The organism is Catenovulum agarivorans YM01 (genome assembly GCF_000281085.1).
GTDB classification, from domain to species: Bacteria; Pseudomonadota; Gammaproteobacteria; order Enterobacterales; family Alteromonadaceae; genus Catenovulum; species Catenovulum agarivorans.
Genome location: NZ_JH767531.1, coordinates 22,017 through 137,359 on the forward strand (window position 1 = coordinate 22,017; position 115,343 = coordinate 137,359).

The 115,343-nt window shown below is 39.8% G+C and carries 88 protein-coding genes (1 of these 88 only partly in view); 45 read left to right on the forward strand and 43 right to left on the reverse strand.

The genetic code is table 11. The features are described from left to right. The 3 genes from WSC_RS0114225 to WSC_RS0114235 all read left to right on the forward strand — a co-directional run. Positions 1-1,686, forward strand: a 1,686-nt coding sequence (locus WSC_RS0114225; protein WP_016956613.1) for an NPCBM/NEW2 domain-containing protein, incomplete at its 5' end; no start/stop codon positions are given. 137 nt (positions 1,687-1,823) lie between these two features. Then, positions 1,824-4,907 carry a LamG-like jellyroll fold domain-containing protein gene (locus WSC_RS22940; protein ID WP_016956614.1) on the forward strand — a complete coding sequence of 1,028 codons (3,084 nt, stop codon included), beginning with the start codon at positions 1,824-1,826 and terminating at the stop codon, positions 4,905-4,907. 131 nt (positions 4,908-5,038) lie between these two features. Further along, positions 5,039-6,094: a glycoside hydrolase family 43 protein gene (locus WSC_RS0114235; protein WP_202802009.1), complete on the forward strand. Its 1,056-nt coding sequence runs from the start codon at positions 5,039-5,041 to the stop codon at positions 6,092-6,094. A gap of 53 nt (positions 6,095-6,147) precedes the next feature. Here the strand turns inward: WSC_RS0114235 and WSC_RS0114240 are convergent, their stop codons facing one another. From WSC_RS0114240 to WSC_RS0114275, 8 genes are all read right to left on the reverse strand, one after another. Beyond that, complete coding sequence (locus WSC_RS0114240) at positions 6,148-9,201, reverse strand: TonB-dependent receptor (RefSeq protein WP_016956616.1); 3,054 nt, start codon at positions 9,199-9,201, stop codon at positions 6,148-6,150. Positions 9,202-9,271: 70 nt separating this feature from the next. Then, positions 9,272-10,387, reverse strand: a complete 1,116-nt coding sequence (locus WSC_RS0114245; RefSeq protein WP_016956617.1) for a FecR family protein — start codon at positions 10,385-10,387, stop codon at positions 9,272-9,274. Then, a complete protein-coding gene (locus WSC_RS0114250) occupies positions 10,384-10,938 on the reverse strand; it encodes an RNA polymerase sigma factor (protein WP_016956618.1) in 555 nt (184 codons plus the stop codon). Before WSC_RS0114250 ends, WSC_RS0114245 begins: the two co-directional genes overlap by 4 nt. A 237-nt stretch (positions 10,939-11,175) precedes the next feature. Beyond that, positions 11,176-14,331, reverse strand: a complete 3,156-nt coding sequence (locus tag WSC_RS0114255; RefSeq protein WP_016956619.1) for a glycoside hydrolase family 2 TIM barrel-domain containing protein — start codon at positions 14,329-14,331, stop codon at positions 11,176-11,178. Between the two features lie 66 nt (positions 14,332-14,397). Next, positions 14,398-16,026 (reverse strand): glycoside hydrolase, encoded by a 1,629-nt coding sequence (locus tag WSC_RS0114260; RefSeq protein ID WP_016956620.1) that lies wholly within the window; start codon positions 16,024-16,026, stop codon positions 14,398-14,400. Between the two features lie 98 nt (positions 16,027-16,124). After that, the gene (locus WSC_RS22945; protein ID WP_082196186.1) at positions 16,125-17,243 is read right to left on the reverse strand and encodes a family 43 glycosylhydrolase; all 1,119 of its coding nucleotides are present in this window, start codon (positions 17,241-17,243) and stop codon (positions 16,125-16,127) included. 149 nt (positions 17,244-17,392) lie between these two features. Then, complete coding sequence (locus WSC_RS0114270; RefSeq protein WP_016956622.1) at positions 17,393-19,483, reverse strand: hybrid sensor histidine kinase/response regulator; 2,091 nt, start codon at positions 19,481-19,483, stop codon at positions 17,393-17,395. An 86-nt stretch (positions 19,484-19,569) separates the two neighbouring features. Continuing rightward, a complete protein-coding gene (locus WSC_RS0114275) occupies positions 19,570-21,045 on the reverse strand; it encodes an FAD-dependent oxidoreductase (RefSeq protein WP_016956623.1) in 1,476 nt (491 codons plus the stop codon). A 200-nt stretch (positions 21,046-21,245) separates the two neighbouring features. Here WSC_RS0114275 and WSC_RS0114280 point away from each other — a divergent pair, with 200 nt between their 5' ends. Continuing rightward, positions 21,246-22,238, forward strand: coding sequence for a sensor domain-containing diguanylate cyclase (locus tag WSC_RS0114280; protein ID WP_157447303.1), 993 nt, complete (start codon positions 21,246-21,248; stop codon positions 22,236-22,238). 67 nt (positions 22,239-22,305) lie between these two features. Further along, positions 22,306-23,004 carry a 3-keto-disaccharide hydrolase gene (locus WSC_RS0114285; RefSeq protein WP_016956625.1) on the forward strand — a complete coding sequence of 233 codons (699 nt, stop codon included), beginning with the start codon at positions 22,306-22,308 and terminating at the stop codon, positions 23,002-23,004. 69 nt (positions 23,005-23,073) lie between these two features. On the opposite strand, the gene WSC_RS0114290 is transcribed toward WSC_RS0114285, so the two are convergent. From WSC_RS0114290 to WSC_RS0114305, 4 genes are read right to left on the reverse strand one after another with little or no spacing between them, the layout of a single operon-like run. Further along, positions 23,074-24,156, reverse strand: coding sequence for a Gfo/Idh/MocA family protein (locus WSC_RS0114290; RefSeq protein ID WP_016956626.1), 1,083 nt, complete (start codon positions 24,154-24,156; stop codon positions 23,074-23,076). Positions 24,157-24,163: 7 nt separating this feature from the next. Next, positions 24,164-25,537: a divalent metal cation transporter gene (locus tag WSC_RS0114295; protein WP_016956627.1), complete on the reverse strand. Its 1,374-nt coding sequence runs from the start codon at positions 25,535-25,537 to the stop codon at positions 24,164-24,166. A gap of 20 nt (positions 25,538-25,557) precedes the next feature. Continuing rightward, positions 25,558-26,706, reverse strand: a complete 1,149-nt coding sequence (locus WSC_RS0114300; RefSeq protein ID WP_016956628.1) for a Gfo/Idh/MocA family protein — start codon at positions 26,704-26,706, stop codon at positions 25,558-25,560. Positions 26,707-26,717: 11 nt separating this feature from the next. After that, positions 26,718-29,027 carry a PVC-type heme-binding CxxCH protein gene (locus tag WSC_RS0114305; RefSeq protein ID WP_169315480.1) on the reverse strand — a complete coding sequence of 770 codons (2,310 nt, stop codon included), beginning with the start codon at positions 29,025-29,027 and terminating at the stop codon, positions 26,718-26,720. A gap of 238 nt (positions 29,028-29,265) precedes the next feature. Here WSC_RS0114305 and WSC_RS22950 point away from each other — a divergent pair, with 238 nt between their 5' ends. The 3 genes from WSC_RS22950 (at position 29,266) to WSC_RS0114320 (ending at position 31,660) form a co-directional block, all read left to right on the forward strand. Further along, positions 29,266-29,958, forward strand: a complete 693-nt coding sequence (locus WSC_RS22950) for a FadR/GntR family transcriptional regulator (RefSeq protein WP_016956630.1) — start codon at positions 29,266-29,268, stop codon at positions 29,956-29,958. A gap of 121 nt (positions 29,959-30,079) precedes the next feature. After that, positions 30,080-30,463, forward strand: a complete 384-nt coding sequence (locus tag WSC_RS22955; RefSeq protein ID WP_082196194.1) for a TFIIB-type zinc ribbon-containing protein — start codon at positions 30,080-30,082, stop codon at positions 30,461-30,463. 171 nt (positions 30,464-30,634) lie between these two features. Continuing rightward, positions 30,635-31,660: a thrombospondin type 3 repeat-containing protein gene (locus tag WSC_RS0114320; RefSeq protein WP_016956632.1), complete on the forward strand. Its 1,026-nt coding sequence runs from the start codon at positions 30,635-30,637 to the stop codon at positions 31,658-31,660. Positions 31,661-31,669: 9 nt separating this feature from the next. Here the strand turns inward: WSC_RS0114320 and WSC_RS0114325 are convergent, their stop codons facing one another. Then, positions 31,670-32,164, reverse strand: coding sequence for a MarR family winged helix-turn-helix transcriptional regulator (locus WSC_RS0114325; RefSeq protein ID WP_016956633.1), 495 nt, complete (start codon positions 32,162-32,164; stop codon positions 31,670-31,672). A gap of 130 nt (positions 32,165-32,294) precedes the next feature. Between WSC_RS0114325 and WSC_RS22960 the strand changes: the two genes are divergently transcribed. Beyond that, a complete protein-coding gene (locus tag WSC_RS22960; protein WP_082196188.1) occupies positions 32,295-33,434 on the forward strand; it encodes a multidrug effflux MFS transporter in 1,140 nt (379 codons plus the stop codon). Here WSC_RS22960 and WSC_RS0114335 read toward each other — a convergent pair. The 4 genes from WSC_RS0114335 to WSC_RS0114350 all read right to left on the reverse strand — a co-directional run bounded on the left by WSC_RS0114335 (position 33,427) and on the right by WSC_RS0114350 (position 41,037). After that, positions 33,427-36,870: an ATP-binding protein gene (locus tag WSC_RS0114335; protein WP_016956635.1), complete on the reverse strand. Its 3,444-nt coding sequence runs from the start codon at positions 36,868-36,870 to the stop codon at positions 33,427-33,429. The two genes, WSC_RS22960 and WSC_RS0114335, sit on opposite strands and share 8 nt — an antisense overlap. Next, on the reverse strand, positions 36,857-37,792 hold the full coding sequence (locus tag WSC_RS0114340; RefSeq protein WP_016956636.1) for a GGDEF domain-containing response regulator: 936 nt from the start codon (positions 37,790-37,792) through the stop codon (positions 36,857-36,859). The genes WSC_RS0114335 and WSC_RS0114340 overlap by 14 nt, the downstream gene beginning before the upstream one ends. Before the next feature lie 56 nt (positions 37,793-37,848). Further along, positions 37,849-39,960, reverse strand: a complete 2,112-nt coding sequence (locus WSC_RS0114345; RefSeq protein WP_016956637.1) for an EAL domain-containing protein — start codon at positions 39,958-39,960, stop codon at positions 37,849-37,851. A gap of 300 nt (positions 39,961-40,260) precedes the next feature. Then, on the reverse strand, positions 40,261-41,037 hold the full coding sequence (locus tag WSC_RS0114350; RefSeq protein ID WP_082196189.1) for a substrate-binding periplasmic protein: 777 nt from the start codon (positions 41,035-41,037) through the stop codon (positions 40,261-40,263). A gap of 150 nt (positions 41,038-41,187) precedes the next feature. Here WSC_RS0114350 and WSC_RS0114355 point away from each other — a divergent pair, with 150 nt between their 5' ends. The 4 genes from WSC_RS0114355 to WSC_RS0114370 are packed head-to-tail and all read left to right on the forward strand — an operon-like array spanning position 41,188 to position 42,887. Next, a complete protein-coding gene (locus tag WSC_RS0114355) occupies positions 41,188-41,412 on the forward strand; it encodes a DUF4177 domain-containing protein (protein WP_016956639.1) in 225 nt (74 codons plus the stop codon). After that, on the forward strand, positions 41,405-41,629 hold the full coding sequence (gene yidD / locus WSC_RS0114360; RefSeq protein ID WP_016956640.1) for a membrane protein insertion efficiency factor YidD: 225 nt from the start codon (positions 41,405-41,407) through the stop codon (positions 41,627-41,629). Before WSC_RS0114355 ends, yidD begins: the two co-directional genes overlap by 8 nt. Before the next feature lie 22 nt (positions 41,630-41,651). Further along, entirely contained in the window at positions 41,652-42,044 is a 393-nt protein-coding gene (locus WSC_RS22965; RefSeq protein ID WP_016956641.1) for a TM2 domain-containing protein, read from the forward strand. Positions 42,045-42,092: 48 nt separating this feature from the next. After that, the gene (locus tag WSC_RS0114370; RefSeq protein ID WP_016956642.1) at positions 42,093-42,887 is read left to right on the forward strand and encodes a M48 family metallopeptidase; all 795 of its coding nucleotides are present in this window, start codon (positions 42,093-42,095) and stop codon (positions 42,885-42,887) included. Here the strand turns inward: WSC_RS0114370 and lldD are convergent. After that, the gene (gene lldD, locus WSC_RS0114375) at positions 42,879-44,009 is read right to left on the reverse strand and encodes an FMN-dependent L-lactate dehydrogenase LldD (protein ID WP_016956643.1); all 1,131 of its coding nucleotides are present in this window, start codon (positions 44,007-44,009) and stop codon (positions 42,879-42,881) included. The genes WSC_RS0114370 and lldD overlap by 9 nt on opposite strands. A 98-nt stretch (positions 44,010-44,107) precedes the next feature. Between lldD and WSC_RS0114380 the strand changes: the two genes are divergently transcribed. The 3 genes from WSC_RS0114380 (at position 44,108) to WSC_RS0114390 (ending at position 46,755) form a co-directional block, all read left to right on the forward strand. Further along, positions 44,108-45,013 (forward strand): LysR family transcriptional regulator, encoded by a 906-nt coding sequence (locus tag WSC_RS0114380; RefSeq protein ID WP_016956644.1) that lies wholly within the window; start codon positions 44,108-44,110, stop codon positions 45,011-45,013. 16 nt (positions 45,014-45,029) lie between these two features. Then, entirely contained in the window at positions 45,030-46,190 is a 1,161-nt protein-coding gene (locus WSC_RS0114385) for a DUF418 domain-containing protein (RefSeq protein WP_016956645.1), read from the forward strand. A 61-nt stretch (positions 46,191-46,251) separates the two neighbouring features. Beyond that, positions 46,252-46,755 (forward strand): GNAT family N-acetyltransferase, encoded by a 504-nt coding sequence (locus WSC_RS0114390; protein WP_016956646.1) that lies wholly within the window; start codon positions 46,252-46,254, stop codon positions 46,753-46,755. A gap of 12 nt (positions 46,756-46,767) precedes the next feature. On the opposite strand, the gene WSC_RS0114395 is transcribed toward WSC_RS0114390, so the two are convergent. The 5 genes from WSC_RS0114395 to WSC_RS0114410 all read right to left on the reverse strand — a co-directional run bounded on the left by WSC_RS0114395 (position 46,768) and on the right by WSC_RS0114410 (position 51,787). Further along, a complete protein-coding gene (locus WSC_RS0114395) occupies positions 46,768-48,354 on the reverse strand; it encodes a cryptochrome/photolyase family protein (protein WP_016956647.1) in 1,587 nt (528 codons plus the stop codon). After that, the gene (locus WSC_RS24660; RefSeq protein ID WP_082196190.1) at positions 48,351-48,500 is read right to left on the reverse strand and encodes a DUF2256 domain-containing protein; all 150 of its coding nucleotides are present in this window, start codon (positions 48,498-48,500) and stop codon (positions 48,351-48,353) included. The genes WSC_RS0114395 and WSC_RS24660 overlap by 4 nt, the downstream gene beginning before the upstream one ends. A 135-nt stretch (positions 48,501-48,635) precedes the next feature. After that, positions 48,636-49,040, reverse strand: coding sequence for a Dabb family protein (locus WSC_RS0114400; protein WP_016956648.1), 405 nt, complete (start codon positions 49,038-49,040; stop codon positions 48,636-48,638). A 120-nt stretch (positions 49,041-49,160) separates the two neighbouring features. After that, positions 49,161-50,231, reverse strand: a complete 1,071-nt coding sequence (locus WSC_RS0114405) for a substrate-binding domain-containing protein (RefSeq protein WP_016956649.1) — start codon at positions 50,229-50,231, stop codon at positions 49,161-49,163. Positions 50,232-50,290: 59 nt separating this feature from the next. Continuing rightward, the gene (locus WSC_RS0114410) at positions 50,291-51,787 is read right to left on the reverse strand and encodes a tetratricopeptide repeat protein (protein ID WP_016956650.1); all 1,497 of its coding nucleotides are present in this window, start codon (positions 51,785-51,787) and stop codon (positions 50,291-50,293) included. A 151-nt stretch (positions 51,788-51,938) separates the two neighbouring features. Here WSC_RS0114410 and pelA point away from each other — a divergent pair, with 151 nt between their 5' ends. Continuing rightward, positions 51,939-53,555, forward strand: a complete 1,617-nt coding sequence (pelA, locus tag WSC_RS0114415) for a pectate lyase (RefSeq protein ID WP_016956651.1) — start codon at positions 51,939-51,941, stop codon at positions 53,553-53,555. Between the two features lie 158 nt (positions 53,556-53,713). Further along, entirely contained in the window at positions 53,714-54,397 is a 684-nt protein-coding gene (locus WSC_RS0114420; RefSeq protein ID WP_016956652.1) for a cation efflux transmembrane domain-containing protein, read from the forward strand. A 9-nt stretch (positions 54,398-54,406) separates the two neighbouring features. Here WSC_RS0114420 and astD read toward each other — a convergent pair whose 3' ends face one another. Together astD and astA are read right to left on the reverse strand one after the other, a co-directional pair. Continuing rightward, positions 54,407-55,894, reverse strand: coding sequence for a succinylglutamate-semialdehyde dehydrogenase (gene astD, locus WSC_RS0114425; RefSeq protein ID WP_016956653.1), 1,488 nt, complete (start codon positions 55,892-55,894; stop codon positions 54,407-54,409). Between the two features lie 34 nt (positions 55,895-55,928). Next, a complete protein-coding gene (gene astA, locus WSC_RS0114430; RefSeq protein WP_026016862.1) occupies positions 55,929-56,969 on the reverse strand; it encodes an arginine N-succinyltransferase in 1,041 nt (346 codons plus the stop codon). Positions 56,970-57,273: 304 nt separating this feature from the next. Between astA and rsgA the strand changes: the two genes are divergently transcribed. Beyond that, positions 57,274-58,317, forward strand: coding sequence for a ribosome small subunit-dependent GTPase A (rsgA, locus tag WSC_RS0114435; RefSeq protein WP_016956655.1), 1,044 nt, complete (start codon positions 57,274-57,276; stop codon positions 58,315-58,317). Between the two features lie 51 nt (positions 58,318-58,368). On the opposite strand, the gene WSC_RS0114440 is transcribed toward rsgA, so the two are convergent. From WSC_RS0114440 to WSC_RS0114460, 5 genes are all read right to left on the reverse strand, one after another. After that, positions 58,369-58,671 (reverse strand): DUF2845 domain-containing protein, encoded by a 303-nt coding sequence (locus tag WSC_RS0114440; protein ID WP_016956656.1) that lies wholly within the window; start codon positions 58,669-58,671, stop codon positions 58,369-58,371. A 38-nt stretch (positions 58,672-58,709) separates the two neighbouring features. Further along, positions 58,710-59,381, reverse strand: a complete 672-nt coding sequence (locus WSC_RS0114445; protein ID WP_016956657.1) for a penicillin-insensitive murein endopeptidase — start codon at positions 59,379-59,381, stop codon at positions 58,710-58,712. After that, the gene (locus tag WSC_RS0114450) at positions 59,378-60,055 is read right to left on the reverse strand and encodes an alpha/beta fold hydrolase (protein ID WP_016956658.1); all 678 of its coding nucleotides are present in this window, start codon (positions 60,053-60,055) and stop codon (positions 59,378-59,380) included. Before WSC_RS0114450 ends, WSC_RS0114445 begins: the two co-directional genes overlap by 4 nt. Positions 60,056-60,066: 11 nt before the next feature. Then, positions 60,067-60,768, reverse strand: a complete 702-nt coding sequence (locus tag WSC_RS0114455) for a VIT1/CCC1 transporter family protein (protein WP_016956659.1) — start codon at positions 60,766-60,768, stop codon at positions 60,067-60,069. A gap of 395 nt (positions 60,769-61,163) precedes the next feature. Beyond that, positions 61,164-62,384, reverse strand: a complete 1,221-nt coding sequence (locus tag WSC_RS0114460; protein WP_016956660.1) for an aspartate aminotransferase family protein — start codon at positions 62,382-62,384, stop codon at positions 61,164-61,166. A 370-nt stretch (positions 62,385-62,754) separates the two neighbouring features. On the opposite strand from WSC_RS0114460, the gene mfd reads away from it, so the two are divergent. The 6 genes from mfd to WSC_RS0114490 all read left to right on the forward strand — a co-directional run bounded on the left by mfd (position 62,755) and on the right by WSC_RS0114490 (position 70,954). Continuing rightward, positions 62,755-66,228, forward strand: coding sequence for a transcription-repair coupling factor (mfd, locus tag WSC_RS0114465; RefSeq protein WP_016956661.1), 3,474 nt, complete (start codon positions 62,755-62,757; stop codon positions 66,226-66,228). Positions 66,229-66,254: 26 nt separating this feature from the next. Next, a complete protein-coding gene (locus WSC_RS0114470; RefSeq protein WP_157447304.1) occupies positions 66,255-67,691 on the forward strand; it encodes a CsiV family protein in 1,437 nt (478 codons plus the stop codon). 115 nt (positions 67,692-67,806) lie between these two features. Continuing rightward, positions 67,807-68,862, forward strand: a complete 1,056-nt coding sequence (locus tag WSC_RS24285; RefSeq protein ID WP_016956663.1) for an AI-2E family transporter — start codon at positions 67,807-67,809, stop codon at positions 68,860-68,862. After that, positions 68,862-69,869, forward strand: a complete 1,008-nt coding sequence (locus WSC_RS22975) for an amidoligase family protein (protein ID WP_016956664.1) — start codon at positions 68,862-68,864, stop codon at positions 69,867-69,869. The genes WSC_RS24285 and WSC_RS22975 overlap by 1 nt, the downstream gene beginning before the upstream one ends. Continuing rightward, on the forward strand, positions 69,821-70,507 hold the full coding sequence (locus WSC_RS0114485) for a gamma-glutamyl-gamma-aminobutyrate hydrolase family protein (RefSeq protein ID WP_016956665.1): 687 nt from the start codon (positions 69,821-69,823) through the stop codon (positions 70,505-70,507). The genes WSC_RS22975 and WSC_RS0114485 overlap by 49 nt, the downstream gene beginning before the upstream one ends. A 9-nt stretch (positions 70,508-70,516) precedes the next feature. Beyond that, positions 70,517-70,954, forward strand: coding sequence for a YqaA family protein (locus WSC_RS0114490; protein ID WP_016956666.1), 438 nt, complete (start codon positions 70,517-70,519; stop codon positions 70,952-70,954). A 166-nt stretch (positions 70,955-71,120) separates the two neighbouring features. On the opposite strand, the gene WSC_RS0114495 is transcribed toward WSC_RS0114490, so the two are convergent. After that, positions 71,121-73,082, reverse strand: coding sequence for a monovalent cation:proton antiporter family protein (locus WSC_RS0114495; protein WP_016956667.1), 1,962 nt, complete (start codon positions 73,080-73,082; stop codon positions 71,121-71,123). 267 nt (positions 73,083-73,349) lie between these two features. On the opposite strand from WSC_RS0114495, the gene WSC_RS0114500 reads away from it, so the two are divergent. Together WSC_RS0114500 and WSC_RS0114505 are read left to right on the forward strand one after the other, a co-directional pair. Continuing rightward, complete coding sequence (locus tag WSC_RS0114500) at positions 73,350-74,249, forward strand: GGDEF domain-containing protein (protein WP_016956668.1); 900 nt, start codon at positions 73,350-73,352, stop codon at positions 74,247-74,249. Positions 74,250-74,308: 59 nt separating this feature from the next. Then, complete coding sequence (locus tag WSC_RS0114505; protein WP_016956669.1) at positions 74,309-74,641, forward strand: hypothetical protein; 333 nt, start codon at positions 74,309-74,311, stop codon at positions 74,639-74,641. Here the strand turns inward: WSC_RS0114505 and syd are convergent. After that, positions 74,612-75,133 (reverse strand): SecY-interacting protein, encoded by a 522-nt coding sequence (syd, locus tag WSC_RS0114510; RefSeq protein ID WP_016956670.1) that lies wholly within the window; start codon positions 75,131-75,133, stop codon positions 74,612-74,614. The two genes, WSC_RS0114505 and syd, sit on opposite strands and share 30 nt — an antisense overlap. Before the next feature lie 50 nt (positions 75,134-75,183). Between syd and queF the strand changes: the two genes are divergently transcribed. The 7 genes from queF to WSC_RS0114550 all read left to right on the forward strand — a co-directional run bounded on the left by queF (position 75,184) and on the right by WSC_RS0114550 (position 83,642). Continuing rightward, the gene (queF, locus tag WSC_RS0114515) at positions 75,184-76,032 is read left to right on the forward strand and encodes an NADPH-dependent 7-cyano-7-deazaguanine reductase QueF (protein ID WP_016956671.1); all 849 of its coding nucleotides are present in this window, start codon (positions 75,184-75,186) and stop codon (positions 76,030-76,032) included. A gap of 219 nt (positions 76,033-76,251) precedes the next feature. Continuing rightward, a complete protein-coding gene (locus WSC_RS0114525; RefSeq protein ID WP_016956673.1) occupies positions 76,252-77,805 on the forward strand; it encodes a GGDEF domain-containing protein in 1,554 nt (517 codons plus the stop codon). Between the two features lie 164 nt (positions 77,806-77,969). Continuing rightward, positions 77,970-79,328, forward strand: coding sequence for a nucleotide 5'-monophosphate nucleosidase PpnN (gene ppnN / locus WSC_RS0114530; RefSeq protein WP_016956674.1), 1,359 nt, complete (start codon positions 77,970-77,972; stop codon positions 79,326-79,328). Positions 79,329-79,349: 21 nt separating this feature from the next. Continuing rightward, on the forward strand, positions 79,350-80,048 hold the full coding sequence (locus WSC_RS0114535) for an SDR family oxidoreductase (RefSeq protein WP_016956675.1): 699 nt from the start codon (positions 79,350-79,352) through the stop codon (positions 80,046-80,048). Beyond that, on the forward strand, positions 80,042-81,763 hold the full coding sequence (locus tag WSC_RS0114540; RefSeq protein ID WP_016956676.1) for a hypothetical protein: 1,722 nt from the start codon (positions 80,042-80,044) through the stop codon (positions 81,761-81,763). The genes WSC_RS0114535 and WSC_RS0114540 overlap by 7 nt, the downstream gene beginning before the upstream one ends. Positions 81,764-81,836: 73 nt before the next feature. Next, entirely contained in the window at positions 81,837-82,844 is a 1,008-nt protein-coding gene (locus WSC_RS0114545) for an isocitrate dehydrogenase (protein ID WP_016956677.1), read from the forward strand. 261 nt (positions 82,845-83,105) lie between these two features. Further along, positions 83,106-83,642, forward strand: a complete 537-nt coding sequence (locus WSC_RS0114550) for a DUF924 family protein (protein WP_016956678.1) — start codon at positions 83,106-83,108, stop codon at positions 83,640-83,642. A 53-nt stretch (positions 83,643-83,695) separates the two neighbouring features. Here the strand turns inward: WSC_RS0114550 and WSC_RS0114555 are convergent, their stop codons facing one another. Beyond that, positions 83,696-84,766: a glycoside hydrolase family 43 protein gene (locus WSC_RS0114555; RefSeq protein WP_202802010.1), complete on the reverse strand. Its 1,071-nt coding sequence runs from the start codon at positions 84,764-84,766 to the stop codon at positions 83,696-83,698. Between the two features lie 292 nt (positions 84,767-85,058). Between WSC_RS0114555 and WSC_RS0114560 the strand changes: the two genes are divergently transcribed. Beyond that, positions 85,059-87,860, forward strand: coding sequence for a TonB-dependent receptor (locus tag WSC_RS0114560; RefSeq protein WP_016956680.1), 2,802 nt, complete (start codon positions 85,059-85,061; stop codon positions 87,858-87,860). A 49-nt stretch (positions 87,861-87,909) separates the two neighbouring features. Next, positions 87,910-88,860 (forward strand): glycoside hydrolase family 43 protein, encoded by a 951-nt coding sequence (locus WSC_RS0114565; protein ID WP_016956681.1) that lies wholly within the window; start codon positions 87,910-87,912, stop codon positions 88,858-88,860. Between the two features lie 55 nt (positions 88,861-88,915). Here WSC_RS0114565 and WSC_RS22980 read toward each other — a convergent pair whose 3' ends face one another. From WSC_RS22980 to WSC_RS0114580, 3 genes are read right to left on the reverse strand one after another with little or no spacing between them, the layout of a single operon-like run. Next, positions 88,916-91,837: a TonB-dependent receptor gene (locus WSC_RS22980; RefSeq protein WP_169315481.1), complete on the reverse strand. Its 2,922-nt coding sequence runs from the start codon at positions 91,835-91,837 to the stop codon at positions 88,916-88,918. A gap of 39 nt (positions 91,838-91,876) precedes the next feature. Then, a complete protein-coding gene (locus WSC_RS0114575) occupies positions 91,877-92,959 on the reverse strand; it encodes a FecR family protein (protein ID WP_016956683.1) in 1,083 nt (360 codons plus the stop codon). Beyond that, positions 92,956-93,477, reverse strand: coding sequence for a sigma-70 family RNA polymerase sigma factor (locus WSC_RS0114580; protein WP_016956684.1), 522 nt, complete (start codon positions 93,475-93,477; stop codon positions 92,956-92,958). Before WSC_RS0114580 ends, WSC_RS0114575 begins: the two co-directional genes overlap by 4 nt. 425 nt (positions 93,478-93,902) lie before the next feature. Here WSC_RS0114580 and WSC_RS0114585 point away from each other — a divergent pair, with 425 nt between their 5' ends. Further along, positions 93,903-94,487: a hypothetical protein gene (locus WSC_RS0114585; RefSeq protein ID WP_016956685.1), complete on the forward strand. Its 585-nt coding sequence runs from the start codon at positions 93,903-93,905 to the stop codon at positions 94,485-94,487. Between the two features lie 3 nt (positions 94,488-94,490). On the opposite strand, the gene WSC_RS0114590 is transcribed toward WSC_RS0114585, so the two are convergent. From WSC_RS0114590 to WSC_RS0114600, 3 genes are all read right to left on the reverse strand, one after another. Beyond that, a complete protein-coding gene (locus tag WSC_RS0114590) occupies positions 94,491-95,384 on the reverse strand; it encodes a hypothetical protein (RefSeq protein ID WP_016956686.1) in 894 nt (297 codons plus the stop codon). Positions 95,385-95,393: 9 nt separating this feature from the next. Next, complete coding sequence (locus WSC_RS0114595) at positions 95,394-96,848, reverse strand: replication initiation protein (RefSeq protein ID WP_016956687.1); 1,455 nt, start codon at positions 96,846-96,848, stop codon at positions 95,394-95,396. 809 nt (positions 96,849-97,657) lie between these two features. Then, complete coding sequence (locus tag WSC_RS0114600) at positions 97,658-98,749, reverse strand: helix-turn-helix domain-containing protein (RefSeq protein WP_016956688.1); 1,092 nt, start codon at positions 98,747-98,749, stop codon at positions 97,658-97,660. Positions 98,750-99,026: 277 nt separating this feature from the next. Between WSC_RS0114600 and WSC_RS0114605 the strand changes: the two genes are divergently transcribed. The 4 genes from WSC_RS0114605 (at position 99,027) to WSC_RS0114630 (ending at position 104,839) form a co-directional block, all read left to right on the forward strand. Beyond that, positions 99,027-99,911, forward strand: a complete 885-nt coding sequence (locus WSC_RS0114605) for a ParA family protein (RefSeq protein WP_016956689.1) — start codon at positions 99,027-99,029, stop codon at positions 99,909-99,911. Then, positions 99,911-101,143: a hypothetical protein gene (locus WSC_RS0114610; RefSeq protein ID WP_016956690.1), complete on the forward strand. Its 1,233-nt coding sequence runs from the start codon at positions 99,911-99,913 to the stop codon at positions 101,141-101,143. The genes WSC_RS0114605 and WSC_RS0114610 overlap by 1 nt, the downstream gene beginning before the upstream one ends. 1,859 nt (positions 101,144-103,002) lie before the next feature. After that, the gene (locus WSC_RS0114625) at positions 103,003-103,728 is read left to right on the forward strand and encodes a L,D-transpeptidase family protein (RefSeq protein WP_016956693.1); all 726 of its coding nucleotides are present in this window, start codon (positions 103,003-103,005) and stop codon (positions 103,726-103,728) included. A gap of 100 nt (positions 103,729-103,828) precedes the next feature. Further along, positions 103,829-104,839, forward strand: coding sequence for a LacI family DNA-binding transcriptional regulator (locus tag WSC_RS0114630; RefSeq protein WP_016956694.1), 1,011 nt, complete (start codon positions 103,829-103,831; stop codon positions 104,837-104,839). A gap of 55 nt (positions 104,840-104,894) precedes the next feature. Here the strand turns inward: WSC_RS0114630 and WSC_RS0114635 are convergent, their stop codons facing one another. Next, positions 104,895-105,860 (reverse strand): carbohydrate kinase family protein, encoded by a 966-nt coding sequence (locus WSC_RS0114635; RefSeq protein WP_026016865.1) that lies wholly within the window; start codon positions 105,858-105,860, stop codon positions 104,895-104,897. A 1-nt stretch (position 105,861) separates the two neighbouring features. Further along, positions 105,862-107,124 (reverse strand): MFS transporter, encoded by a 1,263-nt coding sequence (locus tag WSC_RS0114640; protein ID WP_016956696.1) that lies wholly within the window; start codon positions 107,122-107,124, stop codon positions 105,862-105,864. Between the two features lie 289 nt (positions 107,125-107,413). Between WSC_RS0114640 and WSC_RS0114645 the strand changes: the two genes are divergently transcribed. The 3 genes from WSC_RS0114645 to WSC_RS0114655 all read left to right on the forward strand — a co-directional run bounded on the left by WSC_RS0114645 (position 107,414) and on the right by WSC_RS0114655 (position 111,671). Continuing rightward, positions 107,414-109,342, forward strand: coding sequence for an alpha-amylase family glycosyl hydrolase (locus WSC_RS0114645; protein ID WP_026016866.1), 1,929 nt, complete (start codon positions 107,414-107,416; stop codon positions 109,340-109,342). 93 nt (positions 109,343-109,435) lie between these two features. Next, positions 109,436-110,767 (forward strand): amino-acid N-acetyltransferase, encoded by a 1,332-nt coding sequence (gene argA, locus WSC_RS0114650; RefSeq protein WP_016956698.1) that lies wholly within the window; start codon positions 109,436-109,438, stop codon positions 110,765-110,767. A 115-nt stretch (positions 110,768-110,882) separates the two neighbouring features. After that, the gene (locus tag WSC_RS0114655) at positions 110,883-111,671 is read left to right on the forward strand and encodes an acyl-homoserine-lactone synthase (RefSeq protein WP_016956699.1); all 789 of its coding nucleotides are present in this window, start codon (positions 110,883-110,885) and stop codon (positions 111,669-111,671) included. Here WSC_RS0114655 and coaD read toward each other — a convergent pair. Further along, positions 111,580-112,065 (reverse strand): pantetheine-phosphate adenylyltransferase, encoded by a 486-nt coding sequence (gene coaD / locus WSC_RS24665; RefSeq protein WP_082196192.1) that lies wholly within the window; start codon positions 112,063-112,065, stop codon positions 111,580-111,582. The two genes, WSC_RS0114655 and coaD, sit on opposite strands and share 92 nt — an antisense overlap. 205 nt (positions 112,066-112,270) lie before the next feature. On the opposite strand from coaD, the gene WSC_RS22985 reads away from it, so the two are divergent. Continuing rightward, complete coding sequence (locus WSC_RS22985; RefSeq protein WP_016956700.1) at positions 112,271-113,791, forward strand: tryptophan halogenase family protein; 1,521 nt, start codon at positions 112,271-112,273, stop codon at positions 113,789-113,791. A 639-nt stretch (positions 113,792-114,430) separates the two neighbouring features. On the opposite strand, the gene WSC_RS0114670 is transcribed toward WSC_RS22985, so the two are convergent. Further along, positions 114,431-115,343 carry the 3' portion of a LacI family DNA-binding transcriptional regulator gene (locus WSC_RS0114670; RefSeq protein WP_016956702.1) on the reverse strand. Its footprint extends 104 nt past the window's final position, so only the last 913 of its 1,017 coding nucleotides appear in the window; the start codon falls outside the window, past its right edge — the gene reads right to left on this strand; its stop codon occupies positions 114,431-114,433.

Sequence of the window (115,343 nt, forward strand, 5' to 3'; positions counted from 1 at the left end):
ACACCACCTTTAGGTTGGAATAGCTGGGACTATTTTGGAACCTCAATCACAGAACAACAAGCGTTAGCACAAGTTGATGCAATGGCCGAACACTTATTACCTGCCGGATATGATATTTTCACCATAGATATTCAATGGTATGAGCCAGGCGGTAATTCACACTATTACGATGCCAATGCGACTTTAACTATGGATCAATACGGCCGCTTAACTCCAGCGCTCAACCGTTTTCCGTCTGCAAAAGATAATATCGGATTTAAAACCATAGCTGACTATGTACATGCCAAAGGTATGCGTTTTGGTATCCATATTATGCGAGGCATACCAAAACAAGCCGTGGATAAAAATTTACCGATTAAAGGTACAGAGTTTTTTGCTAAAGATATTGCTTTGCTTGATTCGATTTGTCCGTGGAACCCAGATATGTATGGGGTTGATGCAACTAAAGCTGCAGGCCAAGCCTATTATGATTCCATCATACAAATGTATGCTGATTGGGGCGTCGATTTTATAAAAGTTGATGATATTTCTCGCCCTTACGACAAAATACAAGAAGCTGAAATAGTTGCGATCCGCCAAGCAATTGATAAAACCGGCCGTCCAATTGTTTTAAGTCTGTCACCTGGTGCGACACCAATAAGTGCAGGCGAGCATGTTCAGCAATATGCCAATATGTGGCGAATTACCGATGATTTTTGGGATCGATGGGGCGCATTGCGCGAAATGTTTGAACGTGTACATGCGTGGGAACCCTACCGTTCGAGTGGCGGCTGGCCTGATGCTGATATGTTACCTCTAGGTTTAGTTGAATTTGGCCGCCCAACCAAATTTACCCACGACGAACAATATACGCTGATGAGTTTATGGAGCATAACGCGCTCTCCACTCATTTTTGGTGGCGATATGACTCGTATGGACGAGTTTACTAAAGCTATCCTAACCAACCCTGAAGTATTAGCGGTTAACCAACACAGCATTAATAACCGCCAAGTTTCACGCATCAATGACTTGATTGTCTGGACTGCAGATGAGCCAAATAGCCAAGATAAATACGTTGCGCTGTTTAATGCACAAAGCAAAAGTGACGGCCTAAAATTTGCTGATGCTGACTATGCAAGCCCAGTTATCGCTGGCTTGGGTAAATCACAGCAAATAGACGTTAATATTACAGGTGGCAAACAGCTGGTTTTGTTTGTGACAGATGCAGGAGACGGTTTTCACTTTGACCATGCCGCATGGGTTAACCCAACACTCTCTGGAGCCAAAGGGACATTAAGTTTACAAGGATTAAAATGGACATATGCAGATACGGGTTGGGGTGAGGTTCAATGGAATGCAACTGCCGAAAACAAACCTATAGTCGACGCGGGAAAGCCAGTAGTAGGTATAGGTACGCACGCAAATTCAACCATAATTTACGATATACCCGAAGGTTACGATACCTTTAGTGTTAAAGGTTTAACCACTAATTCAGGATCTGTGGTATTTGCCGTTTTAGTTGACCGTAGTAAACAAGGTATTGCCGATGTAAGCGATGTTTCGGTGAAGTTGAGCGATATTGGCATCAGTGGCAAAGCTCAGGTGCGCGACTTGTGGGCACAACAAGATTTAGGTGAATTTACCGACACTTTTAGTCGACCCTTACCGTTACACGACGCTGGGCTGTACCGAATTTCACCACGCTAAAGATGCAGATTTAAACCTGTACTTTTTTTGAGCTATTTTTACGGTTTTTATACAAACATCCGTTTTATTTAACAGAGCCAAGTTGCTTGGCTCTGAGCTATTTCGCCGTAACACTAAACTTAAAAATAGGTATAAATATGCAAATAAAATGGCAAAGCTTACATCACAATTCCGATACACATACTCAAAAGCAGCCCAAGCACAGAATAATAACCTGCGTTAAAAAGCCCTTGGTTATTTGTTGTAGTTTGTTGCTGGCTTCTCAAACACTCGCAAATGAACAAACCATAGTATTCGACACTCAAGCAAATGGTGAATATAAAGGCATAGATTTGTGGGGGTTAGACACAGCTTGGTTGTGGGATCTCAATGTTATTCGTGGGGTAAATTACACTGGCAAACAAAGAACGGATGTTATTCGCTTCTCTTTCACTGGTGACACACCTCTAACAGATAGCAATGGAGATGGGATAAATGATGAATTAACCGGTGAAGGTTTAACTGAATTTAATACTCGAATGGCTTTGGTTGACACTTATACGGATGCACATACGCAATTGTATTTGAACACAGATACAGAAAACTGGACGTCTAACCCATATTTAGTCGGTGATGGTGTTGATGCGGTCAAATGGGCAGAATTGATTGCCATTACCACTCGAAAAGCGCAGCAAGCAGGTCGGCAAGTCATTTCAGTTGCGCCTTTCAATGAACCAGACCATGGTACTTGGCAAGGTGATGTAACACGCTTTGGTGATGTGGCGTGGCAATTGAGAAATAACCCAAATTTCCCAGAGTTTAACACTGGCGCAAGTAATCCCATTCGGCTGATGGGCGGTAATACACTCGACAATAGTAATGCTGCATCTTGGTACAACACGCTTAATGGCTGGGGATATTTAGAAGAAGGCAATACACATCAATTGGCTGGCAGTTTTGACGACTATGTCAGCTTTTATCAATCAGTCCAAGTAAATGGTGATACAGGCACCAATGATGAATTGCATAATGTTGCTGAAGCTATGATTGGCGCAGAATATGGGATGGACGTTGGTATTTGGTGGTACACAGCTGAACGCGCCCGCGCTGAATTTGTTAAAGCCAGCGATGGGGTGCGCCTTGCTTATGCAGAAAATCGATCAAACTGGACAGCCGCGTCAGTCTATCGTGCACCAGATGGCAAAATCCAAGCATTTGTTGGTGAATCAGAGCGCCAAGCAATTCCAATGACCTATAGGTTTTTATCCAAAGACCGCCCGGTGTTTTACGATGGGCATGGGCCTATGCATAGTTTTGAAATTACCACCACAGGTGACACTGCTTATTGGACAGCCAATCACCATAACGCTGAACGTGTGGTTAATATTACTTGGGGTGACGATGTGCAGCCTGTTATTGATGGCCGCTATTACCTGATAAACCGCAGTACAAAATTGGCGATGCAAGTCGACAGTGGCGAAGTAAATATTGGTCAAGCAACACCAAGCAGCAGTAGTAATCAATATTGGGATGTAAATCCGACGCCAAACACTGTGGGTGGCGACTATAGTTATTTTTCAATTATCGACGTGCAAAATAATATGGCGCCATATGTTGATTGGGGCAATATGAGTGATGGCGACAATATTGCTACCTCAACCTCAGTGTTAGATGCTAAATCTTTATGGTTCCTTGAATATGTGGAAGATGGATGGTTTAAAATCGGCAGCCGCTGGAGCGCACTGTATCTCACAGCTAATGGCGCAAATGTAGAACAACAAGCTGATTATGCAACACATGAACAACAATGGCGCTTAGTTCCTATTAGTGCCGACCCGGCAGATTTCACCGCGCCTGCGCAACCAGCCAACTTAACAACTGCGGCTAATCCAGCCTCTGTGACTTTAAATTGGAATGCCAATACTGAAAGTGATCTGTCTGGTTACCATATTCTAAGATCCGTTACATTTGGCGGCCCATATGAAATCATCGCCAGAAATGTCACGGCTAATGCGTATACAGATAATACGGCTAACCAAACTAGCCCTTATTACTATGTGATTGAAGCAGTCGACAACTCACTAAATCGCTCTGCCCGCTCAGCTCAAGTATCTGCAACACCTACGGGTAACGCTGGACTCATCGCCCACTATACACTGCAAAATAATACGTTAGATGGAACGGTTAATAATAATGATGCTGTACTCACAGGCGCAGCACAATTTGTTAATTGGGGCGCTGGTGAAAGTGCATTGAATCTCAGAGGTGGCCATGTAAATTTACCTGCGGGTATAGTTAATCACCCACAAATCACCCTAGCTACTTGGGTTTATTGGCAAGGAAATACTCAATGGCAAAGAATATTTGATTTTGGCAATGGCACACAAGACTACCTATTTTTAACACCAAAAGGTGGTGATGGAAACATGCAATTTCAAATGTTACACAACGGCGTGTTAGATACCTTATATGCACCTGAGTTGACAACAAATCAGTGGGTTCATGTTGCTGTTGTTGTCGCTAACGGTAATGCCGAACTATATGTAGATGGTACTTTGGCGGCGTCTATGTCAACCAGCATCCAACCGACAGACATTAATCCGTTAGTTAACTTTATTGGAAAGAGTCAATTTGCTGATCCTGCTATGCAAGGACTAATTGACGACTTTAGAATATATAACAAACCTTTAAACGCGACAGAAATTGCCGCATTGGCAACGTCAGCACCGAGCGATCCTTATGCGCCAGTACCTGTGACCCTGATTAATGGTGATTTCGAAGCGGGTATCGACACTCGTTGGAATTTTACAGGTTTTGATTCGCCGGCTGACGTGCCTGGATGGACAGATTATGGCACCAACTCAGATTCTGGGGTTGAGCCTAGTGATGCTTGGTGGGGAACTTATCAAAATAGTTATTCAGGTTTTATGCAACCGGGGGACGCTGGCGCATATTTATTGAGTGACTATACCATCAAGGCTGGTGATGTATTTAATATCGGCTTTGTTGGCAAAAGTTGGGATGGCGCTTCTCAATGGAGCGCGACACTCTACTTTGATACACCAGCCAATGTAATTGGTACTTATGTACAAGACGTCAACGGCAGTTGGCTTGCGTACGATACCAATATCACGGCAACGGCTGCGTCTGTTGGTGGCAAATTGGGTGTATTATTTGTCAATTCTGGTAGTGGTTTTGCCAATATCGACAATGTTGCTGTAACGGTCAGCTCAAACAACTAAACAGGCTTTTACATAAGCACTAAGGCGTTGAGCTGTGAACTGACAATTAATTTTACGGTTCAGCGCCTTAACTTCGTTATATAACTATTATCACCCTGAATTAAATTAACAATCACAAGAGAATAATATTTATGAAAAAACTGATACTTGCAATGTTGATAGGCTCAAGCTGCTTGACGCTTGGCTGTGCGCAAACAGAATCTAACCTAGCGGCTGTGACCGCCTCTGAGCAACAACAAGAAGTTGGCGGGTATTTATTTGCAACCTTTCGTGGCGAAGCAACACCTATGACAGAACAAGTCTATTTTATGCTGAGCCAAGACGGTAAAAACTGGCAAGCACTTAATGACTCAGATCCTGTGCTAGTCAGTCAATTGGGCGATAAAGGTGTTAGAGACCCATTTTTAATTCGCTCTCCAGACAATGATAAATTTTTCTTAATTGCAACCGACTTGTCCATCAATCTAACAAACCATGATTGGGGTCGTGCATCTACCAACGCGAGCCAGTCTTTGATGGTATGGGAGTCAACCGACTTAGTAAATTGGTCTGAGCCGCGTTTAGTTAAAGTAGCGCCTGACAATGCAGGTTGTGTTTGGGCACCAGAAGCAATTTGGGATGAGGAAAAACAGGCTTATATGGCTTTTTGGGCTTCGCAAACCGCAGATGATAATTTTTCCAAGTTTCGCATTTGGGCTGCACACACCAAAGATTTTAAAACCTTTAGCGAACCATTCGTCTACATAGAGAAACCAACCACAGTTATAGACACAACCATAGTGCGTGAAAATGGCAGTTATTATCGATTTACCAAAGATGAAAAACACAAAGCCATTACTATGGAAAAAAGCGACAAGCTTATGTCTGGCTGGCAAGATGTGAGTAATTTTTCATTAGCCAAATTAAAAGGATATGAAGGTCCGGCGGCGTTTACCTATCAAAAAGCACAAGACGGACAATCTGACAAATGGACCCTGTTACTGGATTATTATAGCCAAGCTAAAGGTTATCAAATATTTGAAACCGACAATCTTGCATCCGGCCAATTTACCCCGGGTGAAGCAATGACTTTCCCGTTCCATCCTGTACGTCATGGCACAGTATTAAGTTTAAGCAAAACTGAATTTGCTCGACTAAAACAAGCAAACAACAAAGCTGTATTTACCGTTGGTAATAAAGCGCTATAACATATAGAACAACCGAGTTACTTGGCAGATGTTTGCTGCAAGTAACTTGGGTGTTAGTAGTTAAACCTCAGACCTATACCAAAATAACGCCCTTCATCGCGCACATCCTGCGGATAACGTTTATCCAAATCATATTGGGTATAATTTTTAAACGGCTCAGCCAACAAATTAATCACATCTGCGTAAATACTAATGTGTTCACTCATTTGATAATTGAGTGAAAAATCGAGTCTTGAACGGGCTTGAGTTTTATTGCCAATAAACCCAGTTGATTGTGCACTTGTGTTATACCAATTAATCCATGAAGAACGGGTGTTATAAGATAATCTTGCGCCCCATTTTGCCAATTCATAAAACAGCGAAAAGTTATAAGTCCACTTGGATAATTCAGGTAAATTTACATAGGCGTCATTGCCTTGATTACTGGTGCCATCTAAATAAGTTGCGTTCGCACTCATCCCTAGTCCTTGCCAATTACCGGGTAAAAAATCAAAAAGCATTTGTGTATTTAACTCAGTACCATATATTTTGCCTCTACCACTATTACTTGGTTGCATTAGGCTGATGGTGCCGTATTGCTCATCTTCGATAACTGTGTTGCCTGTACTAATAAAACCTTGGATATTTCGTTGAAACAGTGCGGCGCTGATATAGCCTAACTCAGCAAAATAATACTCTAAGCTCAGATCATAATTTTTGGAGCTAACAGGTTTAAGTTGATAATTGCCACCACTGCCAAGTGCATCTATGGTGCTGCTGTCTTGGTCTGGTTGAGTATTAATGATTTGAGTAATTTCAAAACTGGCGTTTAAGTCTGCAAAATAAGGACGGGTAAAGGTTTTTGCATAACTGAATCTTAACAATAAATCGTCGGTTAAATTCATTTTTATATTTAGGCTAGGCAACCATTTCTCATTCGACTGCTCACCGAGTAACTGAGATATTTGCGCAACTTGATTTAACCTATCTACCTTGTTGCCATATGATTGAGTTGAAGTTTGCGTGGCTCTTAAACCTAGTACTGAGTCTATACCTACTCCTTTGTACTCAATATAGCTGTGTAGCTGAGCATAAGCTGCATAACTGCTTTCATCTATCAAAAAATAGCTCGCTGGATTAACCGCAACTTTTGCTTGTTGCCAATTATTGGCTTGGTTCTCAGCCCACTGCCACTCAACTCCACGCTGGGCAAGTTGTAATAAACCTTGCTCGGCAAAATTGGCTAAAGCAACATGATTATCTGCAATACTGCTTCTGCTCGGTGCCAGATAATTAACAAATTTTTGTTGCGAGCTGCGCACCGGATCTTCAGTTAGTTGCATATCAAGAAAATTAATATCTGTTACCGGAATATCCAAGTCTAACAACCAAGCATAACGAGCACCCTCTTTGCGTTGAGAACTGCGATCTGTATAACGAATGCCAGCTTTAATGGTATGCAACCAATCTAAGCTGGTGGTATAGGCGATATCTGTTCGCCATTGCACACCATTGCCATACAACTCGTTTATTGCTTCGTAATAACCACGTACCTGATATAGATTAACTTCGTTGGCGTTAAAGTCGGTTAAATTAAATGCTGCACTACCATCAACAAAAAAATCCGCATCTACAGTAATTGGACTATTAATAGCTGTATCAAAACTCCAAACATAGTCACTGTAGCTAGTATCTGTATAAGCTAAATCGGTTGAAACCTTCCAACCATTGTTCCGCCAGGTTCCACCTACGGCATATTGGTAGGTATTGGTTTGTGCATCTGCTGTCAGCCTATATATCCAAGGTGAACGACCGCCTGTTTTAGTTAAACTCACAGCTTGATTTTGTTGATTAAGCACAACATTTTTCAACACAGGTTGGCCATATTCAGGATCTGAATCCGTTAAAAATACATTAAAATTGTCTGTGTATCTTTCGCTGCGATATCCTTGGTAGATGGCATCAAAATATATCTCAAAATTATCATCTACACGCCATTGCAGCGTTGAGTTGAACGATGGCCGCCAACGTTTTCCTCCAGCGTTATACAAACCAACAGAGGCTGGCAAGGTAAAACCACCTTGAGCATATTGTGCAGGTTCAATACTCCAAAAATCTTCTGCTGTTGGAAACCAAGTAGCATTGTAGCGAGTTCCATTGTAATACTCAGACGCGGCGTAAGTTGCATTAAACAACACGCCTACTTCACCAACTGAGCTATTCCATCTGTTTGCATATAGTAGATGGCCGTTAGGTGAACTTTTTTGACTTTGGTCGTTGTAAGCAAGGTGCAGCCCACCAGCAATTTTTTGTTGGTCAAAATCAAATGGGCGGCGAGTGGTAACGTTAATTAACCCAGCAAGCCCAGGCTCGATAATTTCCGCTGTCGCTGATTTATATATCTCAATTCCAGCAAGTGCTTGTGAGGGAAAATCTTGTAAACTTGCTACACGCTGCTCAGCAGTAAAAAACTCCCGGCCGTTATAAGTGGTGACAAAATTTGGCAAACCGCGAATCAGCACTCGATTAACTTCGTCTTCATAGCGAAACACTTGTACCCCCGTTAAACGCGCTATGCTTTCGGCTGCGGTAATGTCGGGCAATTTGCCAATATCTTCAGCGACTACGACATCAAGTATAGAGTCAGCATGACGTTTAATATCTTGAGCTTTGTACAAACTTCGTCGTAAGCCGTCTACCCGAATCACCTCAGTGGCAACAGTTGCTTTAGTTTCTTCATTGGTTGAAAGAGGCTCAGAAACCTCTGGAGCGGATACCTGCACTTGCACTGGCAATATTTGAATACCACTTGGGGTAAAGCTTGCTGTTAATCCGCTGTCTAACAGTACATAGTGCAAAGCTTCAGCTAAGGTGAAGTGTCCGTACAAGGCATTGGCTTGTAGCGCACTTGCCTGTTCGTACGAAAAGGTAAAAATAGAGTCGGTTTGGCGAGCAAGTTTATTCAGCACTGTCGCAGCATCAGCTCGCGCAATATTTAAATAATAAACTTGCTCTACTTTACTTGAGTGGGTGTTTTGTTTTGCAGACGCTGTCGCGCTAAGCCAACTGCAGCAACAGAGTAAAAACACACCAAACCTGATCATTTCAACAACTTTAAATACACACATTTAACAAATAATATACCCAAAACAGTTGAAACATGCACCTAGTGATAAACAGTCGCAAGTCAAAAATGGGTTAATTTCTGCTAATAACCACTTTGTCTAATGCAGTTTTATGTACAGTGACATTAAAGTTTACTTCTAGGTTTTGCAAAAACGCGTCTATTCGATCAACTTTAAAACGTCCACCTATTTTGAGTTGCGCCAAGCTTGCATCTGCTAACTCTATATTCATCGGTGAATAACGCTTTAATTCGCCGATAACTTGTTCAAGTGACTGGCCGGTAAAAACAATTTCACCGTTTTGCCAAGCTTGTCTAATCTCCAATTCATCTTTATTCAACTTGACAATATTCTCTGCGATAGAGGCTTTTACCGCGTCAAAACTGATATTGGTTGCTATGCTGGTGTAATCGCCTAAATCCATGTAAGCAACATTTTCCATCAGCGCTTTATAGGATTGGTCGATAACTTTGCTCTCAGATGCGAGCATTTGATTTAGTTTCAATTCACCTTTGTCAATATTGGCAACGGCAAGTGCGATGCGCCCTTCGGTCACCAATACATTCATTGCGTTGTTTTCTGTTAGATCAACGGTAAAAGCTGTACCAACAGCTTGCACACGTCCATTTGACGCATATACGTTGAATGGGCGTGATTTATCTTTTTTAACTTCAAAGTGAGCCTCACCTCTTACTAGCCAAATATCACGAGTCGTTTCGCTATAATGCACAGTAAGTTGGCTATCTGAATTTAACTGGATCACAGAACCATCAATTAACTTAATACTTTGCTGCTCACCCAATGCGCTAGCATATTGCTGTTGCGTGAATGCACTTGTTGGCTGAGCCGAGTCCTGCATCCACACAAAAGTTGTAATCACACTCAACAGCAATACACAGGCAAAAGCGTATGCTGGTTGAAACCAACTCGTTTTACTTTGGCTCTGTTGCTGTTGCGCTTGCGCCTGTGTATGCGCTGGCACAGCTAATTCAGTTAATAAAGTATTGCCCCAGAATTCATTTAAACTTCTGATTTGCTCTATATGCGCTGGGCTTCTACTTAACCACTCAATTAAGTTGGATTTTTCTCTATCAGACATTGGCTCATCAGCGTCGAGGCGAATAATCCAATCCCACGCTTCTGATTCCATTTTGCTCATGCTTTTTTCAAATTCTTCAAAAGATTTCATCGCACTTTCCTCATCCTGAATTCACTTACATTACTACTCGTAGGATTTGACGCTTGTCTGTGCTCATGGATATATTGCTGGCAAAAAGCACCACCTAACTTTAAGTGTTTTTCTACACTGCTCAGTGACACTCCTAACTTGTCGGCTATTTCTTTATGCTTTAAACCATGAACTTTTCTCATAAGGAATATCTGCTTACATTTATCTGGTAATTGTTCTATTGCTTCACAATAGATTTTTATTGCTTCATTGGCTTCAAGTTCACTTTCAATTGTATCTGTCTTTTCAGTGGGCACCAGTGAAATACAATCTTCAAGATAATTGGTTACTAATCTAGATTTTTTATTCAGCTCATCTAAAGCTAAATTTTTGGCAATTCTAAATAAGAAGGCTTTAGGCTGATCTATGGCTTTTTCTTTTTCCGCATTGTGCGCGCGAATATACACTTCTTGAACTATGTCTTCTATGTCTTGTTCGGAAGACATAAAACGCGTCAGAAACTTTTTCAAAAAAGCGTTATTCTCCACAAATACGCGGGAAATTATTGACATTATTGACCCCAATACTGCGGCAATGGCACCTTTGCCGTTATCTAGTTTAATTATAATCCAAAGATATAAAGTGACTGAAATTAGCCTAACTATATAGAAAACGAATCAGTTTAAAAAAACCGTAAAAATAATTGATAATTTTTTTAATAATTTATTTTGTGATGTGTAGATGTTTGATTTTGCTAAAAAAGCTCTGTTAAACAAATTTAGTTTAACAGAGCTATATGCTTGGATAAGTTATTCTGCGCTAAGGTCTAATGGCTCAAAACGATATGAATATCTATAGTCTAACCAAGGTAAAATATAGTTTGCCAACGGTGCAGAACCCCAAGAATCTGTACCACCAACACCTCGCTGTCTGTGATCTATATTGACATAAATACGGTCTCGTTTAACCAATTCATTCGGATGTAAATTACGTCTAACATGGTCTTTTTTCGACGCGTCGTAATCGTCAGTAGCATAATACTCTGCGCCAAAGCCGAGCAGTTTGTTGGCTGAAAAGCGAATGCCTTTGCCCGAATTGTTGTAAAAATCTACATATCTAACATCGGTGCGATAACCATTTTCAGATGGTCGAACATAAGGCACATACAGGCTATCAACATCCGTTTTGTACAAACCAACAAAAGCTGAAGCTTTTCTGTCTGCATAGTTTTCATGTGGGCCACGACCATAATATTGCACATTATAATAACTAGTATCTAACTCAAACATGCTGCCAATACGTGGGAGTTCACCATATTTTTTGTGTGGTGCGGCGTAAAACCAAATATCAACATCTACCACACCATTGCCATAAATATTTAAGCTTGTTAGATATTTACTTTCAATTTGTGGAAGCGCATGTTCAAGCTCTACTTTTAGTTGGCTTGGTGTTACTTGGGTTAATTGCAAACTAACGAGCTGAGTATTGCGTCCTAAATGTTGATAGACCGCAAAGTTGGATTCATAAGCGCCAATTTCTAAATCGTTGTAGACTGGTGCACGCCAAAACTCAGGACGTGATTCAGCTTTTAACAATTCATTGCCAAAGTATTTTAATGACGAAATTAATCCAGATTGTTTATTAATCGTCAGGGCAAACTTATCGCCGCTAATCGCAATTGTCTGGTCATTTTGCACAAGATTCAGAGGTTTTGTTGTACTGACTGGCGCCAATGCAACTTTGGCAGAAATGGCCAATTGTTCTTCGGCAACTATGTGATCTTTCGCGAGCAAGCCGACATTTTGTTTTAGTTTAGCTTGGACATTTAAAAAATACTCTTTGTTCGACTTTTTGCGATAGTTTGTTGCTATTCGAATCGTTTCAGTTTCGCCCGCTTTGGCAAACAAAGGTATATTCGTACCAGACTCAACAATTTGGCCATTTTCTAATAATTGCCATGACAATTGATATGCGGATAAATCTTTAAAATAATATTTATTGGTAACATCAATTAAACCATTATTGTTCGCGTGTAAGGCGAAGCCTATGTTTTGTTGTACTTTTTTCACTTCCCATAAATAAGGGTAAGGTGTTCTATCAGCAAATACTAAACCGTTGGCACAAAAACTATCACTGTTAGCTGTACCCTCAGGTTCAAGATCGCCGCCATAAGCTTGATATTTTGTACCATCAGCCGCCGTTTTTTCAAAAGTTTGGTCAACCCAATCCCAAATAAACCCACCTTGCAACGAATCATATTTTTCAAACGCGTCCCAATATTCTTTGAAATTGCCTAACGAGTTACCCATAGCGTGTTCATATTCAATTAGTAGTACAGGTCGCTCGTCATGCTGAGTTTCCGCGTAACGAATAATATCTGGTAGTGGTGCATACATCTGTCCATAGGCATCTGTATGGCGACGTAATTGAGCTTGTTCAGACATAACAGGCGCTGGCTCTTGAGCTTTTAACCAATCATAAGTGGCAGCTAAATTAGCACCATCACCTGATTCATTGCCTAAAGAGCGAATGACAACAGAAGGATTATTTTTGCTTCTGTGATACATATTTGAAATACGATCTATGTATGCTGCTTGCCACTCAGCTTTGTTAACTATGTGTTTAGTCGGATCGTAACTTGCTTGATTGGCAGCCCCTAATCCATGTGATTCCACATTCGCTTCGTCCATCACATACAAACCATATTTATCAGCCAGATCATAAATATACGGATCGCTTGGGTAGTGCGACATTCTGACTGCGTTGATGTTGAATTCTTTCATCAATTTGACATCTTGCAGCATAGATTCTCTGGTGATCACATGGCCGGTATGTTGGTCATGTTCATGGCGATTGACCCCTTTAAACAGTATGGGTTTGCCATTGATAAGTATGTTGCCATTTTTATATTCAGTAGAGCGGAAGCCTATGTGACGCTGAATATACTGCGGCTGTTCACCAGCTGTGGTTAGTGTTAGTTGCACTGTATATAAATTTGGTGCTTCTGCGCTCCACAACTTAGGTTGATTAAATTCAGCATTAAATTCAACTGAGTTATCCGTGTAACTGTTAAGCGATTGGATTGTTTTTGACTGGTTAAAAATAACTTTGTTTTTGTCATCTAACACCTTAGCATCCAAGCGAATATCGCGCGCAGTTTGCACCGAACGGTTATCAATTTTTGCCGTCAACTTTAAAATACCATTGGTGTATTCTTGATTAAGGCTGGTGTGAGCATGAAAATCACGTACGGCGACTTTTGGTGTAGCATAAACATACACATCACGCTCAATACCACTTAAACGCCACATGTCTTGGCATTCGAAATACGAGCCGTCAGAATAGCGATAAACCTCTAGCGCGATATCATTGTTGCCTTGTTGCACATACTGGGTAATATCAAACACAGCTTCGGTTTTTGAGTCTTGCGAATAACCAACTTTACGACCATTCACCCATAGGTAAAAGGCCGATTTTACCGCGCCAAAATGAATAAATACCTGTTTGTTTTTCCAACTAACTGGCAGATTAAAATGATGGCGATATGAGCCAACAGGATTGTAATCAAATTCGCCCTGCATAAACTTCATGTCATTATCAAAACAGGCATGGCTATGATAGAAAGGCGTGCCATAACCGTTTATTTCCCAGTTGGCAGGTACTGGAAAAGTCTTCCAACTGCTGACATCAAAACTAGGTTTATAAAAGTCTACTGGACGTTTATCTGGATGGTCCACCCAATTAAATTTCCAGTCACCATTTAATAACTGATAGTTATTTTGTTGCCAAGGTAACTCAGCGGCCAATGCACTTTTTGTTTCATAACTATAGAAAAAACTGCGCGCTGGCTCTTTATTTATTCTAAAAACTTCTGGGTTACGCCAATCTTCAAAGGCGCACGCGCTTAAGCTAACCGCATAGGTAATACACCCAATTAAGGAGGCTTTGAAAATGCTTAGACTCATAATTAGTCCTTAATTTATATAAAAACAAAAGTGTTTATTCGAACGAATTGAATGAACACAACAAAACTAAAATTGATCAGTGCCGACACTGCCAACCAGTGTGACAATTGTTTGTTTACCGACAACAAGGGGTTTATGTGCGCTATAGTCAGACTTTTGCGCTAAATTTTCGTGATGGTTTGTTTGGTAAACTTGATATAAGTTGATGGCGCTGCTCGCAGGCAAATTTGCCACTTTAGGATGTATAGTCAGGTCTTTGTCACTTGCATTAACCAGGACTATGACAATTTTATCGCCGTCAGGACTCTTATAAGCACTGGCCATTAGACCGTTTAAGTCGTCAGCCTCAGCTAAGCCTATACGTTGATAACCAGGGCGAATAAAGCGACTGAATTGACCTAAGGTCCAAAAGATTTTAGATGTTTGTAAAGACTCGGCCTCAAGCTCAGGATTTATTTTTAATAAACCGTCTTTATAGTCATACGGAGTTACGGCCAACCACCAATGCCAAGCACTAACGTGTAGCCGAGTTAAGTCTCTGTGTAACATCTTGGCGACATGCAAAGCGATGTGAATGTCATTTACGTCAAAACCATGGCCATGAAATAAACGCACATCACCGGGTTGGCCAAGAATACAAACTTCGCTCATCCAAATTTTTGCGTTTGGTGCGACGGCTTGGAGATTACTCCAAACTAAATCTCGCAATTGCCCCATGCGATCCGTCCAGTGATCTGAAAAGTATCCATGCAAAGATATTTTATTGTCGATCTTCGGCGCTAAGTTTTTGTCGCCAACAAGCTGCTCGATATAATTTCGATACAAACCTTGATTGTGTTGGTTCATACCTTGGTTATATAAATGACTACTGGCGGAAAAATCCTGATAGTAGCTGTCGCTCAGCGCAGCTGCATATTCAACAACTTCTCCTGCTTCAATAGCGACTTCATCAACCAACTGAGCTTTAGTTAACGCCTGATATACAGCCAAATAGACAGCTTTAAGCTCTTGCATATTATATCTATTCGCTTCTTGGGAATGGCCTTGCCATTGCCAAGTTGGTTCGTTAACCGGACTAATATAATTAATTGGAATGTGTTTTACTTGACGCAAATAGCTGACAACGTCAATCAAGAACTGGGCAAACTCTTCTAATTGGTCTGAGCGTAAATTTGTTGATGATGTTTCGGCTGTTGGGTGTGCCAATCCATTTACTGTCGCCCAAACTGGTGGGCTGTTTGAAAAGGCAATCAGGTCTGTTACACCACGCTCAACTGCCTCTTGCAGCATGCGTATTTGTCCAACTTGTTTTGATGAGTCTATTTTTGCGTTGGCTGCAGCTTGCATTAATTCGGCACGTCGGTAGTCTTTACCTTGTTCATCGAGTTTAATTTTGCTGTTATCCCCTTGCTCTTTGCTACCAGCACCTATATTAAAACGCCAAGCTGATAAACCTATTCCATAGTCAACTGAAAACAACAAATCGGCTAATTTTTCAATTTGTTGTTCTTGCTGCTTGTGCTGCCATTTGCAGATCATAGGATCTATAGTCCAAGCGTCTGAAGCGGCAAAATTGTCTATCGTCTGATAGGGTTGGGCAAAATCAACTGTGATACTGGTGGTGGCGGTCGCCTTGATGGAAGTGATTAAGGGCAGACAAATAAATAATACCCAAAATAAGCTAGCTCTGTTCATTACTCACCAAAAGACAATAAAATACTAGATGCGCGACTATATTAACTAAGCGCATAACCATAGATAATTAAACGAAAAACTTAGGCTAAACCGTAAAATTAACGGTGACCAAGCAGCTGTTTACCTAATTTAATTTGATCGCCTAAATCATGCGCTTGGTAAATTTGTAGGCGGGTATATGGCTGATTAAAATAGCGATGCAGTGCGATTCTAAGTTCACCATCGAAGGTTCTAAATATGTTGCCATGTCCGCGATCGCCGTCTATCTCTGGCTGCTGTTGTTGCAGCCAATTGCCGCTTAACTTGCCGTTGTCCGAATAAGCAAAAGAAGTTGTATAAGATTTTTCACGCTCTTTATTCCAGCTTGACCACATAATGGCCAGTTTTCCGTTTTTAGTTTTATAAGGCCAAGGGCCATCGGAAATAGAAGCTTTGATCCCCATATAACCTTTGTAGTTTGTTTCCCGTTCAGTCCAAATTGCATCTGCGGCACTAAACAGCACAATTGGCTCGCCAATTGAGTGAGAAAGATCTGGCGCTAATTTAATTGCTTTAAACAAACCAAAGCCAGTTTGTAACCATTCTTGACAATAGATCATCCAAGGTTGGCCATCTTCAATCCATAAAGTGCCGTCTAACGCCATTTCGTTAGCTGGTGTGTGTGGCCAATTTTGTGTGCGTTTAAACGGACCAAATGGTGAGTCGCTAACAAATATTTGTGTACCTCGCAGAAAAATAGCCGGTCTATCATTCGGTTGGTACATCACGCGTCGATAATTATGCAAAGTGGTAAATAGATAATATTTTCCTTGGTAAAAACTCACCTCTGGTGCCCAAGGCGCGTGGTTTGGCTCGGCCCAGCTATCATGCTGAATTTCATACACCATACGTGGACCTTGCCAGTTTATTAAATCTTGGCTCCAATAAACCTGCACACCTGAATTGCCGCTTTTCGACTCAATACCTTCGTATTTAGAACCTTGCTGATAACTACTATAAACATAATAAGTTTTAGTTTTTGGGTCGGCTAAGATGGCTGGGTCGTGAACATTAAGAGTATCAATATGGTGGATTTTGCCTGCGCCAACGACAGATGCTGCAGTATTGTTGGGAAGCATAATGTCTTCGGCCAGTACAGGGTTCACCATGCATAGGAAAACTAGGATAAATTGGATTAAAGTTTGTAATCTTTCGAATGGGTTTAGAGTCTTTTTCATTTGAGCCTTACAATCCTTTGTTTTGTTAAATATTAGCGATGCAATTAATATGTATACAAAACGAAAAGCTTGGCTAAACCCGTAAAAATTCCCTCATTATTTGATGTTTGAAGCTAATTTATGTACTACTTAAGTTGAGCACTTGAACCTTATTGATAATGTGCAGATTGATCAGCCGAATTTCTTGCTGCTTGTGCCGCACTTGCCAGTGCATTTTTTATCGCTGTATTCTGCACTGGTTTAGTGATAAATAAATTCATTCCTGCCTGTTCGCATTTCAATTGGTCTGACTCGGACGTATTGGCGGTTAAAGCTGCAATGATGGCTTTTTCTGTCACCAGCTTGTCTGCACGCAATACTTGGGTTGCTTGCCAACCATCCATAATTGGCATAATGCAGTCCATAAAAATGAGGTCGTATTTTTCAGCACGGCATTTTTCGACAGCATCTTTGCCATCAATCGCGATATCTGCGTTAATATTGAATTGACTTAAACATGAGGTCATTACAATACGGTTTATTTCGTTGTCATCGACTACCAACACGGCTAAACTGGAAAGATCTATCTCATTATCAGCCGTATCAGTTATATGAGTTTGCGCTTGCACACTTCCAACGGGCAATTGTAAGCGAATATTAAATGTAGAGCCGTGGCCAAATTCACTGCTAACCGACACTTGCCCTTGCATCATCTCAATTAACTCTTTAACAATCGACAGCCCTAACCCAGTGCCACCATATTTTTGAGTAATATTGCTTGCACCTTGGTTAAAAGGTTTAAACAAGGCTGTTATCGTCTCGGCTGTCATACCAATGCCAGTGTCAGATACCGCTATGTTTAAATCAACATACTCAGCGGATTTATCCGATTTGCATGCGACAACGGATAAAGTAACAGCACCTTGTTCAGTAAACTTAATCGCATTACTTAATAAGTTAGACACGATTTGGCTTAAGCGAGTTGAATCAAAATAAACAGCAACATCATCTGCGATTTGCAAATGACTGTTTAATTGAATCGATTTATTGGTACATACAGAGGTAAATAAATTGGTTAAATCGTTAAACACATCTTTTAACAGAAAGTGGCTGGGTTCAAGTTTTAGTTCGCCATGGCTAATTTTTGAATAATCTAACACCTCATTAATTATTGATAACAAAATATCAGAGCTGCGCAATGCTACTGTTAATTGTTGTTTTAATTCTTGTGGGTTTTGCTCTGTCATTGCTGCGTTTAACATGCCTACTATGCCGTTTAACGGCGTTCTCAATTCATGGCTAATTTTTGCAAACAACTTACTTCTTTCATTCAGCATTAATTCAGCTGCTTCTTTTTGTCGCGCTAACATATTTTTAAGCTCAACCGCATCGGTAATATCCTGAACTGTGCCGAATAACCTAACGCATTTACCATTTTCAAACTCGGCAGAGCCTTGGGTGGCGATCCAAATAAGCTTGTTTTTTGCTGTGGTTATTTCTAACTCTAAATTCCAGCCTTCGCCGCTATTTATTGCATCTTCTACCGCTTGTTGAATCGTTTGTCTGCTTGTTCCTTCATTATAAAATGTTAAAGCAGTTGCTAATTCCGGTTGGTAGCTCTGTGCAACTTCGTGGATGATTTTAGTTTGTTGGCTCCACTCCAGTGCATTATTGGTTAAGTCGAGCTGCCAAGTACCAATGTTGGCAGCTTGTTCTAACTTGCCTAAAGTTTGGTTATTTTGTTCTAGTTGTTCAATTGTTTTTCTACGTGCGATTTCTGCGCCTAACCACTGAGCAAATAATTCAATATAATCTATATGTTGTTGGGTGAAAGGTTGTGAAATTTTCGTAGCTGAAAAATTAACCGTGCCAATGCTATTGCCATCCACTTGAATAGGCGCGCCGATATAAGACTCTAATTGAAAACCTTGATAACAAGGGTGAGTGGCAATTTCACTTTCTCCAGCGTGATGAAAAGCTAATGCTTGGCCTGCTTTGAGAGTATGCACACAATATGTGTTGCCTAACGGAAATTCTGCACCTGCGGCTAATTCGTTATTAAAACATGCAACATATTCTACCCTGTAATTATGCTGTTGAATTTTACTAATAATAGCGATATCGAGTTCAAATACTTGCAAACCAAAGGTTAATAGCGAATGCACTTTATCTTCAAATTTAAGTGTTTGATCAGTAACTATATTGTGAAATGTTCGTAAAAAGCTCAATGCATACACTCCTTCAGCAACAGGCTCAGGCATGTTTAAATAATAGCCTAACTTACAAATTAAGTTAGGCTAATCTTTGCTTATTTGTACTAGCGGCGTGTTTGGGGGTCTGGCATTATTTAAATGGAATGACAAAATCTTAAGCTACTGAATTCATTAACCGCTAACTCTGCTGGATAACCACGCGCCTTAGCATAAGCTAGGGCTAACTCTGTTACTTGTTTTTCCTGACACGCCTGAGTAACTGGGAAGTGATGTTTGTTTAATCCCTCACCGAGTTGATTTGAATCGACCAATCCGCAATTTAATAAATCACGTAAAATCGCATCCGCTGCATTCAAAGCAGACGACGCCTTTACGATTTCAGCTCTAGCGTATCGTTTATGGCTAAAAGAAGCCGACATAGCGCGTAAATCAGGATCTTCCCCCGGAATTTGCTGCGCGCCAAACATAGGTTTGCCATATACCTGAGCGGATGAAAATTCTGGAATAAATTGGCTGATATGTTTAATTGCGCCTAAGGTGCGTGACTGCACAGTCGCCGCTGGCCATTGGTGATATATTTTATCTAAAAAGATTTGTGGCAATTTAGGTTGTGCGCTGTTGTTATTACTTGCAACCAAACCTTGTTCAAATAAGGTGATCTCTTTGGTCATACCATGCAATTGAAAATAACCATTGTGGTAAGGCGTCAATTGCGCCATGCCTTGAGGTGTACCGCGCTCACCATAAAATAACACCTCAGGCCAAAGCCCCTGACACTGCGGCCAATGTGCAACATAGGCAGCTTTAAATTCAACCATGCGCTGCCTGTTTATATTGATCAGGTCGTCTATTTCACCACTTTTAAAGCCACAGGCGTTAATTACATAATCAAAGTCTAATTGTTCTGTTTCGCTTGTATGTTGATTTTCAATGGTTAACTGCCAACCGTCAGGTGCTACTCGTGGAGATATGGCGGTAACTTTGCTGGCTAATTTTATATGACAGCGGGTCAAATTTTGTTGAGCTAATTCGGCAATCGCCGCAATGCGAAATGCCGACCAGCCATATTCTTGCACTAACACCAGCGGAAATTTTAATTTAGACATATCAACATGTTTGGCAAAAGCAATTACCCAATCACTGCGTTTTGTGATTGCTGTTGGCAGTGGGCTCTTGGCTAAAGCCTGTAATTGCGCTTGTGAGTACAATTCAAAGTATTCGTCTGGCTCACCAAGTACTTTGTTGCTGGCATCGTCTTTGACCAATTGGCGATATCTTTCACGCAGTTTGCTTAAACGCGGTAATAAATCCAATGGTTCGGTTTTTTCCGTTTTCGGTAAAGCAACAAGTGTTGCGCGCGCATTAATCGCCAACGGGAATACTTTTGCAGTTTCAATAGCTTGCTGTAGCAAGGTTAAACATTGCTCATCAGATATTTCTCGGTAAAAATTACCACCAGCATGTAAATGGCAAAAAGGCGGGCCATTAACTAAGGTATCACCCTGCTCAATTACAGTGGTATCTATTCCGAGTTCAGAAAAACGTAAAGCTATAGTGGCGCCAGCAACACCGCCGCCAATAACTGCAACTTTAGCCGAAGGTTGGTTCATTCTCGTGTGCGATCAAGTTCAAATCGGTTATTGTAATAGATCTCAACCTAGTCACCAACAGTTAAAGCTTAATATCAGACTATATGTTTCTGTTCCCTACTAGCTTTTGTTTGCAATCATAACGACAAGTGTGCCCTTCAATTGCAAAAATGACCATGAGTCCTATACTCAATACAGTCATATTTTTTGAAATTTCTTCCATGTCAGAACCTGAACACGAGTATATCGCCCTGCCGATAAAGTTTATCGAAGAGCTGAATTTAGCCAGTGATCTCAAGCAAACTTTGGCATGTATAGCCTCTTGGTGTTACTACATTTTCGATGTTTCGAGAGTAAGCATCACGCTATACAATGAAGACTCAAAAGCACTTACGGTATTTTCATTAGCGGGTAACACAGCGATAGAGCTTGGCACTGAAGTGCCAATTAACAGCTCTTTTGTTGGTCAGGTTTTTCAACAGCGCCAAGCAGAGCTTTATTTACACAGTAGTGGCAAAAATTACATTGATACAGACGCGCTCGCGCAAAATGGCATTTTCGCTTGTTTTGACGTGCCCCTGATCAAACAAAATGTATGTTATGGTACGCTCAATTTTGGCTTTAGTGACCAAGTAACTTCACAGTATTTTGACCAACGCAGCGCCAGCACCTTTGCCAATTTTCTTTCTGTGTACATTTACATGTATTACAGCTATAGCCAAGAACACGATTTCGCGAGGAAAGATCCGTTAACTAAACTGCCAAACCGTCGTGCACTTATCGAAGATGCCAAACGTTTAATTAGTCAAAACGAATCAAATCTTCAATATTACCTGCTGCTTATTGATATAGATTATTTTAAAAATATTAACGACACCTTCGGCCATGATTTCGGCGATAAAGTGTTGGTTAAATTTGCCCAAGAGCTCAGTGGCTGGTTTGCCAAAGAGTCAGTGCACTGCTATCGCTTAGGTGGCGAAGAATTTGTCGTGTTAATTGAGAAATCACAATTAGACAAGCTAGACGATCAGCTAGAGTCTTTAACTCAATTAGAGCTTAATTTGGAAGAACAGGTTATTTCGATTTCAACCAGCATAGGGCTCGCTCAATTTCAAGCGAACGAAAGTAGCATAGCTAAAGCACTCTCTCGCGCAGATCAAGCTTTGTACCGTGCAAAAGACTTAGGCAGAGGTTTAGTAATAAAAGCTGAATAAGGTTTACCTTGCAGAGTAGCATGATAAACACTAGAATTGGTCCGGCCAATTAAATCAAGGAATTAATATGATAAAAAGTTACCTAGTGCTTGCCGTTTTATTGTTAAGCAGCTGTGCAAATACCAGTGTTGAAAAAAATAATAAAACTAATTTGCTCCAATCTTTAGACCAATGGCAAAACGTATACAATGATGGTGAAGCTAATTTGGTTGATGGTGAGATAGAGCTTATCTCCAAACGTAATTGGTTTTACCTAACTAAAAAACAATATAAAAACTTTATATTCGAGGCTGAAGTAAAAATGCCATCTGGCATTAGCGAATATTACAACTCAGGTTTTATTTTCCGCGCACAAGTTAGAGATAAAGGTGATTTTCAAGAAGCTTATGGTTACCAAGCAGAAGTTGACCCAAGTGATAGAAAGTGGAGTGGTGGTTTATACGACCAAGGCCGACGTCAATGGCTAAACCCTATACACCCAAGCCGCTCTCACCCAGACGAAGATTTTAAACAAAATTTATCCCCAGATTGGACGGCCGAAAAATCGAACGCTTACAAAGCGGATGAATGGAACCAGTATAAAATTGAGTGTATAGGCTCTGAGATAAAAATTTACCTCAACGGTGTGTTAACTACTCACGTTATTGATACTAAAGATGCACAAGGTTTTATCGGTATTCAACACCATGGCAGCAAAGCTTTTGCTGAAACAGGCGCACGCGATAACGTGGTTAGATTTAAAAATATCGTGATTACTGAGTTATAAGAAGTTATTTTGAGAAGTATTTTGCCCGATGAAGGTTCGGGCAAATTGACTCTGTTCAACTAGTCAAACTTAAGCTCGATCCGCTACTTGCTGAGCCAACATACTCAACTCTGCCGCTTTAAAGGTATGTGATTGTTTCATCGCCAATTCTGTGCGGTTAATACAATCTAAAATCAATTGGCCAAAATACGGAAAGTGCGATTGGCCGTAACAGTCAATCTCGCTTTCAGATTCTTGGGTAACTAAAAATATCTTAGAAACCGGTGCTGCACGCGCAACATCCATATATTTTCTGATTTCAATTGTACCTTCAGTGCCAACAATAAAACTGCGTCCATCCCCCCAAGTAGCTTGCCCTTGTGGGGTAAACCAATCGACTCTGGTATAAAACGAACAACCGTTATCTCCTGTCATCGACGCCTCACCAAAGTCTTCTAATTCTGGTTTATCTGCATTATTTACATTGCGCACGCGGGCAAAATTAATGCAAGCATCGCTTGCACCCGAGTAGGTTAAGAACTGCTCTACTTGATGCGAACCTATATCAGTTAAAATGCCACCATAACTGGCTTTTTCAAAAAACCACGCTGGGCGATTTTCTTTGGCTAATCTATGTGGAGCTAAGTTAATGACTTGAATAACTTTACCAATTTGACCTTCTGTGATTAATTCACCTGCACGCCACGCAGCTTCATTGTGCAACCTTTCTGCGTAATAAACAGCATAGATGCGTTTTGTTTGTTGCTGAACTTGTTTAACTTCTGCCAACTGTTCAAGCGTGGTAAATGGCGATTTATCGGTAAAATAATCTTTACCCGCTTGCATCACTTGTATTCCTATTTGTGCGCGCACATTAGGAATAGCCGCTGATGCAACAAGTTGCGTTTGTTCATCTTGTAAAATTTGCTCGAAGCTGTCTGCTACCTGAACATTCGGGTATTTTTCACAAAACGCCGCGAGCTTTTTCGCATCAGGTTCGAACACATACTTTAGTGTTGCACCAGCTTGTAATAATCCATTGGTCTGACCAAAAATATGGCCATGATCTAAAAATGCCACTGAAAAATAAAATTGGTTTGGTTCAACAACTTTAACTGACTGGCCAACAGGCGCATAACTAGCGCCATCTTTGTGGTTAACTTTATTACTCATTAGTTTTCTAACCCAACTTGATCATCATCGAATATACAACACTTGATAGTACCGCAGTTATGCACAATGCCATTGCTACGTTAAATACTAGCTTCTTTCGCCCTTTAGGGGTTGCATCACCCAAATAGGCTTGATTATTGTTTAAAAACGCCCAGCCGATATAAGCGATAGGCAATAAAAACCCACAGATTGCCGAGGTAGGAACAACTAGATATGGACCCATTTGTGACCAGTAAAATACACCAAGTACGGCTGGAGTTGGGGCAAGCAACGCGAGTTTGTATTTAAGGCCATCTTCCGGCCAGTTAAACATGGCCGCAGCAGCAGAGCCACAACATAGCATATGCATAACTAGGGATCCCACAGCCATACCCAATATGCCAAATGCAAATATCAAACGACTGGTGACTTCATCTAACCCAGCTGACATAAACATAGTACCAGCCTGCACCGGACTTAGTTTACCTTGGATATCCATATCTGCGCCGAAAAAAGCTCCAGCTGCCGCAATAGAAATTAAACTGGTGACTAAAAAATATGGCACAACCAAACCAAGCGCAATGTCGTATCTGGCTAGTTCTGCATGCTGCTTATTCCATTTTTTATGTAGCAAAGTGTAGCCGTAGATAAAGGTCATGTTAATACCTACCGCACTGCCAAGTGCCGCCATTACAACAGTTACACCAGCACTATCGGTCGGCAAAGACCGCGGGACAAAACCCGACAATACCGCACCCCAATTAATTTTACCGTTAAGTGCAGCGCTCATTACAACCCAAGCAAACGCGATAATTATCATACCGCTGAGCAATTTAATTCCAGTTTCGAAAACTTTAACTGCACGGCCATGCGAGCCATAGCTCCATGCTGTGTAAGCACAGCCAGCCCAAACTAGCGTAGCCAAAATCAGTAGATAGATATCGTGACTTAGCCAAGAATCGCTATCTACGGTCAGGCCTGTGCTAACAGCAATAATTTCCTCAAGCATACCTGCGCTTAAAGGATAATGGGCAAAGCCCCAAATAATTGACGAAGCAAAAGCGGCAATCGCCCAGCCCCAAGCTAAATAAACGCTGACATGTTTTTTCATGGCAGTAAAAGGTTTAACTTGGGTGTGTAATGTTTGATGCGACAAAGCAAATAACATGATGCAGCCAATTATCATGGCGATAGGTTGCACCCACAATAATTCGTAACCAAAAGTAGCGCCTATGGTTAATGAGGTAACCGCACTGCCACCACCAAGTGTCATTGCACCTTGTAACCAACCTGGGCCACTTAATTTGACATAACCAGGAACTCGTTTAAACCAAGGTTTTGCTGATAAAGCCTGTAGCGTTGCGCTTTCGGATGAATGGGTATCTGTGTCATATTGCGACATAAAATAAACCTTATTATTGATTATCTGTAGGATTTACTCATATCTACAGTAGCTTGAATATTGCTTTTCACGCGTAACTTCGACGAAGCTATTTTTTGCTCTAGTTGCTGTTGATAGGCTTTACGATCAAATGGTAGTTTAACCTGCTGATTGGTCCAACTTGACATTAATATGCCGTTAGCAATATCAAGTGAAGCTAAACCAGCCTGTGCTGGTGTCATCAAAGTTTCTCCAAACAAAATCGCTCTTACAAAATTATTTAGAATAATCGCGTGTTGGTTTACTTTCTCATTAGCCGTGATGTCAGTTATTTCTACTTCGGGCATACCAAACATATCTGTGGTATTTCGGCTAAATGCTTGTGTGCTTTGGCCATTTAGTTTTTGAATCAATTTACCTGGTTCGAAATGTAGGCTACCTTTATCGCCGATTATATCGAAGCGATTGACACCGGGAGATTCGCCAGTTGATGCAACAAAAACACCGGTTGCCTTGTTGGTATAACGGAAATATGCAGTCACTTCATCTTCTACTTCAATGTCGTGATATTTACCAAATTCACAAAAACCGTTAATGCTGGCGGGTATACCACAAATCCACTGAAAAATATCAATATTATGAATACACTGGTTAACTAAAGCACCACCGCCTTCACCTTTCCAAGTTGCTCGCCAGTCGCTTGCCTGAAAATAAATTTCAGGCCTAAACCAATTTGTCATAGTCCAATGAGTGCGGGTAATTTCACCAAGTACACCTGAGTCGACTATTTGTTTAATTTTAACGTAATTGGCATCGGTTCTTTGGTTTAACATCAGCGCAAATTGGGTGCCTGGCTGCACACTAGCAACTAACTGTTCACCTTCAAATGAAGACAATCCTATTGGTTTTTCCAGTAAAACATGAATGTTTTTTTGCAACGCGTATTGGCTAATCTCGAAGTGAGACATAGTTGGTGTCGCGATTAAAACAGCATCAACAATACCTGAATCTATCAGTGCCTTATAACAACTAAAATGACGAACACCTTCTAAATCGTTTGGCGTTTGCTGGCGAGAACATACAGCAGTTAATTTAGTATTTTCAACTTCACCCTGCAGCACATTATTAATGTGCTGTTGCGCTATATTGCCTAAGCCAATAACGCCCAATTTGACTATCTTGTCAGCCATTGTCTTCCCCACTAATTAAATTTATTTTTTATGGTATCTGTAGTAAAAGGTACTGATTGGTCTTGAGTCGACCTGCGAATTTTTTCTATGTCTACCGCTTCAACCGCTGTTGTTGAATTGTTCCAAGCATTGCGAATGTATGTGGCGATATCGGCTAACGCTTGATCATCAAATCGACTATTGCCAGCTAATCCCGGCATAGACATCGGCGAGTCATACATTTTGCCGTTTACTTCCATTTTTCCAGTAAAACCATGTAACAGAATTGCTGCAAGCCGCGCGTTAGAGCCAGTTACCCACTCACTATTATTCAAAGGCGGTACAATTGCAGTACCTTCACCGTCTTTGCCGTGGCAACCAAAACAGGCTGCTTCGCCTTCAAATAAAGCTTTGCCCCGATTAAAACTTGCTAATTGTTTTTCTGACAAGTTGGCCAAAGTGTTATTTGCTATGGCTACTTTCATAACGGTAGTAATTTTGTCGATATTTTCTTGCGAAATATTGCTGGATTGGCTAGATAAAAACTCAGCTTCCGCGCTGCCAAGGGCAGAGTATGTAAAATCTGTCAAACCAAATTTATTGATGAGCACAGCTAACACGTCCCATGCTTTATGCTTCCCACAGGCAAATTCAAGAGCATTTTTGCTTTCTGAATCTACCTTCTGCGCTTGCAGCGATAACCACTGGTTAATTGCAGGTTGTTGAGGTAATTTTGCAACAAGTCGATAAATAGAGCGCTGAACCTTAGGATTGTTCGATTGTGCAGCTTGTTTTAACACAGCAAAATCAACAATACCCATGCCCTCTAAAGTCCATAACGCGTTTATTTGCGCCAAAGTATTCTCTGGCTGTGAAGCAAGTTTCTTTAAAGCGGGTATGAGCTGTGTATGTTGCTCCATCACAATGAGTTGTTTTGCCATATCCCTATGCCAGCCGTTGTCATGACTAAGATAGGACAAAAGATCTTCAGGCGCCACATCATCCAAATAAGTGACTTTTTTCATAGGTGAATTTTTGTGTTTTAACCGATAAATGCGGCCAATATGTTTGTTGCGTTCTAAATCGCGCATATTTATTTGCTCACGCAAATAAGTGGTTAAAAATGTTCTGTGCTGAACTATCCCGTGATAGAAATCAAGCAGCGTAACCGTGCCATCAGGAGAGTTGTAAGCGTTGACAGGTCTAAATCGTTCATCAGTTGAAGCAAGTATTTCTTGTTTTTCAAATAGGTTTTCACCTGTGACAACCCCCTTGTTTTCCAAAATTCGTGTTGCTTTAACTAAATTGGCTGCGGGTTCAGATACTAAACCTATACCCTGATATTCGTCAGGGAATTGATTGCCGCGATAAATTAACGGCCCACAAGCTGCGGTATGATTAGCTAGACGATAGTTTTCGTCTAAAATCCCGTCAACATAACCGCGATTTATCCCAGGATTAACCCGAATTGGGTATACATCTGTTGTACCAACTGGCTGGGCTAACACAGATTTTGGAAATTTGTATTTGTCATTTTGGATAGCTGCGTCTGGTAAAAATGACGTAGTTTGAATTGGGCCAGAATTAAAATTGAAATAGTGGCGACCATAGTCGTCTTGCGAGATCCCCCACTGTCCCCTAAATTCGGTGCGCGCTTTAACCATCTTCCATAAGTGATTGCGATATATTTCTTCAGCGCCCACAGGTAGATTTGCAGTCAAAGGATATGGGCGATACTTTACATCGGCTTTTGCGCTGTAATACCAATTGTCTAAGCTATACAACAAACCATTAGGTTTGTGTTCAATATTGCCGCCTGCGGCGTACTCAGCATCAATTACTTCAGTTTTACCCGCTGAGAATTTATTTGAAATTTCAGTAAAATACAGTTTTTCATTATCCGCCCATAAAATGCCACCTTGAATAAACGCTAGTGCTCTAGGTAACAGCAATTTCTCTAGGATTACTTGGCGTTCATCCATCACACCATCTTTATTTTTATCCTTCAATACAACAATTTGACTTTCATGTTGCATTTCGCCATTAGCTTCTGCATCAGGCATAAATGTGGTCATTTCAATGACCCACAAGTTGCCTGCAGCGTCATATTGTGCTGCAACCGGATCAAATACCAAAGGGCTGTTTGCAACGACTTCCAACTGAAAATCAGGGTGCACAACAAATGACTTCATTGCATCTTCTATATTTAAAATTGGTGCTGGTGGAATAGCTTCTCTAGGCACAACTTCTTTCATGTCGTGACCATCTCTATCCCCCGGATTTTCTTTGGTAAATTCTTCTTTTTCCGATATTGCCTGCATTTCTGCAGCGCTGGTTATCATTGACATTCCAGCTAAAACGCACCAAACAGCTAGTTTGATTGTTAACTTGTTATTATATATTCGCATTACCACCCCTTATTGGCCTGACCAATTTATTTTAAAAGTATTTCTTTTATCGAGTCAACCTCGAATTTATGGGAGTTTTTCCAATATTAAAATTGGTCATGCCTTATTGGTTTTAAAATCTTTGTTATTTAGGCATAATAAGCATAGATGATTTTTATTCTTACATAGACACATGGAAAATTCTCAAAAACGCTTATATATTCAGATAGCGACCAAATTAGCGGCCGAAATATCTGCAGGAGAAATAAAACCTGGTGAGCGGTTCCCTTCAGAAAGAGATTTAGCGTCTAAATATAATGTGAGTCGCTCGACTATCCGTGAAGCCATGATCGCATTAGAAGTAAACCAATTAGTTGAAATTAGAACAGGTTCTGGCATATATGCCCTTGAGCCAACAACTGTAAATCCAATTGATCTAATTGATGAGTTTCCAAGTCTTTTTGAGATATTGGAAGCAAGATTCGTGTTAGAAACAGAAGCGGCAAAACTTGCCGCAACTCGGATCAGTAATAGTGAATTACATCAGTTGATGCAATTATCCACAGCTATGCAAGAGGCATCGGAAAGCAGTGATGTTGCTAGAGCAGAAAAAATTGACCAGATGTTTCATTTAACCATAGTGCGAGCGACCAGAAACAACGCTTTGATTTCATTATATGAATGGTTATGGCAAGCACGACAAAAGTCTGTAGTCACGAAACAGTTCCACCATAAACTACGCCAAAACAATGCAGATGCAGTATTAGAAGAGCATCGCAACATGCTCAACGCGTTAATGCAACGAGATGAAGAATTAGCAAAAACAACAACTATGCATCACCTTAAACAAGTTGAAAAACGTTTAGCCACCGACAGCTTTAGCTAACGAAAATAATTGGTATGGGCTGAATGAGCGACTAAAGTTTAAGGGGTAAATATATAAAGCAACTAGCGCATAAAATTTAATACTGCTAAGCTGAAAAAATTACAATAAAAAGGAAAAGTGTATGATTTGCCCTAAGTGTCAATCGCATATGAAAGCTTTAAATGCTTTACCTATTACAGCGCTTAAATGCGAAGGTTGTGCAGGATTATGGTTTAAAGACGGTCAAATTGCAGTCGATAAAGCAATCGAATATGCCGAATTTTTTGATTCGCAAAACAACAAAAACGACGGTTTTTTTAATCAAGTTCGTGAAATAGATTGCCCAGAATGTTCTAAACCTATGAGTAAAATGACCGACAAAAGCCAGTTTCATATCAAGTATGAAATGTGCACAGACTGCCGTGGCGTCTTCCTGGATGAGGGGGAGTTGTTAGATTTGTCTGAATTTACCTTGGCTGAGCGTTTACAACAGGCGATTAAAACTTACCAATCAAATATTAAGTAGATCAGTATCAATTGTGTAATTTTGCCTAATTCCTTTATTAAACGAGTCCGACGTCACAATTTATTCATGGAACCAGACTTTCGCAAGTTACAGCGAGTAATTTGAGCTACACTAAATTCAGCTGATGCATCAGTGCTTAACCAAAAACATAAAACAGACGGAATATTCGTAATGAAATTAAAAAGTAGTGTACTAATTTGCCTTACGTTAGGCTCTGTAGGACTTGTAGGTTGTAACGTTGAAGTTGAAATTGATGAAAACGAACAAGAAGAACAAGTTCAAGATAGTGATCTTGATGGGGTGATTGACCAAGAAGACGCATTTCCTTTTGACGATTCGGAATGGGCTGATCAAGATGACGACGGCGTCGGAGATAATAGTGACAACTGTTTAAATATTCCAAATGCTAATCAGTTTGATGACAACCTAGATGGACTCGGCGACGCTTGTGATATATTTGCGGCTAACGAGTCGGCGATACCCTTTACGGCTGATGAAGCAAACTTTGAAGGCGTAGTCGCATGGAATGTGGGCGCACCTGCTGCAGAAAACGACAATACGGGTCACCAAATTCCAGTGCCCTACTACATTGAAGACATAAATGAATTCGCTTATTACTACATGGCATCACGAGACTATGCTGGAATTAACCCAAATAGCCCAGGCGTGATTGCCGCAACCGATGGCGGTATGACGGGTTTCCCTAATTTTGCACATGCTTTGCACCTTGCTGGTTATAGTGAGTCAGACATTAATCTGCAATTTGGTTTGATGAGTCTAGGTGCAGATATTGAGGGTCAAGATTGGACTTTAGTCGGTAGCTTAGAAACCCGTTTTTATACGGGCGGAACTTTTACCATTACGCTTGACGGTGAGGTTATTGTATCTGCACCTATGCCAAAGCTGACCCTCTCAATTGAGTATAATGAGGCTCAAAACCCTCTAGACGATCAGATTTTTGGGATAACGGAAGCGGTTGCCTTTCATCTTATCGAAATAGAAGATCAACTAGACGAAGAATTAACTGTGATAGCTAAGGCTTTTTTGAAAGACATAGCTCAATCTAGTTCAGGTTTAAGGCTCGTTTTTGATTCTATTCAGCCTGCAGGGCAATCAGAATATGTTGATCCAGCAAACAACAGGGGGGGCGCTTATTTTGAACCTCAACTTGGTAAACTTGAAATTGTCCATGATTAACCCAGCCTGTTAGACTTCGTATTGACGGAGCATCTTGTCCAGTAATAACTCAAGTTGACTGACTTCAGAGCTTGTCAACTTGAGTGGTTTTTTTTCTATTGCATGTATCTTAGGCATAATTTCTTCAACTAACTGCTTGCCTTGCTCTGTTAGTTGAACCATTTTACTGCGTTTGTCATCCGGATTTTCAACACGTATAACTAACCCTAAACTCTCAACTCGATTGACTACTTTAGTTAGACCACCAGAGCTAAACATCATAGTTTGGTATAGCTCAGTTGGCGTTAAAGTATAAGGTTGCCCACTTCGTCTAAGTGCGCTTAACACGCCAAAGTCTGCAATTTGTAGATGATAGCTTTTTAGTAGATCACTTACACCTTGTTGAATGTGCTCATGTATTCTATGCATTTTTAATACAGTAGGATTGAGTGTGCCAGTTATTTCGGGCCATTTGCGCTCGATACCAGTCAGCATTTGCTGAATAGATTCACGTTTAGTTGTCATAATTAGTTGATACTAGTAAATCAGTGATTGTTAATAATATATCTTGCTAGGAAGGTAAAAATCAACTAATATCTTTCTGGTAAGATAAATTTGGAGGCGACCAATTAACAAAATTACTTTACCTTTTACCCTGTTATTAGCGTCTATCTTCGCAATATCACCTTTTGCGATAGATACCTATTTGCCCGCCATTACATCAATTGCAACAGATCTAGCAGTTGATGCTGAATGGGTCAGTATGACTGTGAGTTTATATGTGTTTGGCCTCGCTTTTGGTCAATTATCTGGTGGGCCTTTGTCAGATAAGCATGGCAGACGTAACATTATGTTGGTTGGTTTAGCTGTTTTTGCAATAGGCTCTATGTTATTGGCAACCGCAAACAACATTGAACAGTTATGGATTTATCGAGTGATTCAGGCTTTTGGTGGTGGTATTACTGCTGTTTGTGTTCCAGCAATTATTCGGGATCATGTTTCTGGTGCTCAAGCGGCTAAACTATTCTCGCTGATTGCGCTAATTATGATGTTGGCACCAGCTATAGCCCCAAGTATAGGCTCGTTAATTTTAACCTTTGTCGATTGGCATGGCATATTTGTGTTTTTAACTCTGTTTGCCTGCATATTAGCTTTCACAATTGTCAAAATGTTGCCCAACATACAAGCGACTAACCGCACAAGCCAAAACAAGACAACTTATTGGAAAATTTTTAAACATCCACAGGCGTTAAAGTTTTTAATTGCGCAAGCCTGCGGTTACTCTGTGTTGTTAATCTTTTTAACTAATGCACCACTGATTTATATGACGAATTTTTCATTATCATCAAGTCAGTTTTCTATGTTATTTAGCTTAACGATTGTTTTCATTATTATCACCAATAGAATAAATGCTTGGTTATTGAATCGTTACACACCACAAACACTGCTAAAAATGTTTTTTGTTTTGCAATTTATTGGTGGATTGGTCTTTTTGTTATCTGCTTGGCAATTTAATCACAACTTGGTTATGGTATTTATTGCCTTTACTATTTCTGTGAGTGCGATTAGTGGTATGGGGCCAAACAGCCAAGCCTGTTTTTTACACTATTTTCCTGAGCATGCGGGCCGAGCATCTGCCGCTTTAGGTTTTAGTCAATATGCTTGTGGTGCCTTAGTCAGTGCGACAGTGTCAGCTTTGTATAATCAAAGCTTTTGGCCTGTGAGTATTGCAATTTGTTTGTTGGCGACTATTTCTTTATTGGTGTTAAATTTAAAATGGCAGCTAACTAACTAGCTGCCAATTTTTTAACCTCTGTCTGGATAACTGTAAGCAGTTCGTCGTATCTATTTTCTAGCTCGGGCAATAATTTTTGGTAACCTTCAATATCTTCAGCTTTTGCTTTATTTTCAGTTTGGATAAATACTTCACGTAGCAGATCCCCACCTAAGTCACCACACTGGCCTTTAAGGGCATGGCTCAATTTTTGTACTTGTGTTGACTCACCTTGTTTGATTGCTTCTAACAGTTGCTCGACTTTATCAGCCGATTGAGACAAAAATATCTCACATATTTTTATGTATAAATTTGTGTCATTGAGCAAACGAGACATTGCTTCTTTGGTATTGAGCACTTGTTTGTCTTTTTTCAAACTAATTACTTTTTGATCAGAATTTGGTTTATTCATTTGAGTTAATTGCACCTGTTCGGTTGATTTACGCGGCTCATCGTTTATCAAGTATTTTGACAATATTGAAAATAAGTTATCTGGATCAACAGGTTTAGAAATGTAATCGCTCATGCCAGCAGCTAAACATTTTTCGCGTTCACCCGACATTGCGTTGGCGGTCATAGCGATAATGGGCGTCTCTAAATATTTTATACCAGCAGAGCCTTTTCTGATTTCTTTGGCTGCCTGATAACCATCCATGATAGGCATATTACAATCCATTAAAATAGCTGAAATTCGAATATCAGAATCGCTTAGACTTTTTAATTCCTCAAGTAAATTTAAGCCGTTATACGCAGTTAATACCATAGTTTCTTGGGTTTCAATAATACCTTTAGCCACTTCAATATTGATTTCGTTGTCGTCTACAACAAATATGGTTTTGCCACTTAATCCCGCATATTTTAAGTTACGGTTTTGTTTTGCTAAAGCTTTGGTATTTTGTTTATAACCTAAGGCTTGTGATGCGCCCTTATTTACCACGTCTAAAATATCGCCTAATTTCAACGGTTTATTAATACATGCGTAACAGTGTTTGCCGATGTCAAAACGGCTATATGGATTGACTAACACAATGGCTTTTTCAAACTCTGAAGAGCTGACTATTTTGTTACAGGATGGATTATTTAAATCAATCACATAAAAATCAGGGTTTTCTTTTACGGTTTGTCCTGCAAATTTCGCTATCAATCGTTCCCAGTAACGCATTTCATATTCAGACGCCAGCAACAAACTGAATGTTTTACCCGCAAAAGTCTCGGTATTGTCTAGTTGTTTGCTTTTGTCTAAATCAAAAGGGAGTTTAAAGCCAAACAAGCTACCTTTACCCAATTGTGATTTAAAAAATACCGAGCCGCCCATCAATTCGCACAACTGTTTGGTGATGGATAAACCTAATCCAGTACCACCATACTCAGATGAAATCGAGGCATTTTCTTGGCTGAAAGACTGAAACAGTTTGTTGTGATTTTCTGCTGAGATGCCTTTGCCGGTATCCTTAACTTTTATTTCTAGCCAAACTTGTTTATGTTCAACCCAGGTGTTAGCTGAAATAAATACCCCACCACTTTCAGTAAATTTAATCGCGTTACTAACCAAGTTATACAAGATTTGTTTGATCCTTGAGGCATCACCAACTAGTTGAAAAAAGTCTAACCCAAGCAAATCTAGGTGGCAGTCAAGTGCTTTTTCTTGGGCTTTAATTGCAATTGAATTTATCGTGTGCTCTATGGTAGAAATTGGGTTAAAAGGCTGTTGATTGATATCTAGTTTGCCCGCTTCAATTTTAGAAAGATCCAGTACGTCATTAATCAAAGCTGCCAAAGTAGTTGAACTTTGTTCCATCATATCGATATATTTCTGTTGCTTGTCAGAGAGCGCTTCGCGTCGCACGAGATCCATCATGCCTAATATCCCATTTAGCGGAGTGCGCATTTCATGGCTTATCGTTGAAATAAAGGCACTTTTGACTTCTGATGATTGCAGTGCGAGTTTATGTGCTTTTTGTAATTGTTGTGTTCTTTCATCGACTTGTTTTTCTAACGAACGATTTATTTTCGATATTTCAGCTTCTGCGAGTTTTTGTTTGGTTATGTCCCGAACAATTAATGACAAGCCAATGAGACTTGCTGTTTCAGAACGAACAGGAGAAACCGATACTAAAAAGTGATCGTTTTGAGTATTTTTAAATTCGAAGGAGTTGTCTGCGATAGATTGTGTTTGCCCTTGTTCGAATAAGGTTTGACGTTTAACAATTTCATCGTGCGGAAAAAAACTCGGTAACAATGCGTAATGGTCAGTATTGTGCGAGAACAACTCAGGAAAAATTTTAACAGCAGATGCATTATATTTAGTGACTTGTAGTTGAGAATTGAGGCCGATAATTGCATCCATCGCACCATTAACAATAGCACCGAATTCAGCTTTAGTTTCGCTTAACGCCTGACGATTTCTATAATACAGCCAAGTGAGTATCAATATTGCGAGAAATATAGCTGAAACAATTCCGATTAAGCCATAGGTTGAGTAGCGGCGCTGGTTTAATAGCTCGGTGTAGCTGCTATAAGGCACTTTAACTAATACATTAATCTGTTGGCTATTTAACATTATTATGTCTTTGCGTTTTAACAATACTTGATGTGAATCTTGGTTAAATTTGGCGAGTTGTACACCCTTAATTAGCCAGCTTTTTACTTGATATTCACTATCTAGTTTACGTTGAAGTTCACGGTCGAGCGAAAAACTTAATTCAGGATTAGGGTGAAAAATAAAGTTATTGTCTGAGTCCATAACAATAATTTTATTATTTTCGTCCAAGGCTTCTAACCATTGTTGATATAGCTCGTTTGCATCTACGTTTAATACCAAAACTTTAGCCAATTCACCTGAATCGGCATAGATAGGTGTAGCAAATCTAATTGTCGGCTGCAGTGGATAGGATATACGCCCTTGTTCCTTGTTCAAATTGATTGGCGACACATAAACTTGCTTTTCACCCAATTCAATTACTTCCGTGACATAACCACGGTCAGCTTTATTTTGTAGTTTGCCTGCTGGCACTATATTTACCCGCGAAAAGCTTCTTTCAACTCTTACTTGTTCCATTCCTGTGTGGGCATCTATTACTCTAACTTGAAGAATTTGTGGGTAGGTAAAAACAAGTGACTCAAAAATGGTTGCAAACCTCAGTTTCCATTCTTCAGTGGGTGTACTATCTTTGGGGTCGATACCGTCATTTGCTTCAGCTCTAATTAATCCCTGCATTGGCGGTGTGCCAGATAAGAACTGCAAATAGCTGATGTTTTGTTTAATAAAACTTTTTAATTGGTTATCTACTTTATTCAGGTTGGATTCAAGTTTGCTGTTTATTTCCTGAGCTACACTGGTATGGATGACTTTTTCAAAGTAATAAACCGCAGTTACAAAAATGCCAATTAAAACCAATAACACTGTAGCTAAAATGAGCGAAGTGCTGACAGCCTTAGTGTCGTTAGTTAGTGGCATGACCCTCTCCTAGCTTGGCTGTTTTTATGCAATTACGCCCGTTATTTTTGGCTAGAAATAAAGCTTCATCTGCACTATTAATCCAAACAACTGGGTCAGTTTCATTGACTGTGTGTGTAGCTGTTATGCCTATGCTAGTTGTCACGTGACCAATAGGTGAGGCTTGATGTTGAATATTTGTTTGTGCGATTAGCGCCTGTATTTGCTCTGCAATTAATTTAGCGCCAACTAGGTCTGTTTGCGGCAAAATACATACAAACTCTTCACCCCCATAACGAGAAACGGAATCACTTTGGCGCAATAAGGGTTGTTGGATAAGTGTCGCTATTTTTTTAAGACAACGATCTCCTTCTAAATGACCGTAATGGTCGTTGTAGAGTTTAAACCAATCTACATCTAGTATGAGAAGTGCAAAAGCGGATGCGCTGCGTTTTGCAACTGATAGTTTTTTACTCAGTTCGCAGTCCAAGTATCTGCGATTATAAACACCGGTCAGTCCATCGACGTAAGCTTGTTTTTTTAATTCATTTTTTTGTTGTTGATATTTAAATTGCGCATGCACTCTATGTTTAATCGTTAATGCATTTACCGGTTTTGAGACAAAGTCATTACCGCCAGCTAACCAACATTGAGTTTGCTCGTCGTCATTGTCATGGGAGGTGACGAAGATAACTGAAATGTCGGCTGTTTCGTTAGAGGCTTTAAGAAGCTTGCAGGTATCTAACCCAGATAACCCAGGTAAACCTACATCTAATAAAACAACTACAGGTTTATGTTGATTGCAATAATTTATGCAGTCGATTCCTGAGGTACAGCGTGCGACAAAATATTCATCAGAAAAAATTTTTTCTAATACCAGGTAATTTATCTCATCATCTTCAACAATTAATAGGTGAGGCAAATTGGCTTTATCTAGGTTCATCAGTCTGACCTTAGTTCAATCCTGTTGACTACGGACTACCAACAAAAAGTAAATATTTATAAAATTATAGTCTCAAAATCTTTTTTCGCTAATGGTTTGTGATAATGGTAACCTTGGCCGATTTGGCAACCAAAAGACTTTAATATTTCTTCATGCTCAGCTGTTTCTATGCCTTCGCCTACCAGATTTAACCCCAGTGAATGGCCTAAATCTGAAATTGTTTTAACAATGTCGAGGCTTTGCTTGTCTTGTAACATGTCAAACACAAAAGACTGATCAATTTTAAGTACGTCGACCGGCAGTCGTTTCAAATATGACAAACTTGAATAACCTGTGCCAAAGTCGTCAATAGCGATAAAAATTCCAGTTAACGACAGATCACGCAAAACACTTTCTACTAAGTTAATATCTTGCATGAGTAAGGTTTCAGTAACTTCCAGCTCCAACATTGAAGTACGCAAATTGGTTTCTTCTAATACTGAGAAAACTTGCTCAAAATAGCCGGGTGCACAAAACTGCAATGCTGAAACATTTACGCAGACTCTAATTTCTTTGCCGCGGTCGTACCATTCTTTGGCTGCGATACAACTTTTACGCAAAATTTGTTGACCAAGTTGGTCTATTAAACCTAACTCTTCTGCTAGGGCGATAAATTTAGGCGGTGGTATGTAGTTGCCGTTTTTATCTTTCAAGCGAGCAAGGGCTTCGGCTGAGTTTATTTTCTGTGTGGTTAAGTTTATTTGTGGTTGAAAAAACACTTCAACACTGTTTTTATCAATTGCTTCGCGCAATATTTTTTCTAATTCAATGCGCTCGTGTAAATCTTGTTCTAAGTTCTGCGAAAAGAAACAATAACGCTGTTTACCTTGTTTCTTGGCTCTAAACATTGCCACATCTGCGTTGCGCATCATGTGGCCTTCAGTTTCTGCATCAGTTGGATTGATACTAATGCCTATACTCACTGACAAATTATACTCTTGATCTTCTAAAACAAAGGGCTTTTGCATCGATGCTTGAATGTCGCTTGCTATACTATTGAGTATACGTACAGCTTGAACATTCGGGATTAATAAAACAAATTCGTCACCACCAACTCGAGCTAAGGTGCAATTTGCATCCATAATTGAATCTAGTCGCCTTGCAACTTGTTTGATTAACATATCGCCGATATGATGGCCCAAGCTATCGTTTAGATACTTAAAGTTGTCTATATCAATCAGCATTAAGGCTGTCATTAATTTGTTTTGTTTAGAGATTTTTATCGCTTGTTCTAACCTATCGTGCAGTAATATTCTGTTGGGCAATCCGGTCAATTGGTCATTGTTGGCCAAATGATTCATTTTCACCGCCATTGCAATAGATTCGCTGACATCATGAAATACCACTATTGAGCCAGTAACATTACCATTTGCATCAACAATTGGCGCCGCCGAATCTTCCACTCTATAAACATTGCCAGTGTGACTGTAGAGTTGGCAATTAAGCGCCATACCCACCACTCGCTCTTCATACAAAGCTGCTACTGCAGGGTTAATTGCTTTTTCGTGGGTGGTGGCGTCTTTAAGTTTCATAACAGTTTCAATATGGCAGCCGACTGCTTCTGATTCTTTCATTCCAGTCATGTGCTGTGCAATCGGATTTAAAAAGGTTACAAAACCCTCTGCGTCGGTAGCTATCACGCCATCACCTATGGAGTTGAGTGTCGCTTTAAAATGTTCTTTTTCATTAAATAGCGCTTTTTTGGCGTTTTCTAAATCTTCGGCGTAATAGCGTAATGCAAGTTGGTTCGCCACACGCATTTTGCAAGTTTTTAAGTTAATCGGCTTAGTTAAAAAATCTATGCCTCCAGAGTCGAGTGAAAAATACTCTAGGTCGGGGTTGTTGTGTGAAGTGACAAAAATAACCGCGGTTTTGGCCGTTTCAGGGGCGTTTTTGATTTGTTTGCACAATTCAACGCCGTTATATTCACCCATATCTATGTCCATTAGCACCACTTCTGGTTGAATATCACGTATTAACTTAAGGGCGTCTTCGGGGGTTGTGGTGGAAGTCACTTTACCGAGGTCTTTTACCGCAGCTTCAAGTACAATTACACTTGATATTTCATCATCAACAATAACGATATTGGCAGGTGGTCGTGGGGCTTTCTCACGTCTAGTTGGTTGCATAAAAATAAAACCTCTTTTACAGCGCTCTTATTTAAGTTTAGAAGCCCCTAGTTAATTTGCTATTCAATCCTATTTGAAACTTATCCATCCGATAGTTTGTAATCTAATTGCTCTACCCACTTAACACTGTATTTCAACGAGTTAAGCTAAAACAATTTAATTTAGGGGTAAAACTTTAGGAAATTTCTTTGTCGCGTTTGCGAAATGTCTCACAAATAAAATTGGCCTTTACAAGTTGAGAATTAGTTTATTGGCTTACGCACGGCAATGTTATTTTATAAATGTGTAGCAGCGGGTTTGTCAAAAAACCAATACACCATTTTCTAGTGACACATCTATGCCCTCACTACCTTTTATACGTTTTATCCAATCATTTGCGATTTGTTCCATTTCACCGTTTGAAGATATTTCTTGCGCGGCCATTTGCCAGCGATTAATTAGATCTCGGTCACTGCTTTTTGACATAGCGATATAAACGTCTGAGCGGTTTAACACAAATACCACTTTTAAAGTATTCATAGATAAACCAAGCTCATGCGCAAGATAATGTGTGGTGAGTTTTTCAGTGGCAATTACTGGCAAACGATCCGCCATCAATCTGCGTAAATTTTGACTATGGTTGGTAACTGGATGTAAGTTTTCAAAGCCCAAACTTTCTAGCCATATTGAGCGGATGTCGCCACGTACAACTCCAATACCTGATATGGTGCGCAATTGTTCTATGTTGTCTATGGTTATCATTGAATCGTGCCGTGCGTAAACTAACCAGTTTTTCGACAATACATGTTTGATCCAGTGATAGTTGAATTCTCGTTCTTTTGTACGGGAAAAACTATAGAAGACAATGTTTCGGTATTTGTCGGCCGTGTACAAAACTCTGAGTTCAGGCATAACTTCTATTTGTGTTGTATCTTTTAATTTTCTTTGCATTGCCTTAACGATATCAGTGACATACCCGTCCACTTCGCCTGATAAATTAACGAAATTGGCCGGAGGTTCACTGACAGTTATTATACGCACTGGATCCGCTTGTGCTGCAATCGCAATAAACATTAGGCATATGAGGCAAATTTTCATGTAAATTACTCAAACACGAAGTTCGTTATAAAAGTATAGTTTAGATAACTAACAATTAAAGTTTGCTGATAATTTAACTAAGTTGTTATGCTTTATTCAGATTTTGTACTAAACCTTTGTTAAGAATAAATAATGGGTTAAGGATTTATTATGGCTAAGTACGACGAATATAAAGTGATGCATGTTGTTGAAGGTGGTTGTGGAACATTATTGTTAGGCTCAAGTGGTTTGCCACTAAAGAAGTTAGAGTCAACCTTAAATCAAGAAGCTGCGAGTGGTTGGGAACTCGTTTTTCAGGTTATTGAAAATAAGAGGTTTTGGTTGTTTTGGACACGTGAAGCCGTAATTATCACGCTTGGCAGAAAAAATGGCTAAACGCCTTATTTTAGCCGCTATTCGACGCTATCAGCGCAATGGCGGCTCTAAACATTATTTTAATTTAGAGTGTAACTTCACCCCAACTTGCTCTGAATATACAGCTCAAGCAATTACTAAATATGGTTGTGTAAAAGGCATAAAGTTCGGTTTTAAGCGCATTTGCCGCTGCAATCAAAGAGACAATCCGAATATTATTGAAGATCCGCTGCAATAGTTTAGCTCACAGGTAAAAATTAATGGACGAACAAAGTTTACGCGAGGAAGAAGAAGCGCTTCGCCAACAAATTCAAAAGCTTACTTCGGAACAAAAAAAACGTTATTACCAATTAGAAGGCCAAAGAGTTAAAGACCCAGATACTTATGCGGTTTTAAACTACTTTTTTATCACTGGTTTGCATCATTTTTATTTGGGTAAAAACCTGCAAGGTTTTATCGATTTAGCCATTTTAGCCATAGGCATTTTGTTTATTGAATATTATGGTTGGGTATTAATTATCGCCATTAGTTTGTATGAACTCATCCAATTGTTTAACAGCCAAAACATATTGTACCAATACAATAATCAAGTAATGAGGCAAACGCTTGCTGAGGTGAGCCAGCACAATATGACTGAACAAGCGAAAATTTAATCCAATAAATTGACCAGTACAGGTCGATAGAAACATGGAATAAACACTGTGGAAGAAAAAATAGTTTTTCGAGAAGACCGCAAACAATGGTTGATTATTGGATTAGCTATCGCCGCCGTTACAATTCTGGCAGTGTATAAAACTTACACTTATATATTGCCGACATTTTCAGAATTCGTCGCGAAAAAAATCCCAGCCGATATTGTGGTAGATATAGCTGATTCGACGATTGAAGAGTTAGACAAAGAGATACTCAAACCTACAAAACTGTCGGCGCAACAACAAAATCAGATTGATGCTTTATTTAAGCAGATGTTGAGCGGTTTACCTAAAACACGCCAAAGCCAATATAAGTTACTTTATCGTAGTTGGCCAGATACGCCGAATGCTATGGCGCTGGTAGATGGACGCATAGTTCTAACCGATGAACTAGTAGAATTAACCGATAATCAGCAACAAATAGCGGCAATTTTATTACACGAAATGGGCCATGTTGAACATAACCATGGGCTAGAGAATTTGGTACAAGCTTCTACCCTTTCTATCGCTGGTTTATTATTTGTTGGAGACATTACCAGTTTGAGCGCGGTTTTAATGCAAGGTGCGGTACATGGCATTAATTTATCTTATTCGCGTCAAGCTGAATTAGAAGCGGATCAATTTGCCCATCAACATATGTTGCAACACTATCAATCGAGCGAAGCATTTTTGCACGTATTAGAAAAGCTTGCTGAACACGCAGAAAATTCAGACAAAGCAGAAAATTATTCGAGCGAGCACGATTGGTTTAGTACTCACCCGAATATCAAATCACGAATTGAGATTATGCAGAAATCAAATTAATGAATCTCGGCTTAATTCATTAATGTTTTTTGCGCCAGTTAAGGTCATAGCAACACGCATTTCTTTGGCATATAGATCAAGCAAGTTTTCAACCCCAGCTTGACCATTTGCCGCTAACGCATAAATAAACGAGCGACCTAACATTGTTAAATCTGCACCTAGTGCCAACATACGCACAACATCTAAACCAGAGCGAATGCCTGAGTCGACAATTAATTTAATATCGCCTTTTACCGCATCAGCAATTTTTGGCAGTGCTTTGGCTGAAGACATTACCCCATCGAGCTGACGACCGCCATGGTTTGACACAACAATTCCGTCTGCGCCAAATTTAACTGCATCTTTGGCATCATCTTCATCTAAAATGCCTTTAATCACCATAGGGCCATCCCAAAACTCGCGGATCCATTCAAGGTCTTTCCATGAAATTGATGGGTCAAAGTTGGCACCTAACCAACCAATATAATCTTCCAATTTGGTTGGTGTACCTCGGTAAGTAGAGATATTGCCTAAATCATGTGGTTTACCCAATAAACCAACATCCCACGCCCATTGAGGATGTGTCATTGCTTGTAATATTCGACGTGCTGCAGCATTTTTACCACTCATGCCTGAATGCATATCGCGATAACGCGCACCTGGCACTGGCATATCAACGGTAAATACTAAGGTAGTTACACCAGCTGCTTTTGCACGCTCTAATACGTTTTTCATAAAGCCGCGATCTTTTAACACATACAGCTGAAACCACATGGGTCTTTCAATTGCTGGAGTAACTTCTTCAATTGGACATACAGACACTGTTGATAAGGTAAAAGGCAAACCTTTGTTGGCCGCAGCCTTTGCAGCTTGAACTTCACCACGGCGAGCATACATGCCAGTTAAACCAACAGGTGCTAACGCAATTGGCATATTGAGTTTTTCACCAAAAATTTCAGTGCTTAAATCTAACTCAGCCATGTTGTTTAATACCCTTTGTTTTAGCGCGATATCGGCTAAATCATCGGTATTTTTTTGTAAAGTATGCTCTCGATAAGATCCACCATCTATATAGTGGAACAAAAAGGGTGGTAATTTTGCTTCGGCCGCTTTGCGGTAATCTGTTGGTGCTGAAATTATCATTTATCTAACCTTTATTTTTAGTTTTACAAACAATAACGCTTTATCTTTTGTCGATAAATAGAAATAATGAACAACACTGATTCCAAAAACAAGCAAATATGTTAGCAAACGACTTAATTCTATTTTCACAAGTAATTGAGCTCGGTAGTTTTAGCAAAGCGGCTGAGGTGAATAACTTAACCAATTCGGTGGTGAGTAAACGCATTGCTCGTTTAGAAAAAGAGTTGGGCGTGCAATTGCTCTACCGCACCACCCGCAAATTAACAGTCACTGAAGCTGGCAGCATTTTAGCGGCACGCGCCAAACAAGTTGAGCAAGCGACGACAGAAGCGATACATGCTGTTTCTGGTTTAGGCGAAAAAATTACCGGCCATATCAAAATGTCGGTGCCCACTATTTCTGGTGATTTGTTATTAGCAGAGTCGGTTGCACAATTTTGTAATCAACACCCTGGATTAACCGTTGATATGTCAATGGATAACCGTTTTGTTGATTTAATTAATGAAGGATACGATTTAGTTATTCGCACAGGTTTATTAGAAGATTCCAGCTTAATCGCCAAACATATAATAGATTCGCAATGGGTTGTTTGTGCATCCCCCAACTACATAAAACAATATGGCAAACCACCAACCCCTAAAGCGCTGCAACAACACAATTGTTTAAAGTATAGTTACCAAACCTCTGGCGCAAACGAATGGGAATTTAAATCGGACACTGGCAATTATTTCGTCCGTATTGAAGGCGCGTTTTCAACCAACAACGCCAGCGCGTTACGCAAAGCTGTGCTAGCTGGTCATGGCATTGCTTATGTACCTAGGTGTTTGGTGTATCCTGATCTAGTCAGTGGCGAATTAGTCGAGTTATTTCCCAAGCTGGTTGGCAAAACGTTGGGCGTGTACGCTGTATACCCTTTCACCAAACATCCGCCAAATAAAATTAAGTTATTAGTCGAACATATCAAACAAGCATATTTAAATATGTCGCATTATTTTGTTGGTTAAAAAGGAACTTTGTAACATGCGTATTCAATCTATCGACCTTGTTCGCGGTGTCGCCATTTTAGGCATTTTGTTAATGAACATTTATAGCCATGGCATGTTGGAATTTGACTATGTGCTTTTATCGCCTTCGCCGCTGTCCGATAAAATTGTTATTAGTCTTAATGCGCTATTTTTTGATGGGCGTTTTCGCACCCTGCTCTGTTTGGTTTTTGGTGCCGGGTTAGCAATTCAGTATCACAAACTCAATAACGAGCAGCAGAATTATCAAGCATTGATCAAAGCGCGTCTGCATTGGTTATTGTTATTTGGCTTTGTGCATACAGTGTTTATCTACGCTGGTGACATTTTATTTATGTATGCTGTGGGTGCTTTGTTTATTGTTGATAAATTATCGCTACCCGCAGAAGAAATGCGTAAAAAAGCACTTGTTTATATAAGTATTGGTTGGGTAATTGGTTTGTTGATAGCCTGTTTCGCCGCACTATTTCCTGAGCAAGAGGTGTTTTACCGCGACAGTGCTGAATATCTTGAAGCACACAATCTGTGGTACGGCAGCTATTTATATCAAATAGAAATGCAGTTTTACGCTTGGTTAATTGGCCTTGCGGTTATACCGACCTTTTTCTTTTTACAAATTTCTGGCGTGATGTTGCTTGGCGGTTACCTGTATAAAACAAACTTTTTTACCCAAGGATTGTCCGCCAAAACCATGTTAAAGCTCTGTGTTATCGCAAGTTTAATTATTGGCTTGGATATTTATTTGCGTATGGTAAATGAGCATAGGTATTTTTTGTTGTCGCATGAACTGGCAAATATTTCAGGCTTGTTTGTCGGACTTGTATACGCAAGCTTTCTAGTCAAGCTTGTGCAAGCCAATAATGCTAGGGTTAAGCTATGTCTAAACTGGCTAGCAAATGCTGGAAAACTATCGTTAACTTTGTACTTAACACAATCGATCTGTATGGCTATTTTGTTGCGTTATATTATGCCAGAGTTTCACTTAACCGCGGTTAGAGTCGATTATTTGTTAATTGCAGCAGTGTTCATTGTCATTCAGTTGCTATGTACACAAATGTATTTTAAATGCTTTAACCAAGGGCCATTTGAATGGCTGTGGCGAAAATTAACTTTGCGTACAAAATTGCCAAAAGATACAGTGCAAACTGAAACGGCTTAATGTTGTCCCGCGAGATCCCCAAATTTATTTAGCTCTAAAAGAGATAACAAGGAAAGTAAGAATGATAGTTGAAGTTAACTCAGATTTGGTTGGGCATGTTGTTAATATACTGAATGATTCTTATCGAGTCGGTCCGAGCTGGACAACTGAAAAGCATTTAGTGGCTGGCCAGCGAGCAACAGAAAACACAATTACCAACGAAATTAACAAACAATACAAGTACTTTCTGTTAAAGGACAAAGATCAGTATATTGGCTGTTTTAACCTAAGACGACAGCAAAACACTATAGAGATCGGCGGGCTTGGAGTTGCTTGCAACCGGCAAAACTCTGGTTATGGTAAATACCTTTTGAAAAAAGCAGAAGAACTATCCTGTACATTTCATGGCGTGAGTAGGCTGATAGTCAGCGTACTTGAGCCAAGAATTGAGCTAATTGAGTTTTATAAACGCCAAGGATACAAAACCACATCAATCAAATTCCCATTTCCACTCGATAGAGATGTTGGTTCACCGCTGGTTGATAATTTGCAGGTTATCGTGCTAGAAAAACTATTAGCGAATTAAATAATTGTTCAATTAGAGTTGATTTAGATTCGCCAACAAACTTTCAGCCCTTGCAAGAATTTGCTGTTGTTTGTCTTCAGCATTTTTTTGCCAGTTGGCATAAACCATTTTATTGCGGGGGTTGGCACTAAAGCTCTGTTGGTGCTTTAACATAAAATGCCAATATAAGGCGTTGAGTGGACAGGCATTATCACCAACTGATTGTTTAACCTGGTAATGACAACTTTTGCAGTAGTCAGTCATTTTATTAATATAGTTGCCACTTGCGGCATAAGCTTTTGAACCCACTATACCACCATCAGCAAACTGGCTCATGCCACGGGTATTCGGCAATTCGACCCATTCGATGGCATCAATATAAATACCTAAGTACCAAGCATCGACTTGGTCTGGGATAATACCGGCGATTAAACAAAAGTTACCAGTAACCATTAGCCTTTGAATATGATGGGCGTAGGCATATTCTAACGACTGTTCAATGGCATGGCGCATACAGTTCATTTTGGTTTGCCCATCCCAAAACCACTCGGGCAATTGATTATTCGCTTCAAGAGAATTCATATTTTGGTAGGCGGGCATATTTGCCCAATAAATCCCTCTAACAAACTCGCGCCAGCCTAATATTTGGCGGATAAAACCTTCGACTTGCGCTAATTGAATATTCGAATTGTTATACGCTGCCAATGCTTTGTTTACGACTAATTGCGGACTGAGCATTTTACTGTTCAATGCAAATGACAAACGAGAGTGATACAAACTCCATTGTTTTTTAGTGAGTAAATTGTCTGCCTGGCAAGTCATAGCGTCCTGAAAATAGCCAAACTTCGGCAAACAGTATTGGCAAAAATAGTCGAGTAATTGCAAAGCTTGTTGGCGATTCACCGGCCATAATAATTCTTCATAGGTTTGACCAAAGGTTTTAACCTTATGCCGCTTAAGCCTTGCTAGAATATCTACCACTGAATTAGCAAACACCAGCGGTTGTGGAATTGCAGCTAAATCTTGCGCTTTGAGTTTATTACGATTGTCTGCATCAAAATTCCATTTGTCACCCAAAGGCTTTTCACCGTCCATTAATATACAAAAGCGTTTGCGCATTTTGCGGTAAAAAGCTTCCATCCTATGGTGTTTACCAGCAGAAAAGTATTTTGTTAATTCATCATCGGCAAGAAAAAAGTGCTCGGTTTGAAATTGTCGGCTGTCACAAGCTAGTTGTTTAGATAACTGCTCAAGTTGTTGCCTTAATCTGTATTCATCCGGCAACTGATATTCAAATTGTTGTGCTTGGTAATGATTAACTAAACTGACAATCAGGCCATTCAAACTTGGGTAGTCACAAGTTTGATCTAGCGTTAAATGTAAAACCTTATGTCCAGCCTTGCTTAGAGCGCTGGCAAAATTTTCCATCGCAGCAAAAAACGCGCAGACCTTTTGTATATGGTGCATTACATAGTCGGTTTCTTGTTTAAGCTCGGCAATAACATACAGCACAGAAGGGTCTTTTTGTTTATACCAAGAATGCTTGGCATTTAGTTGATCACCTAATATTAAGCGCACTGTTTTTATGCTGTTGTCGGCAGGCAGATTTAAGCAGTTCATGCCCTTGCCTCACGCCGACAACGTTTGGAACAATACTTCACCTGTTGCCAATTATTCGCCCACTTTTTTCGCCAAGTAAATTCTAGTAAACAAACTGGGCATAACTTAATGGGCAGATGGCGTTTGTTACCTTTAAAACTATTCATTCAATATCAACTAATAAAAAAAAAGCCTGCAAACTAGCAGGCTAAAAGCAGAACCACAGTCCTTGTTGTGTAGTTATGTAACTACAAACTGTGATACGAATGAATATAAGTTTTGGATTAGCTAATTTTACTCTGTTAAACAGCAACTGAGTCGTACACCTCGACCTTTTGCCAAAGGTGGCTGTAGTTTTCAACAAAGGCTTGATGGGTGGGATGTGATTGATAGATTTTTTCATCTTCTACATTTTCAAACATCAGTAATTCAGAAACTTGGTAACTATTCACTACAACTTCGCGTTGCTCGGTACTGGCTGGCACACCTATATGTATGGCTTTTACTTGCTCGATTTGCCCAAGTGTTTTTAGCCCTTCAATGAGTTTGTTGAGATCTTCTACTGAATCCGGATTTTTTAACCAGAAAAAGACGGTATGAGAAATTTTTGGTAAAGACATTCGCTCTTTCTTGGAACAGGCTGATAGCGTTGTTGCTGCAACAGCAGTTGCTGCGGATGTTTGAATAAATTGTCTACGGGTTTGCATCTGGGGTCGCTAAATTATTTTTGGACACAAGGTAGCAACACTGTAGCAATAGTCACGTCTAGGTAATAGAGCTGAAGAAAAATTCTAACCTAGAAAATTAAAAAAGATACAAAGACTGAGTTAATTGCCAAGTTCAATTAAATTTTGCACGCTTAAAACTGGAGGGTTTTGATTATTGGTGCTTAAGATAAACTTCGAATAATCAGCCTGTTGCCATTTATGTTGTTTGATAAAGGGTGAAAACTGCGCGACATTGGCCGCATCAATCAATTCAAATTGATAGTCTTTTATCAGGCTCGTTTGTTGACGATCTTTTTCAATAATATTGATTAGCGCCTGCGCACCCATTAAAAAATGCCCACCAACCAAAGCTGTTATTTTACCAGCTTTGATTTGTTCTACAGCTTCAGGTAGCCAATCAAATGCTCCAATATACCACTTTTTACCACTGGTCGACTTACCACTTTGTAAGTTTACCTCTAATGCCATTTGTGCACTTGCACACCAAAAAATATCTGTATCTGGGTAACGGCTTAACACTCTGCTAAATCTTTGGCTCAACACAGCTTGTGAAAACTGCATCGGGAATACTTGGTTAAGTACTATCTTTTTCGTTTGGCGTAAATAGCTTCTTAATCCATCTTCTCGTCCGCTCGAGACTCTGTCGTATACGCCGCCTAAACCAGTGAGTTGTGCGACTTTTCCAGCATGTTCTTTGGAAAATTCTTTATGTAGTTTTTCGGCTAATTTAGCACCAGCATTTTTTTGGTCGTATTCAATTTCATCTAACCAAAACTGAAAAGCTTGTTGAGGGCGTTGTAATAACTCAGCTTCTTTACCTTCAAAGACGCGTTCTAGCGTTATAAAGGGAATTTGTGCCCGCTCTAAGGTTTCGAAAACCAGTTGGCTTGAGCCTTGAAATGGCCTAAACACCACGTAATCGGGCTTGCGTGTTCGCTCAGCAACTTCAGTGATTTTTTCAGCTAGGGTGAATCTATTGTTGGAGACGTGGTAACTTTCTAACTCGATTTGCTGTTGCTTGCCAACAGCTCTAACAACATCCGCTACCCAATACCAAAACTGGTGCTCTTCGTAGTCGGGTAAAACATACACTACGTTTAGCGCACTGGCGCTACTGCTCATTAACAAACATAACAGGCCAATGAGGTAGTTTAGGAATGTTTTTTTCATTTACTCGCTCAGCTCAAATGAATATTAAATTTATAGTTCAAAAGAGCTAAAAGTAAAGTTTACTGACTAACTTCGCCTTCTTTGGTAATGGTCACTCGGCCTTGTGTCCAATCAGCCAGCATATCTTGCCAAGCACTTGAATCCCAATTGTAGCTATCAGCCAATCGAATTGCAGTTCGCATGTGTTTTAGTGCCAAAGGTAAGTTTCTTGATGGTTTGTTTTTAAAATAAAGTGCGCTTAAAAACTCATAATCAGGATCTTTATTCGCAAGTTTTTTAAGCTTATTTAAACGTGTTTTTGCTAATTTAAAGTTATTTAAGTTTTTGTCTTTTGCCGTTAAATTTATTTCCGTTAACTTCAACTGGGCAGGTATTAAAGATTCACTCTGCTGATACCACAAGTAGGCTTTGTGTGTGTCATGCGTTACCCAAGGGCTAAATTGTATTATTTGCGCTAAATGAAAAGCGGCTTTTTCATGGCCGTATTGTGCGGCGGTAAATAACCAGTTTATTCCCTGCTCAACATCAATTTGTTGTCGGTATAAAGCCAAACCAAGTTCATATTGCGCCGCAACCATATGTTGATTTGCAAGATCGGTTAGAATGTCTATTTCTTCAGTTGGATGTTTTTTTACCCAAGAAAAATTAGCCAGCATCATGGCGAGCTCAAATTGTCCATCGGCACTTTTATCTTTGCGCAACTTAGCTGCTTGGCGCTTAATTTTGGTATATAACCGCGGAAATTTATCCATCATTTTAAAACTGTCGTATCTAGCTACCCCCAAAGATGCGCGTTGGATAAAATTAACCGGCGATTCAACATAAGTTGCTGGCTCTAATAGCGTTGATTTTAGTGCACCCATTGCTCTGTCTATTCGGCCAAGCTGATTAAATGGCATTAAATCACGTAGGCTTCCGTCTGTTGCTAAGTAATAATCAACTAAAGCCAAATACGGCGCATTCATCAATTTATCACTTTTGGCCGCGGCGTTAAGTCGTTGTTGATTCATCTTATTCCAGTTAAACCCCACGCCATCGCTGTCTTCCATATCAAACTCGATATCAGCAAGTACTTCATCGAACTCATCAGCAAAGGCATTTTCATCGTCAGCGGTTAAACTCTGTGTAACAACTATTTGTGTTGTTAAACGTTCGGGCGTGATTGTCGGATAGTATTTTTGTTTAATGCTCTTTTGGCCAAATATTTTTTGGTAGTGAGCCGCTTGTTGTTGAATAATTTTTTGTTGCTTAGGGTCAAACATAGCCAGAATATCTTGGTACATTTTTTCTGCATCTTGAAAATTCTGCTCTGCGGCTAAATAAAACCATACCGCAGCTTGTCCTTCGTTTGCTGCTTGCCCTAAGCCATTATAAGCCATCACAGCTAATTGATAATAAGCATGCGCGTTGCCAAGTTGAGCGCTTCGGCTGTATTCTTCATAAGCTTTTGTGTAGTTTTTTTCTGCAAAATAGACTGAGCCTTTTAATACGCTTGCTTGGCTACCGGTGGCAGTGAAAATTAAACTAACTAGCAGAAATTGAATGAATTTTGCCATTCCTTGGTGATCCTAGATATTGATATTCTTGCATAATATGCCTAAGCGGCCATCTCACACAAGCATAAAAAACATTTTACAAATTTAACATGTCATTTATATTGGTAGCCACAAACGAATCAAAACAATTCCAATTGTTCGGAGAAATATAGTGCACAAAACTCTCTTGAGCGGCTTAATCGCTGCGATATGCTTGGCAGGCTGTAAATCTGTCAGTGTAGACATTGATGCTCCAACCAGCACCAGTGACAATATTCATGCTGAATTAACCATAGAAGAAATGACCACTGGTTTGTGCCAATACGATGGCCAAGTGGACGATAAACATTTAGGTTTTAATGGCATTGGTTTTATCGATACAGTTAACCAAGTGGGTGCACAAATTAGTTGGCAGGTTGAGCTTAAACAAGCTGACGATTATATTGTCATGTTTAAATTTACCACCGGTAGCAGTCGTGCAGGTAAATTAACAGTGACAAATTTAGCTAGCGGTGCTGAGCAAAGTGCTACATATCAGTTTAGTAGTACGACTGATTGGGATAATTGGCAGCAAGAGAGCCAGCAGTTGACCTTAGCCAAAGGTTTATATTCTATTGTTTTAACTGCCGAAACTGATTCAGGTTTACCTAACATTGACTCACTCACCATAAAAGGTGGTGATATTGTTGCAAATGCGTGTGATGTTCACTCGGGGCCGTTATTAAATCAACAAGGTAACCCTGTTTATGGCGAGCTAGATAATTATCAGGATTGGTTAGCCGACCAAGGTAGTGAGCAAGAAAAAATCGCTGATGATAAGCAAATTGCCGATAATATTTTAACTTGGCAAATGCCTCACGGCGGCTTTTACAAATATGGTGTGAGTAAATATCAAACGCCGTGGAATGGTTCTGATGCGCGCTCTGATTGGGTTGGCAATGGCATTGAGCTGGGCACAATAGACAATGATGCAACCGTGTCAGAAATTTTGTTTTTAGCTGACGTTTATCAAAGAACTGGCGACATAAAATATCGCGATGGCGCACGCGCCGCAGTCGACTTTTTATTAACCATGCAAACATCAACTGGTGGTTGGCCACAAGTTTATCCTGCACGTGGCGGCAGCTCTTATTCAGATCACGTGACCTTTAACGATGACGCTATGGCACGTGTACTAATTTTATTAGATAAAGCTCAGCGCCAAGAAGCACCGTTAAATAACGACCTACTCACTTCTAGCCAAATTGAGCAAATTGATTTAGCCATTAAACAAGGGGTGAATTTCATTTTAAAAGCGCAAATTGTTCAAGATGGTAAATTAACTGTGTGGTGTGCTCAGCACGGTGTTGACGATTATTTACCTAAACCGGCGCGTTCGTATGAACTTGCGTCAAAAAGCGGTAAAGAATCTGTGTTGGTCGCAGCGTTTTTAATGACACGTCCACAAAGTGATGCGGTGGAGATGGCAGTAAAATCTGCACTCGCTTGGTATAAAGATCCACAAGTGCAAGTTGCTGATACTACTTATATCAGTCGACCGAAGAGCAGTAGCGACGACAACTATAATCCAATTCAAACGCAAGCTGGCAGCACTATGTGGTATCGCTTTTATGATGTTGACGCCAATACTGGCTTTTTCAGTGGCCGCTCTGCCAGCGATAACCCACCGGGCGCAGGTAAAGTGTACGACATTATGCAAGTTGAACCTGAGCGCCGATACGGTTATCAATGGGGTGGCAACTACGGCACTAAGTTAATTAACTATGCTAACAGTGTTGGTTACTACTAATTGCTAGCGACTAATTAGCAATTCCCCCGTCTTATTGCGTGGCTAAACTTGTTTTAGCCACGCATTCTTCAACAAGTTATTTCCCTACTTTTTCCACCTTTTACATCCTTGCTTGCAAGCGTATACTCTTTGTAACAATGGATATTTGAGGAATGCCTATGTCTGGCTGCTGTGCAACCGAAGCTAAAAATAACAAAGAACGACAACTACTTTGGATCGTATTAATACTCAATGCAGTGATGTTTTTTGTGGAGTTTATTGCCGGTTGGATCGCTAATTCAACCTCATTAATGGCCGATTCACTCGACATGCTAGCAGACGCTGTCGTTTATAGTTTGAGCTTATATGCTGTTGGCAAAACCATAGTGCAAAAAGCGCGCTCGGCTTTAGTTAATGGCTATCTACAACTTAGTTTGGGCGTGTTTGTATTGGTACACATTGGCTGGAAAATTTACACCCAAGCAACACCTGATGAATTCATTATGACTTGGGTTGCTGTATTAGCCTTAGTGGTAAACGTCTGTTGTTTTTTAATTTTGTATCAGTTTAGACAAGGCGACGTCAACCTGCGTGCCAGTTGGATTTGTTCGCGCAATGATATGCTCGCCAACTGTGGTGTAATTGTTGCGGCTATACTTGTACCAGTTGTTAATGCTGCTTGGCCAGATTGGTTAATTGCCGCTGTAATTGCTTTAATTGTGATTCGCTCGGCATTACAAATAATTAAAGAAGCCAATAGCCAGCTACGCGGTGAACCGGTGAAAACTACATCTTGCTGTGCACCATCAACTAGCTGTGGTGAAACTAAAGCGACAACTAGTTGTTGTGATAGCAAAGACTAATACTTGTTACTACAAATAACCCTGCGGCAAATTCGCAGGCAAAATAAGTTGTTTTGCCTGCATACTCGCTACAGGATAAGCACAATAATCCGCCGCATAAAATGCACTGGGTCTAGCGTTGCCACTTAAGCCAATGCCACCAAAAGGCGCACTACCACTCGCCCCTGTTGTTGGTAAATTCCAATTCACTATACCTGCTCGGCTTAATTGTAAAAATTGCTTAAATTTAGCTTTGTCGTTACTCAATAAACCAGCAGACAAACCGTAGCGCGTATTGTTAGCGAGCTCTATCGCATGATTAAAATCTTGGTAATATTGCACCTTTAACAGTGGGCCAAAGTCTTCTTCATCAGGCATATTTTCAGGCGAAACTTGGCTAACATCCAACAAGCCTGGCGATAATAAACCTGTATCGCGCTCTAAATGCTGCATGCTCAACAAAGCATTCGCTCCCGCGCTGATTAATTTTTGCTGCGACATTAACAGTTGGTTAGCCGCCGCCAGCGACACCACAGAACCATAAAAACCTGCAGGCTCAGCATCATAATGAGTAACTTTTAGCTGTTTGAGTTTAATAATTAATGCTTCAATGAGTTGCTGGCTAAAATAAAAACTTTCTGCTGTATTTGCAGGTAATATTAAGCGCCGTGCACAGGTACATCTTTGCCCAGCTGTGATATATGCAGATTGTATAATGTGATAAACCGCAGCATTAATATCGACATCAGAATCTACCACTAACGGATTATTGCCGCCCATTTCTAAAGCTAAAACCTTGTACGGATACTCTAAACAAGCACGCTGAATGGCAATACCGGTTTGTGAGCTGCCAGTAAAAAATACCCCAATAACATCAGGGTGCTGCACTAAACTTTGACTGGTAGTTTTATCCCCTTGTACTAAATTAACCACACCTGCGGGCAAACCTGCTTTAATCCACAATCGCAGCATTAAATCAGCGGTTTTGGGAGCTTGTTCGCTTGGTTTAAATACCACTGTGTTGCCCGCCAACAGTGCTGGCACTATATGGCCATTAGGTAAATGCGCTGGAAAATTAAACGGCCCTAATACAGCACAAACACCGCGTGCTTTGTGGGTTAAACTCGCTTGATTTGCCCCAAGCTGCTGACGCTTGCCACCAGTGCGTTGATGGTAAGCTTTTCGCGAAATTTCAATTTTGCCAATTACCGCGGCAACTTCGGTTTCCGCTTCCCAAATTGGTTTGCCTGTTTCAGATGAAATTGTATGCGCGAGGATAGTTTTGTATTCAGCAACTAATTTGGCGAATTGGCGGCAAATATTTAAGCGCTGTTTAAACGGCGTTTGCATCCAAGGCATAAGTTGCTGCTTGGCAGCCATAACAGCTTGATGAACTTGCTCAGCGTTGGCGGCACTGCCGTACCAAACTTGTTGACCTTTAGTTGGGTCTATTTTCTCAAACGCTCTACCATCACCGACAATCCATTGATGGTTAATACAATGCACTTTGTTTTGCATACCACCTCCGCGATTCACCTCAATCTTGATATGTTTACATCAGTAAAATTCTCACCGACTCATCTTGCTCTACATTTAAATTTTTAGCTTGTTTAGCCGTTAACATTAGCCGATTGGCTATTTCATCTACCCAACAATCGAGTTTTGCCGCGCGAAATTCACTTACTTTAGTATTGCAAACCAAAGCAGACTTTAGCGGCACAGACTCATCATCATTACGGGTACAAATTGCCACCGACAATTTTTGACTGGCTTTGACACTGCGTATTTGTTTTAGCTCAGCCTCAACCGTTGGCCCTGCATCAAAAATATCAACATAACCTGTGTAGCGAAAACCTTCGCGTTTTAACATAGCAAGCGCAGGCTCAGTATTCGGGTGAACTAGGCCAATTACTTTCCGTGCCTGTTTGTCTAACAAACAAATATAAATTGGAAAGCGCGGCATTAATTCGGCAATAAAACTTTTTTTGCCTATACCGGTTAAATAATCTGCAGTGGGAAAATCGAGCTGGAAAAAGTGTTTTTCTAACCAATGCCAAAATGGTGAATGACCTTTATCGTCCGTTACCCCACGCATTTCGGCAAATATTCTGTCATTAAACCTATGCCTATTTTCAGCTATAAATAAAAATCTAAACTTGGATAAAATAATGCCAAGGCCAGAGCCACGAGCTTGCTCGGTTAAATACAAACTTCCAACTTCAGTTGCGCCTGTGTAGTCGTTACACAAGGTTAAAACTTCTTGTGGATTATAAATGCCCAAGGTTGGGGAACTATGCACAACTTTGCTAATTCGGTAATGGTAAAAAGAGTCGTCTAAACCAACAGCCGATGTAATACCACTGGTGCCGAGTATCTGTTTGGTCGACAAATCTTCCAATACAAACAAATAACTTTGATTTTGTTGACCAAAATGGTGATCAGCAGGCAACGCCATAGCAGTTATACTATTTTCAATGCGTTGCGTTAACACGGATTTATTATTAGGCAGTGAGGTAAAACCATGCCCAGATGTTTGTGCTACTGTCACCAATGAGTCTAAATCATCCATGCGAATTGGCCGAATTACCTGCATAACCGCCTCCAGCAAAAGCTGCTACTCTTTATATAATAGTTCAGATTATTAAAGTCATAATGTTTATCACTAAGCAATAAAGGTATAAACTGGCATTGTTTACGGTATTTAATACAACTAAGGAGAAATTGATGATTGTAATTCACACCCACCCGGTAAAAGCTCAGAACTAAAAAATTTACCTCGTTAGTTCTAACCTTTCCAAGCTCTTTACCCGGTGAAAATTATCTACCGGGAGTCATGATATTCATTACTCCTGCTTTCTTGCATAACAGCAATGTGCTGTTTTGGTTAGAGAAAAATAATGAATACAAATATTTCTTTGCAACAACTAGGTTGGCAATCGTTTTATCAACAACAACTTTCTTTAGACGAGTTTGAAAACCTACAGTGTGGGCGAATTGTTGCTCATCATAGAAGTGAATATATTGTTCAACTTGAACAGCAACAAATAAAACTGCCGATTACCGCAAGCTTACCAATAATGACAGCCGGAGATTGGCTGCTGCTAACGGCTGAGTATAGTTTCAGCAGATTATTAGAACGCAAATCGCTTATCAGCCGTAAAGCTGCGGGAACTAAGGTTAATGAGCAATTTATTGCTGCCAATATTGATAGCTTGTTTATTGTTAGTTCACTGAATCAAGATTTTAATTTGAGCCGCATAGAGCGTTACTTGGCACTTGCGCATCAAGCACAAATCACCCCAGTGATAATATTAACTAAATTGGATTTATGTGACGATGCAGCGCCATTAATTGCTCAAGTTCAAGCTCTAGAGCCTTATTTAGCCGTAGAGGCAGTTAATGGTTTAGATTCTGCTAGTTGTTCAGCACTGCAAGCATACTGCCGCTTAGGCAATACAGTTTCTGTTGTTGGTTCATCAGGGGTTGGTAAGTCTAGCTTGATTAACACCTTATTGGGTGAATCAACTCAAGCGACGGCTGGCATTCGAGAAGACGATGCAAAAGGTCGACACACAACAACTGCTCGTTCAATTCATTTTATGCCATCGGGAGCTATATTGCTCGACACACCAGGCATGCGTGAATTGCAGTTGCCAGCGTGTGAAGCCGGAGTAAAACAAACCTTTGCTGATATTGAAGAATTTGCACAGCAGTGTCGATTTAGCAATTGCCAACATGAAAATGAACCTGGCTGCGCTGTTGTTAAAGCAATAAACCAAGGTGATTTAGATACACGGCGCTTGGAAAACTATCGAAAGTTATTGCGCGAACAAGCGCACAATGCAGATAGTTTGCAGCAAAAACGCGCTAAAGATAAAGCCTTGAGTAAAATGTATCGACAGGTGCAAACTGGCGCCCGCCAGCAGAAAAAAGGTTTTTAAATTTTATAGCGGGGCTTTGAACCCCCGCGCTTTTTAACAGCTTAGGACACCTTAGTTGGTTAATTTGATTTCTTCTAGTTGTCCAGATTCAAACGAAAAAATTAACTTCTTATGTGCTGGATATAGCTTAGCGTTATAAACCAGTAACTCCTTTTTATTCTGGCTGTCTCCCGAAATGACCTCGGTATGCAAAGGCTCGCCGCATTTAGCTATTACGTCCCATTTAGAATCACCAATGCGAACAAAATCTTGCCCGCACCCGTGTGCTCTGATTGTTTTTGCTTGAGCTTGGTGCGATGCTGATAAAAACGGCATAAATACGATAGCGATAAATGCAAATTGTTTGATCTTCATATCAGTTCCTTATGTGTATAAGATAAGAATAAGTTGGCTCACGACTCGCATTTAACTGCAAAGTCGACATGATAATGCTCGTCATGGCGAACCCATGAAGGTTTTGTCGAAAATTGTATATGAGTTTTCAGGTAGTCGCCGTACTTAGTTTTAAATAAGTTAGCTTGCAGCTTGGGGTCGAAGATAACGCGCCAAATATCTACAGCGCGTTTTTTCGATTCTTTGTGTAGTTCTACAATGTGTGCAGCTAACGCGACATAATCAATTTCGTAATTCGCATAAAAACCGTCTGGGCTGAATTCGATGTTGTACCCAAATTTATTGAATGGATGCGTAGGTAAATGCACAGACTCTTTGTTGTTATTCAAAACTGGCGTCATAAAGTCGACAGACAAACCATTCTGATGTGTTTTGTGTGGTCTAAATTTACCACCATCAGCAAAACCTGTTTCTGCATACTTGAATACTTTCTCTGGCTCTAATTTTTCTAAATTTTTATAAGCATTAACCACTATATCGTAAACCGTTGAATGCACATGTGTTCGGCCAGCTAAACGAGCTATATCACTGTAAACAATAAAATTGTTGCCACTTCGTGGTAGCTGCACACCAGCTTTTAAACTGCCATTAGCTGTGGTTCCAAAACATACGCTCTGCTTAGCGTGAACCGGCAACACTAACCATAACAACATTGCTATTGCGTATTTCATTTGAATCTCTCTATAACAGTCAACAAAACCTCTGCACATCCAACCGGGTTAGATTGAACAATAAAGTGACCACCCGCTAAGTTAATGATTTCAATATTACTACAGTGCGCTGTTAGTTTAGCCACTGCTCGCTTTGAAACCAAAAAGTCGCGGCTGGGTTGAATATAAGTGCACGGAATATCTATGTTGTCGTCTGGCATAGGTAAATTTGCCATATTTCGAATTCGTTCTTTTAAAACAGCTTCACTGGTGGTTTGTAATGAACTAGCCAGTAATTTAAATGCATTCGCTCCAGCTCTATTGGCAAAACACATGTGATTCAGTATTTTTTGCGGAGCCAATCTTAAAATTTGGTTTAAAGGCATGGCAGCTGCAATTTTCACTAATGGATGTGGCCGCGTGATAAAGCTAGCAGCAAAAACGATATGAACAATATTATTGGGTTTTATATTTGTGACTAGTTTTGCCAAATAACCTGAGTAAGACTCAGCAAACAAAACTAGCTTTTCATTACCTAGTGAATCCGCAATAAGTTGCGCTTGGGCAGCGTAGTTTTGGTTACCACTTTGTTCAAGCGCTATAACTTGATACGAACACTTACCATCAATCAAATTTAGCAAGGCCTCATACATCAGGCCAGAGCCATCCATACCAGGCAAAAAAATAACTCGCATAACGTCCCTAATTAAACTACTACCTCAAATAATTGCCCAACAGCAGCGGTACAAGCCATGGCAATTGCTCCCCAAAAAGCGACACGAAACGCGCCTATTTTAATAGGTGCGCCACCAACATAAGCGGCAAGCATGCCAAGCACGGCTAAAAATAATACAGAACTTGTAGCAACACTGGTTATTAACCAAGACAAAGGCACCAGCCATGCCATTAACAGTGGTAAAAAAGCCCCAACCGAAAAGGTAATTGCTGAATAGGCTGCTGCGGCAAATGGCTGGGCACTAGAGATTTCTGATATGCCAATATCATCTCGTGCATGTGCGCCGAGTGCGTCATGCTCCATTAATTGCCGAGCAACTTTTTTTGCAAGGTCAAACTCAACGCCGCGCTCTTGATAAATTTTTGCAAGCTCTAACACTTCAAGCTCGTAATTTTCTTCTAATGATTGTTTTTCTATTGCTAAGTCAGCACGCTCAATATCTGACTGAGAACTAACCGAAACATATTCACCCGCCGCCATAGATAAAGCACCAGCAACTAAACCAGCGACACCCGCGAGCATAATATTTTCAATACTAGAGCCTGCTGCTGCGACACCTATAATCAAACTTGCGTTTGAAACGATACCATCATTTGCGCCCATAACTGCCGCGCGCAACCAGCCTGATCTATGCGACCTATGTTCTTCTTCGTGTGGAATGTAGTTCGTCATTCAGTATCCATTATAGGGTTGGAATTACCGCTCGTTATATAAGAGTTATAGCAGACATCTGCCGCTAAGTGCTACAAAATTAGCTTGCGCTCCCACGTATCCATTCTGATTTTAAGCGTAAATAAACTAATCAATAACTTTGGAAAGTTGCATACAGCTGGATTGTTGCATCCTTTGATTAGGGCAACGCGGTAGTTGGATGATTGAGGTGGGGGGAATCCGCAATCAAACAAGCATAATTTTCGCAAAAATGCTGTAAATACAATCCCTGTACGCTCGCAAACGTCGTCCCAGACGTTTGAAGTTTTGCTCTAAATTATCGCTCGCTTGCTTGCCGATTATCGGGCTGTGGGAGCAACGCAGATTACGCTTAAGTGCTTGCTGATTTTTTAAACCTAATCGCCAGCAACAACTCGTGCTACTGCTTTATCAAAACGTTTAAAACCTTCTTCAATGTCTTGTTCTTCAACAATTAAAGACGGCGCAAAACGCACAACATTTGGGCCTGCAACTAAACACATAAAACCTTGTTCGATAGAAGCTGCAATAAACTCTTTCGCACGACCTTCGTGCTCTTTATTCATTACCGCACCTAACAACAAGCCTTGACCACGAATGGTTGAAAATACATTATATTTTTCATTAATTTGCTCAAGCTTTTCACGGAACATAGCTTCACGCTTTGCAATACCCGCTAAAACTTCAGGCGAATTAATAATATCAAATGCCGCTTCAGCTACCGCACAAGCTAAGGGGTTACCGCCATAAGTTGTGCCGTGTGTGCCAAATTTTAAATGCTCAGCAATATGGTTTTTAGTTAAAATTGCGCCAATTGGGAAACCACCACCTAATGATTTAGCGGTTGATAAAATATCTGGTTCAACCCCATAAGACTGGTACATATATAAATAACCAGTACGACCAAAACCAGTTTGCACTTCGTCTAAAATCATTAATGCGTTGTGTTTGTCACATAAAGCACGTACACCTTGCATAAACTCAGGTGTTGCTGGCATTACCCCACCTTCACCTTGCATAGGCTCTAAAATAACCGCACAAGTTTTGTCAGAAATTAACGCTTCAAGTGAGGCTAAATCATTATAATCCGCATGGTCAATTGCACCCGGTTTAGGGCCAAAACCATTTGAATAAATTTCTTGCCCACCCGCAGTAACGGTAAAGAAAGTACGGCCGTGGAAAGATTGTTTGAACGAGATAATTTGGTCTTTTTCTTCACCATATACTTCAAGTGCATAACGACGCGCTAGTTTTAATGCTGCTTCATTTGCTTCAGCACCTGAATTACAGAAAAATACTTTATCAGCAAAAGTGGCATCCACTAACTTAGTGGCTAAACGCAATGCTGGCTCGTTGGTCCAAACATTACTTACATGCCATAATTTTTGACCTTGCTCTTGTAAAGCTTGTATTAAGGCTGGATGACAATGACCCAAACAGTTCACCGCTATACCACCTGCAAAATCAATATACTCGCGACCGTCTTGGTCCCACACATGCGAACCATCGCCACGTACAGGAACCATATTTTGTGGGGCATAGTTTGGTAACATCACTTCGTCAAAAGTAGCTCGATTGACCTGAAGCTGATCAGTCATTGAAATTCTCCATTGAATAATTTTCTTATAAGTATAGTGGCAATAATATTAGCCACAACCGTAAATTCATTGAATTAGAATTAAATTTTGTTTGCCATCAACTTAGCTTTAGTAACGATGCACGACAGCTACAAAACCGCTGCTGGCACGAACTTAACTTTATGTCGAAGCTTTGGAAATAATATACGAGATAAAAACGGCAAGAGAAAGATAATTATTCTTTAATTTTGAATCTTTATGCATAATTGAATTTTCGACATTTTATAATGCTAAAGAGTGCTACTTTCCATCAGCAAATCACCTTTGCCCCTTCACCTCGCCCTGATATTTGATTAAACTTGCCGCAACATAAAACGATTAGTTCAAGTGAATGAATTTCTGCCAAATTACCAAACCTGCATTACCGAAAAATAGTTCGGACCATATTCAATGGGGCAATTTAAAAGGCAGCAGTGCTGCGTTTGCTATTAGCCAATTGAGCCAACAACAAAAGTCGCCTGTGTTGGTGGTTACGCCTGACACTGCGTCTGCGCTAAAAATGCATGCAGAAATTGATTCGCTGTTAAAAGAACACAAACAAAACGCGCATTTTTTCCCTGATTGGGAAACTTTAGCCTACGACACCTTTTCACCACATCAAGACATTATTTCGCAGCGTTTGCACACTTTGCATAATTTACAGCAGCGCAGCGGTGTTTATATTGTATCCATAAATACGCTGATGATGCGTATGGCGCCGGTTGATTTTATTGGTCAATACAGCCTTATTTTAAACCAAGGTGATAAGTTAGATATCGACTCTATGCGTGGTCGATTAGTACAATCAGGTTATCGTTTGGTTGACCAAGTAATGGAACATGGCGAATTTAGTATTCGAGGCTCATTGCTCGACCTTTACCCTATGGGGAGCAATCAGCCGTATCGAATAGATTTTTTTGATGATGAAGTAGACTCAATTCGAGTATTCGACCCGGAAACGCAGCGCAGTGGCGATACAATTAAAACAGTTGATTTATTGCCAGCGCACGAATTTCCAACTGATGATGCTGGCATAGAAAAATTCCGCCAAAACTGGCGCGCGCAATTTGAACCAAGTACAGATAAAGAATCGATTTATTATCAAGTCAGTAAAAAAATCATGCCGGCGGGCATTGAGTATTATTTACCACTGTTTTTTGAACAAACCAGTAGTTTGTTTGAGCATTTACCAGCACAAACCACTATTTTATTTACTGACAAAATACAGGCTGCCGCAACGCATTTTATCGACGAAGTTAATAAAAGATATGAAAACCGCCGTTTTGATAAATCGCGTCCGTTATTAGAGCCTAAACAACTATTTTTATCGGTTGACCAATTATTTTCTGGCCTCAAACAATTCGCTCGAATTGAATTTACCAGCCAAAATTTAGATGAAAAATCTGGCCGTTTTAACTTTTTAATTGAAGCAATTGACGACATTGCTGTAGATGCCAAACTGGCAAAACCGTACGACAAGCTCAATCGCTACTTAGCACAAAACGCAGCACGCACCTTATATGTGGTGGAATCGCAAGGTCGTCGCGAAACTTTATTAGAGCTACTCAAACAAAATAAAATAAAACCAACTACCTATCAGTCGGTCAGTAACTTCTTAAAAAATACCGCGGAAGCTGGCATTGTTGTTGCCGATTTAGAGCACAGCTTTTTAGCTGAAATCGACGGCAAAAAAATTGCTTTTGTTACCGAAACTGAACTACTTGGTAATGTTGTTAGCCAAAGGCGTCGCCGTTCAAGTGTGCGTGGGCAAACAGGTAGTACAGACTCGGTTGTTAAAAACCTTGCTGAGTTATCCGTCGGCCAGCCGGTAGTACATTTAGATCATGGTGTTGGTCGCTATTTAGGCTTACAAACAATTGATGCTGCGGGTGTACCCACTGAGTTTGTTACCATTGAATATGCTGATTCAAAACTATATGTACCAGTTTCGTCATTACATCTAATCGCCCGTTATACAGGTGGTGATGTTGACAACGCGCCGCTGAATAAACTCAGCAGTGACGCATGGGAAAAAGCCAAACGCAAAGCGTTAGAAAAAGTCCGCGACGTTGCCGCAGAACTTTTAGATATCTATGCGCGCCGCAATGCTAAGCCTGGTTATCCGTTTAAAATAGATGCAGACCAATACCGTCAATTCTCGGCAGGTTTTCCGTTTGAAGAAACTCAAGACCAACTAGATGCCATTCAAAATGTACTAGCTGACATGCAGCAACCTATAGCTATGGATAGGCTAGTTTGTGGCGACGTTGGTTTTGGTAAAACTGAAGTGGCCATGCGTGCGGCTTTTGTTTCGGTAAACGAAGGCAAACAAGTTGCAGTGTTAGTGCCAACTACCCTACTTGCGCAGCAACATTATGAAAACTTTAAAGACAGATTTGCCGACTGGCCTGTGCAAGTAGAAGTATTATCACGCTTTAAAAGTGCTAAACAACAAAATGAAGCTTTGGCCAAATTAAAAGATGGAAAAGTCGACATTATTATTGGCACACACAAGTTACTTTCAAAAGACGTACAGTTTGCTGATTTAGGTTTATTAATTGTTGATGAAGAACACAGGTTCGGCGTTAAACAAAAAGAATTGATTAAATCGCGCCGTGCTGATGTGGATATTTTAACCCTTACCGCCACGCCAATTCCGCGAACGCTCAACATGGCCATGAGTGGTATGCGCGATTTATCTATTATCGCCACGCCACCGAAAAAACGTTTATCAGTTAAAACCTTTGTGCGCCAGTCAGACGACAGCTTAATTAAAGAAGCAATTTCACGTGAAATTATGCGTGGTGGTCAGGTGTACTTCTTACACAACTCAGTAGAGACGATAGAAAAAACTGCACAAAATGTACGTGAGTTAGTACCCGAAGCAAATGTTGTAGTGGCACATGGGCAAATGCGTGAACGTGAGCTTGAACACGTAATGTCTGATTTTTATCACCAAAGGTACAATGTGCTTGTCTGTACCACTATTATTGAAACAGGTATCGACATTCCAAGCGCCAACACCATAATTATTGACCGCGCCGATAACTTTGGTTTGGCGCAATTACACCAATTGCGTGGCCGTGTTGGCCGTTCGCATCACCAAGCTTATGCCTATTTAATGACACCGCACGTTAAACGCATGACCAAAGATGCACTTAAGCGTTTAGAGGCAATTGAACAATTAGAAGATTTAGGTGCAGGTTTTGCCCTTGCAACACACGATTTAGAAATTCGTGGTGCAGGTGAATTGTTGGGCGAAGACCAAAGTGGTCAAATTACCTCTATTGGTTTCTCACTATATATGGAAATGTTAGAGCAAGCGGTTAATGCATTAAAAGAAGGCAAAGAGCCTTCGCTTGATTCAGTATTACAAAACCAAACCGAAATCGAGCTGCGTATTCCTGCGCTGTTGCCAGATGATTATATTACTGACGTCAATATGCGATTGTCCTTGTATAAACGCCTAGCAAGTTGCCAAAACAATGAAGAGTTAGACGACTTCCAAATTGAGTTAATCGACCGTTTTGGTTTATTGCCAGATGCGGCGAAAAACCTAATAAAAGTGAACCAATTAAAACTACTAGCAGCCAAAGCTGGTATTAAGAAAATTGATGTGGGGCCAAAAGGTGGTTTATTAGAATTTAGCCAGAATACCAAAGTAAGCCCAGCCTTTATTATTGGTTTAATTCAAGCACAACCTAGGATTTACTCAATGTCAGGTGCAGACAAATTAAGATTCAATATTGAAACTGAAGATACCCGTGACCGCATCAAGCTGGTAGAATCTATGTTAAACGAATTTGCGCAACAATCTAAAGGCTAACAATAAAGATGGACAGGCTGTCTAAATTGAATTCACTCAAATTAAGCTTATTAATTGCAGGCCTTGGATTATTCTGCGGCAATTCGGCAGCCATAGCCGCCGATAAAGAACGTTGGTTCGAAATTGAATTATTAATATTCGCCCACAACCCGTCGGACGAAAATATTAATGAAGAATATCAACCGCAGATCAAACCTATATTGGTGAATAAAGCGCGCGATTTAATTAGTCCAGTATTTCAGCCTGATCCGCAGCAACTACGCAAATTCTTACCACAATGTGCGGATGCAACACCCTATTTGCCCCCTTTGCAGTTGCCTGCAACTGCTGATTATCAAGGCCCGGCTGAGTCGTTCGCATCTAGTGAAAATGCCAGTTATTACGCGGGTATTTCGCAAAATGGCGCAAGTTTTTCTGACGATACAGCATTTACGTCGTCACAAAACCAAACAGAAGAAAGCAGAACAGGTGCTGACACTGCTGAAGGTGGATTAGCAATAGAGCAGTCTAACGTGCCTACTTTTGCTTTAACAATTGAGCGCCCTGTTGATATTCAGCAACTGACATTTCCTGTTGATGCACCAAGCTGGTTATACCCAATACACTGTTACCAGCCAACAGCCAGTGTGTTAAACCCTGACAGAGAAATATTAGACGAAGCGGATAACAGTGTGTATTGGTCACAAATGCCAACACGCATTACTCAACATGTAGACGAATATTCAACCGAGCCTTACTTGTTAAACTCTGAACTTTTGGCCTTTACCGAGCTAGCCACTAAGTTTAGATGGCGTAAAGACATTCGCACACTCATGCATATGGCTTGGCGTCAGCCAGTTAAAGCAGAAAACCAAGAAATACCTTGGCGCATATACGCTGGCAACAATTATTCAAAAGAATACAGCTATTATGGCGAACCCATTGTTGCTGAGAAGTTTGAAAGCGAACAACAAGTAACTGGCATCCAGCCGATTGAAGTGAATGAAAACGACCCAGTATTAAACTTGTCGTCTGAGCAGTCCCTTAAACACCAAAGCATTTTAAATAATATTCAGCAGGTTTTAGATAAAGTCGACTCTAATACTTGGTCAATTGAAAATGCACTCAAAGACAAACAAGCACTGGAATGGCAACAACAGCAACAAATAGCTGGTACGCCCAAACAAACTTGGCAGTTAGATGGTTTATTTAAAATATACCTGCGCCACTATTTGTTTATTGAAACCGAGTTTAACATTAGAAAAGTTGGCCCTCATCCAGAAAAAGTAATGGCGGATGACACAATTAAAGCGACAGATAATCCAGCAGGGTTAGATTTAGCCGACACTTTTTTATACCCCTATTACTTTAAACAGAATAAACGTATTCGCTCGACTGAAATTCATTATTTTGATCACCCACATATGGGTATAGTTTTACAAGTAAGGCGCTATACCCCACCAAACCAACCACAGGCAGATTAGCTTTTATTGGGGTTGATCCTAATCAAATCATCCCCAGTATTAATAACATCCGGAAATAAAAAACGATCCTTAGATCAAGGAGAAAGTTATTTGCCAACGGAATTCACCAACTGATTTGGGTTATGCCCAATATATACACTACCTAGTCCCCTGCCTGATAGTTTTTACGCTTGTCAGCAGCCTAGCGCTTGCTCGTGATTTATTTTTGCCACTGGTGTTGGCCAGTTTGTTGGCGCTATTGTTATCGCCATCCGTCAAATTCTTGCACAATATCGGTTTGCCGAAATTTTTAAGCAGTTTGATCATGACTCTTTTTTCAGCACTTGCGATGTTTTCAAGTGTTTGGGTGGCCGTACCGGCAATGGCTAAATGGATGCAAACAGCCCCTGAAAAAATAAAAGCAGCGATAGAAGCAGACAAACAAATTCAGTCAACTATAGATAAACTGCAAGAAACCTCGGAAAAAGTAGACGAAATGGTGGCTGATTTAGTCGAAAACTCAGCCGAAACCAGCATAGTGATAGATAATCAAGCTGGCTGGGTAGACCAAATATTTACTGGGTTACAAACAAGTTTTGGTGTACTCATTATTGTCTTAACACTCACCTTATTTATGCTCAATAACGGTGGTGAATTACTGCACAACTTAACCAAACTGTCGAACAACCGGCAAACTCGCCGCCGTGCAATCAAATTATTTAGAAGGTTACGCACAGAAGTTGGCCGCTATCTCGCTACGGTTTTAATAATCAATTTAATCTGTGGTTTGTTAACTAGTTTAATTGTGTGGTATTTCGATTTACCCATGCCTTGGGTTTGGCTAGTACTGGTTACTTTATTGCGTTTTATTCCCTACATAGGTGTCGCTGTAATTTGTGCGCTTATGTTTGTAATTAGTGTCAGCCAAATGCAGGCCGTGTTGCCTGCGCTCATGCCGGTTGGGGCATTTTTGTTATTAACCAATATTACTGGCATGTTAATCGACCCATATGTTCATGGTATTCGCTTACGTATAAACCCAATTATTGTATTTGCAGCAGTTTTGTTTTGGGCTTGGTTATGGGGCATTGCTGGCGCGATTGTGGCAGTACCCATGTTAACCATATTGTCGGTAACCGCGAGAACACTTGAATGGCAATCAGTTAATCAAATTATGGAGGGACGTAAATAATGAATAACTCATATATTCAACCAGACAGATTAACCACGGAGCAACACGAGCGCCGAGTTGGTTTTGAACTTGAGTTTGCCAGTGTCACTATAGCTGAAGTCGCCAGTGCTATTGCCAATGTATTTCACAGCAAAACAGAATATGTAACGGATACTGATTACAAAATTAATGTTGAACAGCTTGGTAAGTTCACCGTTGAACTCGACTGGCAATACGCACAAATTAAGGCGCAACAACGCGCATCTAACACCAATCACAACAAATCTGAATTAGATGTAGCGGGCGAAAAAATTCAACAATGGATCACAGAATTATCGACCAGTGTTGTTCCAACAGAAGTTGTTTGCCCACCTATACAGATTAGCCAATTACATCAGTTAGATAAAATGGTCAATGTACTACGCAAACTAGGCGCAAGTGGTACCAATGAATCGGCCATTTATGCGTTTGGCGTACATATCAACCCTGAGCTGCCAGACCTGTCAGCAAAAACAATTATTGCTTATCTGCAAGCTTTTTGTATTGCGCAAGATTGGTTAATTAAACAACATCAGGTGGACTTAAGCCGCAGGGTCATGCCGTATATTGAAAAATACAGCAAAAGTTATATCGACACAGTATTGCGATACAGCAGCGAAACGCCGTATCAAACACTTGTAGAGGATTATTTAACCTTTAATCCTAGCCGCAATAGAGCACTCGACTTACTGCCGCTATTTAAGCACATTGATGCGCAGCCTATTGATGCGAAATTACCACACGAAAAAATTAATACGCGGCCAACCTTTCATTATCGTTTGCCGAATTGCCAAATAAATGAAACTGATTGGCAACTATCTCGCTGCTGGAATATTTGGTGTGTTGTCGAGAAAATTGCTTCCACACCCGAGCTGTTACAGAGTTTAATCAACGAATATCAACAACAATCTGTCATTGATAAAGCAATAGGAAATAATCCATGTTTTGCACAGCTAAATCAAATTTATCAAGACCTGTTATCGGCGTAACAGGCAATGCCAAGCGTATTTCGCCATCGTGGCAGTGTATTCGCTTGTCGATATTTTTGGCTGGCGGCCGCGCGAAACGTATCAGCATTAAAACACCGCAAAAGCAGCGCAATTTTGCCGCTTTGGTGATCAGTGGCGGGGATGATATTCACCCCTCTTTATACGGCGGCGAAGTCATGGAAAAAGCCAGCTATGATCGCAAACGCGATGCGCTCGAAATGCATTACATTAAGTATGCTTTAAAAAACAATAAGCCTCTACTGGGTATTTGCCGTGGCTATCAGCTTATAAATGTTGTTTGTGGTGGCAGCTTATATCCTGATATTAGGCCTATGCGTAGAAAAACGTCCAATAAAAGTATGTTATTAGCACGCAAACCGGTCAGACTTAAAGCGGATTCTAAATTGGCAAAAATTGTTGGTAAAACCCATCTAAAAGTAAATAGTTTGCATCATCAAGCAATTAATACCCTAGGTAACAACTTGGTCGCAACTGCTTTTGATGCGGATAACTTTATTCAAGCAATTGAAGCAGCCAACAATCAAGCTATATTGGGTGTACAATGGCATCCTGAATATTTGCTCTACAAAAAAAGCCAGCGCAGACTATTTCGCTGGTTGGTTAACACATCCAAATAAACTTAATTTATGCTTAGTTACCTCACACTGTTTTTTAGCTCATTTTTAGCCGCAACTATTTTGCCTTTTTATTCGGAAGTGTTTTTGTTTGCTATGGTGCAACAGGGGCTACCTGGTTGGAGTTTAGTTGCCACAGCCTCTTTAGGAAATACTTTAGGCTCAGTTGTTAACTGGTATTTAGGCCGCTATCTACTTAAATATCAGCATAAAAAGTGGTTTTATTTTAAACAATCACAAATAGAAAAATCGCAAAAGTGGTTTGAGCGTTATGGAAAATGGAGCTTATTATTCGCTTGGCTACCAGTCGGTGGAGACGTTTTAACTTTAATTGCCGGTATGCTTAAAATTCGCTTAAGCACTTTTATTATATTGGTTGGAATTGGCAAAACTTTGCGTTACATCAGCGTGCTGTATTTTGCGCAACTTGCACAATACATATTGAATTAACCTCCCTTGTAAAAAAGTGAAATCCCTTTCCAAATACATACAAACGAACTTAAACAAACGATAGATAATTTAGCTTGGTAGACTTAAATTATCTAAAGTTACCTGTCACAAGGCAGAAACAATATAACAACATTTATATAGTAATACAATACCACTTTAGTGTTTTTTAAGCGCCTTCTAATAAAAACCTTTCTGCCCGTTCAACTCGGCGTGGAACACCCAAAACAATCAACACATCTTGTGGTATTAATTCCATATCTGGCTCTGGGTTGTAATACTCTTTACCGTCGCGTCTAAGCGCTGTAACTTCAACACCTCTGAGCGGTAAATCTAATTCATTTAAATGTAAACCAACGGCAAAAGCGTTATCCGTTAAAGTAACAGCGTGTAAATACTCCACTTCCCTTTCATCTTGTTTGTACGAATCACCTCGGTAGAAACCATGTAAACCATTGTAGTGATTTTTGCGCTCACGTCTTACCCGACCGAATATGCGTTTAACAGGTACACCCGAATGAAGCATGACATGCGAAACTAGCATGAGGCTGCCTTCTAAAGTTTCAGGTATCACTTCGTCGGCTCCTGCTTCAATTAATGCTTCCAAATTATCGTCGTTACCGGTACGAACCAATATTTTCGCGTTGTCAGCGTATTTTTTTATTAAATCGATAACCGCGAGCGATTTATGCAAATCATCGAATGCTATGATCACCAATTTAGCTTTTTCAATACCAACCGCTTTTAATACTTCAGTTTTACGTGCATCACCAAAATGAACTGGCTCATAAGCGGCTTTAGCTTCATGCACACGCGTTGGGTCTACATCTAGTGCTACGTATGGGATAGATTCTAATTTTAAAAAGCGACTAACAATCTGCCCAACCCGGCCAAAACCACAAATGATCACATGGTCGTTTAATTGTTCTTGTTGTGACTGAGTTGCATCTTGTACTTCTTCTTGGGTTTGTTTCGCTAAAAATTGTGCAAAACGTGACGAATGATTAATTAAATAGGGCGTGATCCCCATGCTGATAACACCAACACCCACCAACATAGAAGCCAAATGTTTGTTAATTAATCCTTGATCAAGCGCAAGTGCGGCAATAACAAAACCGAATTCGCCCATTTGACACAACATAATGCCACTGGCCCAAGCGTCAGCTTTGCTTTGTTTAAACAAACGAGCAATCACTTGAATAATTAAAACTTTAATTGCCAAAACTATCGCAACAAACAGTAATAACCAGTGGAGCGATTCAGCCAGAATAAAAATGTCTAGCTGCATGCCTACACTGATAAAAAACAAGCCCATTAAAATGTCACGAAACGGCCGAATATCGGCTTCTAATTGATGTTTATATTGGCTTTCACCTAACATCATGCCTGCTAAAAACGCGCCCAGTGCCATAGATAAACCAAACAAATGAGTGATAGCGCCTGTTAGTAAAGCAACCAAAATAGTGGTTAAAACAAATAATTCATCGGAGCGAGCTTGCGCGATTTCATTAAATAAACGCGGTAACAACCATTTACCAACCGAGATCAGCAAGATAAATACTAAGGCACCATTGAGTAATGCCATTAATAAACTCGACGCCAAATTTGCCTGACTAGCTCCGGCAATTATTGGAATAACAATTAACATGGGCACTACAGCAAGGTCTTGAAATAACAAGATAGACACAGCCAATTGCCCACGTTTATTTTGTAACTTGCCGTTTTCTGTCAGCTGTTTAATAACAATAGCGGTTGAAGACAAAGCCAAGGCGAACGCGACCACTAATGCCGATTGCCAGTTATAGCCACTGACTAAACAGACTATTAATATGATCAGCAGTGTGACCACCACCTGCACTAAACCTACACCAAATACCAATTGGCGCATGGCAATCAGCCGGGGAAAGGAAAATTCCAAACCTAAAGAAAACAGCAGAAAGACAATACCCAACTCACCAACAAAGGCGATCTCTTTGGTTTCGGATAAAAAATTGAAGAGTGAAGGGCCAACTAAGATGCCAGCGACTAAATATGCCAGTATCGGTGCTAGCTTGAGCCGACGAAAAATCGCCACTAGGCTGACTGAAATGGCAAGTAACAATAAGATTTCTGAAAAAAGCGTCAATTCCATCGTATGGTTATAATTCTATTAAGGAAAACTAAGACTATGTATTAATAATAGGTGAACATTTTAGCTCTGCCGAAAATTTATAAAAAAATAACCAACAGCAAAGGAATTAACGTGTGGTCAATTTATTGACTTCTAAGTTTATCTCTTATTAAGAAACGTCAAAAAAGCAAATTAACACCATTAACCTTATGACTTTATTGGTTATTTTAAAGTTGGCATTAAATTGGCTTTAACTAATCTATCAATAGCCATAAATAGAGGTGTAAGGTGGATATATTACAAAGTTACCTGTCATCTGACCAAAACACATTAAATCCCTTGCCAAGCCAGTTCTTAGCGCAAGACCAGCAATCCGATTTTTCATCGTTTGCTAGTCTGACTGAGCGTTTGCACTCTTCGCTTGATTTACAGCGTATTGTGCAAATTTTTGCCGATGAAGTGGCAAAATACGTACAAATTAGCGGCATTAGAATTCAAACCGAAGCAGCAAGTGTGCAAACTGAACGATTTGTTGAAGGGATTTACGAACATATTACGGAACTACATATAAATCAAAAGTCAGTGGCTATTTTGACTTATGCTTCATATCGTGAATTTGAAAACCAAGATCTAAGGTTGTTACAAAGTCTGCAAAACAAATTAACTATGCCGGTTTACAACGGTCTGCAGTATTTTTTGTTGCAACAACAAACGGTCAAAGATCACCTAACTCAGTTGGGTAATAGAGCCGGTTTTGATGAACAGTTTGAAATGGCGATTGCGCGCACACAAAGAGATGAACAACCTTTAACTTTATTGGTTATTGACTTAGACAACTTTAAGCGTGCAAACGACACTTATGGCCATGAAATGGGCGATGAAGTATTAAAAACCTTTGCAAAAATATTACGCCGCTGTATTCGCCGTAGCGATTTAGCCTTTCGGTTTGGCGGAGATGAGTTTGCGATATTGCTCAATAACGCAGAAGAAGACATAGCAATGCGTGTTGCCTCGCGAATTCAATCTTTGGTAGCACAGTCAGCAATTATGCACCAGTGCCAAGTTTCTAGCTCAATTGGCTGCGCGGCTTGGGAATATAGCGAAACGAGCAAACAATTGTTTAGACGCGCTGACAGCGCCCTTTACCTTGCAAAAGACAGCGGTAAAAATCAGCTAAAATGTGCTTAATAAAGTGAAATTAACTTGCTAGAATCCGAGCTTTGTTAAGCTCGGTTAACCTACTAAACATGTCCAAAATTGAACACGCTATTCAAACTGCACTCGAAATCATTTGCCAACTTCATAACGAAAACAAAACAGTCAGCGTTGCTGCTGTGCGCAATCGCGCTTTATTACCTCTTCCATTACCAGCCATAACTAAAGCGGTTTCTGCTTTTAAAGAGAACCCAGAAACTTATTTAAAAGCTTGGCAACACAACAATCCTCAAGCAATTGCTGTGGAAGAGCCTGAAGTTGAACAATTAACCGAACTTACCTTAGAACAAAGAGTGGTCCAACTAGAACAACAAGTCGCACAACTCCAGCAAGCATTAGACAAGCTGGTTAATAAAGTCGACTAAGTTATCTGCGAGTTTGCGTTTTGGCGCCTTGCCGACCATTTCTAACATAACTGCCCCACTCGTATTATCTAATGAAATAATATATTGGTCATCATCGGTTGCAGCGATAAAAACGGTTGGCGCTTGTTTTAGCTTTTGTTTCATCAAAAGGTGGCCAATTATATTCTCTTGCAAAATGGTGAAGTCTTCATCATTCCAAGCTTGAATTAAACTTAAGTTATTACCATCAAACTCAGCTTCTAAGGTGGGTGCATAAAAACTACAATAAAATGCGATGATATCCGGATGTAATTCAAGCTCTAACGCATTATTGATATTTGATAAATCGGACGAGCCGTCACGTTGTACTGCATGCCAACTACAATTTTGTTGTTTGTCGTCAACTTCATCAATACACGGGCTTAACCAATCGTCGTAATATTCTATCCAAGTTTGCGCTTGTTGCTTTTTATTAAAAAAATTAGTGAGTGCGTCGTGAATCAAGGTCGACATAAGGTACAATAAGGCCTATTAAAGTTAAGTTAAGACAGTTATTAGGCCTTATGTCACAACAGAACACAAGTATTTTACCCGAGCTAAAACTTGGTAAATCGACTGAATATGTAGACCAGTACGATGCTAAACAATTACAAGCTGTACCGCGCAAACTAATGCGGGATTCCTTGCCAAATAAAAACCAAGCTTTTTTGGGAGTGGACATTTGGACCGGGTACGAAATTTCTTGGTTGTCTCAATCGGGCAAACCCGTTGTATATATAGGGGAGTTTACATTTAGTGCCAACTCTGCAAACTTGGTTGAATCTAAGTCGTTTAAACTTTATCTAAATAGCTTTAACCAAAGTAAATTTGACTCGGTCGAGCAAGTAACAGCTTTGATGCAACAAGATTTATCTGCATGCAGCGGCGCAGAAGTTGAAGTCACACTATATCCATTAGGCCAGTTTGCCAAACGACGTGTTACCTATTTATCTGGTGATTGTATCGACGAGATTGACATAGAAATTAGCAGTTACAATTACAATCCTGACTTGTTGAAGCTGGATAGTCATAAAAGCGAATTGGTAGAAGAAACTTTAGTTTCACATTTGCTTAAATCTAACTGTTTAGTCACCGGTCAGCCCGATTGGGCAAGCATAGAAATTTGTTACCAAGGCCAAGCTTTTGACAAAGCCTCTGTGTTGCAATATTTAATTGGTTTTAGAAATCACAACGAATTTCACGAACATTGTGTCGAAAGAATTTTTCGCGACTTAGAAAGCAGGCTTAAACCGCAAAAGCTCAGTGTATATGCAAGGTATACCCGCAGAGGTGGCTTAGATATCAATCCATTACGTGTCTCACATATGAGTTTGTTGAAGGATAAAACTGCGCATAGATTGGTTCGTCAATAAAAAAATGTTTCATTTTTGCCAACAAATTCCTGTGATTGGACTAGGCGAATCTGTTGGTTTATGGTTAAATCACAAAGTTTTGTGCGCCCTGTCTAAAAATTTTAACCTTGATGTTCGAGATTTTCAGCTACAATCAGGTAACGGATGAAACACTGGTCTTAACCAGAAGTTATGAAGTTGGTGTTGTAGCGGCCACATAATTGACCGGGATTTAATTGAGTGTCTGAAGAGCAATTAGAGTTACTTAAAAAGAAGCTAGTCGTTTCCGTTCGTTCAAGGCAGAGCCTAGAGCGAACTTATGAGCAGCAATTTGCAACTTTAACTGGGTTTATTAGCCGTCTAACCAACGTTTGTAAAGGAATTGACGTTGAGCTAGACAATCGCTTAGCTAAGCTTCGTGCATACTTGGCCAAAAATCCAGATATGCAAAACCTTGCACCTTTATTAAGCCATATTGAACAACTGCTTGCACAGCACAGTACCCGCTTAGCACTCAATTTAAAACAAACAACCACAACACTTAAAGCTGCAGGTAAACAACTTCAACAAGTTAAAAATCTAGACCCTGATTTTCGTCGTGAACTTCGTGGGTTTATGCAAAGTATCGACGAACCTAAATCATCTTTATTACATTATTTACCTTGCATTGAAAAACTCGCTAGCTTGTATCACAAATGTCTTGCTATTCAAACAGGTAGTCCAGCACCTGAAGTTGACGCCGAAGCGCTAAAAGGTTTACAAAGTGATATCAGTGCAGAGCTAGTCAACATTTTAAGTAATATTGCTTTTTCCGGTGAAAACGCAGAAAAGATTGATGCGCTTCGCGAAATTTTATCCTCTACAGTAACGCCCGAAATTCTGGTTAATAGCTGTGTGGAAATTATCCGCATAATCATTAATAGTATCGCTGAAGAGCGTCAATCTGCACAAAGTTTCTTATTTAGTTTAAATGATGCATTAAACTCAGTGCACACTGCCGTTGCAAGTTCTATCAATGGTAGTACTGAGATTAATCAATCTAAACAAGAGCTAAACGATAAACTTAAAAAAGATTTAGCCGGCATGTCTGCTGAAATTGAAAAAGCTAAGTCGTTAGATGTACTAAAAAAACAAATCAACGGTCGAATAGCCGATATAGTTGATGCTTTAACCAAAAAAGAAGAGTTAGAAGTTCAAGAACATGACTTGTTGATTACCAGTTTAAGTCAAATGGAAGAACGTTTATTTGAACTTGAAAAGGAAGCAGAAGAATATAAAAAGAAACTGTCAGAACAAAGATTTAAATCATTGCAGGATGCACTGACTAAATTACCGAACCGTGCTTCTATGGATGAGCGCATGGAACTAGAATATCGCCGTTGGATGCGCTACAACCACGACTTATGTATCGCAGTTGCCGATATTGACCACTTCAAATCAATTAACGATACCTTCGGCCACTCAGTCGGTGATAGAGTATTGCAAATTGTCGCCGCGTGTTTGCAAAAAGGTTTACGCGAAACTGACTTTATCGCCCGTTACGGTGGCGAAGAGTTTGTCATGTTATTCCCTGAATCTAAACTTAAAGACATTGAAAAACGCTTAGAACATATTCGAGCGGAAGTTAAAAAAATTCCATTTAAGTTTAAAAATGCTGATTTAGTTGTAACTATCTCTATGGGCTTAACCCAATTTAAAGCCATAGATCAACCTCAAAGCGCATTTGATAGAGCGGATCAAGCTTTATATGACGCCAAAGCGGGTGGACGAGACAAGATAGTGCTTAAAAGATAAGCTATTATTTTTCTTCACTTTTTCAAAAAATGAGTAATACTTAAACTACACTGTTGTTTAAAGTGTTACAGCAGCAACGGCGCTGTTAATGTTTCTATCATCAACTGCATGATAACCAGAATATTAACGCGTTTGCGCATGCGTTCATCATGAAGGAGTGAAGTATGATAGTAGAAATCAATCCACTTGGCAGCATGGATTTATTGTCACAACTGGAAGTCGACAAGTTAAAACAATCTTCCACCAGCGAGTTATACCGCTTATATCGCAATTGTTCACTTGCTGTGCTCAATGTTGGCAGTCACACCGACAGCAGCGCTGAAATTTATGATCAGTTTCAAGATTTTGATATTGATGTTATTCGCCGCGAGCGCGGAGTCAAAATTAAATTAATTAATCCGCCCAGCCATGCTTTTGTAGATGGCGAATTAATTGTTGGCATTAAAGAGTTATTGTTTGCGGTGTTGCGTGACATTTTATACACGGGTGTGCGCCTGCGCGATTTAAGCAAAATTGATTTACACGATCCTAGCCATGTCACCCACTATGTTTTTGATATTTTGCGTAACGCGGGCGCAATAAAAACACAAACAGACCCAAATATGGTGGTATGTTGGGGTGGTCACTCAATACGTGAACATGAATATCAATATACCAAAGATGTTGGTTATCAAATGGGTTTACGTGGGCTAAATATTTGTACTGGCTGTGGCCCAGGTGCAATGAAAGGACCGATGAAAGGTGCAACCATTGGTCATTTGAAACAGAGGGTTAAAGGTGCTCGCTACCTAGGTTTAACTGAACCTTCAATTATTGCTGCCGAACCACCTAACCCTATTGTTAATGAATTAGTCATATTGCCAGATATTGAAAAACGCTTAGAAGCGTTTTTGCGTGCAGCGCATGGCATAGTGATATTTCCAGGTGGCGCGGGTACAGCAGAAGAGTTGTTATATCTGCTAGGCATAATGTTACATCCAGCAAATAATAAACAGTGTTTACCTATCGTGTTAACAGGGCCAAGGGAAAGCGCTAATTATTTTGAAGAATTAGACAAATTTGTCCGTGCAACTTTAGGTGACGAAGCAGCTAACTTGTATACGATAATTGTTGATGACCCAACCAAAGTTGCGCAACATATAAAGAGTTATATGACTGAGGTTCGTAATAACCGTAAACAAAGTGGCGATGCTTATCACTTTAATTGGTCGTTAAAAATAGATCCTGCGTTCCAGCAACCTTTTATCCCGAATCATAAAAATGTTGCTGAATTGGACTTGCATTTTGACCAAGAAAAATCTGTGCTCGCAGCTAATTTGCGTCGAACCTTTTCCGCTATCGTTGCTGGTAACGTGAAAGAAGAAGGCATCTTAGAAATTGCACGCAATGGTCCATTTCAAATAAATGGCGACAAAAAATTGATGCTGATGATAGACAAGCTGCTGAAAGCCTTTATTGAACAAGGTAGAATGAAATTACCAGGTACCAAATACGAACCTTGTTATCAAATCGTTCAAACATAAATAAAATATTTAGAAGCTATTATGAAAACCGTCTTAATAACTGGGGCCAATCGTGGTATTGGCCTTGAATTTACCAAACAGTATGCTGAAGCTGGCTACACAGTTTTTGCGACCACCCGAACACCATTAGAATCCGCTGAGTTAAACGCATTAGCTAAAAAGCTTGGCAATATTAAAATTTTGTCGCTTGATATTACCGATGAGAAACAAATCGCCGGTATTAAAAGCATGTTAAATGGCCAAGCCATTGATATATTAATCGCAAACGCAGGATATTATGGACCAAAAGATGAACGTAGTCAGTTTGGCCAAATAGACCAAGTTGAATGGTTGAAAACATTAGAAATTAACACGATTGCACCGCTAAAATTTGCCGAAGCTATGATAGACAATTTGTTGCTTGGGCAAGAACGCAAAATTGCCTTTTTAAGCAGTAAAATGGGTAGCATGAGTGATAACGGATCAGGCGGTAGTTATATTTACCGCAGCTCCAAAGCGGCGCTGAATGCGGTTAGTAAAAGCTTGGCGATAGATTTAGCTGAGTATGATGTGAAAGTGGTTGCCCTGCACCCAGGTTGGGTGCAAACGGATATGGGGGGCCCTAACGCGTTAATTAATACCACTGCGTCAGTAACTGGTTTACGTAAAGTTGTTGATAAGTTAACTGCTAAAACAAGTGGCGGTTTTTACGCTTATGATGGCCAGTCTATCCCTTGGTAACAGAAATTAAACCTCGGCCGTTTGCCGGTTTAGTTGTTGCAAAAAGTTTATTTGCCTTGTGCAAACAACATCAACAACTTATGCAAATGGCCACTGATGGTGCTAGTGATACCGAACAATTAAAAAGCTTGGCAAATAAGCTTGCGCAAACTTGGTTAGCGCCGTCTATTTTAAATAGCTGTTTTACCGCAGCTTTTATCAACTTACCGCTTGTTTTGCCCAGAGCGCAAAAACGTTATTTATCAAGCTGTTTGTTGCTGATAGTTTTTGCGGATATTTATAAACTCCATCCCAAGTTACTGCATAAATTGCTCATTGCCGCGAGTTTACGTGATATTTCAATACTCAAGTTGTTACAGCAGCCAAAGTTAGACAAAAAACACTTGTTGGCAAGTGCATTGCAGTCGGCACAACAAGTACAACAGCGCCAATTAGGCGCCTTGGCTCAGTTAATTGCTTGGCAGTATACAAACACACCAAATGCTTTGTTTAGCCAGCAAGTTTTTAGTCTAGTGTGTTTGATTGTTCATCAGCAAAGCTTAAATCCAACAGCGAACTGGCTACAAATATTAAAAACATTGGTCTGCCAAGATGGCAGTAAAATCCAATTCTCACTACTAGAAAGTTTGTTCAAATACCTAACTGACTTACCTGCTGGTAGTTTAGTTGTTGAGCAAAAACAGCAACAACTGCATTATTTAATGCATTCATCAGAACATGAACAAGATACAATATGTGTCTCTTTAACTGGTGTTTGGCATCATTTTAATAAAGATAGTCTAGCGCTTGCAGCTATAAGTAGCGCGGCAGAACAGGCAAACAAGCTTAGCTTTAAACAAGTACTTGAATGGTGCCAACACAAAAGCTGTGAATTTATTAAACAAGATGAAAAACCAGCGAATGTATCTCAGCATTTATCATTAACTGCATTAAAAACTTTATTAGCGCATTTTCATCAAAGTGCGAATGATCCGGTAGATTTATTAAATCAAGATATACAGGCCCTACCCTATTTACACAATGCATTGTGCACATATGCCAGTGAGCTAGCAGAATCTAATGCTCCAATAAATAAAACGCGCCACGCGATTATGATGTTAGGTTTGAACCGAGTTTATTATTGGCTGATCCGCTACCAAATAGAGTCTTTTTACATTCAGTATCAATACGATCATCAAAACTTACATCAGTTGTACTTATTGCAAGCTCAGTCAGTTGCAGAAAACCTCGCTAACAAATTGAAAATAATTGATAAAGAGCAAGCTAAACTCATGGTTAGCTTGGCTTTTATGCCTTACTTAAACGCACCACAAATTCAAACCTATCAGCAAGCACCTGAGTTTTATTCTCACAGTCCAGAATTAATTTTTAAGCACAAAAAACATTACCCACAAGCTTTGTTGGATACGCTGAAAAATGATCTTAGGTTAGAAGACTGGTGTTTAGACGCCTTAGTTGCTTTACAAGCCCCTAGCAAACTACATAACTTTAATCGTAAAACACAACAAACATTTGCACTGTTGGTTTGTGCCTGCACATCTGTTGGTTTAAGTTATGTGGTTTATGACAGTGTAAAAATGTCAGAGGCATTGCCTCAGCCTTTGCAACAAGCACTAACTTTGCTGAACCTTGATTTCACAAGTTTCCAACAAATTCAGCAAGAGAATAGTCAAGATAACAACTTATACAGCCCGCTGCCCCGCCTTATTCGCTAAAATGAAATTCGAGTTCATTAAACTAGTTTATTGAACTCCACACACAGGCGACTACTACAAGAGGTTAATACCTATGACAACTCAAAAAATTACAGTCATCCCAGGTGACGGCATTGGACCAAGTATTATTGAATCGGCAGTACAAATTTTACAAAAATTAGACTGTGGATTTGAATTTGATTACGCAGATGCAGGCTTAGTTGCGTATGAAAAAACTGGCGAATTATTACCACAAGCAACCTTGGATTTAATTAAAAAAAACAAGGTTACGTTAAAAGGCCCATTAACAACGCCAGTTGGTGAAGGTTTTACCTCAATTAACGTAACTTTACGTAAGAAATTTGCTTTATACGCAAACTTACGTCCGGTTATTTCGTTTAAAGGCACACGTGCTCGTTACGAAAATATCGACATTATAACCATACGTGAAAACACTCAAGGTATGTATTCTGGTTTAGGTCAAACTTTATCGGATGACGGCGCAACAGCTGAAGCGAAAAGCCAAATTACTCGTGAAGGTGCAGAAGCTATCGTAACTTTTGCTTACGAACTGGCAAAAAAAGAAGGTCGTAAAAAAGTAACAGCAGTACACAAAGCAAACATTTTAAAATCAACTTCGGGTTTGTTTTTAAAAGTCGCGCGCGAAGTAGGCGAACGTTATCCAGAAATTGAATCAACAGAAATGATTGTTGATAACACCTGTATGCAATTGGTGATGAACCCTGAACAGTTTGATGTAATTGTTACAACTAACTTATTCGGTGACATTATCTCTGATTTATGTGCAGGTTTAGTTGGTGGTTTAGGCATGGCACCAGGCGCCAATATTGGTAAAGATTGTGCTATTTTTGAAGCTGTTCATGGCAGCGCGCCGGATATTGCTGGGAAAAACTTGGCAAATCCAACATCAGTAATTTTGGCTTCTGTGCAAATGCTTGAGTATTTAGGTATGAAAGATAAAGCAGATAGATTACGTAATGCAGTTCGCGAAGTTATTGAAACTGGCGATCGTACAACGCGTGATTTAGGTGGTACAGCAGGTACAAGCGAATTTACCCAAGCTGTATTAGAACGTTTATAAAATTCTACCGCTAAAAAATTGTGGCTAGCGTTTAATAGGCTAGCCATTTATCCTGTCTCTGTGTGCCAAAATTGCTGGCTCACATGTGTTTATTTGTCGTAAACTAATAGTTTTTTGTCACAAACCCCGTTTTAGCTTTCTCGTATAGATTAAAAATAATCAACTGATACTTGAGCTAGGCGCATTTTAAAGTTCGCTACATTTATACTGAATCTTCAACTATGATTAGGTTTTAGTATTATTTGATCCCAAGGAATAAAAATGCACCAACAAGTTTTAGACTTTTGGTTTATCGAATTGGAGCCGAACCAGTGGTGGGTAAAAGACCTTGAGTTAGACGCTTTAATTGAACGCCGTTTTGGCGATTTACACCAACAAGCAGCTGCAGGTAAATTGGTCGATTGGCGCGATAACCCTCAAGCCAGCCTAGCTGAGATAATTGTTCTCGACCAATTTTCACGCAATATTTATCGCGATAAAGCTGATTCATTCGCCCACGATGCACTTGCTTTGGCACTCGCACAACTGGCAGTTGCCAAAGGTTTTGATCTTAAACTCAATGATACTGAACGCAGCTTTTTGTATTTGCCTTACATGCACAGTGAATCGGCTGCTGTGCACTCAACAGCCGTTGAATTGTACCAAACACTGGGTTTGGCAAATAATCTTGAATTTGAACTCAAACACAAAGCTATTATTGATAGGTTTGGCCGCTATCCGCATAGGAATACTATTCTTGGCCGAGTTTCCACTGATGAAGAGCAAGAATTTTTGAAGCAGCCAAATTCAGGATTTTAGCTGCTATTAAACTCAGTTATCAGCTAACTTGAGCGCAACCGATCTAGTTGAAATTAATCATCTAATGATTGATTAAAATTTGGGAAGCCATTTTCATCCCAAGTAATTACACGAACGCGTGTATGGCGGTTTGGATCGGTTAACGGATTACCGACTAATTCACGATAGTAACGCGCATGGTAAATTAACAAATCTGTTTTGCCGTCTTCAGCTACAGTAAAACTATTGTGTCCTGGGCCAAATCGTTTAAGACCCGCATCTGTATAAAACACAGGTTCTTTGGATTTATTCCAAGCGTTTACATCCATTAAATCGGCGTCGACATCAGCCCATAACAAACCCATAGCATAATTGTCATCGGTCGCGTTGGCCGAATAAGTGACAAATATTTTGCCATTGCGAATCAACACAGCAGCACCTTCATTCACTTTATATTTGCTGGTTTCCCAAAACTCAGTTGGTTTGGTAATCGCAATAATCTTGCTGGTATCAATTGACGTTGGGCTGGTCATTTCGGCTAACCACAAAGCTGAGTTGTATTCCCACTCTTTGTTTGCTTGTGCCCATATCATGTAACGCTTACCTTTGTGTTCAAAAACTGTTGCATCCAACGCAAAGTTTTCCCAACCTGTTTTGATTTGTCCCTCTTCAACCCACTCACCTTCCATAGGGTTGGCAGACGCGTTAGACAAAGCATACACACGAATATGCCATTTGTTTTCAACGCTAGAAGCTGCAAAATAAACGTACCATTTGCCATCTAATTTATGCAGTTCAGGTGCCCAAATGTGCTCACTCATTTCACCACTTTCGTGTTTGCGCCAAATTTCCTTTTCAGTTGCACTGCTCAAACCATTAATGGTTTTTGCGCTACGCAACATAATTCGGTCAAACTTTGGTGATGTCGCAATAAAATAATAACTGCCATCCGTATCTTTATGGATCCAAGGATCAGCGCGCTGCTCAACGAGTGGATTAATATAATCAAACTGATTATCTCCACTTTGATTAACCATTCCACAGCCAGTAAAAAGCGCTGTTATAACAATCATCATCAGCGATTTAATCGCCAATTCCAATTTTTCAAATTTACTTCGATTTAATAACACCAAAAATAATCGCATCTTAAAAAACTCCAGTTGTTTGCGGTTAGTGCAATTTAATTGCCTTACAAAATATACGACGACAAAAATGTCAAAACCCATAAAGCAAATTTTTAAGACACTGATTTTTAATCAAAATAAAAAATTATTAAATAATATGAAAATATTTTTTAAGGGTTTGTAGGAATACACCGTCTGTAATTAATAGGGGCAGAAAACACAATTTAATAACATTAAATAAGAATGTGTTTTCTCCCTTACAACAAAGTACCAACAAAAAATCAGACGATAATTCTTAAGCGGGAGACAGAATATGTATTTAAAACATATCCCTTTTATACCAACCGCAATAGCACTGACTATTGCAACAAGTATCAAACTAAATGCTCAAGAAGTTGAGCAAACAACAAATGAAGAACAAACTCAGGCAGAAGCAAAAAAGAAAGCAGACGCAACTGAAGTGATTCAAGTTACTGGGTTAAGAGCCAGTATGATCAAGGCGCAAGAAATTAAAATGACTTCAGATTCAATTATGGATGTAATTGTCGCCGAAGACATAGGTAAATTACCGGATAAAACCGCCGCCGAAAGTATTGCTCGCATCACGGGTGTGCAAGTAACGCGCTCGGGTGATGAAGCAAACGGTGTACTTATTCGTGGTTTACCTGATGTAACAACCTCATACAATGGCCGTGAAATTTTCACCGGTGAATTGCGCCGCGTTCAGCTAATGGATATGCCATCACAAGCTATTGCAGGCATTGAAGTATACAAGTCGGGTACTGCAAAAGTGATAGAGCCTGGGTTAGCAGGTTTAGTAAACATTCGAACCAGTCGCCCATTTGATTTTGCCGACCAAATTGTTGCTGGTGGTATCCATGTTAGTTATAACGATCAAAGCGAAAGAACCGATCCTAACTACAACTTGTTATATTCTAACCGATGGCAAACAAGCTTAGGTGAAGTTGGTTTTCTAGCGAATGTCACTAAAGCACAATCGCAATACTACAATGGCGTGCGCTACGGTGAACCTTTTTATCCAAGAGGCGCTGAATGGTGGGACATTTCACCAGAACAATATGCAGATGGTAACTTTACCTTTCCAATTGATGTAGGTATTTACAATGATGGCGGCAAACGTGAACGTCCTTCTGCCAATGTCGCTATTCAATGGAAGCCAAATGATAATTTAGAGCTTTATTTTGATGGCATTTATCAAGGCTATAGAGGCAAAGGTTACATTGATAAGTTTTGGACCAACCTGAATTTTTGGCATCCTGAATTTGGCGACCCAAAATTAACTGACGTCGTACTCGTTGAAGGAACTGAAGATCAAGCACAAAGCTTCACCAAAAGCGGTGGTATACCTCAAGAGGGTTTTCGTAGCACCAACGAAGGTAAAACCAATACCAATCAGGTGGCAACAGGGGCAATTTGGACATCGGACAATTTAAAAATACACACTGACCTTGCTTATACCAACAGCCGCTTTGATCTAAACGAATGGAGTTTGGACTTTGCATTAACCGAACCTCAAACCGTAACGGCAAATTTTAATACAGGTAAAGGGGTTGCTTGGGATTTACCTAACTTTAATGTTATGGATGAGTCTTTGTATAAATGGCGTGGTTATTTTGAACGAACCCTAGTCACCGAGGGGGATGGCCTGCAGTGGCGTACCGACTTTACCTACTATACTCCGTGGGACTTAGTATCACGCATAGAAACAGGTTTTAGATATTCAGATAGAAATGCCAGCATTAAATCTGGTGCACGTTACGCGCGCACAATGGATTTGAATATTCCACTAACTGATCTGCCCGTTGGCGAGCTGAGTTTAACCCTGAATCCTTTCCGCGGTGATGAACAAGGTTTTACCCAATATCTAGTGCCTTCACGTGAAGGTATTGCAGCAAACAATAAAGAACTACGTCAATTAGCTTATGAAGCTTTACAAGAACTGGTCGTTACCCAGCCTTGGGTACAAGCTGATTTAGACAGATATGCCAAAGAAAACGTAGAACTTGACCCAGCAACATACTTTTTAGCTAATGAAAAAAGTTATGCTGCCTACCTACAAAGTGATTATATCCTTGATGCTGGCTCTATCGAAATAGATGGTGTAGTTGGTGTTAGAGTTATCAGAACCGATATTGAAATGAGCGGGACATCAACTGTTAACAATGGTGAAGGCGGCGTAATTAACGAGCCAAGAAACTCCAAAGACAGCTACACAGATGTTTTGCCAAATGTCAGTTTGCGTGCCAAATTAACGGACGACTTGCAACTTAGGTTAGGCTACACCAAAACCCGTACTAAAGTGCATTTTGGTGATTTAAACCCAGCTTTAAATATTAGCCAGATTGTTGACAGTGGTGAAACTGATCCGAATGCCCCAGAAGAAGATTGGGATGCAATAGGTCATTCAGGTAATCCTGACTTAAAACCTCTAACATCAACTAACTATGACATCAGTTTAGAGTACTATTTTTCTGAAACTGGTTATTTAAGTGCTGCCGGTTTTTACCGCGACTTATTTGGTTTTACTAAATGGTTTGAACGTAATATAGAGACGCCTGACTATGGAACGGTAAGACTTAACCGCCCAGAAAACACAGGTGAAGGCGAAGTATACGGTTATGAATTAAACGCACAAACCTTCTTTGACTTTTTCCCAGGTGATTGGAAGCACTTTGGTATTAGCGCAAATGCAACCTACCTCAAAGGCAAAATTGCTCAACCAACAGTATTTGGCGAGCAAGGTGAATATGGACCTATCTTAGGTCTATCAGATTGGACATATAATGCGGCAATTTTCTTTGAAAAAGGCGCGTTCGGTACACGTTTGTCATATAACTATCGCACGCCATGGGTATACGACACTCAATTTCACGAAGGTCAATTGTATGACCGCAAAACCAGAGCGCGTGACCGCCTAGATTTTTCAGTTCGCTACGATATTACTGAAAATTATTTGGTGTACGCAGACATAGGTAACTTACTTGCTCGACCATTTAGAAATTATAGCCAAATTACCCCAAACCAATACTTCCCTATCGATGTGCGAGATGAAGGACGTTATTTTGGCTTAGGTTTTAGATTTAAATTTGAATAAAGTCGCCAAGTTTAACCTGGCAAAAAATGTAGTTAAAAAGAGGTTTAATATGAAAAAGTGGGCAATTGCCACATTGTTGAGTATGTATACATGTTCTAGTTATGCTGCTAATCCAGCGATAACAGACGTTTTTACCGCAGATCCGGCTCCTATAGTGGTAGATGATACTGTATACGTTTATGTTGGACGTGATGAGGCAGCAATCGATCAAGGTTATACCATGAACGAATGGCTAGTTTATTCATCCAAAGATATGGTGAATTGGCAGTCACATGGCTCGCCACTTCGACCAACTGATTTCACTTGGTCTTCTGGTGCAGCTTGGGCTGGTCATGTAATTGAGAAAAATGGCAAGTTTTATTGGTATACCACAAGTGATCACAAAACCATTCACGGCAAAGCAATTGGTGTAGCCGTTAGTGACTCGCCGACTGGCCCGTTTAAAGATGCACGTGGTAGCGCATTGGTGACCAACGACATGACTAAAGCAACAGCGATTAGCTGGGATGATATCGACCCTGCTGCGTTTATCGATGACGACGGCCAAGCTTGGTTATATTGGGGTAATCAAAAAGCGTATTACGCCAAACTAAAAGACAATATGATTGAGCTAGACGGGCCAATTCATGTTGTACCTGACGAGCAAGTTAAAGGATTTACTGAAGCGCCTTGGATACACAAAAAAGGTGATACCTATTACCTTTCGTACGCAGTGGGCTTTCCAGAAAAAACCGCTTATTCAACAGCAAAAAGTATTACTGGACCGTGGAAATATCAGGGGTTAATTGCCGAAGGTGCGGCTAATTCCAATACAATCCACCAAGGTATTATTGATTTTAAGGGTAAAAGTTATTTCTTTTACCACACAGGTATGATGCAACACCCAGAAACGGGTGGTAGCTTCAGACGCTCAATGGCGATAGATTATCTCCATTACAACAGTGATGGTACTTTGAAAAAAGTAATCCAAACGAGCGAAGGTGTCGCACCAGTTAAATAACAGGTGCATCCATAAAGCTTTGAGGATGTGTCCCCTCAAAGCTTTATTTTCACAGTTAAAATTTGTAACTCAGCCCCAAGGCCATCTGCCGCCCTTCCTTTCTAACATCAATTGGATAACGCACTCCGGAGCCAAAATAACTGCTGTTGCGAAAAGGCTTATTTAATATATTTTGCACGTCAAAATACACTTTATAATTTTCAGCTAATTTAAGGCTCAGCGAAAAATCTAACCTGTGGCGTTCGTTGGTTCTAGCCTGATATTGGTTGGAATCATCAAACTGAATATTGTTGAAATGCAGCCAAGGTGAGCGATAGTTATACGAAATTCGTGCGCCAAACTTATTGGTTTCGTAAAACACAATACCGTTGACTGTCCATTTTGATAAGCCGACTATGTCTGAATATCCAATAAAATGGCCTTGAGCATCAACTTCTGCGGTTTTCCCCTTAACCAGAGTCGCGTTAATGCTAGTGCCAACACCATCAAATGTTTCAGGCAAAAAATCCAAAAAGCTTAGCCAATTGAATTCATAACCATACAATTGCCCTCGGCCATTATTAGCTGGCTGAGTTAAATTGATGAGGCCAAATTCTGCATCAAATACGCTGTTGTTTTGTGGATGTAAAAAACCATAAATGTCGCGATAAAACAGCGAAAAACTGATATGGTCTGACTGTGAATAATAATGCTCTAGAGAGAGGTCAAAATTGTCTGAAATAAGCGGCGTTAAATTTGGATTCCCGCCAATTGCACTTGCTTCTTCTGCTTGCACATGAATTGAACGCGCTGGGTTTAACTCAGAAAAATTCACTTTGGTTAACCCCCGATTGTACGCAAAGCGCAAATGCAAACTGTCGGAAAAGTGTTGGCGTATATTTAAACTCGGTAACCAATAAAACTGGTTGTTTTTACTACTTTGATAATAGTAATCGGCTTGCCCTTCTATTGTTTTAACACTATTGCCGTCAACTTTAGTATTAAGTTGTATAGCTCGCACGCCGAGATTTCCATCCAAGTTAACAACTGAATTATCTAGTTCAAAATTAGCTTGTAGGTAGGCTGCAAAACTTCTCTCGTTTGCTTGATATAGACTAAGGGGATCAATTAGCGGCTGCACAGATGCAAAAGGCGCAGTCGCAAAATTTTGTGCAGCGAGCGCGTTAAAACTTGCGAGGCGTAATTTATCTTTGTTGGCTATGATAGTCTTACGAATTGGTACTAGATATTGGCGAAAATAGTCACCTTTAGTAGAAAAATGGCTATCTGTCGCTTGCCATTTAAATTGAGCTAAATCATCAATTAACAGCATCTGATTACGTGTATCTGCATATCGCCAAGCACGCTGCAGTTGCGCATGTCTGTTAGTCAAACGAATACCCGATTCAATTTGGCTGATAAAAGTGTCGCTTAAGTCGTAACTAAAATCGGCGCGCCACTGCACATCATCGCCGGCGGAATCAAATTTTTCTTCGTAGTAACCGCGCCACAAGTAATTGCGCTGCTCTTGCCAAGCAAAACTAGGCAAACGAAAAACTGCTCCCTTGTCTTGAACAAATTTAGCTTCTAGATATTGTGCTTGGGTAATTAAATAATCCAAACTCCAAGTTTGACTAGCAAAGGTCGAGTGGGTAAAAGCAACTTCGGTGGCGAAATCAAATGCATCGACATGGCCCTTTATCCCAGCTGCGATCTGCCAAGTATTGGTTTTTTCATCAATGTTGCTTCTATATCCTTGTGGATTTGAGGGATTAGTTATAGCAAATTGGCTAACTTGTGGCTGCGAGGGGGTGACCAATTGCAGCTGGTTAAACTGAGCGTCGGGGTTTACCAAATTAACGTCAAATAAATCTATGTAATTTTCAGCTCTATAGCCTTGATGTATGCCTTCAAAATAAACTTCAAAATGTTCATCGTTGCGCCACTGAATGGCAAAATTAGCCGAACTTCGTCCCCTATCACCACCAACATTATACAAACCCAAACTGGTCGGTAATATAACCTCGCCTATGTCGGTTGAGTTTAATTGCTGAAAGCTCGGCGCGGCATAACGTACGCTATTTAAATAATTGTCGTGGCGTAAATTGATATTCGCCAACATGCCTAGTTCACCACCTGATGCCAGATCTGTCCTGTTAGAATAGAGCAAATTGCCGCTACCGCCGTTTACAGTTAAAGCTTGATCAAAGCTCAAATCAAACTGACCCAAAACTTGCTGGCCAGTAAAATCAAACGGCCGATAAGTTGTTGCGTTCACTGTGCCAACCATTCCAGATTCCAGCATTTTTGCTGAGACTGATTTTAACACCTCGATGCTTTTCAGTGATTGCGACGGCATATCTTGCAATTGGACTTTGCGTAACTCTGCAGTAAATATTTCTCGACCATTATAGGTTGTGTTGTAGTCCGGCAACCCTCGTACAATAATGCCATTCACTTCGTCTTTGTAGCGAAACACCTGCACGCCGCTTAACCTCGCTATGCTCTCTGCGGCTGAATTGTCCGGTAACTTACCTATGTCTTGTGCGATAACTAAATCGACAATCGAACTTGCATTACGCTTGATGTCCTGCGCTTGAATAACACTACTGCGTATACCATTAACACGGATAACTTCAGTCTTATCTAGCTGTTCATCTAGTTGTGTGTTATCAACAATAATAGCTGGCGAAGATTCAAGTGGCTGACGGCTGCGATCGGCTACTATTTTTATTTCTAACCCAGATGTTGTGGCTGCCAAGCCTGTATTTAACAGTAAGTAATCTAATGCAGTCGACAAAGAAAAATAGCCATGCAAAGCATTGCCTTGAATTTTTTCAACTTGGTCGTAAGAATAAATCAGAGGTATTTCTGTTTGGCGAGAGAGCTCATTCAGCATACTCGCTAGGCTGGCTCTTTTTATAGTTACATAATATAGTGCTGGGCTAGTTTCTTCGGCAGCCCCATGTTGTGCAACCGCATCAACAGGAAGACTCAAGCCCAAACAAACCAGCTTTATAAATGCAGGTAGTCTCATTTATTTTTCTTTGTTGCGACTAATAATAACCTTGTATTTACCTAGTCTACGCACTTCTAAATCGAAATTGTTTTGTAAACTTGTTAATAAGAATTCAATTTGATTTATTTTGAATCGCCCACCTACACGTAGCTCGGCAAGTTGCTGATCTGCTAAATCAATATCTAATGCAGTGTAGCGCTCAACTTGTGAAATCACAAAAGCTAAACTTTCGCCATTAAAAACCATTTCTCCTTGTTGCCAGGCTTGTCTATTTTGCAATTCTTCTTTGCTCAAACGAGTAATGCTAGTCGCAATTGAACTAGCTCGCGTATCAGCAGCCATTGAACTGTCGATTGATACAAAATCGCCTGCACTCATAAGCGCCAGCTCTGTGTTTTTAGCTGTGTTATTTTTATTGTGAAAGTCAGCAATTTTCTTTAACGGCTCTGTTAATGCCAACGACACTTGCCCTTCGGTGACTTCAACTTCCACATTGTCAGGATTGCTGTAGTCAACAGTAAAAGCAGTGCCAACAACTCGGACTCGGCTATTTGCCGCTACCACATAAAACGGACGATTGTGATTTTTACTAACTTTAAAGTGCGCTTCACCCTCAGCAAGCCAGATGTTGCGGCTGTCATCTTGATAGTTGACCAAGACTTTTGAGTTTGAATTTAAAATGACCTCTGTGCCATCCGGCAAAGAAACAGTTTTATATTCACCAATGTTAGTGGTATAGCTAACAATCGCTTGAGTCTGGTTACTTGCTGGCGTTTGTATAAAATATCCAGCAATCAATACAACAAAACACATAGTCAACACTGCAAAACTCGGTGCACCAAACAAGCTAAATGACTGTTTTGTTGTTTGCTGAGAAGTCGAAGATGCCGACAGAACTGTCTGCGCTATTCGGTCATCCATCCAGAACGCACTGTGTTTGCACAGCATTTTTTTATGCTCAGGGCTTTGTTTGACCCAAGCAGACAACTGCTGTTTTTCTTCATCACTAAGCGGTTCATCCCCGTCTAAACGGACAATCCAATCCCAAGCTTCTAACTCGATTTTGCTTGCACTGTCATTGATTTGTTGGAAACTATTCACTGTGAGTCTCCTGATTTGGCTGGTTGGCCTGTTTCACCATATTTTTGACAAAACAAACCGGCTGATTTGATATGTTTTTCAACACTACTGATAGATATACCTAATTTGCTAGCGATATCCTTGTGCTTGTATCCATATATCTTGCGCAACATAAAAATTTCTCGCGTTTTTTTGGGGAGTAGTTCCATCGCTTCACAATACAATCGAATATATTCGGCAGCTTCTTCTTCACTTTCCATAGACTCGGTTATTTCTTCGGCGGTAATATCTGCGCACTCTTCCAGATAACTGGTCATAACCCTAGATTTTTTAACCATTTCGTCGAGCGCCATATTTTTTGCAATTCGAAATAAATACGCGCGCGGTTGCTGTATTTTACCACCTTGTTCTGCCGCTAAGGCTTTGACATAAACATCTTGCACTAAATCATCAATATCATTTTCAGCTTTAAGGAATTTGCGCATATAATTTTTTAAAAAAGCATTATATTGCAAAAACATGCGCGAAATGGCCGACATTTAATACCCCAAAAAACCTTACGACTAAACCAACAAAGCAGTTGCTAGCATGTTAATAAATCAAAATTAGACTCTCCTATTAAATATAGACGGGGATAGATATATAACCCGTAAAGTTAAAATTAAAATTTTTTAAGTTTTTTTTAATATTTGCTCTTAGGGGAAGAGTGTAACTAGGCGTTTATAAAAAGTTTCAGTACAGTTCCCAACATGCAAATATTTATAATTAAAAACTGCAACACTCAAAACCTGTGTAAAAAAATTCAACAAACGAAAATCTAGCTAGCGGCTCCAACTAAATTAGCTAAATGATGGCATGTTGGGAATTTTAAGAGTAAACAATAAGTTTTAGCTTTGCTCTGGTGTTGCATGCCATTTCCCCTTAAATTATAATGTTACAGGTAACAAAATTAAGGAAGAGCAACTTGGCAAAAGTAATAAGCGAAAAAGACCAACACTGGTTAGCCTTCATTCGCAAAGACAGAATATTCTCCGATGCAACAGCAGAAGTACAAAATCAACTGACGCAACTTCCATACTTGGATGCTCAAAGTTATTTAAAAACTCAAATTGATGAAGCTTCCTTTAAAAAACTAAATGGCCGCTTTCGTGCTTATCTGCATAGACTAAAGTCAGGTAAATCTACATTAACTGTCGATTCATATATTTTGCATAAATTAGATGCGATGAAAAACGCGGTCAGTGCAGATGACTATTCCGATTTATTAGAATATCTGTTAAAACCAGATGGTGCTTACAGCAAAGAGCTTAGTCAATTTCACGCTAATTACACAAATACTCAGCCTAAAATAAATTCAACACAAGACGAGTTTTCTCAGCTGTTCAAATCTTTATATCCGCATCACCAAACTTTAATTAAAGCTGTGCTTGAAGCTACATTTTTACAAGGTGTTTCTGTATCTCGCACTACCCGTTCTATGGATAAAATCGAACAAGTATGCAATGAACACCTAAACTCGCTGATTTTTAATTTAGAAAGAGATAACTAAGGATCAAAAACAAGCATAAATATAAAAGTGTTTTGATAACCTTTTATATTCATTACCCCTGCCATTTTTAATTTCTAATGGATGTATAGGCGGCGGCGTTAAAGATTTTTTACAGGAAAAATTTCCCGTTGCCCGTACAAGCATAGGCAACTTAGCTTTGATCCGCTTTTTCGAACCGGCAAAGAAAACCATGGGTTCGACAGGTTTAGGATCAATAATTTTTAAAGTGATACCTTGTTGAGCATGCCATTCAATTTTATCAATCAATGCTTCAATTTCACTTTGCCAAAAACTTTGTGAAAGCCCCTGCTCAGGTTGGCTAATTCGATTAAATAAACTATTTATCAAACTTGTGTGATCAGAAATTTTTCTGTGAATAAAATCAATGTTCCAACTGAAACTGACGGATGATTGTTTTTCATCTTCGATCTCTATGTGGCGAGTTAACATCAGATGATTTTTCATCGGTAATGAAGAAAACAGCAGATCGTTTTTTACGTAAGTAGACTTTTTGTTTTCATCTAATATATATGTCGGTTTGCCATGTTGAGCAATATAGTCGTGCAGAGATTTTTTAATGTTATTAATCGAAATGATATGCGAAGTTAAACTTTCAAAAATACTGTCGTTGCGCACAGCGACTACACCTGGATAACGGTGAACGAATTTTCCATTCTCACCGGCTTCAATATCAAAGTGACTATAGGCTCGAAAAACCTCTGATAAACTTACCAGTTCACTAAAAGAACTAGGCGACTTATTTAACAGAGATAATGGACCAAGGCGATAAGCAAAAGTTGTAATAGATTGTTGATGTTTAGTTAATTCAGCTTCAAAAGAAGCAATTAGGGCAATCAGTTCTTTAAACAGAGCGCGGACAAAATTAACGTGTTCCACTTAACAATCCTAATGATTAACCGTCAGTCTTTGTTGGTTGACTTTAAAATCTTGTTCAACCGCAGCGTCTGCATTTTTCAGTAATCGTTTCAATCTTGCTTGGTCTATCATGTCATCCACTAAACCACTATTTAAAACGTACTGTCTAACAATGGCATTTTTTGCAGCTTGTGGAAGTCTATCGTAAAGTCTTGATGGGTTACTTTTGTTTTGCGCTTTGGCCGCTTGTTCAATTAAACTTTGTCGTTCTGATTCCGACAACTCATCCATATATTCAGCCACAACACTCGCGTTATATGCACCTTTAACTTCAGCTCTTTTGGCCTTTTTCGCTTCATTTAATTGCTGTTCATAAACAATCTTTTCTTGTTTTTGTTTTTTAAGCTCCTGTTCTAATGAATCTTGAATTTTCGCCCAAACGGGTTCAAAACCTTCTTCATTTCTTTCAAGACAAGTTGTTAAATAGCGTGATTCATTTCCAGGCCGGATAGTGCCGATTTTTTCAATATATTTTTCTAAGCAGTATTGAATGTAGTGATATTCTTTCGAAGATAGTTTGTGCAAAGAATTACTATATCCGTGTTTTTTATCAAAAAAGTTTTCTGCCGCTTGTTTTAATCCCAGTTCGAGTAACTGATTGAGGACTTGTTTAGCCACTCTTTCATTAAGCGTATTGTCTAACGAGTCTTTTAAACTTAAACCAACAAAGATAGTATGTACCGGTTTGCCAATAGTTTTTACTTGAACGTTAAAATCAATAAAATTTGATTCGTTAATGTTTTTAACAGCCTTGGCTAATACCCGCTTGTTGAAATCTCTAAACTCTGCATTTGCCCAAACCTTTTCACCATTTATAATTTCATATGGGCAATCGACAGCTTCGCGAATGCCATCAACTGAATATCGTGTTGAATTCTTACCATCGCGCCAATTACGTAGGCAAAGTTCATAAAACCTCGGGGTATACTTATCGCTCCAAGCAGAATTGATCAAGCTAACATCGTAAGCAATACTAGCAAGTCCACGTAGGTTTAAAAGCTCTCGACGAACTAACGGGTCAATACGTACTGACAAAACTCCGTTGTCAATTTTTGCGCCACTTATAATATGTAAATAACCTGCACTACCTGTATCGTATTCACCTAGCCCCCACTCTACCTGAACTTGCCTAAGTGTTTTTACAGTTTTCTTCGCACTATCTCTATTTGTAGATTTCCAGCCCATAGTCTGACAAAACTCAACCCATGGAACTTCAAATTCTAAAACGCTTTCACCTAATACATCTTCAGCTGTGTCTACACATGTGTAGTGTTCAACAACAAAGTTTTGTAAGCTAACTTGTATTGCATTGAAACATTTAAGCATAGTAGCCGTCATAATTCCGCCTTCCGACGTCATTAGCGATACACGGTCACTTTTATATATCTCGTTTTTTTCTTTTAATGTGAGCTGCTTTTTGTTCATCTAGGCTTGCGTTTTGCGAATGCTGATAAAGTGGCATAGAACATACACTAAGGCCACTTTAAGTGCAATAGCTAGTTATCCACAGGCCATGGGTTAACGTGGCCTTTTTTACGCGTATTGAGGCCTTTTTTACTGCTATCGTGGCCATATTTACGAGTCTCGAGTTTTGACATTCGTATAATCGGCCACAATAAATCGTATTTGTTGCCACATACACAAGTAAAGTCGGCCACCTAATACGTATATAGTGCCACCTTATGTCGTATTTGCAGCCACCTTCTATTATTTTAGGCCACTTTACATTCGTAAGTTATTGTTTTTATTAAGGCGGAAAAAGATCGATCAGATCCATTTATTTATATATATAAAAAGATCTATCTATCTTAAGTGATTGATAAAATTTTTATTTTTTATAAAAGATTTAAAAGACGGTTATTCTTTAAACAAATCTGTTGTTATTCAATTTTAATGTGGCCGTTTTTACGAGAACAATCGAAAATAAGTCGTATTTATGGCCACATTAATTAGTTACGTGGCCTTTTTTACGATATTTTGCATTTAGAAGGGTCGATTTTTTGATATGAAAAATAAAACGTGGCCGAATTTACGAGCAAATAATCTTTAAGGTCGTAATTTCGGCCTCATTTGAAGGAATTCTAGGCTGCATTTGAGTTTAAATTAATTTTTTGACGTGAACATTCGTATTTTTGGCCACTTTTCAGGTACAGCCAACGAGTTTGTGAAGCTTTTATTTCTATTGGTGGCTGCAAATACGTATTTTAATTGAACAAGTCGCTTTTTAGGCCACGTTAGTAAGACCAAATTACAATGTCTTGTTCCAATTTAACTTTTAGGCCTTGCGATATAGTTATGTTTAGTTCATGCATTAGTTTTGAGGACAAACTATCTGATGGAACTTCGATTTCAATGCCTTTATTTAATGTTAGGTGAAAGCTTTCTAAATAGGATTGTGCAATATCATGTAGTAACAAATCTATTTTAGCTTGCTTGATAACAAATACTTGAGTGTCGTTAATACATACATTTAATGCAATTAATGTGTATAACCTCTTGAGTGCTGGATTTTCTTCTTGTTTGATTAGTTCTAGTAACTTGGGTAATAGTATGACTAACGACGAATCTAATATGTTGTAAATTAACTCTATTGGAAATTCGACGACAAATTCTATATTTGTCTCATTTAAAACCTTAGTTACTAGTTTCAGAAAATAACTGTTCGCCTGATTATTATCTGCTTTTATACCAAATGTATATTGAGATAGACGTGTTAATTTTTCATCAAAGTCTTTTTGGGTAATATGTTGAAACTGGCTGGTTGTTAGCTTTAATTGGTTATTGTATAAATCAGCTGACGATAATTCTCTATCAGCCATCATTTCCGCCTGAAGCGTTTTTAGCGAGTAGAGTTCACTCAATATTTCTACATATAAATAGACATCATTTAGATAAACCAACATATTTGTAGAAAAATTCATTTGCTCAAATTCAAATCGGTTTGTTGATTGCAAAAATAGTGAAAACCAGTTGGAGGCAACATTTTGTCTTTGTGATTTTATACTTGTGTCTTGGTCTTTTGACTGCTGAACGTAACTAAAAAAATCTGCTGGTTTATTACCTCTACCCTTGCCTTTTTCTCTTTTCAAAATACCTAGCGATACTAACGATTTTGCAATGTGCCTAACTGTAACTGGCTTTCTCGAAATTTTAATCGCGAGTTCTTCACAACTTAATATTGCTTGTTTTTCATCTTTAATTGTTAGCGCCGCCAATAGTTGTATTTGCGAACTATTTAATAATTTATCTAGTCCAGTAAGATTACTTGTTGTTGTATAAAAGTATGGAGGCTTTCCTAGTTCAGGTAATTCAATTTCAGATGTCATGTTTGTTTCTTAGGTTTTAAAAATAGGATTATTCTTTTGTAAATAGAATATCTGCTATTTAAGGTTCATTCAATATATGCTTAGTCTCGTACGAGACTATAAATATAGTTTGTTTGTTCTTTAACCAACTCAATCTAATAAGAGGTTCCCAATTAGTTACATAATGATCTGTATATAAAAATTTTGGTTAGTCTCGTACGAGACTGACCAAAAATTGATGTACAGCGTTACAAATAGACGTTATCATTTACAAATAGCGTAAGTTGAGGAAACTATTATGAAAGTAATCGCTGTAGCAGCAAGAAAAGGCGGGGTAGGCAAAACATTCTCTGCAACTACCTTAGCTGTACATTTGGCTAGAGGAATAGACGATATTGCACCACTACGGGTTTTGTATGTAGATGGAGATAGCCAACAAAACTCGACCTATTATTTCTTAAAATACTTATCACCCGATACCAAATATCAGACAGCAGAACAATGGCCACTGCCCTCTAATCCTTTGTGCGAACATGGTGGTACTTACAGTATCTCTGACATTTTTGCCGGTCATGATTTTATTGAATATCCGACTATTATCGAAAATTTAAATGTAGTTCCTTCTGACGGTGGAATCGATACTTTTAATGGTCGCTTCAAGAGTGATGAAATTTCTGAAGAACCCTTATCTGCGGTAATTCAACAATTCAAAGGTCTTGTGCGACTAGTTGAAGAGGACTATGACGTTATGATCATAGATACCCCACCCTCTCGTACATATGCAGCACATGCAGCTATTGCAATTGCCGATCAAGTCATCGTGCCAGTTAATTTAGACATATGGAATGTTGAACAAGGTGTGCCTGCTGTTTTAGGCGATATTCAAAATATTGCGCGTCAATACAGAAATCATGATCACGACTTTGTTGGTTTATTCCTTAATAAAGTGAGTAAACGCTTTAACAGAAAAGAGAGCACTTGTTACGATTTACTTAAAGCTATTCCGGGTGCTGCGCCACTCATTCAAGAAGAAGCTTTTACCAAACGTACTGCATTTGAACTTGAATCATTGCCAGATGATCCAGAAAATTTTGAATATATGAAGCAAGAAGATACATTCAAAATGGTTAAAGATTTTGTCGCAAAAATTTACAACAAACTAGAAATTGAAGAGGTTGTATAGTGAAAAGGGCAATAACTAGAAGGTCTTTTGACTCTATCGGTAAAGAGCCTGTCGTTGCGGATACTACTCGTCGCCGTTTTAAAAATAATAAATCTACTACGACTGTATTGAACAATGTGCTGTTCAATCCGTTAAACAGTCGAATTGCCACTTCACTTATCAGACGTGTAAATGATTCCGTTGTTAGTAAGTATAACTTGAACACTATTTCACAGCAGCAAGCTATCGATTCTTTAGATTCATGGGTTAGTGAAGTTCCACAAAATGAAGTTCTTTCTTTTATCGAAGGTCACTCTTCTGAAGACTATTCAGCATTTGGTGTTGATAGAAGTCTCGTACAAGACATTCGAGTACTCTACCCTCTCACTGAAAATGAAGGTGTGTTCGTCGGCAAAGGTTTTGCTTTGGTTAACATTGCGGATGAAAAACTAAACGAAATTGCATCAAGTTTTTTAGAGTCTGTGTTTAGAGTTGCCGATAATATAAATGCCGGTGCCCTACTCCAAGATAAAATTAAAACCATGCATATTCGTGGTCAAAAATATTTGATTACAGGTGGTGGTCACCGTCGTGCTGTTGCATTAGGTTATGTAGATGGTTGGCAATCTTCACAAGATATAGAAGTAGAAGTCACAGCGGAGACTTCGCTGTTAGACTTATATACAGAAAACAATAGTAAAGAATCCGAAACTAAGTTTGAGCGATTATTAGCGCAGCACCGCTTGTATATTTTCTTAAAAGATAAAAATACTTCTGCCGATGATATGCGTGCAAAACTACAACTTTCACGCTCTTGGTATTTTAAATTAATTAAAATTTTAAAACGCCCCACTGTTATTGATTTAATAAAATCTAACCCAGCGATTTTAGAGTCAGTTGGTTTAGAAACTATTTCTAAATTAATTGATGGTTTGGCTGAATATGAATCAGACGAAGCGCGTTTTATTAACGCATTAGATCAAGCGTTGAACGAATATGGATCGTCAAATAATAGCGAAGAAGAAAAAGTCTCGCACGAGACTAAAACTCCAAGTAGTAAAATTGATGCTGTGGCATATTCAAAATCAGTTAAAACAACCAATAAAATGCTATCAAAAATTGTCAAAGAACCCGCCTCTTTTACTGGTTTATTTAAACTGATTTTTCCAGAAATTGAACATGAGCAGATTGAACCGGAAAAGCAGCATCAAATGCTGCATGAAAAACTTAAATCTATCATGACAGATGCATAAACAAAAAGGCCTCATTTGAGGCCTTTTTTATCCTTTGCTTCCGCCGAGCGACTCTAACCATATTTTTGGTAACCCAACTGTAAGACTCTCTAATACTGAATTAAAGTTCCGGTCTCGTGCGAGACTATCAAACTCGTGTGGATCTTTAGCATGATAAAATAACTCCTCGCTGCTATCTAAATTTATACCCAAGCTACTTGAAGAAGCATGTTTCACCGCTATCAAAGCGTTTTTAGTACAAGGCATGTAAATACAGGAATCTAGACACCTTTCAAATTAACGTAACACTGCAATAGAAACGCTGTGAAGCTCGTAAAAGGCAGGGATAAAATCTCGCATCTTCAAATAGTTTGGGTATGAGTTGTTTGCTAGGTGCTGAAAACATTTGTTCACAATAGGTTGCAATTGTAGGAAGTTAAAAATCAGATATTTTGAATTTATAAATACTGACAAATCTATTCCATCTAATTATCTGTGGTTTTGCCAAGGCATGCTAACTTAATTAGGCTAGGGTACAAGTCAATTGAGCTAACTGGTTGCGAAACCAATTTACCATTTTTTGAGTGGCCAGATATACGCAGGAATGCTGGGACGCGAGCCAACTCTTCCGAAAGTGTCGCTTTTTTAGATGATCTTTTTCTCCAAGGTGAAATCCATAATCGGATAATATCAGCGCATTGTGTTGTCGTTATACTGACTCTGCTCTAATGCTTGACTAACCCTGCTAACATACCAATGAGCAAAAGCGGTTGTTGTTAGATACTCATATAAAATGTACATCCAATTATTCGGTTAGTCCATTCGAGCATTTCTCCAGCGTTCGTTGCAAATTTTCAACAACTCAATAATTTGTTGCGGCACATCAATTAAATTTTTGACTTATATCCTAGTGGAAGTAGAATCTTGTCAGTCTCGTACGATTCAAAAAACGTTTCGGAACGGTACAAGGTGTGTTAGTGCGCCATAAACCACACACGATAAAAATGGATTATTATGTTTGTGGTTTTTTTGTGTTGAATCCATGATCTGCTCTTGCGCCAATAAGTACGGGCCAAAGCCGGTTTTAATTACTTTGTTCTCCCAAATTGATTGTTCGCGACCTTGTTGCAAAAGCTCGTGAAATAACTTCCCGTGAACAAAAATTGTGTAGCCTTGAAATTTACACAGCTCGGGCAATGTTAAGCCATTTTGTAATTGAACTATTGTGTGCCATGGAGCTGAGCCATTTAAATATGTGCCTGTGTTGTGCGGTTACATACCACTGAAAAATGCCGTACGTGATGGGCCACATACAAGTTTGGCGGATGGATAGGTAAAGGCAACAATTAAATATTACTTACATTGAAATTGAAAATATGCACAACTAAGTAAATTAATGGCTGGCGTTGGTGAGGAATAGTTATTTTGGTTACTAGCTCGCACAAAATTATTCTATGCTTTGTTTCTACTAACGAAAATTACACAGAGTTAGAGTAGGGGAGACATGGTTTAAACTTTATTTATAAAATTGTTACAGGTAACAATTTATTGAACTGCGAACAGCAAACTATTCCTCAAGTTACCGATAGACTATTTCTAATGAAAAAAGATATCCGTTAATGAAAGTTTCAAACGAACACCTGTTGTGATTAGCAAATTGTTCTGAGCAGAACATAACATAGCTGTGCACTTTACAAGGCACCAATGATAAGTTAATGGTACGCTTATTCTATGTATTTGACAGGTTAAACGGTTAAATGTGGATGTTATTTAACACGCAATGCATTAGGCTAGTTAGATCATCAGCTTGCTTTCTTCTCGACAATTGTTATTGCTTTTTAGTAAGCTGAAGGTGGAGCTTATGCACCACGGAAACCTATATGAGAAAAATAATTTATATTAGCTTGCTTATAATTTTAGTGGGTAGTCCAATTTTATATTTATACGCTAGACCTATGTGGGTTCCGGCATATCAAAAAATTATGGGAAAAAGCACAGTTGAACAAGTAGTAGCTGATTATGGAGCTGATGCTAAATCTAGATTAACTCCTCATTTTGATGAGGTGGGGCTGGAATTTCCGCCTAAAAACATTTCTTTGCTCGCAATTAAAGATGAAAAAATACTAGAACTCTGGGCAAGTGATGGCAAAAGAGAAAAATTAGTAAAAATATATCCGATAAAGGCGGCTAGTGGAGTATTAGGCCCCAAACTTAGAGAGGGAGATAAACAAGTCCCTGAAGGCTTTTATATACTTGAATATTTAAACCCTAACAGCGCCTTTCATTTATCAATGAAGCTCAATTATCCAAATCAGTTTGACCTTAAATATGCAGAAATAGAAGGGAGGCGCGAACCTGGAACTAACATTTTTATACATGGAAAAGCGGTATCGCTAGGCTGCTTGGCGATGGGAGACCCTGCCATTGAGGAGCTATTCGTATTGGTTTCTGAAATTGGTATAAGCAACGTAAAAGTTGCTATTGTTCCTAAAGATCCTCGAAAAATTAGTATCTTATCTCTAGCACCCAACAATAAGCCTTGGATCAAAATATTGTACTCGGATCTTACCAAGTACTTTCAGCAATATGATGATGCTACAAATTAACCGTAATGCTGTTAGCAAGATATTTGTACAATCGATTGCAACATGGGCAGGTTAATTATAAGCTTAGCGCTCAAAGTACAAAGTTAGAAAAAGGCTTAGTGTGAGTTCAATTGATATGCAGCATATCGCTGACTTGGCGGGGGTTTCACGCGCTACAGTCTCGCGAGCGTTGAATGACAGTTCGTTGGTTAACGAACAGACTAAAAACAAAATTAAGCTAATAGCGCAAGAGCATAATTATGTCATTAACGAAGCTGCGCGTAATTTTAGGTTGAATCAGTCGCAAACTGTAACTGTGGTTATGATGACAGACCCTCTGGTTAATCAACAATCGTTTGATCCATTTTTTATGGAGATGATCGCCAGTTTACTTGAAGCTTTAGCTAAATCGGAACTGGATATGTTGGTGAGTCAAGAACCTATTACAGATGCAGCTGCCTTTCGTAATAGCCGAATTTATCGGCAATCATTAGGTTTGATTGTTATTGGCCAAGGGCAGGGACATGAACAATTAAATGAGTTAGCGAGCGACAAATTGCCTATGGTGGTTTGGGGTGTGCCAACGCATGGACAAACATATCACTTAGTATCGACAGATGATAAACAAGGTGGCAAACAAGCGACTCAACATTTGATTAATAAGGGCTGTAAAAACATCGCGTTTTTTGGTGACAAAGCTTCGGCTGATTCAGAATTGCGTTATCAAGGATATTGTGCCGCATTAAACGAAGCAGGCCTTGCTATAAACGCTGAACTGGATATCACTGTACCATTTGTGACTGACAAGGCGAAAAACGTCATAAACGCGTTTTTAGACGCAAAACCTAAAGTCGATGGTATTGTTTGCTGTAGTGATTTAATTGCGATGAGCGCTATGTCTTGTTTACAAGAACACAGCTTAAAAGTACCAAGCGATGTCGCTGTTATCGGCTACGATGGATTGTCTTTTACAGAGCGTACGTCACCCCCTTTATCAACAATTAACCAAGATATTCGCCAATGTGCGTATAAGTTGGTGGATTGTTTGGTGGGTTTAATAAATGGTAAACAAGTGGAAAATACTTTAGCCGACGTACAATTGATTGAACGTAAATCAACACAACGAAACTAGAAAAAAGCGCCTATGTCTGCGGTGCGCAATGAACATAGGCGTAAAGGAAACATGCTTAAACGAGCATGTTTTGGCTCAGGGCAAACTCGGTAACTTCTGTAAAATTGGGTGGGTTGCAGCCGTGGCGTGAAACATTGATTGACGCGGCTATTGCGGCAAATCGATTAATTTTATTCAACTGCGCTTGAGTAAATTCGCTAGCATCAGTTGAGACTAATTGGTTGCGAACTAGGTAGGCCAACATGGCTGCAAAGTAGGTATCACCTGCGCCTACTGTGTCTGCGACTTTTGGTGGCGGTACCGAGGGTAAAAAGCAGCTTTGTTTAGCCGTTAGTAAGGTGGCGCCCTCAGCCCCTTGGGTAAAAGCGATTAATTTTATACAACCTTGTTGCAGTAGTTGCTGGCAATACGCAAGGTAGTCGCCGTTGGCGCCAAGTGCGTCTAAATCTTCGTCACTCACTTTTAAATAAGTTGCGTGCAGCATCAATTGTTTAACGCTTTTTATGTAAGCCGCTTTTTGTTCTGGAATGCATTTGCGCATATTAACATCTATGCTGATGTTAATGTTTGTATGAGTTAAATAACCAAAAACTTCTGTCAGTGTAGTTGCCATCTCTGGTACCAAAGCCAGTGATCCTGTGTGGAACACTTGCAGATCGTTTGGTAAATTAGCTGTTAACTTTTGTGCCGATATGTCTAAATCAGCAACTAAATTGCGATACAAACTGTAGTCTGGTTGGCCATCGGCATCTTTGTAAACCAGGGCTAACGAAGTATTACGGTTTGAACTCATATTTGTTGGCAGAATAACTTGCTCTTTTTCTGCATAAGCTTTTATCCGCTGACCCATTTCATCGCTAGAAATTGGCGCAAGGTAATGGCTAGCTAAACCAAACCTAGCCATTGCCAACGCAACATTAAAAGGTGAACCACCAATAAAAGGTTTAAATTGACCGTCAGCTTGTTCAATTAAGTCGATTAATGCTTCGCCAAATACAGCGACATTTGATTGTGGTGACACTTTATGCGGCTCCATATTGAGACTTTTCAATTTTGGCTAGTTGTTTTTCTGTTGGATTAAATAGGTAGTTTAATAACATGCCAACAAACAAAATACTGGTAAATACGGTTGCAACAATAAAACCATACTGCGCATCGCCGCCATACATATCACTCACTATGCCCATAACTAGTGGGCCAACCGCCGCACCTAAAGCGGTAAAAAATAGGATAAAACCTGCGACTGTGCCGTGTTCATGTTTAGCGAAACAACTGATGCCTTTTGAATTGATGGTAGGGTAAATCACCGACATAAAGATACCTGTTAGTGGAAAGGTATACAGCGCAATTTCTCTGCCACCGACTATGCCGGCAATAAAACAAATGGCAATGACAAAACTAAACAACATAAGAACCATAGCCCAATTGAAATGTTGCATCATCCAAATACCGACAAATCGGCCCAAAGCTCGTAGAGTAAAAAAGATAGATACTGAGTAGATTGCGAGTGTTTTGGCATTGTCAGATGAGTAACAGGCGTAGTTGCTTGTACCGTCACATAGTAGATAAGTTGGCATCCATACGTAGATGGCACTTTCAGCGGCGACATACAAAAATGCGGCTAGAGAAAAACCCATTGCATAAGGATCTTTGAGCAATTTTAAGCTGTTGGAAAAGCTAGATTTGTTGTTAGTTGTTGCAGGTTTTTGGTAAGCAGGGTAGTTTACTTTCCATGCAAGCAACATTAATAAAGTACATAGAATGCCCGCCAGCACATATAACCAGATCCAAGGCGCACCATTGTTAATTAAATAAGCAACAATCAGTGGGCCAATGATAGCGCCAACACCAAAAAAGGCTTCGGCACCATTCATAGTGCCTGTGTGTTCTTTAGTTGAGCGTGAAATATCACCAATCAAAGCTAATGCAGCGGTTTTAAAAACCCCAACAGACAAGCCTGATAGTGTGATGAGCGCGAGAATAAAGTGAAAAGTATCACCAACTAAAAAGAGATAACAAGACAGTGCAAAACCGCCCAAACCTAAAATGATTGCTTGTTTTCGACCAAACTTGTCGGCTAGAAAACCTAAAAACAAACCTGATACAGCTATGCCGACCATAAATAAAGTGTGCATTAAGCTCGCTTGGGTATTGTTAATGTCGAACTCTATTTTGACTTCTTTAATAATTTCGCCAACTGAATCCGATGTCATGGCAAACATCATAAACATTAAATAAGTTAACCAACGTATGAGCGTTAGGTTATGTGTATTGGTTTGAGTCATGCTCGGCTCCACTTGATCAGTAATTTTGAATGTAAGAAAAAGCTACATTGTTTTGCACACTGACTGTGTCTTGTAAACTTTAGACCCAGTTTGGCTAAAGTTCACTTAACAACGACATTTTTTCAACATTATTGCAATCGATTGTAAATTGTTGTTGCAACCGATTGCAAGTGTTTTTAGCGAAAAGTTTATATTTTGTGCAATCGGTTGTAATGTTTATTACAATCGATTACATTTGCAAGGCAGGTTGGTGACCAACTTATTACTTGGGTGTTATTGGAAAATTACTATGAATCTTCAACAAGAAAGCAAATTGTGTTTAGCTCGTATTTTAGAGCAGGTGAGTTTGCAAGGTATTGCAAAAACGCAACAACAAGCATTTAAGGATAGGTTGGAAAGGTACTTCCCTGAATTATTTAGCCAAATGCTGCAAGTATACGAGCAACGTTATGACTTACATTTCCATTTGCAAGCTCTAGTCGAATTGCTGGTCGAGCAATTTAAACAGCGCAGCCTAGCGTTAAAACGTAAAGATAAAAAACGTTTAGACAATCCTCATTGGTTTAAGTCTGAACAGATGTTGGGGATGGCTTGTTATGTTGATTTAGTCGCCGAAAATTTAGTTGATTTACAGACGAAAATTCCATATTTCCAAAAATTAGGTATTACTTATTTGCATTTAATGCCTTTGTATAAATCACCGGAAGGGGATAACGACGGTGGTTATGCTGTGTCTGATTATCGTCAAGTTTCCCCCAACTTGGGCACAATGCAGCAATTGAAAAAACTCGCGACCGCGTTAGACAAAGCGGGTATGAGTTTAGTGCTAGATTTTGTTTTTAACCATACGGCAGACGATCATGAGTGGGCGTTGGCGGCCAAACAAGGTGACGAAACTTATCAGCAGTATTATTACATGTTTGATGACAGAACTACGCCAAATCAATACGAACAAACCATTCGTGAAATTTTTCCACAAGTTCGCCGTGGTAGTTTTACCTTTAATGAAGACACGCAAAAATGGGTATGGACCACCTTTAATAGTTTTCAGTGGGATTTAAATTATTCTAATCCATCCGTTTTTCGTGGCATTGTTGGTGAAATGCTCTTTTTAGCTAATATAGGCTGTGATGTTTTACGCTTAGATGCATTGGCATTTATCTGGAAACAAATGGGAACCAGCTGTGAAAGTCAGCCAAAAGCACACCTGCTTATTCAAGCTTTTAATAGCTGTTTAAAAATTGCAGCGCCGGGCGTGTTGTTTAAATCTGAGGCAATTGTTCACCCAGATGAAGTCGCTCAATACATAGATAAAGACGAGTGCCAACTTTCATATAATCCATTATTAATGGCCTTGTTGTGGAATAGTTTAGCTACACGTAAAACTCGTCTATTAACTCAGTCACTATCACATAGATTTAAAATTAGCCCTGATTGCAGTTGGGTGAATTATGCGCGATGTCACGATGATATTGGCTGGACTTTTGATGATGGTGATGCAGGTTATTTAGGTATAAATGGTTATGATCATAGACAATTTTTAAATCAATTTTATACAGGTCGATTCCAAGGCTCGTTTGCTTCAGGCGTGCCATTTCAAGAAAATCCACAAACGGGCGATTGCCGTGTGTGTGGGTCACTTGCGTCACTTGTTGGTTTAGAACAAGCGCTACAACAGAATAATCCTGCTGCGGTCGAAGAAGCGATTAAGCGCATTATGCTGCTGCATAGTGTTTTGCTCAGTATTGGTGGCATCCCTTTGTTGTATCAAGGGGATGAATTAGCAGCGTTAAATGACTATAGTTATTTAAACGATGAGCATAAAAAGCATGATGCGCGTTGGGTAAATAGACCTAAAATCACTCAAGTTATGCTAGATGCGGTTGAGCAAAAAGGCACAGTTGAACAGCAAGTATATGACGGATTAGCTCAGCTTATTCAAATTAGAAAGCAGTATGCTGTATTTGGCGATGCGCCAACCGAAATTATTTACACTAATAATCAGCATGTTTTTGCCTTCAAACGTCAACATAAAAACGGCCAAACATTATTGGTGTTAGTTAATTTCACCGAGCGTGAGCAAGCGATTAATAATCAATTTATCCAAGATGTTGCAATGCGTCCGCTAGATTTGATTGAACAACAAACAATGGATTTAGCTCATTCACAAGTAACAGTGTTAAAACCGTATCAATTTCGCTGGTTGCTAAGCGAATGATATTTGCTCAATAGTTGATTTATAGCCGCTAGTGTATATTTTTAGCGTCATTTTAGGTATAACAGGGGCAAGTTTTACAACGCCCTGAGACAAATGGAAAGATACGTACGTACTACTGAACTGGTAGATGGCTTTCGCCAATCCGCTCCTTATGTGAACAGCCACCGCGGCAAAGTGTTTGTGGTTATGTTAAGTGGAGAGGCGATAGGTCAGCCTGGCTTTAAAGACATTATTAATGATATCGCTTTGCTTAATAGCTTAGGTATTAAAGTTGTGCTGGTTTACGGCGCTCGTCCACAAAATAATAAAGCGGTTGATGATGCTGGGCTAGTCAGTAAATATCATAAACGCATACGCATTACTGACGATTCTGTACTACGAACTATTAAACAAGTAGCTGGCGAATTGATGTTGGATATTACTGCGCGTCTTTCTATGAGTTTAGGTAATACACCAATGCAAGGTGCGCAAATAAACGTGATCAGCGGTAACTTTGTCATTGCGCAACCTTTAGGTGTCGATGAAGGGGTGGATTATCACCATACGGGTAAAGTACGCCGTATTGATGTGCAAGGTATAAAACGACAGTTAGATAGTAACGGCATAGTGCTCTTAGGGCCGATAGCAGCATCTGTAACTGGTGAAAGTTTTAACCTTACGGCTGAAGAAATTGCCACTCAAGTCGCGATTAAACTTAAAGCCGACAAAATGATTGGTTTTGCCGAAGGCAATGGTATTCAAGACGAAAACGGTGAAATCATAGCAGAGTTATTACCAAACGATGCAGAGCAAATTATCCAACAACTTAGCGAAGATGCCGATGCCTGTTCTGGCGAAATTGCATTTTTAAATGCAGCCATTACCGCCGCAAGGGCTGGTGTACCTCGCTGTCACTTGGTCAGTTACCAAATTAATGGTTCATTGCTGCAAGAGCTTTTCTCACGTGATGGTATAGGTACGCAAATTGTTACTGAACCAGCAGAACGTTTGCGTAGTGCAACTATTAGCGATATTGGTGGTATTTTAGATTTAATTCGTCCACTTGAAGAACAAGGTCTTTTGGTTCGCCGTTCGCGCGAACAGTTAGAAATGGAAATTGACCACTTTGTATTAATTGAACGAGATGGTTTAGTCATAGGTTGTGCGGCACTTTACCCATTTGAAACAGAACAAATGGGCGAGTTTGCGTGTTTAGCTGTACATCCTGATTACCGTGATGCGGACCGTGGTCAGGCAATGTTACGTCATATTATGCTCAAAGCGCGGCAGCGAAATTACAAACAAATTTTTGCATTAACCACGCGCAGTATTCATTGGTTTATGGAGCTAGGTTTTAGAATTGGCCAAGTTGATGAATTGCCAAGTAAAAAACAAGCTTTATACAATTATCAACGAAATTCGAAAATTTTGGTATTTGACTTGTAGTCCTATAAGCGGTTAAATCGTCATCTTTGTATCCATTTTTGTAATTTAAAGTGGGTTTAAATGTTAAGTTTAAAGTGTTGACGGATTAACGCGGTATTTATACGGAACTTACTAAATGCTTGAGATAGATCATTCCGAAGTTATCACAGCTCCTCAAATTTCACCGGGAGCTTTGTTTTTTCAATTTTTTAAGATTCGTTTTGCCTGCGCAAACGATATGCCGCAGATATTCAAACTGCGCTATAAAATCTATTGTGAAGAGCTCGGCTATTTCCCAAACTTAGCAAAAAAGCGTTTAGAAACAGATGAATACGATAGTGATGCGATTCACTGTGTAATTGAGCACAAGCTGACCGGCAAGATTGTTGGTTGTATGCGTGTGGTTAAAACTAATCTGGCTCGCTTACCCTTGTCCACTTATTTACCGCATGTAAAACTGAAAAAACGTGATATTGAAATTTCCCGAGTTGCAGTCGATCCTCAATATCGTCAAGAAGTAAGTGGCTACAAAGTACCAGGGCTTTTATTCAATGCTTTGTTATTGGCAATTAATCATATTATTGAACAGAATTCATTTGATGATGTATACATTTTTATCGAAAACTCAATGCGCTCAGCCCTAGCGCGCATGGGATTAAAGTTAGAACAAACACCACATATGGCTTCAGTTGCATGTGGTAATGGCAAAGTGTCGAATAAATATTTGTATCGAGTAGACACCCATACACGTAAACAAACTCGACCGTTACGTATGTCGCAGTTTGTTAATCAAATCGGTTTGTATTTGTACCCTGAAAAATTTGAGCGTCGAGTTAACCCTGATTCAGTTTGTCCTGCAATTGTGCGGCAACCCAGTCGTCAACAAAATGAGCAACAGTGCCCCCGTGGCGAGCGACCTCTTTAACGATAGATGAAGAAATGTAGCTGTTTTTCTCGCTAGGCGCGAGAAATATGGTTTCTAATGCTGGGTACAAACTACGGTTAACGTTGGCAAGTTGAAACTCGTATTCAAAATCACCGACTGTTCTTACTCCTCTAACCAATACACTGGCTTTTTGGCTTTTGGCTAAATCAACCAATAGTCCACTAAAACCTATCACAGTTACATTTCTCAAATGACTGGTAACATGCTCGGTTAGTGCCACTCGTTCAGCTAAATCGAACAAAGGTTGTTTGCTCGGGCTGTTGGCCACACCAACGATAATTTTGTCGAACATGCGGCTTGCGCGTTCTATTAAATCTAAATGACCATTGGTTATAGGATCGAAAGTACCGGGGTAAATTGCGGTTATTGACATGCTCTGCTCTTAGTTTTTAGAATTTTATCTTGCTTAAGCAGATCTTGGCTAAGGAGTGATTAAAGGTCAACCTTTGATTAAGTTATTGTGACGCTAACACTCTCAAGCAAGCAGATAAAACTTTGAATGATAGCGTTGTCATTTTTGCTGTGGCCAGTTACACTGCTTAAAAGTTAAGCCGTTTTGACTAATATGCGAGGCAAGAATGCAATCCATTCTAATATGTGGTGGTGGCACTGCAGGCTGGATGACAGCGCTTTATTTAAGCCATTTGTACAACCGAGTGGAGCACAGGGTTGATATTCAACTTATTGAAAGCTCGGCTCAACCACCGGTCGGTGTTGGCGAAGCAACTGTGCATGGTATACGGCATTTTTTACAGCTGTTATCCATTAACGAAGCTGAGTTTATGCAGGCGACGGACGCCACTTTTAAACTTGGCATTGAGTTTATAAATTGGAAAAAAGCGCAAAACGGCCAAATGCACAGTTATTGGCACCCATTCGATTTTCAAACTCCTGAAGTAAACGGTATGGACTTAGCCCATTGTTGGTTAAGCCAAACTAATAAGCTGCAAGATTACGCGCATAGTGTGTCAATTTCGCCGTTTTTAACCAAACGAGGCAAAGCGCCTAAATTTGCAGAAATGGCCGATTACCAAGCGCCCATTCCTTATGCCTATCATTTTGATGCTGGCAAGTTAGCTGAATATTTAAAAAAACTCGCTGTGCAACGAGGGGTGAAACATCAAATTGCCGACATTACCCAAGTGCAAGTAAGTATTGATGCCGGAGTTAAAAAAGTTACCGGCATAGACACAAGTGTCGGTCGTTTAACTGCGGATATGTATTTTGACTGCACAGGTTTTCGCGCTATGTTGATGCAAGCTTTGCATTCAAATAATCAAGATAACGCTGAAAATGAATGGGTTGATTGGTCGAGTGAACTACCGTGTGATCGTGCTTTGGCAGTGCAAACTCAATATCCACAAGGTCAAGCACCTGCGTTGCATACGCAAGCGATAGCAATGAAGAATGGTTGGCGTTGGCGCATTGGTTTACAAAACCGCATTGGTAATGGATACGTATATAGCAGCCAGTTTTGCACAGAAGAACAAGCAGCAGACGAACTTGGCCAAGCACTTAACTTGCCTACCGACGCAGAGTTTAAAAGTTTAAAAATGCGTATTGGCCATAGAAAACAAAGTTGGCTAGGAAATTGTTGCGCAATTGGTTTATCGTCGGGTTTTATTGAACCTTTGGAGTCGACAGGTATTTATTTAATTGAAGCCGGTTTGCGTTTATTTGGTGAGTATACACAGTCGGGTAATTTGTCGCTGATGCAGCAGCACTACAATCGAATCTTGAACGATATTTATGCTGACCTTAAGTCGTTTATTGTATTGCATTATATTTTGAGTGATAGAGACGACAGTGAATTTTGGCGCTTTTGGCAAACGCAGCGTTATAGCGATCCTCAGTTAGCTGCATGGCTGGACTTGTGGCAACACAAGGTGATTGAAAGCAGTGATTTTTTAGCTCAGAAAAGTGTGCTGTTTAATCAGATTAACTACCGATTTGTTGTATATGGTATGGGGCATTTACCGCAGCAATCGTTTGTTGGGGCGAACCCGCCCGCGCAGCAACAGTTGTTAGCGCAAATGGCTGCCTTTTGCAAGCAGCAACCTGATAGGCATCCGAGTCAGGTGCAATTATTGGGGCTCTGATTGTTGTGTTGTTAGTGGAGAGTGCTGCTCGTTTGGTGCAAACCAGCATTCGGGCAGGCTCATCTCTCGTTATTTTGGTGCTGCAGTTTAGGTGGCAAAGAAGTCAGCAGGCAAATGGAGTATTCCTCGCAAAAGCGCTTCAGGGTCGTCCATGACTCGCTCGCACAAAACTTCCATGTTTTGTGAAGTTTTGCTCGCAACACATCCATTCACCTGCCTCGGCATTTTTATGGCTTTAAAACAATCCTAGCTATTTTGTTGCTGCAAATTAGGTGGCAGAGAAGTCAGCAGGCAAATGGAGTATTCCTCGCAAAAGCGCTTCAAGGCCGTCCATGACTCGCTCGCACAAAACTTCCATGTTTTGTGAAGTTTTGCTCGCAACACATCCATTCACCTGCCTTGGCTTTTTTATGGCCTAAAACAACCGCGACTCCATTGCCTGATTGAAGTCTGTTTGAATGCTGATTTTCTAAAACTTCAAAAGGCATGGATGCCTTTTGCGAGCGGCCAGGGACTGGCGAAAAGCGTTTTTAGAAAATTATGCTTCAAATGGACTTAGTTGCACAGATTCACAGCGACTTTAGAAAACTACTCTTCTACTGAGCTTAGTTGGACAGATCCACCGCTGCTTAGCGAAAATTAAGGTTTCGTACTTTCCCTAACAACCAACTCAGGTTCAAACATACAATTCTCAATAACTTGCTCTTTTTTCGCCGGTAAACGCAAATGTTTAAACAACAACTCAGCAGCTTGACTTGCGATAGTTTTAGTTGGCTGTGCTGCCGTGGTTAACTTCGGCCAAGTTTGGCGCGAGAAGGGGTTGTCCTCAAAACCAGCAATGGCTAAATCGGCAGGTACATCTAACCCTTGTAAACGAGCGGCAAACAAAGTGCCCGCAGCAATTTCATCATTACAAGCAAAAACCGCTGTTGGTCTGTCGGTTAACTCAACTAGCTTTTTACCATTTTCAACACCCGATTCAAATGAATACTCACCGGCAAAAATCCACTCATCACGCGAGTCCAAATTATGCGCTTTTAACGCATCTAAATATCCAGCTAAACGCTCACCTGTCGAGTGGTGAACTTCTTCACCGCTAAAAAAGGCTATTTTATTATGGCCTTGTTCAATCAAATGTTTAGTGATGTTAAAAGCTGCGGTTCTATCATCAATAAACACACAAGGGGTTGATAAAGTTTGGTTTTTACCAGAAATAACTCGGACAAACTTAACGCCAGTTTCGGTGAGCATATCTGTTACTTCGGTCATTTCTGACAAAGGCGGGGTCAGGACTAACCCAGAAACACGCGATTGACGCAGCATGTCTTTTAACTCATTTAATAAGTTGTCCGATTTACTATCAACCGGGTGGATCAACAATTCAAAATGATGTTTTTTACATGCATCTAAAATACCGTGCTGCATATCAATAATGTAATAAGCATTTGGATTATCGTATACAAAACCGACAACATACGACTTATTGCCCGCCAAGCTACGCGCCGACTGATTTGGCTGGTAATTTAACTCAGTTACCGCTGCAGTTACTTTA

Bases quoted from the DNA above. Each gene is read 5' to 3' on its own strand.
- WSC_RS22940 (WP_016956614.1), top strand. From the start codon at position 1,824: ATGCAAATAAAATGGCAAAGCTTACATCACAATTCCGATACACATACT.
- WSC_RS0114235 (WP_202802009.1), top strand. From the start codon at position 5,039: ATGAAAAAACTGATACTTGCAATGTTGATAGGCTCAAGCTGCTTGACG.
- WSC_RS0114240 (WP_016956616.1), bottom strand. From the start codon at position 9,201: ATGTGTGTATTTAAAGTTGTTGAAATGATCAGGTTTGGTGTGTTTTTA.
- WSC_RS0114245 (WP_016956617.1), bottom strand. From the start codon at position 10,387: ATGAAATCTTTTGAAGAATTTGAAAAAAGCATGAGCAAAATGGAATCA.
- WSC_RS0114250 (WP_016956618.1), bottom strand. From the start codon at position 10,938: ATGTCAATAATTTCCCGCGTATTTGTGGAGAATAACGCTTTTTTGAAA.
- WSC_RS0114255 (WP_016956619.1), bottom strand. From the start codon at position 14,331: ATGAGTCTAAGCATTTTCAAAGCCTCCTTAATTGGGTGTATTACCTAT.
- WSC_RS0114260 (WP_016956620.1), bottom strand. From the start codon at position 16,026: ATGAACAGAGCTAGCTTATTTTGGGTATTATTTATTTGTCTGCCCTTA.
- WSC_RS22945 (WP_082196186.1), bottom strand. From the start codon at position 17,243: ATGAAAAAGACTCTAAACCCATTCGAAAGATTACAAACTTTAATCCAA.
- WSC_RS0114270 (WP_016956622.1), bottom strand. From the start codon at position 19,483: ATGCCTGAGCCTGTTGCTGAAGGAGTGTATGCATTGAGCTTTTTACGA.
- WSC_RS0114275 (WP_016956623.1), bottom strand. From the start codon at position 21,045: ATGAACCAACCTTCGGCTAAAGTTGCAGTTATTGGCGGCGGTGTTGCT.
- WSC_RS0114280 (WP_157447303.1), top strand. From the start codon at position 21,246: ATGTCAGAACCTGAACACGAGTATATCGCCCTGCCGATAAAGTTTATC.
- WSC_RS0114285 (WP_016956625.1), top strand. From the start codon at position 22,306: ATGATAAAAAGTTACCTAGTGCTTGCCGTTTTATTGTTAAGCAGCTGT.
- WSC_RS0114290 (WP_016956626.1), bottom strand. From the start codon at position 24,156: ATGAGTAATAAAGTTAACCACAAAGATGGCGCTAGTTATGCGCCTGTT.
- WSC_RS0114295 (WP_016956627.1), bottom strand. From the start codon at position 25,537: ATGTCGCAATATGACACAGATACCCATTCATCCGAAAGCGCAACGCTA.
- WSC_RS0114300 (WP_016956628.1), bottom strand. From the start codon at position 26,706: ATGGCTGACAAGATAGTCAAATTGGGCGTTATTGGCTTAGGCAATATA.
- WSC_RS0114305 (WP_169315480.1), bottom strand. From the start codon at position 29,027: ATGATAACCAGCGCTGCAGAAATGCAGGCAATATCGGAAAAAGAAGAA.
- WSC_RS22950 (WP_016956630.1), top strand. From the start codon at position 29,266: ATGGAAAATTCTCAAAAACGCTTATATATTCAGATAGCGACCAAATTA.
- WSC_RS22955 (WP_082196194.1), top strand. From the start codon at position 30,080: ATGATTTGCCCTAAGTGTCAATCGCATATGAAAGCTTTAAATGCTTTA.
- WSC_RS0114320 (WP_016956632.1), top strand. From the start codon at position 30,635: ATGAAATTAAAAAGTAGTGTACTAATTTGCCTTACGTTAGGCTCTGTA.
- WSC_RS0114325 (WP_016956633.1), bottom strand. From the start codon at position 32,164: ATGACAACTAAACGTGAATCTATTCAGCAAATGCTGACTGGTATCGAG.
- WSC_RS0114335 (WP_016956635.1), bottom strand. From the start codon at position 36,870: ATGCCACTAACTAACGACACTAAGGCTGTCAGCACTTCGCTCATTTTA.
- WSC_RS0114340 (WP_016956636.1), bottom strand. From the start codon at position 37,792: ATGAACCTAGATAAAGCCAATTTGCCTCACCTATTAATTGTTGAAGAT.
- WSC_RS0114345 (WP_016956637.1), bottom strand. From the start codon at position 39,960: ATGCAACCAACTAGACGTGAGAAAGCCCCACGACCACCTGCCAATATC.
- WSC_RS0114350 (WP_082196189.1), bottom strand. From the start codon at position 41,037: ATGAAAATTTGCCTCATATGCCTAATGTTTATTGCGATTGCAGCACAA.
- WSC_RS0114355 (WP_016956639.1), top strand. From the start codon at position 41,188: ATGGCTAAGTACGACGAATATAAAGTGATGCATGTTGTTGAAGGTGGT.
- yidD (WP_016956640.1), top strand. From the start codon at position 41,405: ATGGCTAAACGCCTTATTTTAGCCGCTATTCGACGCTATCAGCGCAAT.
- WSC_RS22965 (WP_016956641.1), top strand. From the start codon at position 41,652: ATGGACGAACAAAGTTTACGCGAGGAAGAAGAAGCGCTTCGCCAACAA.
- lldD (WP_016956643.1), bottom strand. From the start codon at position 44,009: ATGATAATTTCAGCACCAACAGATTACCGCAAAGCGGCCGAAGCAAAA.
- WSC_RS0114380 (WP_016956644.1), top strand. From the start codon at position 44,108: ATGTTAGCAAACGACTTAATTCTATTTTCACAAGTAATTGAGCTCGGT.
- WSC_RS0114385 (WP_016956645.1), top strand. From the start codon at position 45,030: ATGCGTATTCAATCTATCGACCTTGTTCGCGGTGTCGCCATTTTAGGC.
- WSC_RS0114390 (WP_016956646.1), top strand. From the start codon at position 46,252: ATGATAGTTGAAGTTAACTCAGATTTGGTTGGGCATGTTGTTAATATA.
- WSC_RS0114395 (WP_016956647.1), bottom strand. From the start codon at position 48,354: ATGAACTGCTTAAATCTGCCTGCCGACAACAGCATAAAAACAGTGCGC.
- WSC_RS24660 (WP_082196190.1), bottom strand. From the start codon at position 48,500: ATGAATAGTTTTAAAGGTAACAAACGCCATCTGCCCATTAAGTTATGC.
- WSC_RS0114400 (WP_016956648.1), bottom strand. From the start codon at position 49,040: ATGCAAACCCGTAGACAATTTATTCAAACATCCGCAGCAACTGCTGTT.
- WSC_RS0114405 (WP_016956649.1), bottom strand. From the start codon at position 50,231: ATGAAAAAAACATTCCTAAACTACCTCATTGGCCTGTTATGTTTGTTA.
- WSC_RS0114410 (WP_016956650.1), bottom strand. From the start codon at position 51,787: ATGGCAAAATTCATTCAATTTCTGCTAGTTAGTTTAATTTTCACTGCC.
- WSC_RS0114420 (WP_016956652.1), top strand. From the start codon at position 53,714: ATGTCTGGCTGCTGTGCAACCGAAGCTAAAAATAACAAAGAACGACAA.
- astD (WP_016956653.1), bottom strand. From the start codon at position 55,894: ATGCAAAACAAAGTGCATTGTATTAACCATCAATGGATTGTCGGTGAT.
- astA (WP_026016862.1), bottom strand. From the start codon at position 56,969: ATGCAGGTAATTCGGCCAATTCGCATGGATGATTTAGACTCATTGGTG.
- rsgA (WP_016956655.1), top strand. From the start codon at position 57,274: ATGAATACAAATATTTCTTTGCAACAACTAGGTTGGCAATCGTTTTAT.
- WSC_RS0114440 (WP_016956656.1), bottom strand. From the start codon at position 58,671: ATGAAGATCAAACAATTTGCATTTATCGCTATCGTATTTATGCCGTTT.
- WSC_RS0114445 (WP_016956657.1), bottom strand. From the start codon at position 59,381: ATGAAATACGCAATAGCAATGTTGTTATGGTTAGTGTTGCCGGTTCAC.
- WSC_RS0114450 (WP_016956658.1), bottom strand. From the start codon at position 60,055: ATGCGAGTTATTTTTTTGCCTGGTATGGATGGCTCTGGCCTGATGTAT.
- WSC_RS0114455 (WP_016956659.1), bottom strand. From the start codon at position 60,768: ATGACGAACTACATTCCACACGAAGAAGAACATAGGTCGCATAGATCA.
- WSC_RS0114460 (WP_016956660.1), bottom strand. From the start codon at position 62,384: ATGACTGATCAGCTTCAGGTCAATCGAGCTACTTTTGACGAAGTGATG.
- mfd (WP_016956661.1), top strand. From the start codon at position 62,755: ATGAATTTCTGCCAAATTACCAAACCTGCATTACCGAAAAATAGTTCG.
- WSC_RS22975 (WP_016956664.1), top strand. From the start codon at position 68,862: ATGAATAACTCATATATTCAACCAGACAGATTAACCACGGAGCAACAC.
- WSC_RS0114485 (WP_016956665.1), top strand. From the start codon at position 69,821: ATGTTTTGCACAGCTAAATCAAATTTATCAAGACCTGTTATCGGCGTA.
- WSC_RS0114490 (WP_016956666.1), top strand. From the start codon at position 70,517: ATGCTTAGTTACCTCACACTGTTTTTTAGCTCATTTTTAGCCGCAACT.
- WSC_RS0114495 (WP_016956667.1), bottom strand. From the start codon at position 73,082: ATGGAATTGACGCTTTTTTCAGAAATCTTATTGTTACTTGCCATTTCA.
- WSC_RS0114505 (WP_016956669.1), top strand. From the start codon at position 74,309: ATGTCCAAAATTGAACACGCTATTCAAACTGCACTCGAAATCATTTGC.
- syd (WP_016956670.1), bottom strand. From the start codon at position 75,133: ATGTCGACCTTGATTCACGACGCACTCACTAATTTTTTTAATAAAAAG.
- queF (WP_016956671.1), top strand. From the start codon at position 75,184: ATGTCACAACAGAACACAAGTATTTTACCCGAGCTAAAACTTGGTAAA.
- ppnN (WP_016956674.1), top strand. From the start codon at position 77,970: ATGATAGTAGAAATCAATCCACTTGGCAGCATGGATTTATTGTCACAA.
- WSC_RS0114535 (WP_016956675.1), top strand. From the start codon at position 79,350: ATGAAAACCGTCTTAATAACTGGGGCCAATCGTGGTATTGGCCTTGAA.
- WSC_RS0114545 (WP_016956677.1), top strand. From the start codon at position 81,837: ATGACAACTCAAAAAATTACAGTCATCCCAGGTGACGGCATTGGACCA.
- WSC_RS0114550 (WP_016956678.1), top strand. From the start codon at position 83,106: ATGCACCAACAAGTTTTAGACTTTTGGTTTATCGAATTGGAGCCGAAC.
- WSC_RS0114555 (WP_202802010.1), bottom strand. From the start codon at position 84,766: ATGCGATTATTTTTGGTGTTATTAAATCGAAGTAAATTTGAAAAATTG.
- WSC_RS0114560 (WP_016956680.1), top strand. From the start codon at position 85,059: ATGTATTTAAAACATATCCCTTTTATACCAACCGCAATAGCACTGACT.
- WSC_RS0114565 (WP_016956681.1), top strand. From the start codon at position 87,910: ATGAAAAAGTGGGCAATTGCCACATTGTTGAGTATGTATACATGTTCT.
- WSC_RS0114580 (WP_016956684.1), bottom strand. From the start codon at position 93,477: ATGTCGGCCATTTCGCGCATGTTTTTGCAATATAATGCTTTTTTAAAA.
- WSC_RS0114595 (WP_016956687.1), bottom strand. From the start codon at position 96,848: ATGAACAAAAAGCAGCTCACATTAAAAGAAAAAAACGAGATATATAAA.
- WSC_RS0114600 (WP_016956688.1), bottom strand. From the start codon at position 98,749: ATGACATCTGAAATTGAATTACCTGAACTAGGAAAGCCTCCATACTTT.
- WSC_RS0114605 (WP_016956689.1), top strand. From the start codon at position 99,027: ATGAAAGTAATCGCTGTAGCAGCAAGAAAAGGCGGGGTAGGCAAAACA.
- WSC_RS0114625 (WP_016956693.1), top strand. From the start codon at position 103,003: ATGAGAAAAATAATTTATATTAGCTTGCTTATAATTTTAGTGGGTAGT.
- WSC_RS0114640 (WP_016956696.1), bottom strand. From the start codon at position 107,124: ATGACTCAAACCAATACACATAACCTAACGCTCATACGTTGGTTAACT.
- WSC_RS0114645 (WP_026016866.1), top strand. From the start codon at position 107,414: ATGAATCTTCAACAAGAAAGCAAATTGTGTTTAGCTCGTATTTTAGAG.
- argA (WP_016956698.1), top strand. From the start codon at position 109,436: ATGGAAAGATACGTACGTACTACTGAACTGGTAGATGGCTTTCGCCAA.
- WSC_RS0114655 (WP_016956699.1), top strand. From the start codon at position 110,883: ATGCTTGAGATAGATCATTCCGAAGTTATCACAGCTCCTCAAATTTCA.
- coaD (WP_082196192.1), bottom strand. From the start codon at position 112,065: ATGTCAATAACCGCAATTTACCCCGGTACTTTCGATCCTATAACCAAT.
- WSC_RS22985 (WP_016956700.1), top strand. From the start codon at position 112,271: ATGCAATCCATTCTAATATGTGGTGGTGGCACTGCAGGCTGGATGACA.